This window comes from Microbacterium marinilacus, from assembly GCF_019753765.1.
Taxonomy (GTDB): Bacteria; Actinomycetota; Actinomycetes; order Actinomycetales; family Microbacteriaceae; genus Microbacterium; species Microbacterium marinilacus.
The window spans coordinates 440444-555786 of record NZ_JAIJZW010000001.1 but is presented as its reverse complement, the minus strand read 5'-3'; the positions used below and the strand labels follow the sequence as shown (position 1 = coordinate 555786).

General features: G+C 72.6%; 101 protein-coding genes and 1 tRNA gene (2 of these 102 running past the window's edge). 48 read left to right on the top strand and 54 right to left on the bottom strand.

Annotated features, from left to right (window positions below):
- From K5S26_RS02480 to mfd, 5 genes are all read right to left on the bottom strand, one after another.
- Positions 1-334, bottom strand: partial view of a nucleoside triphosphate pyrophosphohydrolase gene (locus tag K5S26_RS02480; protein WP_221855642.1) — the 5' portion only. Its footprint begins 326 nt before the window's first position; the window shows 334 of its 660 coding nt (coding positions 1-334); the start codon lies at positions 332-334; its stop codon lies off the left edge, out of view.
- A gap of 49 nt (positions 335-383) precedes the next feature.
- On the bottom strand, positions 384-1544 hold the full coding sequence (nhaA, locus tag K5S26_RS02475) for a Na+/H+ antiporter NhaA (protein WP_221855640.1): 1161 nt from the start codon (positions 1542-1544) through the stop codon (positions 384-386).
- A gap of 138 nt (positions 1545-1682) precedes the next feature.
- The gene (locus K5S26_RS02470; RefSeq protein WP_221855638.1) at positions 1683-7769 is read right to left on the bottom strand and encodes an Ig-like domain-containing protein; all 6087 of its coding nucleotides are present in this window, start codon (positions 7767-7769) and stop codon (positions 1683-1685) included.
- 144 nt (positions 7770-7913) lie between these two features.
- The gene (locus K5S26_RS02465; protein ID WP_221855637.1) at positions 7914-8225 is read right to left on the bottom strand and encodes a GNAT family N-acetyltransferase; all 312 of its coding nucleotides are present in this window, start codon (positions 8223-8225) and stop codon (positions 7914-7916) included.
- A gap of 51 nt (positions 8226-8276) precedes the next feature.
- Positions 8277-11927, bottom strand: coding sequence for a transcription-repair coupling factor (gene mfd / locus K5S26_RS02460; RefSeq protein WP_221855635.1), 3651 nt, complete (start codon positions 11925-11927; stop codon positions 8277-8279).
- 74 nt (positions 11928-12001) lie between these two features.
- Here mfd and K5S26_RS02455 point away from each other — a divergent pair, with 74 nt between their 5' ends.
- Positions 12002-12529, top strand: coding sequence for a hypothetical protein (locus tag K5S26_RS02455; RefSeq protein WP_221855633.1), 528 nt, complete (start codon positions 12002-12004; stop codon positions 12527-12529).
- Positions 12530-12563: 34 nt separating this feature from the next.
- On the opposite strand, the gene pth is transcribed toward K5S26_RS02455, so the two are convergent.
- Together pth and K5S26_RS02445 are read right to left on the bottom strand one after the other, a co-directional pair.
- Positions 12564-13148, bottom strand: a complete 585-nt coding sequence (gene pth / locus K5S26_RS02450) for an aminoacyl-tRNA hydrolase (protein WP_221855631.1) — start codon at positions 13146-13148, stop codon at positions 12564-12566.
- Between the two features lie 120 nt (positions 13149-13268).
- Positions 13269-13895: a 50S ribosomal protein L25/general stress protein Ctc gene (locus K5S26_RS02445; protein WP_221855629.1), complete on the bottom strand. Its 627-nt coding sequence runs from the start codon at positions 13893-13895 to the stop codon at positions 13269-13271.
- A 433-nt stretch (positions 13896-14328) separates the two neighbouring features.
- Between K5S26_RS02445 and gnd the strand changes: the two genes are divergently transcribed.
- The gene (gnd, locus tag K5S26_RS02440; protein ID WP_221855626.1) at positions 14329-15807 is read left to right on the top strand and encodes an NADP-dependent phosphogluconate dehydrogenase; all 1479 of its coding nucleotides are present in this window, start codon (positions 14329-14331) and stop codon (positions 15805-15807) included.
- A gap of 64 nt (positions 15808-15871) precedes the next feature.
- Here gnd and K5S26_RS02435 read toward each other — a convergent pair whose 3' ends face one another.
- Positions 15872-16591, bottom strand: coding sequence for an ABC transporter ATP-binding protein (locus K5S26_RS02435; RefSeq protein ID WP_221855625.1), 720 nt, complete (start codon positions 16589-16591; stop codon positions 15872-15874).
- A 118-nt stretch (positions 16592-16709) separates the two neighbouring features.
- Positions 16710-18197, bottom strand: a complete 1488-nt coding sequence (locus K5S26_RS02430) for an ABC transporter permease (protein WP_221855623.1) — start codon at positions 18195-18197, stop codon at positions 16710-16712.
- Between the two features lie 169 nt (positions 18198-18366).
- On the opposite strand from K5S26_RS02430, the gene K5S26_RS02425 reads away from it, so the two are divergent.
- Together K5S26_RS02425 and K5S26_RS02420 are read left to right on the top strand one after the other, a co-directional pair.
- A complete protein-coding gene (locus K5S26_RS02425) occupies positions 18367-19116 on the top strand; it encodes a response regulator transcription factor (protein ID WP_221855621.1) in 750 nt (249 codons plus the stop codon).
- Complete coding sequence (locus K5S26_RS02420) at positions 19113-20618, top strand: sensor histidine kinase (protein WP_308122722.1); 1506 nt, start codon at positions 19113-19115, stop codon at positions 20616-20618. The genes K5S26_RS02425 and K5S26_RS02420 overlap by 4 nt, the downstream gene beginning before the upstream one ends.
- Positions 20619-20628: 10 nt before the next feature.
- On the opposite strand, the gene K5S26_RS02415 is transcribed toward K5S26_RS02420, so the two are convergent.
- On the bottom strand, positions 20629-21660 hold the full coding sequence (locus tag K5S26_RS02415; protein ID WP_221855619.1) for a LacI family DNA-binding transcriptional regulator: 1032 nt from the start codon (positions 21658-21660) through the stop codon (positions 20629-20631).
- A 136-nt stretch (positions 21661-21796) separates the two neighbouring features.
- Here K5S26_RS02415 and K5S26_RS02410 point away from each other — a divergent pair, with 136 nt between their 5' ends.
- The 4 genes from K5S26_RS02410 to K5S26_RS02395 are packed head-to-tail and all read left to right on the top strand — an operon-like array spanning position 21797 to position 26931.
- Positions 21797-23407, top strand: coding sequence for an HAD-IA family hydrolase (locus K5S26_RS02410; protein ID WP_221855617.1), 1611 nt, complete (start codon positions 21797-21799; stop codon positions 23405-23407).
- A gap of 32 nt (positions 23408-23439) precedes the next feature.
- Positions 23440-24333: a DUF8171 family membrane protein gene (locus K5S26_RS02405; protein ID WP_221855615.1), complete on the top strand. Its 894-nt coding sequence runs from the start codon at positions 23440-23442 to the stop codon at positions 24331-24333.
- A 25-nt stretch (positions 24334-24358) separates the two neighbouring features.
- Entirely contained in the window at positions 24359-26101 is a 1743-nt protein-coding gene (locus K5S26_RS02400) for an ABC transporter ATP-binding protein (RefSeq protein WP_308122721.1), read from the top strand.
- On the top strand, positions 26098-26931 hold the full coding sequence (locus tag K5S26_RS02395) for an energy-coupling factor transporter transmembrane component T family protein (RefSeq protein WP_221855613.1): 834 nt from the start codon (positions 26098-26100) through the stop codon (positions 26929-26931). Before K5S26_RS02400 ends, K5S26_RS02395 begins: the two co-directional genes overlap by 4 nt.
- A gap of 3 nt (positions 26932-26934) precedes the next feature.
- Here the strand turns inward: K5S26_RS02395 and K5S26_RS02390 are convergent, their stop codons facing one another.
- From K5S26_RS02390 to K5S26_RS02375, 4 genes are all read right to left on the bottom strand, one after another.
- Positions 26935-27357 (bottom strand): SIP domain-containing protein, encoded by a 423-nt coding sequence (locus K5S26_RS02390; RefSeq protein WP_221855611.1) that lies wholly within the window; start codon positions 27355-27357, stop codon positions 26935-26937.
- 130 nt (positions 27358-27487) lie between these two features.
- Entirely contained in the window at positions 27488-28525 is a 1038-nt protein-coding gene (locus K5S26_RS02385; protein ID WP_221855610.1) for a ribose-phosphate diphosphokinase, read from the bottom strand.
- Positions 28497-29975 (bottom strand): bifunctional UDP-N-acetylglucosamine diphosphorylase/glucosamine-1-phosphate N-acetyltransferase GlmU, encoded by a 1479-nt coding sequence (gene glmU / locus K5S26_RS02380; protein WP_221855608.1) that lies wholly within the window; start codon positions 29973-29975, stop codon positions 28497-28499. Before glmU ends, K5S26_RS02385 begins: the two co-directional genes overlap by 29 nt.
- 1 nt (position 29976) lies before the next feature.
- Positions 29977-30048 (bottom strand) — tRNA-Gln (locus K5S26_RS02375).
- Between the two features lie 65 nt (positions 30049-30113).
- Between K5S26_RS02375 and K5S26_RS02370 the strand changes: the two genes are divergently transcribed.
- The 6 genes from K5S26_RS02370 to K5S26_RS02345 all read left to right on the top strand — a co-directional run bounded on the left by K5S26_RS02370 (position 30114) and on the right by K5S26_RS02345 (position 36127).
- Complete coding sequence (locus tag K5S26_RS02370) at positions 30114-30623, top strand: MarR family winged helix-turn-helix transcriptional regulator (RefSeq protein ID WP_221855606.1); 510 nt, start codon at positions 30114-30116, stop codon at positions 30621-30623.
- Between the two features lie 242 nt (positions 30624-30865).
- The gene (locus K5S26_RS02365; protein WP_221855604.1) at positions 30866-31615 is read left to right on the top strand and encodes a DUF5058 family protein; all 750 of its coding nucleotides are present in this window, start codon (positions 30866-30868) and stop codon (positions 31613-31615) included.
- A 19-nt stretch (positions 31616-31634) separates the two neighbouring features.
- Positions 31635-32360: a hypothetical protein gene (locus tag K5S26_RS02360; protein ID WP_221855602.1), complete on the top strand. Its 726-nt coding sequence runs from the start codon at positions 31635-31637 to the stop codon at positions 32358-32360.
- Between the two features lie 32 nt (positions 32361-32392).
- Positions 32393-33634 carry an amidohydrolase gene (locus K5S26_RS02355; protein ID WP_221856018.1) on the top strand — a complete coding sequence of 414 codons (1242 nt, stop codon included), beginning with the start codon at positions 32393-32395 and terminating at the stop codon, positions 33632-33634.
- Complete coding sequence (locus K5S26_RS02350) at positions 33631-35112, top strand: amidase (RefSeq protein WP_221855601.1); 1482 nt, start codon at positions 33631-33633, stop codon at positions 35110-35112. The genes K5S26_RS02355 and K5S26_RS02350 overlap by 4 nt, the downstream gene beginning before the upstream one ends.
- 34 nt (positions 35113-35146) lie before the next feature.
- Positions 35147-36127: an AsnC family transcriptional regulator gene (locus tag K5S26_RS02345; RefSeq protein ID WP_221855599.1), complete on the top strand. Its 981-nt coding sequence runs from the start codon at positions 35147-35149 to the stop codon at positions 36125-36127.
- Between the two features lie 33 nt (positions 36128-36160).
- On the opposite strand, the gene K5S26_RS02340 is transcribed toward K5S26_RS02345, so the two are convergent.
- Complete coding sequence (locus K5S26_RS02340; protein WP_221855597.1) at positions 36161-36724, bottom strand: TetR/AcrR family transcriptional regulator; 564 nt, start codon at positions 36722-36724, stop codon at positions 36161-36163.
- 61 nt (positions 36725-36785) lie between these two features.
- Here K5S26_RS02340 and K5S26_RS02335 point away from each other — a divergent pair, with 61 nt between their 5' ends.
- Positions 36786-37556, top strand: a complete 771-nt coding sequence (locus K5S26_RS02335; protein WP_221855595.1) for an SDR family NAD(P)-dependent oxidoreductase — start codon at positions 36786-36788, stop codon at positions 37554-37556.
- Positions 37557-37700: 144 nt separating this feature from the next.
- The gene (locus K5S26_RS18925; protein WP_281427089.1) at positions 37701-37835 is read left to right on the top strand and encodes a hypothetical protein; all 135 of its coding nucleotides are present in this window, start codon (positions 37701-37703) and stop codon (positions 37833-37835) included.
- 49 nt (positions 37836-37884) lie between these two features.
- Here the strand turns inward: K5S26_RS18925 and K5S26_RS02330 are convergent, their stop codons facing one another.
- Positions 37885-38433, bottom strand: a complete 549-nt coding sequence (locus K5S26_RS02330; RefSeq protein ID WP_221855593.1) for a TetR/AcrR family transcriptional regulator — start codon at positions 38431-38433, stop codon at positions 37885-37887.
- Positions 38434-38486: 53 nt separating this feature from the next.
- Here K5S26_RS02330 and K5S26_RS02325 point away from each other — a divergent pair, with 53 nt between their 5' ends.
- Complete coding sequence (locus K5S26_RS02325; protein ID WP_221855591.1) at positions 38487-39200, top strand: MBL fold metallo-hydrolase; 714 nt, start codon at positions 38487-38489, stop codon at positions 39198-39200.
- A 38-nt stretch (positions 39201-39238) separates the two neighbouring features.
- On the opposite strand, the gene K5S26_RS02320 is transcribed toward K5S26_RS02325, so the two are convergent.
- The 19 genes from K5S26_RS02320 to K5S26_RS02230 form a co-directional block, all read right to left on the bottom strand.
- Positions 39239-41044, bottom strand: coding sequence for an ABC-F family ATP-binding cassette domain-containing protein (locus K5S26_RS02320; RefSeq protein ID WP_221855589.1), 1806 nt, complete (start codon positions 41042-41044; stop codon positions 39239-39241).
- 192 nt (positions 41045-41236) lie between these two features.
- A complete protein-coding gene (locus K5S26_RS19105; protein ID WP_221855588.1) occupies positions 41237-43585 on the bottom strand; it encodes an AMP-binding protein in 2349 nt (782 codons plus the stop codon).
- Positions 43554-44693, bottom strand: coding sequence for an MSMEG_0565 family glycosyltransferase (locus K5S26_RS02310; protein ID WP_221855586.1), 1140 nt, complete (start codon positions 44691-44693; stop codon positions 43554-43556). The genes K5S26_RS19105 and K5S26_RS02310 overlap by 32 nt, the downstream gene beginning before the upstream one ends.
- A gap of 35 nt (positions 44694-44728) precedes the next feature.
- Positions 44729-45571: a carbon-nitrogen hydrolase family protein gene (locus tag K5S26_RS02305; protein WP_246603521.1), complete on the bottom strand. Its 843-nt coding sequence runs from the start codon at positions 45569-45571 to the stop codon at positions 44729-44731.
- A 19-nt stretch (positions 45572-45590) separates the two neighbouring features.
- On the bottom strand, positions 45591-46874 hold the full coding sequence (locus K5S26_RS02300; protein ID WP_221855584.1) for an MSMEG_0569 family flavin-dependent oxidoreductase: 1284 nt from the start codon (positions 46872-46874) through the stop codon (positions 45591-45593).
- Positions 46871-47164, bottom strand: coding sequence for an MSMEG_0570 family nitrogen starvation response protein (locus K5S26_RS02295; RefSeq protein ID WP_221855582.1), 294 nt, complete (start codon positions 47162-47164; stop codon positions 46871-46873). The genes K5S26_RS02300 and K5S26_RS02295 overlap by 4 nt, the downstream gene beginning before the upstream one ends.
- The gene (locus K5S26_RS02290; RefSeq protein ID WP_221855580.1) at positions 47157-48059 is read right to left on the bottom strand and encodes a carbon-nitrogen hydrolase family protein; all 903 of its coding nucleotides are present in this window, start codon (positions 48057-48059) and stop codon (positions 47157-47159) included. The genes K5S26_RS02295 and K5S26_RS02290 overlap by 8 nt, the downstream gene beginning before the upstream one ends.
- An 8-nt stretch (positions 48060-48067) precedes the next feature.
- The gene (locus K5S26_RS02285) at positions 48068-48595 is read right to left on the bottom strand and encodes an MSMEG_0572/Sll0783 family nitrogen starvation response protein (RefSeq protein ID WP_221855579.1); all 528 of its coding nucleotides are present in this window, start codon (positions 48593-48595) and stop codon (positions 48068-48070) included.
- Positions 48596-48725: 130 nt separating this feature from the next.
- Entirely contained in the window at positions 48726-50162 is a 1437-nt protein-coding gene (locus K5S26_RS02280) for an MSMEG_0567/sll0787 family protein (protein WP_221855577.1), read from the bottom strand.
- Entirely contained in the window at positions 50155-51249 is a 1095-nt protein-coding gene (locus tag K5S26_RS02275) for an MSMEG_0568 family radical SAM protein (protein WP_221855575.1), read from the bottom strand. Before K5S26_RS02275 ends, K5S26_RS02280 begins: the two co-directional genes overlap by 8 nt.
- A gap of 201 nt (positions 51250-51450) precedes the next feature.
- On the bottom strand, positions 51451-52569 hold the full coding sequence (locus K5S26_RS02270; protein WP_221855573.1) for a substrate-binding domain-containing protein: 1119 nt from the start codon (positions 52567-52569) through the stop codon (positions 51451-51453).
- A gap of 42 nt (positions 52570-52611) precedes the next feature.
- Positions 52612-53970 carry a multiple monosaccharide ABC transporter permease gene (gene mmsB / locus K5S26_RS02265; RefSeq protein WP_221855571.1) on the bottom strand — a complete coding sequence of 453 codons (1359 nt, stop codon included), beginning with the start codon at positions 53968-53970 and terminating at the stop codon, positions 52612-52614.
- Entirely contained in the window at positions 53967-55499 is a 1533-nt protein-coding gene (gene mmsA / locus K5S26_RS02260) for a multiple monosaccharide ABC transporter ATP-binding protein (RefSeq protein WP_246603518.1), read from the bottom strand. The genes mmsB and mmsA overlap by 4 nt, the downstream gene beginning before the upstream one ends.
- A 193-nt stretch (positions 55500-55692) precedes the next feature.
- Positions 55693-56787 carry a LacI family DNA-binding transcriptional regulator gene (locus K5S26_RS02255; protein WP_221855569.1) on the bottom strand — a complete coding sequence of 365 codons (1095 nt, stop codon included), beginning with the start codon at positions 56785-56787 and terminating at the stop codon, positions 55693-55695.
- A 66-nt stretch (positions 56788-56853) separates the two neighbouring features.
- On the bottom strand, positions 56854-57783 hold the full coding sequence (locus K5S26_RS02250; RefSeq protein ID WP_221855567.1) for an ABC transporter substrate-binding protein: 930 nt from the start codon (positions 57781-57783) through the stop codon (positions 56854-56856).
- A gap of 40 nt (positions 57784-57823) precedes the next feature.
- On the bottom strand, positions 57824-58540 hold the full coding sequence (locus tag K5S26_RS02245; RefSeq protein ID WP_221856012.1) for an ABC transporter permease: 717 nt from the start codon (positions 58538-58540) through the stop codon (positions 57824-57826).
- Positions 58537-59199, bottom strand: coding sequence for an ABC transporter permease (locus K5S26_RS02240; RefSeq protein ID WP_221855565.1), 663 nt, complete (start codon positions 59197-59199; stop codon positions 58537-58539). Before K5S26_RS02240 ends, K5S26_RS02245 begins: the two co-directional genes overlap by 4 nt.
- Complete coding sequence (locus tag K5S26_RS02235; protein ID WP_221855563.1) at positions 59196-60035, bottom strand: ATP-binding cassette domain-containing protein; 840 nt, start codon at positions 60033-60035, stop codon at positions 59196-59198. Before K5S26_RS02235 ends, K5S26_RS02240 begins: the two co-directional genes overlap by 4 nt.
- 87 nt (positions 60036-60122) lie before the next feature.
- Positions 60123-60437 (bottom strand): DUF427 domain-containing protein, encoded by a 315-nt coding sequence (locus K5S26_RS02230; RefSeq protein WP_221855561.1) that lies wholly within the window; start codon positions 60435-60437, stop codon positions 60123-60125.
- 91 nt (positions 60438-60528) lie between these two features.
- On the opposite strand from K5S26_RS02230, the gene K5S26_RS02225 reads away from it, so the two are divergent.
- The 6 genes from K5S26_RS02225 to K5S26_RS02200 all read left to right on the top strand — a co-directional run bounded on the left by K5S26_RS02225 (position 60529) and on the right by K5S26_RS02200 (position 66403).
- Positions 60529-61329, top strand: coding sequence for a helix-turn-helix transcriptional regulator (locus K5S26_RS02225; RefSeq protein ID WP_308122719.1), 801 nt, complete (start codon positions 60529-60531; stop codon positions 61327-61329).
- 185 nt (positions 61330-61514) lie between these two features.
- Positions 61515-62549 (top strand): iron-siderophore ABC transporter substrate-binding protein, encoded by a 1035-nt coding sequence (locus K5S26_RS02220; RefSeq protein ID WP_221855559.1) that lies wholly within the window; start codon positions 61515-61517, stop codon positions 62547-62549.
- Entirely contained in the window at positions 62546-63589 is a 1044-nt protein-coding gene (locus K5S26_RS02215; RefSeq protein ID WP_221855557.1) for a FecCD family ABC transporter permease, read from the top strand. Before K5S26_RS02220 ends, K5S26_RS02215 begins: the two co-directional genes overlap by 4 nt.
- Entirely contained in the window at positions 63586-64653 is a 1068-nt protein-coding gene (locus tag K5S26_RS02210; RefSeq protein ID WP_221855555.1) for a FecCD family ABC transporter permease, read from the top strand. The genes K5S26_RS02215 and K5S26_RS02210 overlap by 4 nt, the downstream gene beginning before the upstream one ends.
- Positions 64650-65510 carry an ABC transporter ATP-binding protein gene (locus K5S26_RS02205; protein ID WP_221855553.1) on the top strand — a complete coding sequence of 287 codons (861 nt, stop codon included), beginning with the start codon at positions 64650-64652 and terminating at the stop codon, positions 65508-65510. The genes K5S26_RS02210 and K5S26_RS02205 overlap by 4 nt, the downstream gene beginning before the upstream one ends.
- Positions 65507-66403, top strand: a complete 897-nt coding sequence (locus tag K5S26_RS02200) for a siderophore-interacting protein (RefSeq protein WP_221855551.1) — start codon at positions 65507-65509, stop codon at positions 66401-66403. The genes K5S26_RS02205 and K5S26_RS02200 overlap by 4 nt, the downstream gene beginning before the upstream one ends.
- Before the next feature lie 42 nt (positions 66404-66445).
- On the opposite strand, the gene K5S26_RS02195 is transcribed toward K5S26_RS02200, so the two are convergent.
- The 3 genes from K5S26_RS02195 to K5S26_RS02185 form a co-directional block, all read right to left on the bottom strand.
- Positions 66446-67378, bottom strand: a complete 933-nt coding sequence (locus tag K5S26_RS02195) for a 4-(cytidine 5'-diphospho)-2-C-methyl-D-erythritol kinase (RefSeq protein WP_221855549.1) — start codon at positions 67376-67378, stop codon at positions 66446-66448.
- Positions 67379-67471: 93 nt separating this feature from the next.
- Positions 67472-68314 carry a 16S rRNA (adenine(1518)-N(6)/adenine(1519)-N(6))-dimethyltransferase RsmA gene (rsmA, locus tag K5S26_RS02190; protein ID WP_221855547.1) on the bottom strand — a complete coding sequence of 281 codons (843 nt, stop codon included), beginning with the start codon at positions 68312-68314 and terminating at the stop codon, positions 67472-67474.
- A gap of 71 nt (positions 68315-68385) precedes the next feature.
- Positions 68386-69558 (bottom strand): citrate synthase, encoded by a 1173-nt coding sequence (locus K5S26_RS02185; protein WP_221855545.1) that lies wholly within the window; start codon positions 69556-69558, stop codon positions 68386-68388.
- A gap of 129 nt (positions 69559-69687) precedes the next feature.
- On the opposite strand from K5S26_RS02185, the gene K5S26_RS02180 reads away from it, so the two are divergent.
- Complete coding sequence (locus tag K5S26_RS02180; protein ID WP_221855543.1) at positions 69688-71433, top strand: L-aspartate oxidase; 1746 nt, start codon at positions 69688-69690, stop codon at positions 71431-71433.
- 45 nt (positions 71434-71478) lie between these two features.
- Here the strand turns inward: K5S26_RS02180 and K5S26_RS02175 are convergent, their stop codons facing one another.
- The 7 genes from K5S26_RS02175 to K5S26_RS02145 form a co-directional block, all read right to left on the bottom strand.
- A complete protein-coding gene (locus tag K5S26_RS02175) occupies positions 71479-71718 on the bottom strand; it encodes a hypothetical protein (protein ID WP_221855541.1) in 240 nt (79 codons plus the stop codon).
- A gap of 118 nt (positions 71719-71836) precedes the next feature.
- Positions 71837-72745 (bottom strand): TatD family hydrolase, encoded by a 909-nt coding sequence (locus K5S26_RS02170; RefSeq protein WP_372454379.1) that lies wholly within the window; start codon positions 72743-72745, stop codon positions 71837-71839.
- Positions 72742-74319 (bottom strand): methionine--tRNA ligase, encoded by a 1578-nt coding sequence (metG, locus tag K5S26_RS02165; RefSeq protein ID WP_221855538.1) that lies wholly within the window; start codon positions 74317-74319, stop codon positions 72742-72744. The genes K5S26_RS02170 and metG overlap by 4 nt, the downstream gene beginning before the upstream one ends.
- 56 nt (positions 74320-74375) lie before the next feature.
- Positions 74376-75917: a gluconokinase gene (locus tag K5S26_RS02160; protein ID WP_221855536.1), complete on the bottom strand. Its 1542-nt coding sequence runs from the start codon at positions 75915-75917 to the stop codon at positions 74376-74378.
- A 29-nt stretch (positions 75918-75946) separates the two neighbouring features.
- The gene (locus tag K5S26_RS02155) at positions 75947-76975 is read right to left on the bottom strand and encodes a zinc-binding dehydrogenase (protein WP_221856006.1); all 1029 of its coding nucleotides are present in this window, start codon (positions 76973-76975) and stop codon (positions 75947-75949) included.
- A gap of 29 nt (positions 76976-77004) precedes the next feature.
- A complete protein-coding gene (locus K5S26_RS02150) occupies positions 77005-77799 on the bottom strand; it encodes an SDR family oxidoreductase (RefSeq protein ID WP_221855534.1) in 795 nt (264 codons plus the stop codon).
- A gap of 2 nt (positions 77800-77801) precedes the next feature.
- Positions 77802-79184, bottom strand: a complete 1383-nt coding sequence (locus tag K5S26_RS02145) for a GntP family permease (protein WP_221855532.1) — start codon at positions 79182-79184, stop codon at positions 77802-77804.
- A gap of 129 nt (positions 79185-79313) precedes the next feature.
- On the opposite strand from K5S26_RS02145, the gene K5S26_RS02140 reads away from it, so the two are divergent.
- From K5S26_RS02140 to K5S26_RS02110, 7 genes are all read left to right on the top strand, one after another.
- Entirely contained in the window at positions 79314-80027 is a 714-nt protein-coding gene (locus K5S26_RS02140) for a FadR/GntR family transcriptional regulator (protein WP_221855531.1), read from the top strand.
- Between the two features lie 2 nt (positions 80028-80029).
- Positions 80030-80743, top strand: a complete 714-nt coding sequence (locus tag K5S26_RS02135; protein WP_221855529.1) for an HAD family hydrolase — start codon at positions 80030-80032, stop codon at positions 80741-80743.
- 102 nt (positions 80744-80845) lie between these two features.
- A complete protein-coding gene (phnD, locus tag K5S26_RS02130) occupies positions 80846-81835 on the top strand; it encodes a phosphate/phosphite/phosphonate ABC transporter substrate-binding protein (RefSeq protein ID WP_221855527.1) in 990 nt (329 codons plus the stop codon).
- A gap of 52 nt (positions 81836-81887) precedes the next feature.
- Positions 81888-82691 (top strand): phosphonate ABC transporter ATP-binding protein, encoded by an 804-nt coding sequence (gene phnC, locus K5S26_RS02125; RefSeq protein ID WP_221855525.1) that lies wholly within the window; start codon positions 81888-81890, stop codon positions 82689-82691.
- Positions 82688-83506: a phosphonate ABC transporter, permease protein PhnE gene (gene phnE, locus K5S26_RS02120; protein ID WP_221855523.1), complete on the top strand. Its 819-nt coding sequence runs from the start codon at positions 82688-82690 to the stop codon at positions 83504-83506. Before phnC ends, phnE (K5S26_RS02120) begins: the two co-directional genes overlap by 4 nt.
- Complete coding sequence (phnE, locus tag K5S26_RS02115; protein WP_221855522.1) at positions 83506-84354, top strand: phosphonate ABC transporter, permease protein PhnE; 849 nt, start codon at positions 83506-83508, stop codon at positions 84352-84354. The genes phnE (K5S26_RS02120) and phnE (K5S26_RS02115) overlap by 1 nt, the downstream gene beginning before the upstream one ends.
- A 99-nt stretch (positions 84355-84453) precedes the next feature.
- Positions 84454-84921 carry an acyl-CoA thioesterase gene (locus K5S26_RS02110; protein ID WP_221855520.1) on the top strand — a complete coding sequence of 156 codons (468 nt, stop codon included), beginning with the start codon at positions 84454-84456 and terminating at the stop codon, positions 84919-84921.
- Positions 84922-85001: 80 nt separating this feature from the next.
- On the opposite strand, the gene rsmI is transcribed toward K5S26_RS02110, so the two are convergent.
- Complete coding sequence (gene rsmI / locus K5S26_RS02105; RefSeq protein WP_221855518.1) at positions 85002-85820, bottom strand: 16S rRNA (cytidine(1402)-2'-O)-methyltransferase; 819 nt, start codon at positions 85818-85820, stop codon at positions 85002-85004.
- A 62-nt stretch (positions 85821-85882) separates the two neighbouring features.
- Between rsmI and K5S26_RS02100 the strand changes: the two genes are divergently transcribed.
- Entirely contained in the window at positions 85883-87391 is a 1509-nt protein-coding gene (locus K5S26_RS02100) for a dolichyl-phosphate-mannose--protein mannosyltransferase (RefSeq protein ID WP_221855516.1), read from the top strand.
- A gap of 196 nt (positions 87392-87587) precedes the next feature.
- Here K5S26_RS02100 and K5S26_RS02095 read toward each other — a convergent pair whose 3' ends face one another.
- The 3 genes from K5S26_RS02095 to K5S26_RS02085 are packed head-to-tail and all read right to left on the bottom strand — an operon-like array spanning position 87588 to position 89801.
- Positions 87588-88106 carry a hypothetical protein gene (locus K5S26_RS02095; protein WP_221855514.1) on the bottom strand — a complete coding sequence of 173 codons (519 nt, stop codon included), beginning with the start codon at positions 88104-88106 and terminating at the stop codon, positions 87588-87590.
- Positions 88103-88942: a hypothetical protein gene (locus K5S26_RS02090; RefSeq protein WP_221855512.1), complete on the bottom strand. Its 840-nt coding sequence runs from the start codon at positions 88940-88942 to the stop codon at positions 88103-88105. Before K5S26_RS02090 ends, K5S26_RS02095 begins: the two co-directional genes overlap by 4 nt.
- A gap of 22 nt (positions 88943-88964) precedes the next feature.
- On the bottom strand, positions 88965-89801 hold the full coding sequence (locus K5S26_RS02085; RefSeq protein ID WP_221855510.1) for an aldo/keto reductase: 837 nt from the start codon (positions 89799-89801) through the stop codon (positions 88965-88967).
- A gap of 140 nt (positions 89802-89941) precedes the next feature.
- Between K5S26_RS02085 and K5S26_RS02080 the strand changes: the two genes are divergently transcribed.
- The 5 genes from K5S26_RS02080 (at position 89942) to K5S26_RS02060 (ending at position 97832) form a co-directional block, all read left to right on the top strand.
- The gene (locus K5S26_RS02080; RefSeq protein WP_221855508.1) at positions 89942-91117 is read left to right on the top strand and encodes a glycosyltransferase; all 1176 of its coding nucleotides are present in this window, start codon (positions 89942-89944) and stop codon (positions 91115-91117) included.
- A 44-nt stretch (positions 91118-91161) separates the two neighbouring features.
- On the top strand, positions 91162-95100 hold the full coding sequence (gene hrpA, locus K5S26_RS02075) for an ATP-dependent RNA helicase HrpA (protein ID WP_221855506.1): 3939 nt from the start codon (positions 91162-91164) through the stop codon (positions 95098-95100).
- Between the two features lie 152 nt (positions 95101-95252).
- On the top strand, positions 95253-96149 hold the full coding sequence (locus K5S26_RS02070; RefSeq protein WP_221855504.1) for an ABC transporter substrate-binding protein: 897 nt from the start codon (positions 95253-95255) through the stop codon (positions 96147-96149).
- Positions 96150-96156: 7 nt separating this feature from the next.
- Positions 96157-97041, top strand: a complete 885-nt coding sequence (locus tag K5S26_RS02065) for an amino acid ABC transporter permease (protein ID WP_221855503.1) — start codon at positions 96157-96159, stop codon at positions 97039-97041.
- The gene (locus tag K5S26_RS02060; protein WP_221855501.1) at positions 97038-97832 is read left to right on the top strand and encodes an amino acid ABC transporter ATP-binding protein; all 795 of its coding nucleotides are present in this window, start codon (positions 97038-97040) and stop codon (positions 97830-97832) included. The genes K5S26_RS02065 and K5S26_RS02060 overlap by 4 nt, the downstream gene beginning before the upstream one ends.
- Positions 97833-97965: 133 nt before the next feature.
- Here the strand turns inward: K5S26_RS02060 and K5S26_RS02055 are convergent, their stop codons facing one another.
- Both K5S26_RS02055 and K5S26_RS02050 read right to left on the bottom strand, forming a co-directional pair.
- Positions 97966-99312 (bottom strand): acetyl-CoA C-acetyltransferase, encoded by a 1347-nt coding sequence (locus K5S26_RS02055; protein ID WP_372454376.1) that lies wholly within the window; start codon positions 99310-99312, stop codon positions 97966-97968.
- Positions 99313-99344: 32 nt separating this feature from the next.
- A complete protein-coding gene (locus K5S26_RS02050; RefSeq protein ID WP_308122717.1) occupies positions 99345-100547 on the bottom strand; it encodes an aminotransferase-like domain-containing protein in 1203 nt (400 codons plus the stop codon).
- 152 nt (positions 100548-100699) lie between these two features.
- Here K5S26_RS02050 and K5S26_RS02045 point away from each other — a divergent pair, with 152 nt between their 5' ends.
- The 11 genes from K5S26_RS02045 (at position 100700) to K5S26_RS01995 (ending at position 113512) form a co-directional block, all read left to right on the top strand.
- Complete coding sequence (locus K5S26_RS02045) at positions 100700-102910, top strand: NADP-dependent isocitrate dehydrogenase (protein WP_221855497.1); 2211 nt, start codon at positions 100700-100702, stop codon at positions 102908-102910.
- Between the two features lie 150 nt (positions 102911-103060).
- Positions 103061-104101 carry an iron-siderophore ABC transporter substrate-binding protein gene (locus K5S26_RS02040; RefSeq protein WP_246603414.1) on the top strand — a complete coding sequence of 347 codons (1041 nt, stop codon included), beginning with the start codon at positions 103061-103063 and terminating at the stop codon, positions 104099-104101.
- On the top strand, positions 104098-105153 hold the full coding sequence (locus K5S26_RS02035) for a FecCD family ABC transporter permease (protein WP_221855495.1): 1056 nt from the start codon (positions 104098-104100) through the stop codon (positions 105151-105153). Before K5S26_RS02040 ends, K5S26_RS02035 begins: the two co-directional genes overlap by 4 nt.
- A complete protein-coding gene (locus K5S26_RS02030; protein ID WP_221855493.1) occupies positions 105153-106208 on the top strand; it encodes a FecCD family ABC transporter permease in 1056 nt (351 codons plus the stop codon). The genes K5S26_RS02035 and K5S26_RS02030 overlap by 1 nt, the downstream gene beginning before the upstream one ends.
- A complete protein-coding gene (locus K5S26_RS02025) occupies positions 106205-107023 on the top strand; it encodes an ABC transporter ATP-binding protein (protein WP_221855491.1) in 819 nt (272 codons plus the stop codon). The genes K5S26_RS02030 and K5S26_RS02025 overlap by 4 nt, the downstream gene beginning before the upstream one ends.
- Before the next feature lie 33 nt (positions 107024-107056).
- A complete protein-coding gene (locus tag K5S26_RS02020) occupies positions 107057-107998 on the top strand; it encodes a quinone oxidoreductase family protein (protein WP_221855489.1) in 942 nt (313 codons plus the stop codon).
- 73 nt (positions 107999-108071) lie between these two features.
- Positions 108072-109073, top strand: a complete 1002-nt coding sequence (locus K5S26_RS02015) for a Gfo/Idh/MocA family protein (protein WP_221855487.1) — start codon at positions 108072-108074, stop codon at positions 109071-109073.
- Between the two features lie 47 nt (positions 109074-109120).
- Complete coding sequence (locus tag K5S26_RS02010; protein ID WP_221855486.1) at positions 109121-110140, top strand: NYN domain-containing protein; 1020 nt, start codon at positions 109121-109123, stop codon at positions 110138-110140.
- An 89-nt stretch (positions 110141-110229) separates the two neighbouring features.
- A complete protein-coding gene (locus tag K5S26_RS02005; protein ID WP_221855484.1) occupies positions 110230-111513 on the top strand; it encodes an MFS transporter in 1284 nt (427 codons plus the stop codon).
- Positions 111510-112577, top strand: coding sequence for a M24 family metallopeptidase (locus K5S26_RS02000; protein ID WP_221855482.1), 1068 nt, complete (start codon positions 111510-111512; stop codon positions 112575-112577). The genes K5S26_RS02005 and K5S26_RS02000 overlap by 4 nt, the downstream gene beginning before the upstream one ends.
- 26 nt (positions 112578-112603) lie before the next feature.
- A complete protein-coding gene (locus K5S26_RS01995; protein ID WP_221855480.1) occupies positions 112604-113512 on the top strand; it encodes a glycoside hydrolase family 43 protein in 909 nt (302 codons plus the stop codon).
- Here the strand turns inward: K5S26_RS01995 and K5S26_RS01990 are convergent.
- The 3 genes from K5S26_RS01990 to K5S26_RS01980 form a co-directional block, all read right to left on the bottom strand.
- Positions 113502-113918 carry a hypothetical protein gene (locus tag K5S26_RS01990; protein ID WP_221855479.1) on the bottom strand — a complete coding sequence of 139 codons (417 nt, stop codon included), beginning with the start codon at positions 113916-113918 and terminating at the stop codon, positions 113502-113504. The genes K5S26_RS01995 and K5S26_RS01990 overlap by 11 nt on opposite strands.
- A gap of 105 nt (positions 113919-114023) precedes the next feature.
- Complete coding sequence (locus K5S26_RS01985; protein WP_221855477.1) at positions 114024-114410, bottom strand: hypothetical protein; 387 nt, start codon at positions 114408-114410, stop codon at positions 114024-114026.
- Between the two features lie 53 nt (positions 114411-114463).
- On the bottom strand, positions 114464-115343 hold the 3' portion of the coding sequence (locus K5S26_RS01980) for a rhamnulokinase (protein ID WP_221855475.1). The gene runs 551 nt beyond the window's last position; only the last 880 of its 1431 coding nucleotides appear in the window; its start codon lies off the right edge, out of view; it ends in the stop codon at positions 114464-114466.

The following is a 115343-nucleotide window of genomic DNA, read 5'->3' as shown; positions in this document are numbered from 1 at the left end:
GTTCGGGAGTCTCGGCGACCTCGTCGCCGAAGACGTGCGGGTGGCGGCGGACCATCTTCTCCACCAGGGACGCGGCCACGTCGTCCACGTCGAACGCCTCGCCGTCGGCGCCCCGCGAGGCGATCTCCGCGTGGAACAGCACCTGCCACAGCAGGTCGCCCAGCTCCTCGCGCATCCCCGCGGCGTCGCCCGCCTCGATCGCGTCGATCAGCTCGTGGCTCTCCTCGAGCAGGTACGGCACCAGCGCCCGATGATCGATCTGCTGCGTCCATACGCAGCGGTCCCGCACCGCGCGCATCGTCTCGACCGCTTCCCTCAGCGCGTCCGTGGCCATGCCGACTCCCTCTCCGTCCGGGCGCCGCCTCGGCGCCCCTCGATGCGCCTCACGACGACGCCGCGACGACACGGTGATGACGCGCCCTCGCCGACACGATGACGCCTGAGAGCACCAGCGCGATCGTCGACCCGCCGAGCACGCCGAGGATCGCCTCGTCGCGCAGGGCGGCGTCGCCCGCGTACGCGAGGTTCGCGAGCAGCAGCGACACGGTGAAGCCGATCCCGCCCAGGGCCCCCGCGGCCAGCAGGTCGGGGAACGCGACGGCGGGCGCGGTGCCCCTCGGCCGGATCCGCATGGCGAGGGCGCCGAACAGCGTGATGCCGACGATCTTGCCGATCGGCAGCGCGACCAGGATGGCCCACAGCGCGGGCGAGAGATCGGCCGGCGCGACCTGCGGGATGACCACGAGGGCCGCAGCGAACGCGAACAGCGGCAGGATGCCCCCGTTGATCCACGGCTCGAGCGCGTGGCGCGCGCGCATGCCCGGCCCCTGCCGCGCCGCCAGCCCGAGCATCACGCCCGCGATGGTGGCGTGCACGCCGGACAGCAGCACGAAGGCCCACGCGGCGACCGCGACGACCACCATGAGCGCGACGACCACGATCCGTGTGCGACGCCCCTCAGGGTCGATCCGGCTCAGCACGGCGAACACGACCACGAGGCCCACGCCGATCGCCAGGAGCCCGAGGTCCATGTCGTGCGCGAACAGGACAGCGATGAAGACGATGCCGACGATGTCGTCGATGATCGCCAGCGCGAGCAGGAAGATCCTCACGGCGGACGGAAGGCCGCGCCCGAACACGGCCAGCACGCCGAGCGCGAAGGCGATGTCGGTCGCCGTCGGCACGGGCCACCCGCCGCGGGCCTCGGGATCGCCGCCCGCGATCGTCAGGAACACCAGGATCGGCACGAGCACTCCGCCGGCGGCCGCGATGGCGGGCTGCAGGGCCTTGCGCACGCTGCTGAGCTCGCCGCTCGTCAGCTCGTACTGCAGCTCGACCGCCACGCCGAAGAAGAACACCGCCAGGAGCCCGTCGGACACCCAGTGCGCCAGCGACAGGTCGATCGGCGTGCCGGGGATCGCGAGGTGCAGATGGCTGGCGTCGAGCACGGCGGGGCCGACGGGGAGGTTCGCCACCAGCAGGCCGAGGGCGGCCGAGGCCAGCAGCAGGATCGCCGGGAATCGCTCGGAGCGGAGGAGCCTCATGTGCGCCTTTCGTCGCCCTGCACGCCGGGCGGGGTCTCGGAAGAAGGGGACGGGTCACCGCCGCCGAACAGACTTCCCGGCACACCATTCCCGCGAGCGGGACCCCAGCCTATCGGAGCGCGACGGGCGCCCGGTCGGCTACTGCCAGACGATCGACTTGGTCAGGTAGCCGCTGATGTCCACGACGACCGTGCCGCCCGGCTTGTTGTACACGCACGGCAGATAGGCGATGAACGCGGCGCCGCCGGGCTCGACCGTGAACGAGCCGCTGCCCAGTCGCCGCCCGGCCGTCGACGTGCCCTCGTAGCACGTGGCGGAGTAGGTCCCCGGGTTCCATCCCTCGGAGCGGACGCCCATGTACTCGCACGGCGCCCGGCTGCAGGCCCGGTCGTCGTCCGCGCCGCCCGCCGGCCCCTGCACGGTCGTCGTCCCGGCGGTGTTGACCTCGACGTAGGGACCCCACGCGCCGGTGGAGTCCCGGACGCGCGCCTGGACGTTCCCGCCCGACGCGACGAACTCACCCGATGCCTTGGGAGCGCCGTTGTAGTGCACCGTCCGCCGGCCCGCGCCGACGTTGCTGACCTCGATCGCGTCGATCGTCCGGCCGTTGTACGCGGGGCCGATGTTGATCGTCCAGCGGTACAGCGAGTTGGTGCCCTGCGGCTCCCGGGTGGCCGTCAGCGCGGGGGTGAGCGGCTTGCCGAAGGGCGTGCCCTTCGCGTCGCTCGCGGGTCCCCCACCGCCGTACTGGCTCCCGTCGATGTAGACCACGGCCCGCACCTTGACGTTGTAGGTAGTGCCGTTGTCCAGGTTTCCGACGGTGACGCTCGTCGCCGTGCCGGTCGAGACCCAGTAGCCGTCGACCGAGTAGGCGTAGCGGATCTCGCTCTGCGCGGCGCCCCGCGGATCCGCCTGCGCCCACGAGAGCTTCAGCTGGGTGTCGCCCGGCTCCACCTTCACCGTCCCCACGCCGCCCGGCTGCTGCACGGCGCGGCGCGGCGCGGAGGCCGGGCCCCACTCACTCCATCCGGCCTTGTTCTTGGCGCGCACGCGGAACGTGTATCCCTCGGTCGACGCCGACAGCCCCGTGAAGGTCGCGGAGGTCCCCGTGCCCACCTGCTGCGTGCCGGTGCGCGGCCCGCTCATCTGCACCTCGTACGCCTGGACGGCGTCGCCGTTCTGCTGCTGCTGGCCGAGCGCCGACCAGGAGACGCGCATCTGGTCCTGGCGGCCCACGGGGTCGAGGTCTGCGACCGACGGGACGGCGGGGGCCTCGGGGCGACCGGCCGGCACCTCGGTCGGCGACCAGGCGCTCCAGCTCGACGGCTCGGGCGCGAGGTTGTGCGCACGCACGCGGAAGCGATACGCCGTGCCGTTGGCGAGCCCCTCCCAGACGCGCTCGGTGACGCCGCCGCCCTCGACCACGACCTGGGAGACGCCGTTCGGCGCCGCCGGGGATATCTCGACGGTGTAGGACGACACGGGAGATCCGGCGCTGTCGGGCTTCGTCCAGGCGACCCGCAGGCTGCCGTCGCCGAAGGCCGGCCGGCTCGGCGCCGCGGGGGTGTCCGGCCGGACGTCCGGCCGCGCGACCTCGCTCGGCAGCGAGGAGTCGGAGTCGCCGATCTCGTTGTGCGCGACCACCGTGAAGGTGTACTCGACGTTGTTGGTCAGCCCGTCCAGCGTGCAGGTCGTCGCCGGGCAGCTCTTCTCGTAGCCGCCGGCCTGGGACGTGACCGTGTACCCGGTGATACGCGAGCCGTTGTCGGCCGGCGGCGTCCACGACATCGTCACCTGGCGGTCCTGCACGCTCGCGACGACGGGCTTGCCCGGCGCGTCCGGGCGGCCGTGCACCGTGAGCAGCACGCGACCCTCGGCGCCGCGGGCGGCGTCTCCGGTCGCGTCGTGGATCCGGTACCGCACGACCATCCGCCCGTGGAAGTCGGCGTCCGGGGTCACCCGCAGGCTCTCGCCGGCCACCACCGCGGTGCCCTCGCCCGTCTCGACCTCGGTCGAGACGATCTCGAGCGGCTGATCGTCGAACGGGTTCTCGTCGTTCTCGAGCACGGGCACCTCCACCGCCTCGCCCGCGGCGGCCTCCGCGACCGTGTCGTCGGTGGCGACCGGGAGGGGCCGGTTGGACGACGTGATGCGCACGTCGACCCGCCCGGTCACCGGATCGGTCATGCCGTCCTCGACGCGCACCCCGACGCTCGTGGTCTGCCCCGTCTCCATGTCGGCGTCCGCGCTGAGCTCGAGCGTCGACCCCTCGATGCGCGCCTCGACCCCCGACGCCGGCTCGCCGTCCATCGAGAACTCGAGGGCGTCCCCGTCGATGTCGGAGGCCAGCGGCGCCAGCTCGAGCGTCACGGGGTCGTCCCCGGCGCCGACGTCGATCCGGGCGTCGACGAAGGAGGGCTGCGCGTTCTCCGGCGGCAGCACCGTGATCGGGATCGACAGGATCGCCGTGCGCCCGGCGGGGTCGTCGGGACCGGTGCCGTCGGTGACCTCGAAGGTGAGGGCGTCCGACCCGGAATAGCGGTCGGCCGACGTGTAGACGAGGGTCGAGTCGCCCTGCAGCAGCGCGGCGCCGTCGCTGTGCGCGGCCCGCACCGTCGCAGCCTCGGTGATCCGCAGAGGTTTGCCGGTGACGGTCTGGACGTGATCTGACAGCGGCAGCTCGACGGTCTCGCCGCTGTCGACCACCACCGGCTCCGCGCTGATGAGCGTGGGACGCAGGTCCTCCAGCCCCGGCACGTGCACGAACGCGCGGGCGGTGCCGCCGTCCTCGTCGGTCACGGTGTAGCCGATCAGCCGACGCCGCTCCTCGATCGTCACCTGCAGCAGCCCGTCGGACCCCGCCTGCTGCTCGCCCTCCACCTCGAGCTGAAGGCTCTGCACCGTGCCGTCGGGATCCTCGTCGTTCGCGAGAAGGTCGACGTCGGCGGTGAGCTCCGGCGTGATGGAGTCGAGGCGCACCCGGTCGTCGCGCGCGACCGGCGGCAGCAGCGGGACGTCCTCGTCGACCGTGACCTGGATGACGCCCTGCGCTGTCGCCCCTAGCTCGTCGGCGATCGTGTACTGCACCGACCCCTGCATCTCCTGCGCGGGCGCGGTGACGTCGACGCGGTTCGGGCCGGTGACCTCGGCCTCGAGCCCCTCGGGCGCGACGAGGTCGTCGACGAGCGCGATCGCGCCGCCCTCCGGGTCGCTGTCGTTGTCGAGCACGGGAACCGAGACGACGCGTCCCGGACGCATGAACACGTCGTCCCGCACCGCGAACGGCGCCTGGTTCGTCCCCGCCGGCGGCGCGATCCCGATGCGCAGCGTGGCCACGCCCTCGGCCCCGAGCGCGTCGCGCACGCGATAGGTGAGCTGATCGACCCCGACGGCGCCCTCGCTCGCGCGATAGACGAAGCGGTCGGCGCCGGTCTCCAGGATCTGACCCTTCGTCGGCGCGGAGTCGATGCCGACCAGCTCGACGGAGTCGCCGTCGGCGTCGATGCCGTCCAACGGCACGAGGATGGTGGCCGTCTCGCCCGAGACCAGTCGGGCCGTCAGGTCCTCCGGGCGCGGGGCCGCGTTCGCCTCGTCGTCGACGGGCAGCACCTGGATGGTGATGTAGCCGGCGTCGCGCTGGCCCGTGCTGTCGCGCACCTCGTAGGTGGCGTAGACGGTGCCCGGCTCGGTGCCCGCACGGAAGCGCACCGTGTCCTGCGCCACGAAGATGTCGCCGGCCTCGGGGTCCGGCTCGGACACCAGCTCGGGCACGACGTGCATCTCGTCGTCGTTCGGGTGCGAGTCGTTGTCGAGCACCGGGATCGTCACGACGTCGCCGACGCGCACCACGGCCTCGTCGTCGCTCGCGACGGGCGGGCGCAGCTTCGACGATGCGGGGACCGCGATCACCACGACCTCGCCCTGGGCCGTGCCCGACGCGTTCGCCACCGTGTACCGGATCGTCAGCCGGTCGGTGACGACCGCGCGGTCGGTGACCCGCAGCGTCTCGTGCGCGAGCACGGAGACCGACAGCCCGGCGGCGTCCTCCGCGTCGACGGACTGGACCACCAGCACGCCGCCGGCGGGGTCCATGTCGTTGGCGAGGACGTCGACGAGCACCTCGCCGCCGGCGGGGAGCATCGCGACGTCGCGCACCGCGACGGGCGGCAGATCGCTGGCCGCCGGCTCCAGCACGTCGACGCGCACGAGCCCCGGCACCGCCTTCGGCCCGTTGGAGACCAGGTACTGCACGTAGTAGGTGCCCACCGTCTCGCTGGCGAAGTCGAACGTGCGGTTGGCGAAGTCGGGTGCGATCCGGGCGCCTTCGACCTCGTCCACGCGCGTGAGCTTCAGCGGCTCGGCGCTCGCGCTGATGTCGTTGTCGAGCGGAGACACGGTGACCTGCTGGCCGGCGCGCGCCACGACGTGGTCGGCGGTGGTGACGGGGTCGGCGGTCCCGACCGGGCGGACGTCGAGCTTCAGCACCCCCGTCATGGCCGTCGCCCCGTCCGACACCTCGATCGGCACCTCGATCGGTCCCTGCTGGCCGGAGATGGCGCGGTAGGTGATCCGCCCGTCCGCCGTGAACTCGGCCTCGTCGCCCGGCAGGGGGTGCACGGCCTCGAGATAGATGCTGTCGCCGTCCGGGTCCCGCCAGTCGGGCAGCACGTTGTACGTGACGGTGCCGCCGGCCTCGACGGCGATGCTGAGCTCTCGATGCTGGGCGGGCCCCGCGTTCTGCGTATCGGGATGGACCGTCAGTCGCACCGTGGCCGCTCCGGAGCCGCCCCGCCCGTCGTTCGCCGTGTACTCGAAGGATCCGCTGCCGCTCGCCTCCGGCGGCACCACGACCTGCAGCGCGGTGCCGTTCTGGATGAGCTGCACCTCGCCCAGCGCGGAGGACGCGTCCGACACCTCCACCGTGAGCACGTCCCCGTCGGGGTCGCTGTCGTTGTCGAGCACCGGCAGGACGGTCGTCTGCCCGGCGCGCACGCCGAACGCGTCGTCCTCCGCGACGGGGTCGCGGTTCTCCGGCCCGCGGTCCGGCGGCAGCGGGTCCGGCACCTGCTCGGTCGTCAGGTCCTCGCTCGTGTCGCCGTCGCCCTCCGGCGGGGTGAGCTGGTCCCAGTTGTCGACCTTCTGCAGCGTGCTGGCCGCGAGCCACGCGGCACCGCTCAGGACGTCGTTGAGGATGATCGCGTCCCGGTTCACCCGGAAGCGCAGCTCGCCGGTGCCGTCGTAGCCTTCTATGCCGCTGGCGAGATCGTTCGCGGCGCCCTCGCAGTCGCGCAGCAGGTGCCCGGTGTCCATCCAGGCGGCGTAGGCGCAGCCGTCGAGCCACACCGGCTCCGCCGGCGTGGCCGCCGGCAGCTCGGTCGCCGTCAGCGTGGGCTCGCCGCCCTCCTCGAGGGGGACGGAGACGAGCGCGGTGCGCGTCGCCATCACCACCGCGCCGCCGTCCGCGGCGTCGGCGGCGAGCCGCGCCTCGCCCCCGCCGGCACCGTCGACCTCGACCGCGCGATCGGGCAGCAGCACCACGCCGGGCTCGCGGTCGAGCACGACGGGAGTGGCGCCGACCGCGGTGACGGCGACGCTCGGCTTCTCGGTGAGCCCCTCCAGGACGCGCTCCGACGGCTCTTCCGCCTCTCCCTCGCGGGTGGTCTCCACCGTCACGAGCGCGCGGCGCTCCGCTGAGACCGCGAACACGGTGCCGTCGCGCGCGACGGTCACGGCCGCGCCGCGCCCCAGCTCCGCGACGGGCTCGACCTCGGCCGGAGAGAACGCCCCGAGCCCCGGGAGCGGCACGACGTACAGGTCGCCCTCGCGCGGGTCGAGCACCGCGACGGTCTGCGCCGCCGCCTCGACGAGGGCGCCCTCCGGGAGGCCGGTGCTCTCGGCCAGCACCATGCCGGCCGGGTCCACTCGGCTCAGGCTGGCCTCGCCGCGGTCGTGGACGAGCACGCGATCGCCGTCCTGCAGCACGTCGTAGTCGGCGCTCGGCGCCACCAGGTAGCCGTCCAACCGCTGCGACTCGTTGTTGAAATGCCCCACGAACTGCTGGTCCGTCTTCGTGATCCACACCGAGCCGTCGTGCAGATCGAGCTCCGTCGTCGGATTGCCCTCGTAGGCGACCGCCATCGTCGTCACGCCCAGCGCGACCACCGAGACGACGGCTCCCGCGGCCAGCACCCGGCGGCGCTCTCGCAGCCACGACCCCGCGCTCATTCGGCTGGGCCTCCCCGGGGCGCACGTTCTCGGCGGCCCCGAGCCGGGGTCCTCCGAGAACAGCGTAACCGGCTGCCCGACGTGTCCGTCGGGCAGCGCTCCCCTTGCAGACGCCTCAGCCGGGGCCGCGGGATCACGAGCCGCTCAGGCGACGATGTCGGCGTGCTCCGGATGCCGCGCGAGCCAGCCCTGCACGAACGTGCACACCGGGACCACCCTCACTCCCCGCCGCCGCGCGTCCGCGACGGCGTGCGCCGCGAGGGCAGCCCCGACGCCGTGCCCGCCGTGCTCTTCGCCGACCACCGTGTGCAGCAGCACGCGTGCACCGTCCGGGGCGTCCTGGTACGCGAGCACGCCGACGAGCTCCGGGACGTGTCCCGGCCGCACGAGCCGCGCCTCGTAGCGGTCGCGTGCCGGGTCGTCGGTCACATCGGCGAGGACGTCGCTGTCTGCCATGCGCCCATCCCACACCGCGCCGGCCGGTCGTTCAAGCCTCCGTCCGGCCGTTCACGCCTCCGGCGCCGCGGGCGCGCTCTTCGGGGGCAGCGGCCACAGCGCGTCCAGCAGCTGAGACACCCAGGCGAGCAGCTCGACGTCGCCCAGGGGCTCGCCGCCCGCGGTCGGCAGCGGCACGACCATCGCCTCGCCGCCGGACAGCAGCTTCGCGCCGGGATACAGGCGCTGCAGCCGCACACGCATCGAGTCGGGCAGGGCGGCGGGGGCGACGCGCAGATTCCGGCCCATCGCGACGACGTCGGTGAGGCCCGCCTGTGCGGCGCGACGACGCAGGCGGGCGACGGCGATGAGCCCGTCGACCTCCGGGGGCGGCGTGCCGTAGCGGTCGGCGAGCTCGTCGACCACCAGGTCGATCGCGTCGTCCTTGGCCGTGGCCGCCGCAGCAGCGGACAGCTTCTGGTACGCCTCGAGCCGCAGCCGCTCCGCGTCCACGTACGACTCCGGCAGCCTCGCCTCCACGGGCAGCTCCAGGCGCAGCTCCACCGGGCCCTCGGTGTCCTCGCCGCGGAACGTCGCGACCGCCTCGCCGATCATCCTCAGGTAGAGGTCGAAGCCGACGCCGGCGATGTGGCCGGCCTGCTCGGCGCCGAGCAGGTTGCCGGCGCCGCGGATCTCGAGGTCCTTCATCGCGACCTGGATGCCCGAGCCGAGGTCGTTGTGCACGGCGATCGTCTGGAGGCGATCGGCGGCCGTCTCGGACAGGGGCTTCATCTCGTCGTAGACGAAGTACGCGTATGCGCGCTCGCGCCCGCGGCCTACCCGCCCGCGCAGCTGGTGCAGCTGCGCGAGCCCGTACTTGTCGGCACGGTCGATGACGATGGTGTTCGCGTTGGCGATGTCGATGCCGGTCTCGATGATCGTCGTGCAGACGAGCACGTCGAACTTGCGCTCCCAGAAGTCGTCGACGACCTGCTCCAGCTGGTGCTCGCCCATCTTCCCGTGTGCGACCGCGATGCGGGCGTCCGGCACCAGCTCGGCCAGGTGCGCGGCGACCGAGTTGATCGACGTCACGCGGTTGTGCACGTAGAAGACCTGTCCCTCGCGCAGCAGCTCGCGGCGGATGGCGGCGGCGATCTGCTTGTCGTTGCGGGGACCGACGTAGGACAGGATCGGGTGGCGGTCCTCCGGCGGCGTCGCGAGCGTCGACATCTCGCGGATGCCGGTCACCGCCATCTCCAGCGTGCGCGGGATCGGCGTCGCGCTCATCGCAAGGATGTCGACGTTGGTCTTCAGCTTCTTCAGCTGGTCCTTGTGCTCGACGCCGAAGCGCTGCTCCTCGTCGACGATCATCAGCCCCAGGTCCTTGAACACCACCTGGTCGGTGAGGATGCGGTGCGTGCCGATCACCATGTCGACGCTGCCGTCCAGCAGACCGTCGAGGGTGCGGCGCGCCTCGGTGGCGGTCTGGAACCGGGACAGCGGCTTGACGACGACGGGGAAGCCCGCGAAGCGCTCGTTGAAGGTCTCGAGGTGCTGCTTGACGAGCAGCGTCGTCGGGACGAGCATCGCGACCTGCTTGCCGTCCTGGATCGCCTTGAACGCCGCGCGCACGGCCACCTCGGTCTTGCCGAAGCCGACGTCGCCGGACAGCAGGCGGTCCATGGGCACGGGGCGCTCCATGTCGCGCTTGACCTCGTCGATGGTCTGCAGCTGGTCGGGGGTCTCCGCGAACGGGAAGGCCTCCTCGAGCTCGCGCTGCCACGGCGTGTCGGGGCCGAACGAGTGGCCCTTGGCGGCCATCCGCGCGGAGTAGAGCTTCACCAGCTCGACGGCGATGTCGCGCACCGCCTTGCGGGCCTTGCCCTTCGCCTGGGCCCAGTCGCTGCCGCCCATCTTCGACAGCGTCGGCGCCTCTCCGCCGACGTACTTCGACAGCAGGTCGAGCTGGTCGGTGGGCACGAAGAGCTTGTCGCCCGGGTAGCCGCGCTTGGAAGGGGCGTACTCGAGCACGAGATAGTCGCGCTCGCTCTTGGTGGCGTTCCGCCCTCCGCTCGACACCTGCCGCTTGGTCATCTCGACGAATCGGCCGATGCCGTGGGTGGCGTGCACGACGTGGTCGCCGGGCTTGAGCTGGAGGGGGTCGACGACGTTGCGACGACGCGACGCGAGCTTCTTGACGACGCGGGCGTCGCCGCCGATCGTCCGGCCGTAGAACTCGTTCTCGGTGAGCAGCGCGAGCCGCGCCTCCTCCGACTCGAAGCCGCGCTCGACGCCCGCCAGGACCAGGGTCGCCACGCCGGGCTCCGGCGCCTCGTCCAGCGTCTCCACCACACGGGCGGCCAGGCCCCGCTCGGACAGGACGTCGCGGGCGCGCTCCACCAGTCCCGCGCCGTTCGCGGCCACCACGACCCGCCAGCCGTCCCCCAGCCGCCGCGCGACGTGCTCGATCGCGCCGTCGACGCTGCCCTGGAAGGAGGGGACGGCGGCGCCGCGGATGCGGGTGGCCGTGCCGGTGTCCGGGGCGAGGCGCACGTCGTCGTCGGCGAGCGCGTCGAGCTCGGCTGCGGTCTCGGCCGCGCCGGAGTCGAAGGGGCTGAGCGTCCACCAGACGCTGCGCGCCTCGCGCACGTCCTCGTGCAGGCGCGCCAGCGTGAGGAAGTCACCGGCGTCGAGGTCGAGGGGCGCGCTCGCCCCGCTCGTCGCGGCGCTCCACGCGGCCTCGAGGAACTCCCGGTTCGTGTCGCCGAGCGTGAGGGCGCGGGAGACCGAACGCTCGGGATCGACGAGCGCCACGGCGGCTCCGCGCGGCAGGTACTCGACGATCGACGCGAGCGGGCCGGCGACGACCGGCGTGAGCGACTCCATGCCCTCCACGGGGATGCCTTGCGCCATCTTCTCGAGCATCTGGGCGATCCCGGGGAACTCGTGCTGCAGCTGGAGGGCGCGCGAGCGCACCTCGTCGGTCAGCAGCAGCTCGCGGCTCGGCACGAGCTCGACGCCGTGCACCTCGCCGGGCAGCGAGCGCTGATCGGCGACCGAGAACGCCCGGATCTGGTCGACCTCGTCGCCGAAGAACTCGATGCGGAAGGGATGCTCCGCCACGGGCGGGAAGACGTCGAGGATGCCGCCGCGCACCGCGAACTCGCCGCGCCGCGACACCATGTCGACGCGCGCGTAGGCAAGCTCGACCAGACGCCGCACCACGTCGTCGAGCCCGACGCCCTCGAATCCCGTGCCGGTGCCGCCGACCTCGAGACGGATCGGCGCCGCTTCGGCCAGTCCGCGCGCGAGCGGCTGGATCGCCGAGCGCACAGAGGCGGTGATGACCAGCGGCGGCGCCCCCTCGGACGCGTCGTGCTCCGCCAGCCGCCGCAGGGTGGCGAGGCGTCTTCCGACCGTCTCGGCGCTGGGGCTCAGGCGCTCGTGCGGCAACGTCTCCCACGAGGGGAAGTCGCGCACCTCCGCGCCCGGCAGGTAGGCGCCGAGCGCGGCGGCGAGGCTCTCGGCGCGGCGCCCTGTCGGGGCGATCGCCAGCAGGACGCCCGGATGCCCGGCCGCGATCCGGCGGCGCAGCAGCGCCGCCAGCGCGGGGGCGTCCAGCCCGTCGGCGAGCGAGAGGTCGGCGTCGACCGCCGAGGCCGCGAGGGCGTCGCTGAACGATTCCGAGGTCTCGAGGGCGCGCACGATCCCCTGAACAGTCACCAGGAGAGTCTACGTCGCCGGTCCGACACCGGCCCGCCGCGGCGGGTGCGCGGCAGACGTCATACGATGGCGGCGTGAGCGAACCGCAGCCTCCCAGCCAGACGCCTCCGGGCGCGCCCGTCTGGTCCGCGGGCCCCGCCGCCCCTCCCTACGGGGCGCCCCAGGCGCCGTACCTCGCCCCGCAGGATCCGCGCTTCGCACAGCTCGTCCAGCCGCCGGCTCCTCGCCGCTCGGCGATGCTCGGGCGGCTCGCCCTGGCGCTGGCGCTGCTGGCCACGGTGGGCGCGAGCACGGCTCTCGCCGTCGCGCTCGGCGCGATCGGCGCCGGCGTCGGACCGCAGCTGCAGAACGTCTCGCCGTCCTCGGGCCTCGAGGTGCTCACCCCGGTGCGCGGGTGGGTGCTCGTCGCCGAGGTCGCCGGCTGGACCGGCACCGTGCTCGGGATCTGGGCGCTCGTCCAGGGCATCGTCGCCGCAGCGCGCGACAGCGGGCGCGGCGCCGGCATCGCCGCGATCGTGATCGCCGCGCTCGGGCCGATCGTGGCAGCGGTCGCGTCCCTGATCGCCGTGACCGCCGGCATCGCGGGCTCCGGGGCCGTCTGACCCGCCCCCGGTCAGAGACCGCCCGGCGGGGCGCTTACGGCTTCGGGGCGTGGACGACCTGCTGGGCAGCCGTCAGGCCGTGCTCGACCACCCGCTCGACCGCGTCGGCCGCATCGGAGACGAGGATCGGCAGCGTCTGACGGTCGGACGCGCTGAACGGGTCCAGCACCCAGTCGGCGGGGTCCTGCCGTCCCGGCGGGCGGCCGATGCCGACGCGGACGCGCACGAAGTCCGGGGTGCCGAGCGCCTTCGCGACGTCGCGCACCCCGTTGTGCCCGCCGTGTCCGCCGCCCGACTTGAGCCGCAGCGCGTCGAACGGGATGTCCAGCTCGTCGTGCACGATGACGATCCGCTCCGGGCCGATGCCGTAGAAGCGCGCGAGGTTCGCGACCGGGCCGCCCGAGACGTTCATGAAGGAGTTCGGCTTCGCGATCACGAGCTTCGCCGCTCCCGGTCGCAGCCAGGTCTCCGCGACCCGGGCGCCCGCCTTGTGCTGCTTGAACGACGTGCCACGACGCCCGGCGAGCTCGTCCATCACCATCTGACCGACGTTGTGCCGGGTCGTCTCGTATCGGGGGCCGGGGTTGCCGAGCCCCACGATCAGCCAGGTGTCCGCCATGGGCTCCATCCTCTCCGCGCGGGGGCGCTCACACGTGCTCGCCGATGCGTCCCGTCGACAGTCGACATGCAGAGAGGGGACGCGATCGCTCGCGCCCCCTCTCTCGTCGGTTCGCCGGTGTTACTCGGCGGCCTCCTCCGACTCGGCCTCGTCCTCGGCGGGGGCCTCCTCGTCGGCGGCCTCCTCCTCGGCGTCGCTCGTGGTGTCCAGCTGCGGGACCGACACGGCGACGACCAGCGTCTCGGTGTCGCTCACGAGGACCGCGCCCTTGGGCAGCTCGACCTCGCCGGCGGTGATGTGCGTGCCGTCCTCGAGGCCCTCGACGTTCACGACGAGGTGCTCGGGGATGTGGGTCGCCTCGACCTCGACCGAGAGCGTGGTCGCGTCGAGCGTGGCGATCGTGCCGGAGAAGGGCTCGCCCTCGACGAGCACGGGGACGTCCACGACGACCTTCTCGCCCTTCTTCAGGACGACGAGGTCGACATGCTCGATGACCTGGCGCACCGGGTCGCGCTGCACGTCCTTGACGAGCGCGAGTTGCGTCTTGCCCTCGAACGACAGCTCGACGATCGGGTTGGCGTGACGCACGAGCAGCAGGGTCTCGTGACCGGGCAGCGCCAGGTGCACGGGCTCGGTGCCGTGGCCGTACAGGACGGCGGGGATCTGGTGGGCGGCGCGCAGGCGACGGGCGAAGCCCTTGCCGAACTGGGTGCGCACCTCGGCGCTGAGCGTGTTCTGCTCCGACATGTGTGTCTCCTCGTGGACGCGCGCCGGGGAGCCGATCACGCGATGGTCTGTGTCTTCTCTCGACTCAGGCGTCTGCCGTTGATCCGAGACGCGGGAGGAGAGCCACGAGGCCCGTCCGCGTCGATAACGGCTGCCGCACGCATGCGCGGCTCGCCCTCGCCGAGGTCGTTTTCCCATCCTACCCGACGAGCGGGTAGCGTTGTGACGCGCGGTCCGCGCGCGAAAACCACCCCGCACGGCCCCTCCGGGCGCCGTCCGCCTGCCCGGGAGAGCCCCTGTGATCGATCCGTCGCACATCGTCACCGGCGTCATCGCCGCCATGTCCATCGCCGCCACCATCCTGGTCGTCGGCGCCTTCTTCTCGCTCGGTCGCTCGGGCTACCGCAAGGACTAGCCTTTAGTCATACCTTTTCCCGCTGCAACAGGAGATCGCGTGTCCGACACCTCTGCCCCCTCCGACAACGGAGTCGCCGTCGCCAACATCGGGGTCGTGGGCCTCGCCGTGATGGGCTCGAACCTCGCCCGCAACCTCGCGAGCCGCGAGGGCAACACCGTGGCGATCTACAACCGCAGCCGCGAGAAGACCGACCAGCTGCTCGCCGACCACCCCGAGGCGCAGTTCGTGCCGGCCTACTCCTACGAGGAGTTCGCCGCGAGCCTGGCGAAGCCGCGCACCGCGATCATCATGGTCAAGGCCGGCGCCGGCACCGACGCGGTGATCCAGGCCCTCACGGAGGTCTTCGAGCCCGGCGACATCATCGTCGACGGCGGCAACGCGCTGTTCACCGACACCATCCGCCGCGAGAAGGCGGTGCGCGAGACCGGCATCAACTTCGTCGGCGCCGGCATCTCCGGCGGCGAGGAGGGCGCCCTCACCGGCCCGTCCATCATGCCGGGCGGCCCCGAGGAGTCCTGGGTCACGCTGGGCCCGATCCTGCGCTCGATCGCCGCGGTCGCCCCCGACGGCGAGCCCTGCGTCACGCACGTCGGCACCGACGGCGCGGGCCACTTCGTCAAGATGGTGCACAACGGCATCGAGTACGCCGACATGCAGCTCATCGCCGAGGCGTACGACCTGATCCGCCGCGGCACGGGCAAGACCCCGGCCGAGATCGCCGACATCTTCGCCGAGTGGAACACCGGCGAGCTCGAGTCGTACCTGATCGAGATCACCGCCGAGGTGCTGCGTCAGGTCGACGCCGCGACGGGCCGTCCGCTGGTGGACGTGATCCTCGACCAGGCGGGCGCGAAGGGCACCGGTGCCTGGACCGTGCAGACCGCGCTGTCGCTCGGCGTGCCCGTGTCCGGCATCGCGGAGGCGACGTTCGCGCGTTCGCTGTCGTCGCACCCGGAGCAGCGCGAGGCCGCCGCGTCGCTCCCCGGACCGGACGAGGACTTCCGCGTCGCGGACGCCGACGCGTTCATCGAGGACGTGCGCCAGGCGCTCTTCGCCTCGAAGATCGTGGCGTACTCGCAGGGGTTCGACGAGATCCGCGCGGGCGCTGCGGAGTACGGCTGGAACATCGACCTGGGCGCGATCTCGAAGATCTGGCGCGCGGGCTGCATCATCCGCGCGCAGTTCCTCAACCGGATCGCCGACGCGTACGCCGAGACCCCTGACCTGCCCGTGCTGATGACCGCGCCGTACTTCGCGGAGGCGCTCACCTCGGGCCAGGCGGCGTGGCGCCGCGTCGTGGTCGCGGCGACGCAGGCCGGCATCCCCTCGCCCGCGTTCTCGTCGTCGCTGGCGTACTACGACGGCATCCGCGCCGATCGCCTGCCGGCGGCGCTCGTGCAGGGACAGCGCGACTTCTTCGGCGCGCACACCTACAAGCGCATCGACAAGCCGGGCACGTTCCACACGCTGTGGTCGGGAGACCGCACCGAGATCGAGGCCGAGGACACGCACTGACGCCTCGCAGGTGATCGCAGAGAGGCCGCACCCCTTCGGGTGCGGCCTCTCTGCGTCGGCGGGGTCAGGCGAGCTCGCGGACCACGCCCTTGTCGAGACGCAGGCGGCGCTTCGCGCGGCGGGCGACGGCCGAGTCGTGCGTGACGACGATGAGGGTGAGCCCCTCGTCGTTGAGCGCCTGCAGCACCTGCAGGATCTCGTCGCGCATGCTCTCGTCGAGGTTGCCGGTCGGCTCGTCCGCCAGCAGCACCTTCGGCCGCTTCGCGATCGCGCGCGCGATCGCCACGCGCTGCTGCTGACCTCCCGACAGCTCGCTCGGCCGGTGGTCGCCGCGTTCGGCGAGGCCCACGTGGGCGAGCGCCTCCGAGACGCGACGCGACCGCTCGTCCGCGACGAGGCCGAGGGGCTCGAGCCCCATGTCGACGTTCTCGGCGGCCGTCAGCGTCGGGATCAGGTTGAAGCCCTGGAACACGAAGCCGATGTCGTGGGCGCGCAGCCGGCCCAGCTCGGCGTTGGACGCCCGGGCGATGTCGCTGCCGGCCAGCAGCACCGTCCCGTCGGTCGGCCGGTCGAGGGCACCGAGGATCTGCAGGAACGTCGACTTCCCGCCACCGGTCGGTCCCTGGATGGTGACGAAGTCGCCCTGGGCGATCTCGACGTCCACCCCCGCGAGCGCCTTCACCTCACGTCCCTTCTGCCGGTACGTCTTGGTGACGCCGGAGATCCGATACGCCGGCCCCGCGCCCTGCTCGGCGACGCCCTCGTGCGCTTCCACGATGCTCATTCCCGTTCTCCCTTGTGTTCGGCGCCCTGCCCTGATGCGCCATGTACTGATGTGACACGTGCTGATGTGACACGTGCTGATGTGCCGCTCCCCTGCCGGCGGAGCGCTCCCCCGCGGCTCACGCGACCGACCTCAGCGCCTCGGCGGGGCTCAGCCGGGCCGCGCGCCATCCGCCGAACGCGCCGGCCACCAGTCCGCCGGCGATCGCGAGCCCCACCGCGGCGAGGATCACGGTCACCGAGACGGGGGCCGTCAGGGTGATGTCGGTCGCCGCCTGGGCGACCTGGCCGAAGCCGCCGCCCGGCCCGCCGGCGCCGCCCGGCATGCCGCCCTGGGCGGAGTCGCCGCCGGACGTCGTCGAGATGGTCGGCTGGATGACGTTGATCGCGATCACGCCCGCGAGGCCGATGGCGAGGCCGATCACGCCGCCGATCACGCCCTGCACGACCGACTCGCCCGCCACCTGACCGATGACGCGCCCGTTCGACCAGCCGATGGCCTTCAGGGTGCCGAACTCACGTGTGCGCCGGGAGACGCCGGAGATGGTGAACAGCACCGCCAGGGCGACCGCGACGGCGAGGACGATGATCGACAGCCACGTGCCGAGGCTCGTGATGAGCGACGAGGCGCTCGACAGCGATCCCGACACGCTCGACGCCAGGTCGGACTGCGAGCTCACGGTGGTGTCGGGCAGCGCCTCCTCCAGCGCGCTCTGCACGCTCGAGATGGCGTCCGACGAGGACGCCTGCACGTAGACGGTCGAGACGACGTCGCCGGCGCCCGAGATGTCCTGCGCGACGTCGAGAGGGATGTAGACGTTCGCCGCCGTGTCGGCCTCGGAGGACGAGGAGGCGACGATGCCGACGACCTCGACCTCGGTGCCGCCGACGTCGATCGTGTCGCCCACGGCCAGGTCGGAGCTCGTGGCGTACGTCTCGTCGAGCACTGCGACGTCCGTGCCGGCGTCGCCCGCCTCGAGCAGGCGCCCGTCGACGAGCTCGACCGAGGAGAGCGGGCCGACGCCGGCCGTGGCGTCGGCGGGCTCGATGCCGAGCACCGTGAAGGAGTCCACGTCGAACTGGCCGCCGCCGAAGCCGCCGCCCTCGCCGCCCTCGCCACCAGCGCCGCCGGCGGGACCGCCCTCGGGCATCTGCCCCTCGGCGCCCTCGGTGCCTGACATCTGCGGCAGCTCACCGTCGAACGTGGTGTTGGTGAGGCTCAGCGCGCCGGACGCCTGCGCGACGCCGTCGATCGCGGTGACGGTGTCGAGTGTGGCGGCATCGAGGGTGCCCCGCATCATGTCGGTCGACAGGCGGGACTGGCTGAGCGACGTGGAGCCGTCGTCGTTCGTGGTGCCGCCGTCCTCTCCGAACTCGAACGACGGGCGCCCGCCGCCCTCGCCGGGCTCGGCCTGCGCGCCGGTGACGGTGAGGTCGGTGCCCACCCCGTAGACGGAGGCGAGCGCGGTGCTCTGCGCGTCGCGGACGCCCGCGGCGAGCGCGTTCACGATGATGACGAGCGCGATCGCTATCGCGAGTCCCGACGCGACGATGATCGTCTGCTTCTTGCGGCCGGCCAGTTCGCGCCGCAGATAGGTCCAGTACATGGGTCTCCTCTCGGCCGCGGATGCCGGCCGTCGGATCGACGCTAGGAACGGGTCTGAGGCGAATCGTCGGGAGGACGTATGAGATCGCTATGTCCGCCGGGCGGCATTCTCATCGCACACATAGGAGGCCCCATAGAAAGCTCATAGCTTTGAGCGCACAATGGATGCCATGACCGCCTCGCAGCCCACCCCCGCGCACCACGCCCCCGCCCTCGTCCATGCCGACGGGACTCCCGTCCGCGTCCTCGTCGTCGACGACGAGCAGATGCTCACGGACCTCCTGGCGATGGCGCTGAAGATGGAGGGCTGGCAGGTGCGCACCGCCGCCAGCGGCTTCGAGGCGCTGACCGCCGCCAAGGAGTTCCGCCCCGACGCGCTCGTGCTCGACATCATGATGCCCGACCTGGACGGCATGGCGGTCCTGCAGCGCCTGCGCCAGGCGGGCGACGACGTGCCGGTGCTCTTCCTCACCGCCAAGGACGCGGTCGGCGACCGGGTCGCGGGGCTCACGGCCGGCGGCGACGACTACGTCACGAAGCCGTTCAGCCTGGAGGAGGTGGTGGCGCGCCTCCGGGCCCTGATGCGCCGTTCGGGCACCGCTCACGCCGCCGAGGAGGAGCCCATCCTGCGGGTGGGCGATCTCAGCCTGAACGAGGACAGCCACGAGGTCGAGCGCGACGGCACCGACATCGAGCTCACGGCGACCGAGTTCGAGCTGCTCCGCTTCCTCATGCGCAACCAGCGCCGCGTGGTGTCGAAGGCGCAGATCCTCGACCGCGTCTGGAGCTACGACTTCGGCGGGCGCTCGAGCGTCGTCGAGCTCTACATCTCCTACCTGCGGAAGAAGATCGATGCCGGCCGCGAGCCCCTCATCCACACCGTGCGCGGCGTCGGCTACATGATCAAGGCGCCCCAGTGACGTCGCCCGACGCGACCGTCGACGAGGTGCCGCCCGAGGCGCCCGCCCGCCGCCGCATGCGGCCGCTGTCCTTCCAGGCGCGCCTGATGCTGACCGTCTTCGGGTTCGTGTCGCTCATCTTCGTGGTCGTCGCCGCCGTCACGAGCGTGGTGCTCAACAACGTGCTCGAGGAGCGGCTGTCGCAGCAGGTGCGCAGCTCGGTCACCGAGTCGCACCAGTTCCTGCAGGCCGTCGACGCGACCGCGGACGCCGCCGCCGTGCTGCGGCAGATCCCCGCATACCGCGGCACGATCCTGATCCTGGAGACCGAAGACGGCGCGCGCACCGGCGCCTACATCGACTCGCACTATGACGTGCGCCGGCTGACGGACGCGCAGCTGGAGGACCTGAACATCTCCCGCCACGGGCCCGACACGTTCACGCTCAGCCTGAGCGACCTCGGCGAGTACCGCGTCCAGATCGACAGCATCCGAGGCGGCTCCGCCGCGATGGGGCAGTCGACGGACGACGTGCGCTCGACGATCGGGCAGCTCCTCACCACGATCACGTTCACGACCGCCGCCGGGCTCTTCGTCCTCGGCGCCGCCATCACCATCGTGATCCGGCAGGGCCTCAAGCCGCTGCGCGCCGTCGCGGAGACCGCCCAGCGTGTCGCGCGTCAGCCCCTCGATCAGGGGTCCGTCTCGATCGACGAGCGCGTGCCCGCGGATCAGGCGGATCCCGACACCGAGATCGGCCAGGTGGGCGCCGCGCTCAACACCCTGCTCGACCATGTCGACGCGTCCCTGGACGCGCGCCAGCGCAACGAGGAGCGGATGAGACGCTTCGTGGCCGACGCGAGCCACGAGCTGCGCACTCCCCTGGCTTCCATCCGCGGGTACTCGGAGCTGTCGCTGCGCGACCCGTCCCTCAGCGACACGACGGGCCAGTCACTGGAGCGCATCCAGGCGCAGTCGATGCGGATGACCGGCCTGGTCGAGGACCTGCTGCTGCTCGCCCGCCTCGACGAGGGCCAGGAGCTCGTCTACGGCGCAGTCGACCTGACGCCGATCGTCGTCGAGTCGGTCGCCGATCAGCGCGTCGCCGGCACCGACCACGCCTGGCGGGTCGAGGTCGACGAGGAGCCGGTCGTCGTCGCGGGAGACGCCGCACGCCTGCACCAGGTCATCGTGAACCTGCTCGCGAACGCGCGCACGCACACGCCGGCCGGCACGACCGTGACCGCCTCCCTGACGCACGAGGGCACGGGCAGCGCGACGCGCGCGATCCTGCGCGTGCACGACGACGGACCGGGTGTGGACCCGAGCCTGCAGGGCGAGCTGTTCACGCGGTTCGCCCGAGGCGACCGCTCCCGCGCCCGCGCCACGGGCGGCACGGGTCTGGGCCTCGCGATCGTCAAGGCGATCGTCGACGCCCACCACGGCGAGATCCGCGTGAAGAGCACCCCCGGCGACACCACGTTCGAGGTCTCTCTGCCCGCGAAGCCGGTCGACCCGTCCTGACCACCTCCGATCAGTCGGGCCGGGCGCCGGGGCTGCTCCATCCCGGCGCCGGCGCGGTCGAGGCACGCACGACCAGCTCGGGCCGGACGACCTCCCTGCGCGGCGCCGCGCCCGCCGACAGCTCGGTCAGCAGCTCCATCGCGAGCTCGCCCATCGCGAGCCGCGGCTGATCGACGCTCGTCAGCGTCGGACGGACGATCCCGGCGACGTCCGTGTTGTCGTAGCCGATGAGGCTCAGGTCCTCGGGCACCCGCAGGCCCGCATCGATCGCCGCGCCCAGCAGCCGGACGGCCGTGCGATCGTTGCGGGCGAACACCGCAGTCGGGGCGTCCGGATCACGCGCGGCGACGGCGGCCGCCAGCCGGCCCGCGCCGTCCGCCGACACGACGCGTCCGCGCGTGCCCAGTCCGAACTCCTCCAGGGTGGCGAGGACGGCATCGCGCCGGTCTGATGCCGCCGGCCGCGTCGAGTCCGTCAGATGCGCGATCCGGCGATGGCCGAGCGCGACCAGATGCCGGATCGCCAGGCGCGCGCCCGCGCGATCGTCGTTCGACACCTGTGCGGCGGCGACCGGCACCTCCGGCGGACGACCCACGACGACGACCGGGCACAGCGCCGCCGCCTGGGCGAGCGTCTGCGGGTCGACACGGCCCGAGATCACCACGAGGCCGTCGACCCCGAGCTGCTGAAGGTGCGCGATCCGCGCCCCGGTGATCGCGGGATCCCGCCGTCCCTCGCCGAGCACCACGCGGAGGTCGGCACGCTGCGCCGCGTCCTCGATGCCCCTCACCACGTCGACGTAGTAGCCGCTGCGCAGGTCGTTGACCAGCACCCCGACGAGCTGGCTGCGGCCCCGGGCGAGCGAGCGGGCCCAGGAGTTCGAGCGGTAGCCGAGTCGCCGCGCCGCATCGAGGATCCGCTCGCGGCTGGCCTCGCCGACGCCCGCCTCGCCGCGGATGGCGAGCGACACGAGGGACTTCGAGACCCCGGCCTCCCGGGCGACGTCCACGATGGTCGGCGATCGGTCCCGGCGGCGTTCCACACGTCCGTTCTACCCGGCGCACGAACGTTCCAGCCCATTCCAGCTGGAGCGTTCCAGGTGCGTTCACCCCCGCGTGGGCGGCCGGACAGCCACGAGCCATAGCTTCGACGCGTCCCGCCCGTACGAGAGGCTCCCGTTGCTCCCCATCGCCCTGCGCACCGCGCCCCGCGCCCTCCTGCTCGACTTCGGAGGAGTGCTCTTCCAGACCGCCAAGCGGCCGGAGGGGCGCGACGAGCTCGCCGCGTCGCTCGCCGACCGGCTCGCGCGAGCGGGGTCCCCCGTCCCCGCCGCTGTCCTGCGCGGCTCCCTCGACGCGGGCCTGGCCGCGCTCAAGCACTGGAAGCACGCCTCGAGCCGACGCCTGGAGCCGCGCGAGATGGGGCACCGAGAGGTGGTCGGCGACTTCCTCGCCGCCGACCTGCCTCCCGCCGCACGGGCCGTGCTGGTCGCCGAGGCGCCCGAGGTCCTGGCGGAGCTCAACGTGACCCTGTCGGTCCACACCGTCCGCCCCGGGATCCGTGCGCTCCTCGCAGAGGCGCAGCGACGGGGCATCCCGCTCGGGATCGTGTCGAACGCCCACTCCGGGCGCAGTCACCGGCAGCTCCTCGAGGCGCACGGCCTCGCCGACGCCTTCGCGGCGCAGGTCTATTCGGACGAGGTCGGCATGCGCAAGCCCCACCCGGGGATGATCGACCTGGCCTGCGCGGCGCTCGGCGTCGCGCCCCAAGAGGCCTGGTATGTCGGCGACACGCAGGATCGTGACGTGGTCGCCGGGCGCCGTGCCGGCGTCGGGGCCGTCGTGCTCACGACGAGCCAGCACACCGACAGCCCGCCGTTCGCGGTCGTAGACGAGGCGGACGCCGTCTTCGCCACGCCCGCCGGTCTGCACGAGGCACTGGCAGCGTCGACGCCCGGCCCCCTCACCGAGCCGGCGCCGGCACCGGCGCCGCGCCGAGGCGCCCTGCTGATCGACCACGGCGGCGTGATCTCGACCTCGGAGCGCGACGAGGAGTCCCTCGCGGAGTTCGGCGCGCACCTGTCTCGGCTGCTCGACGGGGAGGACGCGGCGGTGACCCCCGCCGACGCGCTGGCGCTCGTCCACGCCGGTCGCGCACGCCACAAGGACCTCAAGCGACACGCGCGCTCGGAGCTCGACGCGGGCGGCGCCAACCGGGAGATCACCCCCGTCGAGCTGTGGCGCGACCTCGTCGGCGCCGGGCTGACCCCTCGCCAGCGCGCCGTCCTGGAGGCCGAGGCGCACGACCTCACCTACCGTCTCGGACGCGCCAAGAGCCGCCGCACGCTGCGTCCGGGCGTGCGGGAGCTGCTCGAGCACTGCCGCGACGCGGGCCTTCCCGTGGTCGTCGTGTCGAACACGATCAGCGGGCGCGCCGTCCGCGACGAGTGCGCCGAGCACGGCCTCGATCGCCTGATCGGCGCGTACGTCTGCTCGGACGAGAACGGGCACCGCAAGCCAGACCCCCGGATCGTCGCCGAGGCGCTGCGCATCGCCGACGCCGACCCGGCACGCGTCTGGTTCTACGGCGACAAGCCGGCGAACGACGCCGCCGCCGCCCGCGCCTTCGGCATCGCCCATCGCGTCATCGTGCGAGGCGGCAGCACGGACGACGCCTCCGTCGACGCCTCCGTCCAGGCCGGGCAGACGACGCACGCGGTCGACGGCGCCTCCGACCTCCTCCGGCTGATGCGCGCCGACTCCGGCGCGCGAGCGGCCGTCCCCGCCTGATCCCCCATCCCACGCACCACAAAGGAAACCGCATGACCACCACCCAGGCCGATGAGCGCCTCGGCGCCCTTCGCGGCACCGCCGGCCCCACCCTGTCGACGCCTCAGAACCTGATGATCTTCGTGCTCTCGATGGCCCTGTTCGGGCTGTCGAACATCGTCCTGGAGATCATCCCCGACGTGACCGTCGGACCGGTCGACCTCTCGGTGAGCTACTTCGTGTTCATCCCGATCACTCTCGCCGCACTGCTCAGCCCGTTCTGGGTCGCGCTCGGCGCGCCGCTCGGCGAGATCGTCTTCACCGACCTCCTGATGGGCGACTTCTCGGGTCTGTCCGAGGTCGAGGGCTTCATCCAGATGTTCCTCGCGATCTTCATCGCCGGCTCCGCCGTCCGCAATCCGCGCAGCAGAGCGCAGATCTTCGTCGGCGCCGTGCTGATCGTCGTGATCGACAAGTTCCTCTCCGCCACCGTCGACGTGGCGAAGGTGTGGGTCGGCGTCGAGGACGCCGAGTTCGTCGAGGGCCTGCCCCAGTCGATCCTTCTGCTGGAGGGCATCGGCTTCGGCATCGACGTGGTGATCTCCGGCATCCTCTTCGGCGCGATCCCCGCGATGTGGCTGGTCCCGGCGCTGCACGGACGGATCGAGCCGCTGCTCGGCATGCGGCCCCGGGAGGCGGGACAGCCCTTCGCCGGCGCGGCCCCGCGGGCGGCGTGGTTCGTCGTCGTCGCGGTGCTGGCGGGCGTCGTGTCGTTCGTTTTCTCGTTCTTGGAGGCATGGGACGTGTCGGTGGGAGCGTTCGAGCCGGACTTCCGCGACCGGTTCGGAGACACGTTCCTCTGGGTGGCGGTGGGGGCCCTCGTGATCGTGCTCACGATCGCGTCCGTCCTCTTCGCCGTCTGGCGGCGACGCCGCGCGAGCCGCTGACGTCCGCATCGACCCAGGAGACCCTGTGAACACCGCTGTGACCACCGATCCGAAGACCGCGCCCATGGTCGAGATCGAGCACCTGAGCTTCCGCTACCCAGGGGCGTCGAGCGACACGCTGCGCAACGTCGACCTGCGTATCGAGCACGGCGACTTCGTCGCGGTCGTCGGCGGCAACGGCTCGGGCAAGACCACCCTGTGCAAGACCTTCAACGGGCTCGTACCCCACTACTGGTCGGGCGAGTTCGCGGGCACGGTGCGCGTCGACGGCGTCGACACGTGGGAGTCGTCGGTCGCCGCGCTGTCGCACCGGGTCGGCTACGTGTACCAGGACTTCCAGAACCAGCTCGTCCGTCCGACGGTGCGCGACGAGGTCGCGTTCGGGCCGATCAACTTCGGACAGGAGGACCACCGTCTGCGCACGGCGGCAGCTCTGGACATGCTTGGCATCGAGCACCTCGCGGAGAGGTTCGTGTGGCAGCTCTCCGGCGGCCAGGCGCATCGGGCGGCGCTCGCCTCCGTCCTCGCGCTGCGTCCCGGCCTGCTGGTCGTCGACGAGCCTGTCGCCGAGCTCGACCCGGCATCGGCGCACGAGGTGTACGAGAGCCTCCGGCGACTGAACCGCGACCACGGCATCACCGTCGTCGTGATCGAGCACCACGCGGAGTTCATCGCGCAGTACGCGACGTCCGTCGTGCTGATGAGCACGGGCGCCCCGGTGTGGCACCTTCCGACGCACGAGGCGCTCGCGCGGGCCGGCGAGCTCGCCGAGCACGGCATACCCGCCCCGCAGATCGTCGAGGCGACCCGGCGGATCGGCGTGTCCGGCACACCCCGGTCGGTGGATGAGGCCGCCGCGCTGGTGTCCGCCGCCGCGACTCGACAGACCGTCGCGGCTCCTGCGGCTGCTCCGCTCACTGCCGCGACGACGGCCGCGAGCCGCGTGGTCGCCGAGGCCCGCGCGGTCAGCCACGGCTACCGCACCGTCGGCGGCGGGCTGCAGCCCGTCATCCGGCGGCTGGACCTTCGCCTGCACGAAGGCGAGCGCGTCGCGCTGATCGGCGGCAACGGCTCGGGCAAGACCACCCTCATGAAGCTGCTCGCCGGCATCCAGGTGCCGCGCGAGGGCGACGTCCTGCTCGACGGCGACAGCACGCGCTCCCACCGTGCCCACCGTCTCGCCGAGCGGGCCGCCTACCTCTATCAGCAGCCCGAGCGGATGTTCCTCAAGGCCTCCGTGCGGGAGGACGTCGAGCTCTTCCCGCGCGGCCGTGGCGTCGCCGACGTTGACGAGCTCGTCGATCGCATCCTCGCTCGGGTCAGGCTCTCCCCCTTCGCGGACCGCGACGGACGGACGCTGTCCGGCGGCCAGCAACGCCGCGCGACGCTCGCGATCGGCCTCGCGATGCGTCCCAGCCTGATCCTGCTCGACGAGCCCACCGCCAGTCTCGACGTCGCCAGCCGCGACGACGTCATCGCGATGCTCGCCGAGCTGTCCGAGTCGATCGCCTGCGCCGTCGTCGCGACGCACGACATGCACCTCGTGGCGGAGTGGGCGACGCGCGTCATCGCTCTCGAGGAGGGCGTCGTGGTGGCGGACACGACCCCGCGCACGCTCTTCGCCGACCGGAGCGTGCTGAGTCGGGCCCGGCTCGTCCCTCCTCAGGTCACCCAGCTCGGTGCGGCGCTCGGCATGGAGCCGCTGCCCCTCACGGTCGACGAGTTCGCCGCTCGCTTCGACGCGCCGGCCGCGGAGGCTGCGGCATGAGCCTGGTGCGCAAGCAGCACGACGTGCTGTCGGTCGAATGGATCAAGCTGGAGCTGATCCGCACCGCCTACGCGACCCGCGGCGGTCTCTTCGCGGCGATGGATCCGCGCGTGGTGATCGGCTGGTATGCGCTGATGGCGCTGTCGCCGTGGTTCACCCACAACCTCACGGTGGTCGGCGGCCTGTTCGTCGTCGCCAGCGCGGCGGTCGCGCTCGCGCGGGTCGGCCCGCTGGTGCTCGGGCTGTTCGTGATCGGCCTCGGGTTCGAGCTCGTCTACCTCGTGCTGGCGGCCACGCTGTTCGGGGGCGATCTCACGACATTCGTGGCGCTGACGGAGGTGACGCTGAAGCTCGGCGTGCTGTCGTTGGCGAGTCTCGCGGCGTTCGTGTCGCTGGATCCCGAGAAGCTGTCCGATGCCCTGCTCGCCATGCGCTTCCCGTCGGCCGTCGCGTTCGCGGTCAGCTACGGGTACCGGATGATGCCGATCCTGGTCGAGGAGTTCTCGACCGTGCTGGAGGGATACCGCCTGCGTCAGGCGCCGCCGGCCTCGGGAGGTCTCCTCGGCTGGCGCCACCTGGTGCACTGGGCGACCATCGCGGTGAAGGCGTTCTACCCGATCTTCCTCAACACGGCGAAGTCGGTGCGCACGACGGTCGAGGCGCTGGAGGCGCGCGGCTTCACGTTCGCGTCGATCGACAGGCGCGGGCGCGACATCCGCCTCGGCTCGCTCAGGATGGGGTGGATCGACCTGCTGGTCGTGCTCGCCACTCTCGCCCTCGTGGCGGCCTGCTACGCGGCCGGGGCCCAGTGGCCGCTGTTCCGGGGCTGAGCGTCAGCGCAGACCGGCGCCCGGGTGGTGCACGTGGATGTGGTCGACCCGTTCGGCCAGGTCGCGGTAGACCGTGTTCATCGCGGCGCTCGCTGCGCAGCCGATCCACAGCACGAGCGGCAGCTCGGTGCCGTCATGACGCTCGGGCAGCCATTCGGCCGCCCAGCCGGCGACCGCCCGCGCGATCAGCTCGCCCCGCGGGGCGACGGAGCGCGAGCCGCCGGCGGCGAGGTCGCGGCGCAGCCACGTGATCGTCATGAAGGGCGGCAGCTCCCATTTCTGGATCTGCATGTCGCACGCGACCTCGATGAAGATCTGACCGAACGCGTTGACGGGCAGACGGTCCACGATGCCCAGGATCGCCCCCAGGTCGGTGCTGTCGCCGACGAGCAGGAAGTGCGCGTCGGGGCTCAGGTCGTTCTCCATGGCAGCCTCCTTCGAGTCAGTTAGGTAAGCCTAACCTGACTTCGATGTGGCCGCACCCCCGAGTTCCGGTCGGAGAGACGACGACGCGCCGCCCCGGAGGGAGACGGCGCGTCGCGGACGGGAACCGGGGTCAGGCGGCCCCGTCGAACATGCTGGTGACGGATCCGTCATCGAAGACCTCGCGGATGGCGCGGCCGAGCAGCGGCGCCGACGACAGCACCGTCAGGGTCTCGAAGCGGCGCTCGGGTGCGAGCGGCACGGTGTCGGTGACGACGACCTCGTCGATCGCCTCGTCCTGAAGCCGCTCGACGGCGGGGTCGCTGAAGATCGCGTGCGTCGCCGCGACGATGACCTTGCGGGCCCCGTTCGCCTTCAGCGCCTGCGCCGCCTTCACGATCGTCCCGCCGGTGTCGATCATGTCGTCCACGAGCAGGCACGTGCGACCGGCGACCTCGCCGACGATGTCGTGGACGGTGACCTGGTTCGCGACCTTCGGGTCGCGGCGCTTGTGGATGATCGCCAGCGGGGCGCCGAACTCGTCGGCCCAGGTGTCGGCGACGCGCACGCGGCCCATGTCGGGCGAGACCACGGTGAGCGTCTCGCGGTCCTCGCCCTGCAGCGAGTCGGCGAAGTACCGCGCCAGGATCGGCTTGGCGAACAGGTGGTCGACGGGGCCGTCGAAGAAGCCCTGGATCTGCGCGGCGTGCAGGTCGACGCTCATGATGCGGTCGGCGCCGGCCGTCGCGATCAGATCGGTCACCAGGCGGGCGGAGATCGGCTCGCGCCCGCGGCCCTTCTTGTCCTGGCGGGAGTACGGGTAGTACGGCGCGACCACGGTGATGCGCTTCGCCGACGCGCGCTTGAGCGCGTCGAGCATGATCAGCATCTCCATCAGCCACTCGTTGACCGGGGATCCGAACGTCTGGATCAGGAAGACGTCCGCCCCGCGCATCGAGGTCTCGAAGCGGGTGTAGATCTCGCCGGATGCGAACGTGCGCCGCTCGGTGGGCGCGACCTCGATGCCGAGCTGCGCGGCGATCGCATGAGCGAGCTCGGGGTGCGAGCCGCCGGCGACCACGACGAGGCGCTTCTTGGTCTTCGCGACGATTCCCGGGGCGATGCCCCTCTGGCGCTCGTCGTCAGTGGTCGTCTTGCTCTTGCGCGCCATCGGCCGCCTTCTCTGCGCTGCGTGCGCCCGCTGCGGCCTCGGCCGCCGCGGTGCCCGCTCGGTTCTTCTCCACCCAGCCCTCGATGTTCCGCTGAGGGGCGACGCTCAGGGCCAGAGCGCCGGCAGGGACGTCCTTGCGGATGACGGCGCCGGCTCCGGTCTTCGCGCCGGCCTCAATCCTAACGGGAGCGACGAAGACGTTATGCGAGCCGGTGTGCACCTCGTCGCCGATCTCGGTGCGGTGCTTGGCGATGTCGTCGTAGTTCGCGGTGATCGCGCCGGCGCCCAGGTTCACGCCGCGCCCGATGGTCGTGTCGCCCACGTAGGACAGGTGCGGCACCTTGCTGCCCTCGCCGATCCGCGAGTTCTTCACCTCCACGTAGGTGCCGACCTTCGCGCCCGCCGCGAGCTCGGCGCCCGCCCGCAGATAGGCGTACGGGCCGACCGTCGCACCGGCGCCGATGACGGCGAGCGTCGCGTCGGCGCGACGGACGGTGGCGCCCTCCCCCACCTCGCAGTCGACGAGCGAGGTGTCGGGGCCGACGGTCGCGCCCTCGGCGACGGAGGTGGCGCCGAGGATGTGCGTGTTCGGCAGCAGCGTGACGTCCTGCGCCAGCGTCGCGGTGTCGTCGATCCACGTGGTCGCCGGGTCCTGGACCGTGACTCCCTCGCGCTGCCAGCGGCGCACGATCCGCGCGTTCAGGATCGCGGCGGCCTCGGACAGCTGCACGCGGTCGTTGATGCCGAGCGCGGATGCCGGGTCGTCGGCGATCCGCGCCGCGACCGTGCGCCCCTCCGCGCGCAGCACGTGCACGACGTCGGTGAGGTACATCTCGCCCTGCGCGTTGTCGGTGCCGACACCGCCGAGCGCGCCGCGCAGGGCGCCCGCCCGGAAGACGTACACCCCCGAGTTCACCTCTCGCACCGCGCGCTCGTCGTCGGACGCGTCCTTGTGCTCGACGATGCGTGCGACGAGGCCGTCCCCACCGCGGATCACGCGGCCGTACCCCGTGGGGTCGGCGAGGGTGACGCTCAGCAGGGTCGCGTCGGCGGCCGCGCGACGATGGTCGTCGAGCATCGCGCCGATCGTCTCCGCCTCGAGCAGCGGCACGTCGCCGCTGAGGATCAGAACGTCGCCGTCGAAGCCCGCCGGCAGGCTCTCGACGCCCGCCTGCGCCGCGCGCCCGGTGCCGGGCACCTCGTCCTGCTCGACGAACTCGACGCCGGGGGTGTCCGCGAACGCCTCGAGGATGCGCTCCTTGTCGTGACGCACCACCACGCGGATGCTGGTGGCGGGCAGCGTCTCGGCGATGTTCACCACGTGCCCGAGCAGGGACCGCCCCCCGATCGGGTGCAGCACCTTCGGCAGGGACGAGCGCATCCGGGTCCCCTGGCCCGCGGCCAGGATCACGATGGCCAGGTCGTTCGACGATCCCTCGTTGTGCGTCATGCTCCGCCACCAGGATTCGAACCTGGTCCTCACAGCTCCAAAGGCTGTCGTGCTGCCGTTACACCATGGCGGACCGCGACGGCCGGGCCCGGCGGTCGCGCTTCCAGTCTCTCACCCGCCCGTCCCTAGACTCGGACCATGGCATCCGAGACGGACGAGGTCGATCGCATCGTCGACGCGTGGGCGCGCCAGCGTCCCGACCTCGACTTCTCGCCCATGGAGGTGCTCTCGCGGGTCGACCGCCTGTCGCGCCATCTCGATCGCGCGCGACGCGACGCGTTCCGCCGCACCGACATCGAGCCGTGGGAGTGGGACGTGCTCTCGGCGCTGCGGCGCGCGGGCGAGCCGTTCCAGCTCAGCCCCAAGCAGCTGCTGCAGCAGACCCTGGTGTCGAGCGGCACCATGACGAACCGCATCGATCGACTCGTCGGGCGGCGTTTCGTGCGCCGGGAGGCCGACCCGGGCGACGGTCGCAGCGTGCTCGTGACCCTCACCGACGACGGCCAGGTGCGCGTGGATGCCGCGATCACCCGCCTGATGGACGCCGAGGCCGAGCTGCTGCGCCGTCTCACGGCGAGCGAGCGGGACCGCCTCGCGACCCTGCTGCGACGACTGAGCCTCGGCTTCGACGCCGCGCCCGGCGCCTGAGCCGGCGACACCCCATCACGCCGGCACCCGCCACACCGGCACCCCGCCACACCGCCGCCCCGCCGCACCGGCACCTCGCCGCCGCGCCCACAGGCCGGGCGGAAGCGCGAAACATCCGGGCGCTCGGAAATTAATGCACGCGTAACGCCGACAGGTGCACCATATGGACATAGGCAAGGCATCGGCGCAACTTCTGGTTGATTCGGTGCCGCCGCGTCCGATCCGTCCACCCGGGAGCCGCCATGATCCGTCCCCTCTTCGATCCAGGATCCACCGACATCGCCGCACTCGCCCAGTCCCCCGTGCTCTGGGCGTGCGCCGCAGGCGTCTTCGCGGTGATCGTCGTGCAGTCGGTCATCTACCTGCGGGCGATCCGTGCCGCCGCCTCGGCCGCCGACCTCACCCAGGCGGAGATCACGCGTTCGGTGCGCACGGGCGCCGTCGCCGCCATCGGCCCCTCGCTCGCCGTCGTGCTCGTGGCCGTCTCGCTGCTGCCGCTGTTCGGCACGCCCGCCGTCCTCACCCGCATCGGGCTCGTGGGCTCGGCGGCCTACGAGGTGGCCGCCGCCGGCATCGCCGCGGGCACCCAGGGGGCCGAGCTCGGCGGCCCCAGCTACACGCAGAAGGTCTTCGCGATCTGCTTCGCGGCCATGACCATCGGCGGTCTCGTGTGGATGATCACCACCCTCGTGCTGACGCCGGTGCTCGCGAGGGGCGACGTGTCGCTGCGCCGCGTGAACCCGGCGGTGATGACCATCGTCCCCGGCGCCGCGCTGCTCGGCGCATTCCTCACCCTCACCCTCCAGGAGACCCTCAAGTCGTCCGTGCACGTCGTCACCCTCGTCGTGTCGGCCGCCGTCATGGCGGTGTGCCTGTTCCTGGCCCGCCGGCTCGACACCCCCTGGCTGCGCGAGTGGGGGCTGGGGATCTCGGTCGTCGCCTCGCTCGCGGCCGCCTTCGCCCTCGCCGCCGGCACCGGCGCGCTGGCCTGATCCGGAAAGGACGACGACGATGACCGCTTCCTCCACCTCCGCCGCCGAAGGACTCCGCCGCTTCGATCGCACCACGTCGCTCTGGGGCCCGATCACGATGGGCGCCGGGCTGCTCGTGTCGCTGACCGCCGCCCTCTACGTCGTCTTCTGGTCCGGCCTCGGCATCACCGGCGGCGAGCTGTGGACCGCCGCCGGTGCGGTCCTGGCGACCTTCGCGATCATCGCGGTGATCGAGCCGATCTCGTACTTCCCGATCCTGGGCCGCTCGGCGATGTACCAGGCGTTCATGATCGGGAATATCAGCAACAAGCTGCTGCCGGCGGCCATCGTGGCCCAGGCGAACCTGGACGAGAAGCCCGGCTCCCGCCGGGCCGAGCTCATCGCCGGGTCGGCGATCATCGGGGCGGTGCTCGTGCACCTCGTCACGCTCGTGGTGCTGGTGGGAGCGCTCGGCACGTGGCTGGTGTCGGTGATGCCGGTCGAGCTGATCGCCGTGGCACGCACCTACATCCTGCCCGCCGTGTTCGGTGCCGTGCTGCTGCAGGTCATCGTCTCGATGAAGGCGCCGCGGACGACCGCGATCGCGCTCGGCGTCGGCGCCGCCGTGACCTTCGTCCTGGTGCCGCTCCTGCCGGGTCTGACCTACTTCGCCACCGCGATCGCCGTGGTGGCGACCATCGTGCTGGCCTGGCTGCTGCGCGACCGGAACGGCGCTGCGCCCACACCGACGGAGACGACCGAGTGAAGACGCCCGACCAGCAGAAGGAGGACGCGGCCATGACCCGCATCACCACGCTCGACGCAGCGGGCATCGGCCTGGACGAGACCGTGCTCGCCGACGCCGTCGCGCTGTACACGCACCTGCACGCACGCCCCGAGCTGTCGGGGCAGGAGCACGAGACGGCCGCGCTCATCGAGGAGCGGCTCGACGAGCTCGGCGTCGAACGCCTCCGATGCGGGGGCACCGGCGTCGTCGGAGTGCTGCGCAACGGCGACGGGCCTACGGTCGCCTTCCGCGCCGATACGGACGGGCTCCCCATCCTCGAGGACACGGGACTGCCGTACTCGAGCTCGGCGACCGGCACGCTTCCCGACGGCACGAACGCCCCGGTCATGCACGGATGCGGGCATGACACGCATGTCGCCGCGCTCCTCACCGCCGCACGGCTCCTCACCGCCCATCGATCGTCATGGGCGGGCACGGTCGTGCTCCTCTTCCAGCCGGGTGAGGAGACCGCCTGGGGCGCGCGGGCGATGGTGGACGACGGGCTGTGGGAGAAGGCGCCGCGGCCCGAGGTCGTGCTCGCGCAGCACGTCATGCCGCGCCCGGCGGGGACCGTCGCGCTGCGGTCCGGCCCCATGGCCACGCTGGCGGACTCCTGGCGCATCACCGTGCGGGGACGCCAGGCCCACGGCTCGCAGCCGGAGAACGCCATCGACCCCATCGTGCTGGCCTCGTGGATGGTCGTACGCCTGCAGACGATCGTGGCCAGGGAGCTCTCGCCGCGGACTCCCGCGGTCGTGACCGTCGGCACCTTCCACGCCGGCCTGAAGGAGAACATCATCCCCGACACGGCCGTGTTCAGCGTCAACGTGCGCACGCCCGACGAGCAGACGCGCGAGACCGTGCTGTCGGCGATCCGCCGCATCGTCTCGGCGGAGGCCGCCGCCTCCCGCGCGCCGGAGCCGACGATCGAGGAGATCAACTCCTTCCCCCGGCTGGTGAACGACGCCTCGCTCACCCCCCGCGTGACGGAAGCCTTCGTGCGGGCCTTCGGCCAGGACGCCGTCGAGCACGCCGAGCTCGGCATGGGCTCGGAGGACGCCGGCTGGCTGGGCGACGCAATCGGCGTGCCGACGGTCTTCTGGGGCTTCGGCGCCTTCGATCGCGACCTCTTCGCCGGCGAAGGGCAGCCGATGGGGAATCACTCGCCGCAGTTCGCCCCCGATGCGCGCCACGCCATGACCACCGGAATCTCCGCGGCGCTCGTGGCGATCCTCTCGTTCCTGGGCACATGACCCGCGCGGCAGTCGATGGGTCGGACGACATCTGTCGCGCACCGGCCCGCACGCAGCTCGCGCTGCTGGAGACCGGCGTCCTCAGCGCGGCCGAGCTGCTCGCCGAGCACCTGGCGCGCATCGACGCCGTGAACGGCCAGGTGAACGCCGTCGTCTCCATCGATCGCGAGCTCGCGGTCGAAGCCGCTCGCGCCTCCGACCGGCGGCGCGCCGACGGTTCCCCGCGGAAGGCTCTCGAGGGACTCCCCACCGCGTTCAAGGACCTGGAGGAGGCGGCGGGCCTGCGGACGACGTGGGGATCGCCGCGGTTCGCGCATCACGTCTCCGCACACGACAGCGATGTGGTGGCACGCATTCGCGCGGCCGGCGCGGTACCGATGGGCAAGACCAACACCCCGGAGTTCGGCACCGGCTCGCACACGCAGAACGACGTCTTCGGCGTGACCCGCAACCCGTACGACACCTCGCGCTCCGCCGGGGGCTCGTCGGGCGGGGCCGCTGCGGCGCTCGCGGCGGGCATGCTGCCGATCGCGGACGGGTCGGATCTCGGCGGCTCGCTGCGCAATCCCGCGTCCTTCTGCAACGTCGTGGGATTCCGCCCCACGCCCGGTCTCGTACCCAACTCGCCCGGGCGCGACCTCTGGAACTCGATGCCCGTCAAGGGCCCGATGGCGCGGACCGTGCGCGACGCGGCCCTGCTGCTGGCGGTGCTGGCGGGCCCATCGGCCACGAGCCCCCTCTCCTCCGCGGTCGACGGCTCCCGGTTCGCCGCGGTCGCAGAGACATCGCCCGATCAGGGGATGCTGCGTGGCCTCCGCGTGGCCTGGAGCCCGACCGTGGGCGGCCTCGACATCGACCCGCGCGTGCGCTCCGTGCTCGAGCAGCGCGCCGTCGCCGAGCTCCGGGCGGCCGGAGCGATCGTCGTGGAACGGGACCTCGTGGAGGAGCTCGAGGGCGTCGACGAGGCGTTCCGCATCCTCCGCGCACACGGCTATGCCGCGTCCTTCCGAGACGTGCTCGCCTCCTCGCGGGAGGTCCTCTCGCCCGAGCTGATCGCCAACACCGAGTGGGGGCTCGACCTCACCGCCGCGGACCTCGCCCGCGCGGAGGATCTGCGGATGAGAGCGTTTCAGCGGTTCGCCGCGCTCTTCGCCGAGATCGACGTGGTCGCCGCCCCGGCGGCCGCGGTGCCGCCGTTCCCGATCGAGGAGCGCTGGGTGCGCGAGATCGACGGCGTCGCCCAGTCCGACTACCTGCAGTGGATGCGAGCGGCGTGGCGGTTCACGCCGCTCGGCGGCGCCTCGATGAGCCTGCCGTGCGGATTCACAGACGACGGCCTGCCCGTCGGGCTGCAACTGGTGACGGCGCCCCGGAACGACGAGCTCCTGCTGCGCGTCGCGGCGGCGTTCGAGGAACGCGTGCCGGCCTGGCGCGAGCCTCCACGGGTTCTCCACGCCGCCGCGCAGGGCACCCGCTGAGCGTGGCCCGCGGCCGTCTGGGAGCATGGACGGCATGACCCCCCTCGGCCGGCTGGACCGGCTCATCGCTGCTGCGCTGCTGCGCGACGGACGGGCTTCGTGGCGCCGCATCGCCGCCGTGCTGGACGAGCCGGAGCGCCGGGTGGCGCGTCACGGCGCCCGGCTCCTCGAGACCGGCGCCGTCCGCGTGAAGGCGCAGGAGAACCCTCGCAACCGGGCCGGCGGCCAGTCGACGTTCCTGCGGGTGCGATGCGTTCCACGCGCCCTGCCGTCGATCGCCGCTCGGATGGCCGCGGACGACCGCACCCTGTGGGTCAGCGTGCTCGCCGGCCCGTCCGAGGCGGTCGGCGAGTACCTCCACGGGCACGGCGACCTGGCGGGCGTCGTCGCCGGGGTCGCGGAGATCGACGGGGTCGAGCAGGTCGACGCCCGTCCGGAGCTGCGGTTCCACCGCACGGTGTCGGGGTGGGCGCCGGGCATCCTCGACGATGCTCAGCTGGAGGCGCTGCGCCAGAGCGAGGACGTGTCCTTGGCGGCACAAGGCGACTACCGGCAGCCCGACGCGACCAACCGCGCGCTCATCTCCCTGCTGTCGGACAACGGCAGGGCCACGGTCGACGAGCTGGCGGGCGCGCTCGGCACGTCGAAGTCCACCGTGAGCCGCCGCCTGGACGCCGCCGTCTCGGGCGGGCAGGTCTTCATCCGCGCGATGGTCGATCCCGCGCTGCTCGGCTTCCCCGTCGAGACGGTGGTCTCCGCGAGCGCTCGCCCACGCGACCTGGACCACGTGGGCGCGGTGCTCGCGTCCCTTCCCGAGACCCGCTGGGCGGTCGACGACGGGTCGTGCATCACGGCGCAGCTCGCCCACCGCGACCGGGACCACCTGCGCACGGCGCTGAGCCGCGTCGGGCAGGACGCCGCACTCACCGGCCTCACGGTGTCACCGGTCATCGAGATCGCCAAGCGCAGCGGAGTCCGGTACATCGACGGCGAGCCGGAGCCTCTTCAGCCGTGATGGGTCCGGGCGGCGTCAGCCGTCCGGCGCGGGTCAGCGCACCGGCCACCACCGGGGCATCAGTGCCTGCACGAAGGCCGCGCGACCGGCCGCATCCTGATCGTCGCTCTCGGCCCATCGGACGAGGACGCCGACCAGCGCGCCGCTGACGAACGCGACGACGTCCTCGCGGTCGTCGGGCACGTCCGCGCCCAGCCGGCCGGCGAACACCTCGAGCGCAAGGCGTACCCGCGCGCGCATGGACTCGTCCAGCGCCACCCTCAGCGCGCCGTTCCACCGCGAGCCGAGCAGCGCCCGGTAGAGGCGACGCTCGCCGGCGATGTGCGCCAGCAGGTCGACCATCGCCTGCCGGTAGGCGCCCCGTGCGTCGGGCCCGCCTCCGTCCACGGTCGCGAGCGCGTCCACCTCGTCGGTGATCATGCCGACCGCGAACTCCTCGATGCTGCCGGCATGGCCGTAGAAGGTCGTGCGGTGCACCCCCGCCTCGCGGCAGAGCGACGCGACGCTGATATCGCTCAGCTCACCGCGGTCCAGCTGGCGCAGCAGCGCCTCGCTCAGGGCGGCGCGCGTTCGCTTCTGTCGCGGGTCTTCGCTCACGGTGGACCTTCCTCGGACTATTCGACAGGTGTAGATTAAAGCCAACGACAAGGAGGACGCCATGGTATTCCCGGTGTTGCAGGACAAGGTCACGATCGTCACGGGCGCCGCGATGGGGATGGGCGAGGCGACCGCCCGGCTGTTCGCGCAGGCCGGTGCGAAGGTGGTGCTCGCCGACTTCAACGAGGAGAAGGGCCGCGCCGTCACGGACGACATCGTCGCCGCGGGCGGCGACGCGTTCTTCGTGAAGGTCGACATCTCCCGCGGCGCCGAGGTCGAGCAGATGGTCGCGGCCACCGTCGAGCGCTACGGACGGCTGGACGGCGCGGTGAACAACGCCGCCCTGACCCCCGACGACAAGCCCGTGGCGGAGTTCGACGAGGAGTACTGGGACCGCCTCATGGCCGTCGACCTCAAGGGCACCGCGCTGTGCATGAAGTACGAGATCCGCCAGCTGCTCGCGCAGGGCGGCAACGGCTCGATCGTGAACATCTCGTCCGTCTCGGGCTTCCGTCCGCAGCCTCAGAACATCGCGTACGTCGCCGCCAAGCACGGCGTCGTCGGCATGACCAAGGTCGCGGCACTGGAGTACGGCCCGCAGAACATCCGCGTCAACGCCGTGGCGCCGGGGGCGATCGACACCCCGATGCTGCGCGGCGCGCTGGAGCAGTTCGGCTTCACGGCCGAGGAGTACGCGCCGCAGCTGAGCCTGCTGAACCGGTTCGGCCGCGCCGAGGAGATCGCCGAGGCCAGCCTGTGGCTCGTCTCGGACGCCTCGTCGTATCTGACGGGCACCACGCTGCACGCCGACGCCGGCTACACCAGCCGCTGACAGCCCCGGGCGGTGGCGGACGCAGGCCGTCCCCACCGCCCGCGCCACGATCCCTTTTCTTACCGCTCACCGGGGATTTGACTTCCCCTGGAACCCCGATATGGTCGGTCGGACACCCGCCAGCCAGAGAAGGGGAAGCGAGTCATGTCAGGAAAGTCGCCCAGCGCGCGGGACCAGAAGAAGACGCCGCAGAAGAGCCTCAAGGAGAAGCGCGCCGAGAAGCGCGCGAAGCTCGAGCCGGAGCAGCTCATCAAGCCGCGGAAGTCCGCGCGACCCTGATCCCGGGCCGCCGGTCCGCCACTTGCGTGGCCGGGTGGCGGACCGGCGCTCAGCCGGCGGGCGGCGCGGTGAGAGCGGCGACGAGACGGCCGACGCCGAACTCCCACGCGTCGTCGACGTCGCCGCCGAGGCGGAAGCTGCCGTTGATCTCCATGCTCACGAATCCGGTCGCCCAGGCCGTGAGCGTGCGGGCGGCCTCGAGCGCGTGGGCCTCACCCGCGAGCGCCGCGGACGCCGCCAGGATCACCTCGGCGCTCTCCGCGTTCGCCTCGTCGCTCACCGTCGGCACGCCGGGCCCCGGAGTCATGAGCAGCTGGAACGCCGCAGGCCGTCGCAGCCCGTAGGCGCGGAAGCGATCCAGCACCTCCTCGACGCCCGCAGCACCCTCGAGCTCGCGCGTGAGGTCGCCCAGCGTCGCCTCGGCGACGAGGCGGATCAGCTCGTCGCGATTCTGCACGCGCTTGTAGAGGGATGGGGCGCGGACGCCGACGCGGCCGGCCACGGCCTGCATCGTCACGCCGACGAGGCCGGATTCCTCGAGGAGCTCGCGCGCGGCGAGGACGATGGCGTCGAGCGACGTGCGGTCAGGGGTGGGCATGACCCCACCATAGCTATTGACGTGAGCCATGATGGCTACGTATCGTAGCCATCATGGAACTTGCACCAGGTCTGCACCGCATCGGCGACGACATCGTCGCCGCGTACCTCGTCGACACCGTCGACGGCATCACCGTGATCGACGCGGGCCTGCCCGGCCACTGGCGCGAGCTGGTCGCGGAGCTGGATGGCATGGGACGGTCCCTCCGCGACATGCGAGGAGTGATCCTCACCCACGGCGACTCGGACCACGTGGGCTTCGCCGAGCGCCTGCGCCGCGAGCACGACGTGCCCGTCTTCGTGCATCCGGCGGACGCCGATCGGGCGAAGGGCGGCGCCAAGCCGAAGAACGCCCGAGAGCCCATGCGGCTCGGCGCGGTGCTCCGGTTCGCTGCATCCGCCGTGCGCCGCGGCGGCCTGCGGACCACCTGGCTGACGGAGACCGTCGACATGCGCGACGGCGACGTGCTCGCGCTGCCCGGCGCACCGCAGGTGATCGGCATGCCCGGGCACTCGCCGGGAAGCGTCGCGGTGTGGGTGACGGCCGTCGACGCAGTGTTCGTCGGCGACGCCCTCACCACCCGCAACGTGCTGACCGGCGTCACGGGGCCCGCGCCCGCTCCCTTCACCGACGAGCCCGCGCGGGCGCTCGGCGCGCTGCGAGAGCTGCTGTCCACCGGCGCCACCTGGGTCCTTCCCGGGCACGGGGCGCCGTGGCGCGGGGGCGTCGCGGCGGCCGTCGAGGCGGTCGAGCGCGCCGCGCGCTGAACGGACCGGATCGCGGCGGGGCCGGCGGCGCCCAGAGGTCAGGCCAGCCGCTCCCCCAGCTCGAACCAGCGTTCCTCTGCCTCGGCGACCTCGGCCTGCAGCGCGCCGATCGCCTGCATCCTCTCACCCAGCCCGACGTAGTCCGCCTGGTCGTGATCGGCGAGTGCCGCGCGCGAGCCGTCGATCTGCGTGGTGAGCCTCTCGATCCGGCGCTCGAGGGCCGTCAGCTCCTTCTCCGCCGCGCGTCGCTCCGCGCCGGACAGCCCCGGGGCGGAGCTCGTCGCCGGCGCCGCAGCGGCCGCCGCCGGGCGCCCCTCGGCCGCGGCCTGCTCGTCCCGCCGGCGTCGCAGGTACTCGTCCACCCCGCCGGGCAGGTGCCGCAGGCGTCCGCCGAGGATCGCGTACTGCTGGTCCGTGACGCGCTCCAGGAAGTACCGGTCGTGGCTCACCACGATCAGGGTGCCCGGCCACGAGTCGAGCAGGTCCTCCATCGCGGCCAGCATGTCGGTGTCGAGGTCGTTCGTGGGCTCGTCCAGGATCAGCACGTTCGGCTGGTCCAGCAGGATCAGCAGCAGCTGCAGGCGTCGCTTCTGCCCGCCGGAGAGGTCCTTCACGGGCGTCGACAGCTGCGCGCTCGAGAACCCCATCCGCTCGAGCAGCTGTCCCGGCGTCAGCTCGGTCGCCTTCGACCCCGCGCCGAACGTGTAGGTCGTCCGCAGCCGCGAGATCACGACGCGCACCGGCTCGGAGAGGTGCTCCTCGAGCTCGTCGAGACGCTGCGTGAGCGTCGCCACCTTGACCGTCTTGCCGCGCTTGACCCGGCCCTCCGTCGGCTGGACCGCCCCTGAGACGAGGCCCAGCAGCGTCGACTTGCCGGCGCCGTTGACGCCCAGGATGCCCGTGCGCTCGCCCGGCGCGAGTCGCCACTCGACGCGCTGCAGCACCTGCTTGTCGCCGTACGCGACCGACACGTCGAGCAGGTCGACGACGTCCTTGCCCAGGCGCGAGACCGCCAGCGACGCGAGCTCGGTCTTGTCGCGGATCTCGGGCACGTCCTCGATCAGCTGGTTCGCCGCGTCGATGCGGAACTTCGGCTTCGAGGTGCGGGCGGGCGCGCCGCGGCGCAGCCAGGCCAGCTCCTTGCGGGCGAGGTTCTGACGGCGCTGCTCGATCGCGGCCGCCTGACGGTCTCGCTCCACGCGCTGCAGGATGTACGCCGCGTAACCGCCCTCGAAGGGCTCGACGATGCGGTCGTGCACCTCCCAGGTCGCGGTGCACACCTCGTCGAGGAACCACCGGTCGTGCGTCACGGTCAGCAGTCCGCCGGCGTTCGCCGCCCACCGCCGCTTCAGGTGCGCGGCGAGCCAGGCGATGGCCTCGACGTCGAGGTGGTTGGTCGGCTCGTCGAGGGCCAGCACGTCCCAGTCGCCCACCAGCAGCTGCGCGAGGGCGACGCGTCGGCGCTGCCCGCCCGACAGCGTCCCCAGCCGGGCGTCCCACGGCAGGTCGCCGAGCAGGCCCGCGATGACGTCGCGCACCCGCGCGTCGCCCGCCCACTCGTGCTCGGGCACGTCGCCGACCACGGCCGCGCCGACGGTGAGGTCGTCGTCGAGCGTGTCGCCCTGGTCGAGCACGCCGATGCGCACGCCGCCGCGCACCGTCACACGGCCCGCGTCGGGCTCCCGCCGGCCGGCGAGCATCGCCAGCAGGCTCGACTTCCCGTCGCCGTTGCGTCCGACGATGCCGATGCGGTCGCCCTCGTTCACGCCCAGCGAGACGGAGTCGAAGACGACCTTGGTCGGGTATTCGAGGTGCAGGGCCTCGGCCCCCAGGAGATGCGCCATATCCCCTCCAGCGTATGGGAGCGCGACTGGACCTCCGCCGGGCGCGGCTCGGACGTCCGCACGATCCGTCGTCGGACGGACGGCCCGGTCATCGGACGAAGGCGTCGCGCCGCCCGCGGGGACGCTGCGTGCGCATCACCCGCACCACCGATCCGACGACCGGACCCTCCGCCCGACCACCGGCACCGGTGCTCACAACCGGATGTCGCCCGCGTCCGAGAGCAAGCGCCACGGCTCGGCGCGCGCTGCCGGCGGCAGCACGTCGGCTACGGCGAGCTGGCCCAGGTCGAGACCGGTGAGCGCGGCGATGTCGGCGACGGGAACCTGGAACGTGCGGAAGGGACCGAGATCCGGCACCGACGCCGCCACCGCGCCCTGCTCGATCTCGTCCCGGTCGATCACCGGCGACTGGTCCAGCACGAAGCCCGTGGCCCGGAGACGACCGCTCCGCTGCCACGCGACGACCTTGAAGAAGCGCAGCGGGACGAGGATGCCGCGGTACGGCAGATCGTCGGGGCCGAGCACCGGCGCCGTGAAGACGGAGATGCGGGCGTCATGCGCCTCGGCGTACTCGAGCACGTGGTCCTCGAGCCCCACCCAGAGCTCGGCCGACTGGTTGAAGCCGGAGGCCTGCGGCGCGGCGTTGGGATAGCGGAAGGTGTCGCTGTTCGCGCGCTGCGCGTCCGGACCCCACACCGGATCGCGGCGGCGCACCAGGTGCCCGCGGTCGAGGTCGTTTCGCGCGTAGACCTCTGCGCCCGCCTGCCACTGCGCCGGGATGCGGTCGTCCAGACGCCAGTCGTCGTCGCGGGGGACGTCGGCCAGCGCGCCGCCGTCGACGTTCACGCCGGTCAGCCGGGCCAGGCGGCGCTCCCGGTCGAGCACGACCGTGAAGTGCACGTAGTCGAGCCGCTCGGCGGTCCGCGCGGCCTCGCCTCCCACCCCGGGCAGCGGGACGGCGATGGAGAGGAAGTCGGGGTCGTATCCGAGCGCCATGCCCGAGACCATAGGCGAGACGCCCGACGCGGCGACGACCGGGGAGTGAACAGCCGGAGCCGGCCTCGGAGCCGGACCCGCTCCATCGGACAGGACGGACGCCCACCTCCGCCGCGACGTCTTGCCGGCGTCGTCGCGCACCGGCCGGTCGACGATCCTCAGCACGGCCGGCGCTCGGGGCCCGAGTCGTTCGCGCGCCCACGCGGCCAGCTCCGCCGCCGCGACCGGCGCCCCGGGGACGTCCGCGACGGCGCCGATCCGCTGCCCCCACTCCGCGTCCGGCATCCCGAAGGCGACCGCGCTGCGGACGGCGGGATGCGTCTCGAGCACCCGCTCGATCTCCACCGGATGGATCTTCTCGCCGCCGCGGTTGATGACGTCGTCGGCGCGGTCGGCGAGATGCAGCCAGCCGTCGGCGTCCAGCCAGCCGAGGTCGCCGAGCGTGTCCCAGCCGTCGGAGGTCCGGCGCGACGGCGCCCCCAGATAGGCGTAGGACGGCTCCTGTCCACGCCGCAGCCAGATCTCGCCCGGCGTCCCCGGCGGGACGACGACGCCGTCGTCGTCCACGATCCTGATCTCCGTGCCGCCGATCGGACGCCCGACGCTGCCGGGATGCGCGAGCCACTCGTCGCCGCGGATCATCGTCAGCCCGTTCGACTCGCTGCCCGCGTACACCTCGACCACGCGCTCCGCTCCCGCCCAGTCGAGGAAGGCGCGCTTGAGGGAAGGCGCGCACGGGGCTCCCATGTGCAGCAGCGTCTCGACGCTCCGCAGACGATCGGGCAGCCGTTCCTCGGGCGGCAGCCGAAGGATCCTGTGCATCATCGTCGGCACGATCAGACCCCACGTGACCTCGTGCTCCTCCACCGCTGTCAGCCAGCTGCGCTCGTCGAACCGGGGCAGGATCACCAGGCGGTGCCCCGTGAACAGGCCACGGAACACATAGGTGAAGGTCGCCGAGTGCGTCATCGGCCCGGCGACGAGCTGCACGCCGCGCAACGGCAGGAAGGGCGCGACCGGCTGCGTCGGGTCCAGCAGGGCCGGGGCCGCGGCGCGCACGACCTTGGGGCGGCCGGTCGAGCCCGACGTCGAGGGCGCCTTCCACGAGGAGGCCGCCAGGTCGGGGAGCGCCCCGCGCGCCGTGCTCGCGGCGTCTCCCGGGTCGGCCAGGCTCGCCTCGACCGTGTCTGGAGAGATCCACGCGGTGCCGGGCTGGGCGGGTCGCACGCCGATCGCGGCGGCCGGCCGCGCAACCGCCTCCAGCGCGCCGCGCTCGTCGGCGGTCGACGCGAGACCGGCGGGCTGCGGGGTGGCACCGACACGCCACACGGCCGCGCACGCGACGACGAACCCGCGTCCGTTGGGCAGCGACACCGTCACCAGGTCGTCTTGCCCCACGCCGACCTCCCGCAGCGCCTGTGCGAGCGTCGTGGCGGCGGCGTCGAGCCGGGCGGCGCTCAGAGAGCCGCGCTCGTCGGCGGCGACGATCGCGTCCGGCTCCGCCTCGGCGCGGTCAGCGATGATCCGCGAGATCGATCGGCGCACCGCGATCCCCGCCTTCCTGCAGCACCGCCCGGTAGAACCGCTCGTGGCGCTCGGCCGCCGAGTCCCACGTGTGGGACTCGGCCAGCCTCCGCCCGGCCGAGGGGTCTCCGGCGCGTCCGTCCAGAGCCGACCGCAAGGCCTCCGCGATGCCGGCGACGTCGGCCGCGTACGCGACGGCCCGCCCGAACACCTCCCTCGTCACCGGCAGGTCGCGCGCGACGACGGGGACGCCGGCGGCGAGCGCCTCCATCGCCGCGAGCCCGAACCCCTCCTTCGTCGAGACGAACCCCAGCACCCGCGCCGCGGCCACCAGCGACGGCAGGTCCGCGTCGGCGATCGTGCCGAGCACCTCGGGCTCGATGCCGAGCTCGACTGCCCGCTGCTCGAAGCGCTCGCGATACGGGCGGTAGTCGAACAGCGTCTCGCCGCCTCCGAACACCAGCCGCGCCCCGGGTCGCGAGCGGCGGAGCACGGCGAACGCCTCGAGCAGGTCGATCGACCCCTTGCGCGGCTCGATCCCCCCGAGCGCGAGGACGTAGTCGCCCAGTCGCGCGCGCCACGCCTCGCGAGCGGCGGCGCCCTCCGGCCCCGCCGCGGCGGCGAACCGCTCGGCGGCGACGCCGTTCGGGATCACCGTGGGACGGACGCCGTACCCCTCCGCGACCTCGCCGGCGACGGCCCGCGACACGCAGATGCGCGCGACCGGTTCCACGACGGCCCGGTCGTGGCACTCGATCAACCGGGGAGTCGTGAACGCGTCGAGGTGATGGATCGTGCGCACATGGGGGCGTCCCGCAGCGCCCAACGCGTTCGCCGAGATGCAGTCCTGCGCGTGGAGGACGTCGGCGTCGGCGTCGAAGGCGGCGGACATGGTGGCGATGGACCTCTCGATCCTCTCCCCGACGTCCTCGCCGTCGACCGACGGGAACGGCACGACGCGCACCCGGACGCCCGGATCGACGTCCCGGAAGAACCCCGTGTCGTCCCCCCGACCGAGGGTCCACACGGACACCTCGTGCCCGCGCCGCGCCAGCGCCTCGGCCAGCGCGAGCGTGTGCGCGACGCCGCCGCGGGGCTTCGTCGAGTAGGTGAGCTGCGCGATGCGCATGCGCGTCCCTTCGTGCCCGGGCCGCGCGGAGGCGGTCAGGCGGATGCCGTGAGCCGGTAGGCGTGCTCGGCTCGCTGATGGATGTGGTCGAGGGAGCGCCGAGCGCGGGCGACCGACGCGGACACGTCCGCCTCCGCGACGGCGAGACCGCCCTTGGCCCAGGTCTTGGCGAGGATCTCGCCCGCGGGGTCCACGATCTTCGCCTGGCCGAGGAAGCGCAGGCCGCCGAGCACGCCCGTCTGGTTCGACGACACCAGGTAGACCTGGTTCTCGGCCGCCCTGGCGCAGTCGTACAGGTCGAAGAGGTGCGCCTGGCGATCGTTGCGGATGCGGTCCGAGCGGTCCGTCACGCTGGCGGGCCAGGCGCTCAGGCACGCGACGATCTCTGCCCCATCGAGTGCCAGCGACCGGGCCGCCTCCGGGAACGTCTTGTCGAAGTCGATGAGCATGCCCAGTCGTCCCACCGGGGTGTCGAAGGCGCGGAACTCGCCGCCAGGACGGTACGCCTCGGACTCGCCCAGCGGCAGGTGCACCTTCCGATGCGTGCCGAGCAGCCCGTCGCCGGTGACGCAGACGGCCGTGTTGTAGCGGACCTCGTCCTGCCCGTCCCACGCGCGCTCGGCGATGCCGAAGCAGATCGTCATGTCGCCGGCGAGCGCGATGATCGCCGCCACCTCCGGCCCGTCGAGATCGACGGCGTGCGGGACGCCGTCCTCCTCCGCCGCCGGATGATGCAGGTCCAGCAGATAGCCGCCGATCGTGGCGTCGGGCAGCACGAGCAGGTCGACGTCGCGTCCTCGCGCCTGCTCGACGATCCCGGGCAGCTTGGCGAGGGTGCGGTGCACGTCGCGACCGAAATGGGCTGCCACGGCGGCCATCGTCACGGAGACCATCTCCTCAGACTAGGACGTCGCCGGGCGGCCGCCCCGTGGCCGCCGCCGACCCGAGCCGCGCCACGACGGCCGCCGCGGCGTGCTCCGCATCCCGCGCGATCGCGTGGAACCGCCCGGATCCCCAGGTGTGCAGCCAGGGAAGGCCGAGGAACTGGAAGCCGGGAACGCGCGTGACGCCCCGGTCGTGGGCGGGGTGGCCGTCGGCATCGCGCACGTCGAGATCGCCGAGCCATGACCAGTCCGCGCGGAAGCCGACCGCCCACACGACGCTGCCCAGCTCGTCGAGAGGGATCTCGGACCCGCCGGGCTCCGGCCGCCATACCGCCTCGTATCGGGCCTCCGGCGGCGCCTCGATCCCCTCGCGCGCGATGTACGCGTCGATGTCGTTCTTGATGGACTCCGCCACCGAGTCGGCGTGGTCGAGGCTCGCGGCGAGGGAGTCGTCGAATCGCAGCCGCCCGCCGGCGACGCCGAGCGCGCGCCCGTGGAGGCGCATCCCCCGCAGTGCGAAGGCCCTCAGGTCGATGTCGCGGCCCCCGTCGCGGCCGGTGACGTAGTGGTTCGTCGACTCGCGCTTGGCGAGCCCGCGCGCCGCGACCGGCACGTCGTACAGGCCCATCTGCGCGAGCCACGTCATGCAGTCGCGGCCCCGGTAGAAGCGCGCGACGCGCGGAGCTCGCCCCAGCGCGAGGTGGACGGTGCGTCCTTCCAGCAGGAGGTCCTCGGCGATCTGCGTGCCGGACTGCCCCGACCCCACCACCAGGACGGGGCCGTCGGGCAGCCTCGCGGCGCTGCGGTACTCGTGCGAGTGCACCTGCGCGACGCTCTCGGGCAGAGCGTCCGCCCACCCCGGCACGACCGGCTCGTGATATCCGCCTGTCGCCGCCGTCACCGTGTCCGCGGTGATCGCGCCCGCCGACGTCGTCACGCGGAAGCCGCCGCCGGGCATCGCGGCGACCCCGGTGACCGCCACCCCTTCGGCGACCGGGGCGTCGAAAGACCCGGCGTAGCCGCGCACCCAGGCGTGCACCTCGTCGCGCGTCATGAAGCCGTCGGGCTCGGGCCCGTCGTAGGCGTAGCCCGGCAGCCGGCAGTGCCAGTTCGGGGTGACGAGCGTGAAGTTGTCCCAGCGGCCGTCGCGCCACTCGTGGGCGACCGTGTCCCTCTCGACGACGACGTGGCGCACGCCTGCCTCGACCAGGTGACGGCTGAGGGAGAGACCCGCCTGTCCCCCGCCGACGATCACCGCCGGGTAGTGGTCCCCGTCGCGGAGCCGGACCGGAATCACGAGCCGGCCTCGCGCCGGGCCATCCGCAGCACCGTCACGTCTCCGGTGGAGAAGCCGCCCGCCTCGGCGGCGATCCGCTGCTGAGAGTGCATCGCGGACGTGCAGGCGAACCCGAACCGGGCTCGCACCCGCTCGCTCGCCTGGTCGAGCGCCTCGTGCGTGCGGGCGACGAAGTCGGCGACCGGATACGCGCCGCCCTCCACCAGGAAGTCGTGCATGACGAGGCTCGGCGAGTAGTGCTCGGTGCGGTGCCCGTCGGGCCAGCGCACCTCGAACGTCATCTCAGGCATGCGCGGACTCCCGCCAGCCGTTGACGTCGGGCGCATCCGTCTCGGCGATGCCGCCGTACACGTCAGGACGGCGGTCGCGCAGGTGGAACATGCCGCCGCGCATGGCGCGGAAGGTCTCGTCCACGTCGATCTCGGCGACCGCCAGGCCCGCGCCGAGCAACGTCGTGGCGAGCACGTTCCCGCCCGGGTCGACGACCTTCGCGTTGCCGACGTAGCGCAACGACCCGAACGTGCCCGACTGGTTGGACGCCAGCCAGAACAGCTGGTTGTCGAGTGCGCGCGCGATGTCGAACTGGTTGAAGCGGTACGTCCATCGGTCGTCCTGCAGGTTCTCCGCGGTGGCCGTGCGCGCGGCAGGCCATGCGGACATGCTGACGACGATCTCCGCACCGTCGAGCGCGAGCAGTCGCGCGGCCTCGGGAAACGCCTTGTCGTAGCAGATCTGCATGCCGAGGCGTCCGACGGGGGCGTCGAAGGCCCGGTACCCCGCACCCGCCGAGTACGACATGTTCTCGCCCAGCGGCTGATGCACCTTCCGATAGGAGCCGTAGACGGTGCCGCCGTCGAGGCAGACAGCGGCGTTGTACCGGGTCTCGCCGTCGTCGTCGAGCTCGCAGAACCCGATCGTCACGACGGTGTCTCCTGCCAGCCGCTGCACTCGGGCGATCTCGGGACCGTCGAGCCGGATCGCCGGCGGCAGGGACCGCGTGGTCGTGCGCACGGTGTCGCCGTGGTTTCCGAGAGACGACAGATAGCCCCCGATCGCCGCCTCCGGGAAGGCGACGAGATCGGCGCCCTGCTCGCGTGCATCCTCGAGCAGCTGGGCGATCAGCGCGTAGTTCTGCTCGAGGTCTCGCGTGAAGTTCGCCGAGACGGATGCGACGGTGATCGACATCGGTGCCCCTAGAGGTTGTAGGTCGAGTTGATGATCGCGCCCTTGCGCGCGTAGTAGATGACCGCGTCCTGCACGTCGAGCGGGTGGGCGGGGATCACGCCCTCGATGAGGTCCTCCTCGCGCATGCCGTGCAGCGCCATCCCGAAGCGGCAGCAGTAGACCGTGCCGCCCTCCTTGATGAACGTCTCCAGCGACCCGTTCATGTTGAGCTCGCCGGGGAAGCCCGCGTCGCCCGTGGTGGGGAAGCCGCGGTTCGCGGTGCAGGCGAGGGTGCCGGGCCCGTAGAAGTAGATCGCCGACTCGAAGCCCTTCCGCAGTGCACGGGTGGCCTGCAGGATCGCGACGAAGCTGACCGACGACTCGTGCGGGATGCCGTGCACGAGGGTGAAGTAGGTCTCGCCGTCCTCGGCCTGGAAGTCGGGGAAGATCTTGGTCGATCCGTACAGGTTGCTGCCCTGGGGAAGCGAGGGGTGCGGGATCTCCCCGAGCGACTTCGCGATGTTCTCCGCGATCTGCGCGTCGATGTCTGCGGTCATTTCCGGTTGTCTCCTTGAGGTCGGTGGCGCTTCGTTGGAGTGGAGCAGGCGGTGAGACGGAGCGTGCGCCCCGGCGCGGGGCGGTCCGTCGAGTGTTCTCAGGCTGGCGGCTGGACGTTTCGGTTCGGTTTCATCCGGAATGCATCTGGATGACGTCTCCGGCCGCTCCGAGGCCCGTCGCAGCGTCGACGGCGTCCGTCTCGACGCCGTCCGGCCAGCGCAGGCGCACGCCGGGTCGCTCGTCGAGCGAACCGATCGACGCCGTGGGGGCGAGCGTCGTCCGCATGCGGCCGTGCCCGGCGCGGTCGGCGGTGAGCATCCCGAACCCGGGGAAGCAGGTGAGCCAGTCGCCGAACGACACCGTGGCGGGCGCCGGGACGCGTGCGACCTCGATGGTGGCGCCGGTGCCGGATGCCTCGGCCATCATCGCCGCCGTGCCCACGACGCCGGCCATGCTCACATCTTTGGCGGCGTCGGGCGCCGCGCGCCCGACGAGCGAGGCGAGCTCGCGCAGCTCCGCCCCGGAACGGGAGGACGTCGAGTCCCACTGCCGGCCCTCGAACCCGCGTCTCCATCGGCCGGAGACGTCGACCGTGAGGCTCAGGCCGTGGCCGGCGTGGCCTCCACCGCCGCGCACGGGCCGGTCGGTGCGACCGAGGGCCGTGACCGACAGCGACGGCGCGACGCCCAGCTGGGTGTGCCCGCCGAGCACCGGCACCGCCCACGCCTCGGAGGCGGCGCGGATGCCGCCCACGATGCGGTGGGCGAACGACGCCGTCGGCGCGCCGATCGCGTCCAGCAGGCCGGAGGGAGCAGCCCCCATCGCGGAGAGGTCGTTGACGTTGACCAGCACGGCGCACCATCCCGCCCACTCGGGGTCGCGCTCGACCATCGCCGGGAGGATCGCGTCGCACGCCGCGACGACGTCGGTGCCGGGGACCGGGGCGCCGTCGTCGCCGACGAAGCCCGGGCCGCCGAGCGACGCGGGCCCGTCGCCACGGATCCCGCCGACGACGTCGGCGAGGTCGGCCTTCGCGGCGTCGACGAGGCGCCGGATGCGGTCGATCGGCCAGCGCATGCGCACGTGAGGGACGGCGGCGACGTCGGTCCGGCCCCAGGCACGCCAGCCGAGGTGGCGGAAGAGCGGCTCGTTGGCCTCCTGCACGGTCGCCTCGAAGCGCAGGACCCCGCGCTCGAGCGCGACGGCGCAGGCCTCGCGGACCAGCGCCGATCCGATCCCGCCCGCGCGGCGGGCGTCCCGGCGGACCGCGAGTCGGCTGCCCGTCCACCACCCGATGTCCCGCCCGTCCATCGCGGGCGCCAGCCGAACCCCTCCGAGGACGAGCCCGGCGTCGTCGACCGCGACCAGGACGATCGTGCGCGGGTCGTCGTCGATCCGGTCGGCGTCGCGCTCGCTGAACATCGCCTGCTCTTCGACGAAGACGTCCCGCCGGATCGCGCGGTACGCCTCGACCTCGGCGCGGTCCGCCCGCACCACCCGCCAGCCCGACGCGATCCGCGCCCGCGGAGCTCCCGAGAGCAGCGGCACGTCGAACACGTCAGGCACCGGCCGTCTTCAGCACGCTGCACGCCCCGCACGCGGCGCATCCGGCCCGCTGATCCTCGCCGCGCATGCCGGCGGCCTGCAGCAGGGCCGCCACGCGGGCGGTGATGCGGTTGAGCACGGCCCGGTGAGGCGCCGGCACGTGGTCGACGTCGGTGGCGAGCGTGCCCTTCAGCGGCCGGAAGGGCACGACGAAGGGGTACACGCCCATGTCGATGAGCTCGGCGGCCGCGTCGACCAGCTCGGACTCGTCCTCCCCCATGCCGACGATCAGATACGTGGACACCTGATTCCACCCGAAGACGCGCACCGCCTCCCGCCAGGCCTCGCGGTACTCGTCGAGGCTCACCCGCGACTTGCCGGGCATCCAGCGCCGACGCACCTCGTCGTCCATCGACTCGACGTGGATGCCGATCGAGCGCGCTCCGGCGGCGTAGAGGTCAGTGATCGCCCGCAAGTCGGCGGGCGGCTCGCACTGCACCTGGATCTCGAGCGACGGCACGGCGGCCTTGACGGCGCGCACGCAACGTGCGAGGTGCTTGGCTCCTCGATCCCATCCGTTCGATGTGCCGGTCGTCATCACCATGTGGGTCACCCCGTCGAGACGCACGGCGGCCTCCGCCACCTCGGCCAGCATCGCCGGGGTCTTCACGGCGATGGTGGTGCCCGCGTCCAGCGACGACTGGATCGCGCAGAATCGGCAGCGCTCGCTCTCGTCGTATCGGACGCACGTCTGCACGACGGTCGTGGCGAGCACGTTGCGCCCGTGCAGCTTCGCGATCCTGTCGTAGGAGACGCCCTCCGCGGTGGCGAGGTCGTAGAAGCGAGGTCGCGCCACGGGCGAGACGTCGAAGCCGAGGTCCGCTCCCTCGAGCGTCAGCCGCCCCTGCGATGTGACGACGTACGGGCTCGCGGGGTTGAGCGGGATCGCCGCGCCGTCGCCGTCGACGACGAAGTGGCCGTCGTCGCTCGGTCCCGCACCGCCGGTGCGGCGAACCGGGGCATCGCTGCGGACGCCGAGCAGTGCGATGCTGACACGGGTGGAGACGCGGTCCGGCTGGTCTGCGGTGGCGGCGGATACGGTCGTCATGGATCAAGTAGACGGCCGGTGTGTTTCGCCTTGGCTACGGCCGGAATTCGGTGTCGTTTCCGCGTGAGAAGTTCTCGTTTCGAGCCCCGTCGGCGCGACTCACGGTCCCTGTCTCCCGCGAGCGCGCGCCGGACACGGCGAAGGGCCGCCCGGTCTGCACCGGACGGCCCTCGCGTGGCGGGGCGTCGCGCCCCGCCGGCGTCACTCGTACGACTCGACGATCTCGAGCAGGCTCGGGACGTTCGCGTACGCCTCCGCGGCGTTGTCCTTCGTGACGATCACCGGGTCGAGGAGGTACGACGGCACGACCTTCACGCCGTTGTCGTACTGCTCGGAGTCGTTGACGTCGACCTCCGTGCCTTCCTGCAGCTGACCGACCATCTTGATCGTCTGCTCGACGAGAAGCGCGGTGTCCTTGTTGATCGTGGAGTACTGACGGTCCTCCATGATCCACTTCACCGACTCGACCTCGGAGTCCTGGCCCGTGACGACCGGCTGCTTCTTGCCGGCCTGGTCGACCGAGGTGAGGATGGCGCGGGCGAGCGTGTCGTTCGGCGACAGCACGCCGTCGAGCTCCTCGCTGCCGTACGTGGAGGTCAGGATGCCGTCCATGCGCTCCTGGGCGTTCTCGGCGAGCCAGCCCTGCGTGGCCGTCTGGCCGATCTCGGTCTGGCCCGATCCGACCACCAGCGTGCCGTCGTCGATCGCCGGCTGCAGCACGTCCATCGCGCCGTTGAAGAACACCGACGAGTTGGCGTCGTCGGGCGAGCCGGAGAACAGCTCGACGTTGTAGGGCGCGTCGTGGCCGGCGTTCGCCTCGAGGCCGTCGAGCAGGGCCTGGCCCTGCAGCTGGCCGACCTTGAAGTTGTCGAACGCGACGTAGTAGTCGACGGCCTCCGTGTTCTCGATCAGGCGGTCGTACGCGATGACGTACGCGCCCGCGTCCTTCGCCGCCTCGACCTGCGTCGACAGCTGCTTGCCGTCCTTCGCGCCGATGACGATGACCTTCGCGCCCGCCGTCACCATGGCCTGGATCTGGTTCTGCTGCTCGGCGACCGTGTTGCTCGCGGGGGCGTACTGCACGTCGGCCTGGAAGCCCGCGGCCTCGAGCCCGTCGGTGAAGAGCTGACCGGCGAGCACCCAGTTCTCGCTGGTCTTGTCGGGCAGCGCGACGCCGATCGTCGCGCCGGCCTCGAAGCCCGCGGGAGCCTCGGACTCGCCGGGCTCGGCGGTGCCGCCGCCGCGCTCGGTGGAGCAGCCCGTCAGGCCGAGGGCCAGAGCCGCGACCGCCGCCGTGGCGGTGAGAGCGATCTTCTTCATGTGATGTGTGTCAACTTTCTGTTCGAGGGACGAGATCGCGGCTCAGCCTCGAGTCGCGTTCTCTTTCTTCCCGGCCGCGTCCGCCGCGGCGGGAGCTTGGATGTCGCCGCTGAAGTCGGCGACGGCCTTCCGGCGGTTCATCAGGAAGCCGATGACCGAGGGTCGGCCCTGCTGCTTGTTCCAGACGTCGATGCCGACGGCCACCAGCAGCACGAGGCCCTTGATCATCGACACCTGCGAGGCGTCGACGCCGAGCAGCGAGAGGCCGTTGTTGAGGAACGCCATGACGAGGCCACCGATGATCGAGCCGATCACCGTGCCGATGCCGCCCGAGACGGCGGCGCCGCCGATGAAGACCGAGGCGATCGCGTCGAGCTCCCAGCCGTTGCCGTCCTGCGGGCCCGACGCCGTGGCGCGGGCGACGTAGATCATGCCCGCGACCGACGCGAGGATCGACATGTTCATCATCACGAAGAAGTCGACCCGGCGGTCCTTCACGCCCGACAGGCGCGCGGCCTGGCGGTTGCCGCCCACCGCATAGATGTGCCGGCCGAAGACCGTGCTGTTCGTCACGAACGCGTAGATGATGACCAGCACGAGCAGGATGATGCCGGAGACCGGGAAGCTCGTCCCCGGCCGGCCGGTCGCGAACATCCAGCCGGCCCAGAGGATGACGCCGGACAGCACCACCATCTTCACGACGCTCACCCAGAGAGGCGCTCGGTCGGCGCCCATCTTCGCCTGCACGCGACGCAGCCGGAGCTCGTTGAACACGATCCACACGACGCCCGCGAGCGCCAGCAGCATCGTCAGGACGTTGAAGTTGAAGGGCCCGCCCAGCTCCGGGAGGTACCCGGCGCCGATGTAGACGAACTCCCTCGGCACCGGCACCGACTGCGAGTCGCCGATCCACTGGTTCGCACCGCGGAAGAAGAGCATGCCGGCGAGGGTCACGATGAACGCCGGCACGCCGACGAAGGCGACCCAGAACCCGTGCCACGCGCCCACCAGCGCCCCCACCACGAGGCCGAGCAGGATGGCCAGTGGCCAGGGCAGGTTCCAGTCGGCCATCGACTTCGCGACGATGATGCCCGTGAAGGCCGCGACAGATCCGACAGACAGGTCGATGTGGCCCATGATGATGACCATCACCATGCCGATCGCGAGGATCAGGATGTAGGAGTACTGGTTGACGACGTTGATCAGGTTGCCGCTCGACAGGGTGAGCCCCTGGCCGCGGAAGACCAGCGTCAGCACCTGGAACAGCACGATGATGACGATCAGCGCGCCGAGGATGCCGAACTGACGGCTCACGGACGTGCCGCCGCCGAACATGCTGCGGATGTCGCTGAAGCGGAAGCCGCGCTTCTCGGCCGAGGGGTTCGTGGTCGTGTCGCTCATGCGTGGGCCTTCTGGGCGTTCGTGGTCGGGATGGCGGTCATGCTGCGCATGAGTGCCTCGGGGGTCGCGTCGGCGGCGGGGAGGCAGTCGGTGACCCGACCCTCGAAGACGGTGTAGATGCGGTCGCTGATGCCGAGCAGCTCGGGGAGCTCGCTGGAGATGACGATCACGCCCTTCCCCGACGCGGCGAGCTCGTTGATGATCGTGTAGATCTCGTACTTGGCGCCCACGTCGATGCCGCGGGTGGGTTCGTCGAGGATCAGCAGGTCGGGGTCGGTGAACATCCACTTCGCCAGCACGACCTTCTGCTGGTTGCCGCCGGAGAGCGTCGAGACGCCCACCTCGACGCTGGGCGTCTTGATGCGCAGGGCGCGGCGGTAGTCCTCGGCGATCCGGTGCTCCAGGCGCTCGTCGACGACTCCGCGCGACGAGATCTTCGACAGCTTCGCCGACACCGTCGACCGCTTGATGGTGTCGAGCAGGTTGAGCCCCAGCACCTTCCGGTCCTCGCTGACGTAGGCGAGCCCCTCGCGGATGGCGGTGGAGACGTCGGGCAGCTCGATCTCCCGCCCGTCCTTCACGATCGTGCCGGAGACGTACTCGCCGTAGGAGCGTCCGAACACGCTCATCGCGAACTCGGTCCGGCCCGCGCCCATCAGCCCGGCGATGCCGACGACCTCGCCGCGGCGCACCTCGATGCTGGACCCCTTCACCACGAACCGCTCCTGCACGGTGGGGTGGCGGACGACCCAGTCGCGCACCTCGAAGAAGACCTCGCCGACCTGCGACTCGCGGTCGGGGTAGCGGCTCTCGAGCGACCGGCCGACCATGCCGCGGATGATGCGGTCCTCGTTGATCTCGCCGCGGGAGACCTCGAGCGTCTCGACGGTGCGGCCGTCGCGCAGGATCGTGATCTCGTCGGCGATCCGCTCGATCTCGTTGAGCTTGTGGCTGATGATGATCGACGCGATCCCGCGGCCCTTGAGGCCGAGGATCAGGTCGAGCAGGTGCTGCGAGTCGTCCTCGTTCAGGGCCGCGGTGGGCTCGTCGAGGATCAGCAGCTTGACGTCCTTGTTGAGCGCCTTGGCGATCTCGACGAGCTGCTGCTTGCCGACGCCCAGGTGCTTGATCTGGGTGTCCGGGTCCTCGCTCAGCCCGACGCGGGCCAGCAGCTCGACGGCGCGCGAGCGCGCCGTGCGCCAGTCGATGGAGAGGCCCGCCCGCACCTCGTTGCCGAGGAAGATGTTCTCGGTGATCGACAGCTCGGGGATGAGCGCGAGCTCCTGGTGGATGATGGCGATGCCGGCGGCCTCGCTCGCGCGGATGTCGCGGAAGCGCATCTCCTGCCCGCGCAGCAGGATGTCGCCCGAGTACGTGCCGTAGGGGTACACGCCCGAGAGCACCTTCATCAGCGTGGACTTGCCCGCGCCGTTCTCGCCGCAGATCGCGTGGATCTCGCCGGCCCTCACCGTCAGGTTCACGTGCGCCAGGGCCTTCACGCCCGGGAACTCCTTCGAGATGTCCCGCATCTCGAGGATGGGCGGAGACACCGCCGGCACGGCAGCCGTATTGCTCACATCGACCTCGCTGTCATGTCACCCGCACCTCGTCCATCGAGGTTTGTGACCGTTCACATCGCTGTACATCGTGCATCGCTCGGGCGTCGCTGTCAAGCGAGGGCGACCTGCGTCGCAGAAGGAGGACGCAGCGGGGCGACGCGCGTCAGGCGCGGTGCGGCGCGGCGCTCGAGACGCGCGTCAGCAGGCGTGGCTCGAGCGCGCCGAAGCGCGGCGCCTCCTCACCGCGGATCCCCGCCAGGAGGATCGCGACGGCGCGCCGCCCCAGCTCGGGGAAGTCCTGGTGCACCGTCGTCAGCGGCGGCCACACGTGCTGCGCGACGGGGACGTCGTCGAAGCCGACCACGCTCACCTGCCCCGGGACGTCGACGCCGGCGTCGCGGAAGCCGTGCATGAGCCCGATCGCCATCAGGTCGTTCGCGGCGAACACCGCGGTGAAGTCGCCGCGCCGGGCGAGCTCGAGCCCGGCGAAGTGGCCGAAGTCGGCCGTCCAGTCACCGCGGATGGGTGCGATCGTCGCCAGGTCGGCCTCGCGCAGAGCGTCGAGATAGCCGCGCATGCGCGACTCTGCCTCGATCCAGTCCTGCGGGCCGGCCAGGTGGACGATGTCGCGGTGTCCGAGCCCGATCAGGTGGGCCGTCGCCCGGCGCGCGCCCTCCACCTGATCGGCGGCGAGCGTCTCCCCCGTCGCCCCCGAGGCCGTCTGCAGGCTGACGAACGGCACGTCGATCGCCATCCCCCGCAGCACGTGGAAGACCCGCACCTGGGGCGCGAGCACCACGATCCCCGCGATCTGCTCGCGCACGAGCTGCCGCACGGCGGCGCCGATCGCCTCCGGGGTCGTGGCCGGCAGGTTCACCGTCGTGACCGCGTAGCCCGCGTCCCGCGCCGCCTCCTCGATCGCGGCGATCGAGGAGGCGGGGCCGAACTCGCCGATCGTCGCCGACATGACGCCGATGACGTTCGACCTGCTCGTGACCAGCGCTCGCGCCGCCAGGTTGGGGCGGTAGTCGAGCGCGGAGATCGCGTCGAGGACGCGCTGCTTGGTCTCAGGGCGGATGCTCGGATGGTCGTTGAGCACACGCGACACGGTCTGGTGCGAGACGCCGGCGAGCCGCGCGACGTCGCGGATGCTGGGCACCACGCGGCGACCGGACGTGCGCTCCGTCGCGTTCTCCAAGAATCCGCCCACCAGCTCCGTGCGAGTGCGAGCGTCGCGATCGTCTGCGCGACGCAGCATGTGTACGTTCACATGCAATCGCGACCATTATGCCGGACGGGTCTATGGGCGTCAGGCACGGCCCTCTCAGTTCAGGCCGTTGTCAGCGAGCCACTCCTCGGCGACCTCGGCGGCCGAGCGCTGCTCGTCCGTGTTCTGCACGTTCAGCGCCACCAGTCCCTCGGGCGTCAGCGCTTCGCTCACGGGGTCGATGACCGCCGCGAGCTCGTCGGCGACGTCGCTCGACGCGATGGGCACGACGTTCGAGGCGAGGAACAGCCCGTCGGGGTCCTCCAGCGGCACGAGGTCCTGCGTCTCGATGCGCGGGTCGGACGTGTAGACGTTCGCCACGTCGATCGTGCCGGCGAGCAGGTCCTCCACCGTGGTGTCGCCCGTGGCCGAGAAGTCGAGGTCGACGCCGTAGATCTCCTTGGCGCCCTGGGGGCCGTACGGCCGCTCCTCGAGCTCGGCCGGGCCGCCGAGCGTCAGGGTGCCGTCGACGCCGGCGAGGTCGGCGATCGTCACGAGCCCGTTCTCCTCGGCGAAGTCGGCGGTCACGGTGTACGAGTCCTGGTCGGTGGCGGTGGACTGCTCGAGCGCCACCAGCCCCTCGGGGAGCGCCTCGGTCAGCCCGGCGTACACGTCGTCGGGCGTGCGCGCCTCGGTGTCCTCGTCGTAGAACTGCAGCAGGTTGCCCGAGTACTCGGGGAACAGGTCGATCTCGCCGTTCTCGAGCGACGGCAGGTACGCGTCGCGCTGGCCGATGTTGAACTGGCGCTCGACCTCGAAGCCCGCGCCCTCGAGCGCCTGGGCGTAGATCTCGGCGATGACCTCGTTGGAGGGATAGGCCTGCGAGCCGACGACGACGGCGCCGCCCTCCGTCTCCGCCGAGGCGTCGTCGGTGGGCTCCGCGAGCGGGTCGCTCGAGGCGCATCCCGCCAGGGCGGCGACGAGGCCCACCCCGATCGCGCCGGCGAGCGCCGCCCTCTTCCTGCCGAGGTTGTGCGAGGTGATCATGTTGTCCGCCTTCCTGGATGGTTCGAAGCTGCGCACGACACTACGCCGCGGCAGGGACACTGTGAGGGCGCCGCTTGGGCGCGCGCTTGGCGGCACGCAGATGTGCGGGAACCGCCGCTCTCTGGAGCACGGCGAACACGCCGTCGAGCACGAGGGCGAGGATCGCCACGGCGATCGCGCCGCCGGCCAGCTGCTCGAAGCGCCGCAGCTGCAGCCCCTGGATGATGTCGTAGCCGAGGCCGCCGAGGTTCACGTAGGCGGCGAGCGTCACGGTCGCCACCACCTGCAGAACGGCCGAGCGCAGTCCCGCGACGAGCAGCGACAGACCGAGCGGCGCCTCGATGCGCCACAGGATCTGCCATTCGGTCATCCCCTGCGCGCGCCCGGCGTCGACGAGGCGGCGGTCGATCGCCTCCAGGCCGGCATACGCGCCGGCGAGGATCGGCGGGATCGCGAGCAGCACGAACGCGATGAGCGCGGCCTCGGCGCGGCGGGTCACGCCGAGCAGCAGCACCAGCAGCAGGATGAGGCCGAACGAGGGGATGGCGCGGGCGGCGCCGGAGATGCCGACGGCGATCTCCCGGCCGCGGCCGGTGTGCCCGATCACCCAGCCCGCCGGGATCGCGATGAGCGCCGCGATCGCGACGGCCGCGAAGGTGTAGCCCAGGTGGACCAGCATCGCGTGCGGAAGCGGGTTGGAGCCCTCGAGCCGATCGGGCGAGAACAGCCACGCCAACGCGTCCAGCAGCAGGTTCATGCGGTCCGTCCCTTCGCGGCCGATGCCTGCACGCGCGCCCACGGCAGCAGCATCCGGCCCGCCAGCACCAGCAGCAGGTCGACGACCAGGGCGACGAGCGCCACCGCCACGACGCCCGCGAGGATCTCGGCGACGATGCGGCGCTGGAACCCGTTGGTGAAGAGGTAGCCGAGGTTGGTCACGCCGATGAGGATGCCCACCGTCGCCAGGGCGATCGTGCTCACGGCGGCCACGCGCAGGCCGGACAGGATGACCGGCCCGGCCAGGGGCAGGTCGACGCCCCAGAAACGGCGCACCGGCCCGTAGCCCATCGCCACGGCGGCGCGTCGGACATCGTCGTCGACGGAGTCGAACCCGTCGGCGACGGACCGCACGAGGATCGCGATCGCGTAGATCGTCAACGCCAGCACGAGGTTCAGCTCGCTGAGCGCGCTGATGCCGAACACGACGGGAAGAAGGGGCAGCAGCGCGAGCGACGGCAGCGTGTACAGCAGCCCGGTCACCACGACCACCGGCCCGCGGATCACGCGCCACCTGTGCGCGATCCACCCCAGGGGCAGGGACAGCAGCAGGCCCCAGGCGATCGGCAGCAGGCTCTGCCTCAGGTGCTCCAGGGTGAGCGTCCCGATCAGAGCCAGGTTGTCGAGAACCCAGCTCATCCGCCGGCGCCTTCCGCCCGCAGCACTCCCTGCACGCGGCCGGCGGCGTCGACCACCACGGTGCCGCCGCTCGTCGTGCGCAGGGTCAGATCGCGTCGGCCGTCGGCGACCCCCACGAAGTCCGCGACGAAGTCGTCGGCCGGCGCGGAGAGGATCTGCTCCGGCGCCCCCTGCTGCACGATGCGGCCGCCGGCGGCGAGGATCACGACCTCGTCGCCGAGCAGGAAGGCCTCGTCGACGTCGTGGGTCACGAACAGGATCGTCTTTCCGAGCTCCTGCTGGAGGCGCAGCAGCTCCTGCTGCAGCTCGCGGCGCACGATCGGGTCGACCGCGCCGAACGGCTCGTCCATCAGCAGGATGTTCGGGTCGGCGGCGAGCGCGCGTGCGACGCCCACGCGCTGCTGCTGGCCGCCCGAGAGCTGCGACGGGTACCGGCCGGCCAGCCGCGGGTCGAGGCCGACGGTCTCCATCAGCTCACGCGCGCGCTCCCGGGCCTCTCCCCGGGGCGCGCCGCTCAGGACGGGGACCGTGGCGATGTTGTCGATCACGCGCACGTGCGGGAGAAGGCCCGCCTGCTGCATGACGTAGCCGATCCCCCGCCGGAGGGCGACGGGGTTCTTCTGACGCACGTCCTCGTCGTCGATCAGGACGACGCCGGAGGTGGGATCGACCATCCGGTTGACCATGCGCAGCAGCGTCGTCTTGCCCGATCCCGACGATCCGAGGAGGACGACCGTGCGGCGGGACGGCACGACGAGATCGACGTCGTCGACCGCGACGGTCTCGCCCGCGCCGTCGCGGTAGGTCTTGCGGACCGATCGGAACTCGATGCCCACCGGTGTCTCCTGTCGTCGCCGGATGCTCGCCCCGGACTCTACCGGGGGTCGCCGACGCCGAAGTCGGGGTTGCGCGAAGGCCGCCCGTCAGGGCAGGATCGTCACTCCTCCGCCGAATGCGACGTATCCGGAGAAGTCCGCGCCGACCCGTTCGATCGCCGTGTGGAACGGCGTGGGGTAGCTCCAGGCGGCGTCCACGGCCTCGCCGGCCGTCTCCCCCTGGCTCTCCCGGAGCGTCCAGTACTGGCACTCGCCCTTCCACGGGCAGGTGTAGGGCGTCGGGCTCGCGTGGAAGAACGACCGCTCGAGGGTGTCGGGCGGGAAGTATCGGTTGCCCTCGATCACGACGATCCGGTCGTCCGGGGATTCCGCGACCACGTGGTCGCGCCAGAGTGCGCGCATGCTGCGAGGGTAGCCCCGCTCCGGCGCCGGCGACAGCCCCGGCTCCGCACCGCGGGCGCCCGCCGGCGCGACCCGAGGCGACAATGGATCCGTGGCACGAGGACGGACGACGGGACGGGCGGAGACCGACCGGAGGGCGCTGCCGGTGTTCGCTGCGGGAGAGACGCCGGCGCCGTTCGTCATCACCGGGATGGACGAGCTCGTCGAGCGGGACACCACGTGGGAGCCGCACGCGCACGCGACCCACGAGCTGCTGTGGAATCCCCGGGGCGCCTCGAACGCCACCATCGGATCGCGCACCTGGACGATCACCCGGACGGTGGGCCTGTGGGTGCCGGCGGGGGTGCTGCACGGCGGACACATGCCCGCCGGCACGTGGTACCGCACGGCCCACTTCGATGTGCGCGCGACGTCTCCGCTGGCCGACGATCCCGTCGCGGTGGAGATGACGCCGCTGCTGACGCTGCTGCTGGAGCGCCTGGCCTCGCGAGACCTCGAGGCGCGCTCGCGGGAGCTCACCGAGCAGCTCGCGCTCGATCTGCTCGCGCCCTCCCCGCACACGCTCCTGGTGCAGCAGCCGTCGAGCGCGCTGCTGGCGCCGATCGCGGCGGCCCTGGAGACGGATCCCGGCGATCAGCGCACCCTGCGCGACTGGGGCGCGCAGCTCGCGGTGAGCGAGCGGACGATCACGCGCGCCTTCCGTGCGGAGACCGGGCTGAGCTTCGGGGCCTGGCAGGCGTCCTTCCGCGCGCAGCGTGCGGCGCTGCTGCTCGCCGGCGGCATGAGCGTCGAGGAGATCGCCGAACGCGTGGGGTACGGATCGGCGAGCGCGTTCGGCGCGGCGTTCCGCCGCACGACCGGGCTGACGCCGGGGCAGGTCCGCTCGCCCTGAGCGCGTCGCACGGCCTCGCCCGCGCGATGCCGTGCGGGACGTCCGGATCGCTACAGCACGGGTCCATTTCACTCGATTGCGCCACCGTCGCGGCGTCCATACGCTCTTAGGTAATCCTCACCTAAGCCACTGTCCCGGTCGGCGAGGGCTCCCGATCCCCCTGTGCATCAGAGAGTGAGTCACCCATGCGTTCCCGCCGACTTCTCGCGCTCGCGGTCGCCGCTTCGGCCGCCGTCGCGCTGTCAGCCTGCAGTTCCTCCCCCGCCGCGGAGGCGCCCGAGACCGACGCGCCCGCCGCGGGCACGGGCGAGTTCCCCGTCGTGATCGAGCACGCGCTCGGCACCACCACGATCGAGGAGGCGCCCGAGCGGGTCGCCACGGTCGCCTGGGCGAACCACGAGGTCCCGCTCGCGCTGGGCGTCGTCCCGGTCGGCATGGCCGCCGCCAACTTCGGCGACGACGACGGCAACGGCCTGCTGCCGTGGGTCGAGGAGAAGCTCGAGGAGCTCGACGCGGAGACGCCCGTGCTGTTCGACGAGACCGACGGCATCGACTTCGAGGCCGTGGCCGACACCGCTCCCGACGTGATCCTCGCCGCCTACTCGGGGCTCACGCAGGAGGACTACGACACGCTGACCGAGATCGCCCCGGTCGTCCCCTACCCCGAGGGGCCGTGGGCGACCTCGTGGCGCGACGTGATCCGCTACAACGCGCTCGGTCTCGGGCTCGAGGCCGAGGGCGACGCGCTCATCGAGGAGCTCGAGACGGAGATCGCCGACACCGTGGCGGAGTACCCGGGGCTCGCGGGCACCAGCACGATGTTCGTCACCCACGTCGACACCACCGACCTCAGCACCGTGAACTTCTACACCGCGAACGACACCCGCGCGGCGTTCTTCGAGGACCTCGGGCTGGAGACCCCCGCGGCCGTCGTCGAGGCGTCGGAGGCGGGCGAGTTCTCGGGCAGCATCAGCTCCGAGCAGGTCGACCAGTTCGACGACGTCGAGCTCATCGTCACCTACGGCAACCAGGAGCTCGTGGACACCCTGGAGGCCGACCCGCTGCTGTCGCAGATGCCCGCGATCGCGAACGACGCGGTCGTCTTCCTCGACGGCTCCGGCCCGCTCGGCACCGCCGCGAACCCCACCCCGCTGGCGATCTCGTGGGTGCTGGACGACTACGTCGCGCTGCTGGCAGAGGCCGCCGGCCTCGAGAAGTGACGATCGCAGGAACCCCCTCCGCGTCGGGCGTCGCCATCGTGCGGCGCCCGACGCGGGTGCGTCTGGCCTGGCTGCTCGCCCTGCTCGCGGTGCTGGCGCTGCTCGTCGCCGCGTCCATCGCGATCGGCTCGCGGGACGTGTCGTGGGACGAGATCGTCGCCGCGCTCGGCGGCTCGGTGGACGGCCTGGGCCCGGCCGCGGTCGCCAAGCGCATCTCCCGCACCGTCCTGGCGCTGCTCGTCGGCGTCGCTCTCGGGCTCGCGGGCGGCGTCATGCAGGGCGTGACCCGCAACCCGCTGGCGGACCCCGGGATCCTGGGCGTGAACATGGGGGCGTCCCTCGCGGTCGTGACCGGCATCGCCTGGTTCGGGCTGTGGACCTACACGGGCTTCATCTGGAGCGCGATCGCCGGCGCCGCCGTCACCGCGGTCTTCGTCTACGTGGTCGGCTCGCTCGGACGCGGCGGCGCGACCCCGCTGAAGCTCGCGCTCGCGGGGGCCGCCACCTCGGCGGCCGCCGCCTCCTTCATCAGCGCCGTCGTGCTGCCCCGCGGAGACATCGCCGGCGGGGTGCGCTCATGGCAGATCGGCGGCGTGGGCGGCGCCAGCTTCGACGCGATCGCGCAGGTCGCGCCGTTCCTCGTCGTGGGCACGGTCATCTGCCTGCTCGCCGCGCGCCCCCTCAACTCGCTGGCGCTGGGCGACGACCTCGCCGCCGGGCTCGGAGAACGGGTCCTCCTGACGCGGGCGTTCGCCTCGCTCGGCGCCGTGCTGCTGTGCGGCGCCGCGACCGCCGTCGCCGGGCCCATCGCCTTCGTCGGCCTCATCGTGCCGCATGCCTGCCGCCTCCTCGTCGGAGTCGACCACCGGTGGCTGCTGCCCTTCTCGGCCGTCGCCGGCGCCGTGCTCGTCACCGCGTCCGACGTCCTGGGCCGCGTCATCGCCCGACCGGACGAGATCGACGTCGGCATCATCACCGCGATCGTCGGCGCCCCGTTCCTCATCGCGATCGTGCGCCACCAGAAGGTGAGGGAGCTGTGACCGCCGCAGAGGCCGCCACGCTGCGCGCCCCGCTTCCCTCGAGCGTCGCGCTCGTGTCCGGCTCGCGCGCACGCCGCGGCCGTCGCCGGCGCGCGGTCATCGCCGCGCTGGCGCTGGTCGCCGCGGCCACGTTCGCCACCACGCTGATGGTCGGCCAGACCTTCTACTCCCCCGCCGAGGTGATGGGCGTGGTGCTGGGACAGGATGTGCCGGGCGCATCCTTCACCGTGGGGCGGCTCCGCCTGCCGCGCGCGGTGCTGGCCGTGCTGGCCGGCGTGTGCTTCGGCATCGGCGGCGTGACGTTCCAGACCATGCTGCGCAACCCGCTCGCCTCGCCCGACATCATCGGCATCAGCTCGGGCGCGAGCGCGGCGGCCGCCTTCGCGATCGTCGTGCTCGGCCTCGGCGGGGCGCAGGTGTCGGTGTTCGCGATCGTGGTGGGCCTCGCGGTGGCCGTCGTGATCTACCTGCTGTCGTTCCGTCGCGGCGTCGCGGGCACCCGCCTCGTGCTGATCGGCATCGGCATCGCCGCGATGCTCGACGCCGTGACGTCGTTCGTGCTCGAGAAGGCGCCGCAGTGGGAGCTGCAGGAGGCGATGCGGTGGATCACCGGCAGCATCAACGGGGCCTCGTGGAGCGACGTCGTCCCGGTGCTCGTCGCACTGGTCGTGCTCGGGCCGCTGCTGCTCTCGCAGACGCGCAGCCTGTCGATGCTGCGCCTCGGCGACGACGCGGCGTCCGCGCTCGGCGTCCGCACGGAGCTCACGCGGATCCTGCTGATCGTGGCCGCGGTGGGGCTCATCGCCTTCGCGACGTCGGCGGCCGGTCCGATCGCGTTCGTCGCGTTCCTGTCGGGCCCGATCGCCGCGCGCCTCGCGGGCCCCCACGGCTCGCCGCTGCTGCCGTCCGCCCTGGTGGGCGCGACGCTCGTGCTCGTCGCCGACCTCGTCGGTCAGTTCGCATTCGGCACGCGCTACCCCGTGGGCGTCATCACCGGGGCGCTCGGCGCGCCCTTCCTCGTCTTCCTCATCATCCGCACCAACCGCACCGGAGGCTCCCTGTGACCGCCGACCACACGCTCGAGGCGAGCGATCTCTCGCTCGGCTACCGCGATCGCGCGGTGATCGACTCGCTCGACCTCGCCGTCCCGCCCGGGCGGATCACGGCCATCGTCGGCGCGAACGCCTGCGGCAAGTCGACCCTGCTGCGGTCGATGTCGCGCCTGCTGTCCCCGCGCGCCGGGCAGGTGCTGCTGGACGGCCGACAGGTGCACCGGATGCCCGCCAAGGAGCTGGCCCGCACGCTCGGCCTGCTGCCGCAGTCGCCGATCGCGCCGGAGGGCATCACGGTGTCCGACCTGGTGGGCCGCGGTCGCAACCCGCACCAGGGCATGATGACGCGCTGGACGAGGCAGGACGACGAGGCGGTCGCGGCGGCCCTGGAGGTGACCGCCACGCTGGCCCTCGCCGACCGCGCCGTCGACGAGCTCTCGGGCGGCCAGCGCCAGCGGGTCTGGATCGCCATGGCGCTCGCCCAGCAGACCGATGTGCTGCTGCTCGACGAGCCGACCACCTTCCTCGACGTGGCGCACCAGATCGAGGTGCTCGACCTGCTGATCGAGCTCAACCGCGACCGGGGCACGACCATCGTCATGGTGCTGCACGATCTCAACCTGGCGGCCCGCTACGCGGACCACCTCGTGGCGATCGCGGGCGGGCGCGTGCACAGCGCGGGCGCCCCCGGCGACGTGCTCACCGCCGACACCGTGCGCGCGGTGTTCGGCCTCGACAGCCGCATCGTCGTCGACCCCACCTCCGGTCGTCCGCTCATGCTGCCGCTCGGGCGTCACCGCGTGCTGCCCGCCGACCCGTCCGGGTCCCCGACGAACGCCGCACCCGCAGAAGAGGAGCCGCTGTCATGACCGAGTATCCGCCGACCCGCGTCTACCGCACCCGCGCGAAAGACGTGCGCGTCCTGTCGCCGCACTTCACCCGGGTGACCCTGACCGACCCGTCGCTCGCCCATTTCGGGACGGGCGGGCTCGACCAGCGCATCAAGCTGCTGCTGCCGGCCGCAGACGGCACCCTGCCGGAGGACATCGGGCTGTTCGACCTGCCGGTCGCCGAGTGGTACCCCGCGTGGCGGGCCCTGCCCGGTGAGCGGCGCGGGGCGATGCGCACGTACACGGTGCGCGGCATCCGGCCCGAGGCGCACGAGATCGACGTCGACTTCGTCCTGCACGGCACGGACGGGCCGGCCTCCGCGTGGGCGTCTGCGGCACGTCCCGGAGACGAGCTGGTCGTCCTCGGGCCGGACGCCAGGTCTGCCCGCCAGGGAGGCGGCATCGAGTGGAAGCCGGGCGACGCCTCCGCGGTCCTGCTGGCGGGCGACGAGACGGCGGCGCCGGCGATCTGCTCCATCCTCGAGTCGCTCGAGGCGGATCGGACCGGACACGCGTTCATCGAGGTGCCGCACGAGGACGACCGCCTGCCGGTCGCCGCGCCGGCGGGCGTGCAGGTGACCTGGCTGCCGCGTGGTGACGCGCCCCACGGTGCGCCTCTCGAGACGGCCGTGCGCGCCTGGGGCGCGGATCACCGGGGCGGGGCGGGCGCGGACCTGCCCGATCCGGACGCCGACGCCCTCCTCTGGGAGGTGCCTGTCGCGGCGGCCGACGGCGGTCTCTACGCCTGGCTCGCGGGCGAGGCCGGCGTCATCACGGGCCTTCGTCGACACCTCGTGCGCGACCTCGGCTTCGACCGCCGCTCCGTCGCGTTCATGGGCTACTGGAGACGCGGACGCTCCGAGGCCAACTGAGCCTCCGCGCGCCCGGTGCGCCGCGGCGGGCGGTCGCCGCGCTCAGCCGACGACGCGCGCGCCCGGCACGGGGCCGTGCACGTGCAGCGCGTCGTGTCCCGCGGCGGCAAGGACGGTGCGCAGCTCGAGCGCGTGCTCGGGCGATCCGCAGAGGAACGCCAGGGTGGGTCCGGAGCCCGAGACGAGGCCGGCCAGGGCACCGGAGGCCTCGCCGTGCTCGAGCACGGCCGCGAGGTCGGGACGCAGGCGCAGGGTCGCCACCTGCAGGTCGTTGCGGAGCGCGGCCGCCAGCATCGCCGGGTCGCCCGCCCGGAGCGCGTGCAGCACCTCGGCGTCCACGGAGGGCCGCGTCGCGATCGGACCGATGTCGACCTTGTGGCGCTCTCGATGCGCGTCGAGCTCGCCGTACACCTTCGGCGTGGAGACGCCGTCGACGCTCGTCACCAGCACCCAGTCGAAGCGCCCTCGGGCCAGTGCGGGGTTCAGCACGTCGCCGCGCCCGGTGCCGATCGCCGTGCCGCCCCGCAGCGCGAACGGCACGTCGGCGCCCAGCCGCGCGGCGAGCCGGTGCAGCTCGGGGCCCGTGAGCCGGGTGTCCCAGAGGGCGTCGCACGCGACCAGCGCCGCCGCCGCGTCGGCGGATCCGCCACCCATGCCCCCGGCGACCGGAACCTGCTTGTGCACGTCGAGGTGCACGCCGGCCTCGTACCCCGTCTCGGCGGCCAGCAGACGGGCCGCCCGGAGCGCGAGGTTGCGGTCGTCGGTGGGGACGCCGTCGAGGTCGACCGCGCCGCCGACCGACATCGTGAACCCGTCGGCGTGGGTCGCGACGACGTCCTCGAAGAGCGAGACGGCCTGGAACGCCGTGGCCAGCTCGTGATACCCGTCGTGCTGCAACGCTCCGACCTCGAGGTAGACGTTGATCTTCCCCGGGGCACGGACGCGCACCGAGGGGACCTCCGCCGCAAAGCTCACGTCCCCAGGCTAGGGCACTCCACGCGACGGGGTGCCCTCCGCGCGGTCCGTGACGCGAGCAGGGGATCCGGGCCAGGACGCGGATCCCGGACGTCAGGCGAGGGCTCGGGCGATCCTCGCGAAGTCGTCGATCGAGAGCTCCTCGCCGCGGGCCGTCGGCGCCACTCCGGCTCGCTCGAGCACTTCCGACGCCTGGGCCGACGAGCCGCCCAGGACGCCCGCGAGGGCCTGACGCAGCATCTTGCGGCGCTGCTGGAACGCGGCGTCCACGATGCCGAAGGTCAGCGCTCGCTCGGCCTCCGTGCCGCGCGGCTCGGCGTCGCGCTCGAACGCCACGAGGACGCTGTCCACGTTCGGCACGGGCCAGAACACCTGCCGGGACACCGTCCCCGCGAGGCGCCACGCCCCGTACCACGCGGCCTTGGCGCTCGGCGCGCCGTAGACCTTGCTGCCCGGAGGGGCCGCGAGCCGCTCGCCCACCTCGGCCTGCACCATCACGACGCCGCGCGAGAGGCCGGGGAACGTCTCCATGAAGTGCAGCAGCACGGGCACCGACACGTTGTAGGGCAGGTTGGCGACCAGCACGTCCGGGTCTCCCGGCAGCTCGGTGACGCGCAGCGCGTCGGCGTCGATCACCGTCAGCGCGCCGTCGGGCACCCCGTGCGCGGCGGCGGTCTCGGGCAGCCGGGCCGCCAGACGATGGTCGATCTCGACCGCCGTCACGCTGGCTCCGGTCTCGAGGATCGCGAGGGTCAGCGAGCCGAGCCCCGGGCCGATCTCGACCACGCGGTCGTCGGGCACGACGCGGGCGGCCTGCACGATCTTGCGCACCGTGTTCGCGTCGACGACGAAGTTCTGCCCGAGCTTCTTGGTCGGCGTGACGTCGAGGGAGGCGGCGAGCGAGCGGATCTCGGAGGGCCCGAGCAGAGTGACCATTCCCCCATTCTCCCGGGTCCGGATGGAAACCCCGTCCGCAGCCCTCCGCGGCGGGGCGGACGGGCCGGACGTCAGTCGGCGCGGCTGCCGACGTAGCGGGCGGCGGGGCGCCAGCGCAGCGCGGGCGCGTCGTACTCCTCGAGCGCGTGCGCGATCCAGCCGGACGCGCGCGCGACCGCGAACACCGCCTCGCCGGCGTCGGCCCCCATGCCGTGGCCGGCCGTCATCGCGCCGAGCGCCAGGTCGACGTTCGGATACCGCCCCGTGCGCTCGGTCACGACGGCCTCCAGCTCGCGCACCGCGGCGGCCGCCGGGCGTGCCTGCGGGTCTTCGTCGAGCAGGGCGAGCAGCCGGGTCGCGCGCGGGTCCTCGCCGCGGAACGCCGCGTGTCCGAAGCCCGGGATCGCCGGCCCGGTGCGCAGCGTCTCGTCCACGATCAGCTCGACGGGGTCGCCCTGCAGGATGCGGCGCACCATGCGGTGGGTGCGCGTGCTGGCGGCGCCGTGCAGCGGCCCGTCGAGGGCGCCGAGGGCGGCCGACACCGCCGCGTACGGCGCCGCGCGCGCGGACGCCGCCACCCGCGCGGCCACCGTGGACACCGCGAGGTCGCTGTCGGCGAGCAGCACCAGCACGGCGTCGAGCAGCGCGGTCCGCGCCGGGGTCGCGGGCGCCGTGGTGAGGGCGGGCCACAGCCGCTCGGCGGTGCCGCCGTCCTGCGCCGCGCCCGGCAGCGCACCCACGAGCGCGGCGATCACGCGCTGGCCCGCGCGCGCCACGCCCTCGCGCGACAGGTCGCCGCGCATGGGGTCGGCCGCTCCGGCGAGCGCGAGCGCGACGCGCTGCCGGTCGATCAGGCGCGCGCCTCGCGGGAACTGCAGGGCGGGCTGACGCCATTCGGGTAGCGCGGGCGCCTCCCAGGCACCGGTCCAGAGCCACCACGCGACGGCGTCGAACGGCCGCTCCTGCGACAGCGCGACCACGTCCCGGCCGCGGTAGGTGATGGCGGCGTCGTCCACCAGCGTGATCTCGGTGTCGATCATCGGCAGCGGTCGCCCCTCCGGCGCCGCCCCCTGTCGCCGGGCGGAGCGCCGCGCGAGCGCCTCGACGTCCAGCGGATCGAATCGGCTGCGGCGCCGGTCGTCGCCCGTGCGCGGCAGCAGGCCGCGACTGACGTACGCGTAGAGCGTGTCGACCTTCACGCCCAGCCGCGCCGCGGCCTGTGCGGCGGTGAGCCCCTCGTCCATGGCGTCACTCTACTTGATCGGATCAATCTCATTGATCCGATCAAGATTGACGATCAATTCATACGGGCGCACGATGGCGTGGCGACGAACAGGTGCCGGCCCGCGGCGCTTTCGAGGAGGAGAGAACCCATGACCGTCAGCACTGCGGCGCCCGAACGGCGCCTGTCCACATCGATCCTCGTGATCGGCACCGGGGGATCCGGTCTGCGCGCCGCGATCGAGCTGGCCGAGGCCGGCGTCGACGTGCTCGTGGCGGGCAAGCGGCCGCGCAACGACGCGCACACGAGCCTCGCCGCCGGCGGCATCAACGCGGCCCTCGGCACGATGGATCCCGGCGACTCCTGGCAGCAGCACGCCGCCGACACGATCACCGAGAGCTATCTGCTCGCCGACCCGCGCACGGTGGAGACCGTCACCCGGAACGCCGCCCGCGGCATCGAGGACCTGGAGCGCTACGGCATGCCGTTCGCCCGCGAGGACGACGGCCGCATCTCGCAGCGCTTCTTCGGCGCGCACACGTTCCGCCGCACGGCGTTCAGCGGCGACTACACGGGTCTCGAGATCCAGCGCACGCTCGTCAACCGCGCGGCGCAGCTGCGCATCCCGATCGTCGACTCGCTCTACGTCACCCGGCTGCTCACCAACGAGGACGGCGCCGTCTTCGGCGCCTACGGCTTCGACATCGAGGACGGCACGCGCTACCTCATCCACGCCGACGCGGTCATCCTCGCGGCGGGCGGCCACAACCGCATCTGGCGCCGCACCTCCTCACGCCGGGACGAGAACACGGGCGACTCGTTCCGCCTGGCGGTGCTCGCCGGCGCGCGCCTGCGCGACGCGGAGCTCGTGCAGTTCCACCCCTCCGGCATCCTGGAGCCCGAGAACGCCGCCGGCACGCTGATCTCCGAGGCGGCGCGCGGCGAGGGCGGCATCCTCCGCAACGCGCTCGGCGAGCGCTTCATGGAGCGTTACGACCCCGAGCGGATGGAGCTGTCCACGCGCGATCGCGTGGCGCTGGCGGCCTTCACCGAGATCAAGGAGGGCCGCGGCACCGCGAACGGCGGCGTCTGGCTCGACGTCTCGCACCTGCCGCGCGAGACGATCATGCGCCGGCTGCCCCGCGTGTACCAGACGATGCTCGAGCTGCAGATGCTCGACATCACGACCGATCCGATCGAGATCGCTCCGACGGCGCACTACTCGATGGGCGGGGTCTGGGTGCGCCCGGAGGACCATTCGACCGACGTCCCCGGCCTCTACGCGATCGGCGAGGCCTCGAGCGGCCTGCACGGCGCGAACCGGCTCGGCGGCAACTCGCTCATCGAGCTGCTGGTCTACGGACGGATCACGGCGCACGCGGCGGCCGACTACGCGACCGGCCTCGCCGCCCACCGGCGCTCCGCCTCCGCCGTCGCCGAGGCGCGAGCGGAGATCGACGGGCTGCTCGCCTCCGACGGTCCCGAGAACGTGCGCGCCCTGCAGCGGGCCATCCGCAACACGATGACCGAGCACGCCGGGGTGGTGCGCGACGAGCAGGGGCTGCGCACCGGCCTCACCGAGCTCGACGCGATCGAGGCGCGGATCGCCTCGATCGGCGTGCATCCCGACATCGCCGGCTACCAGGACCTCGCTCACGCGTTCGACCTGCTGTCGTCGGCCCTCGCCGCGCGTGCCACGCTGCAGTCGGCGCTGGAGCGTCGTGAGACCCGTGGATGCCACAACCGCAGCGACTACCCGGAGACCGACCCGTCGCTGCAGGTGAACCTGGTGTGGTCGGCCGACGGCACGATCGAGCGCGAGCAGATCCCGCCTGTGCCGGAGGAGATCGCCGCGCTCATGCGCGAGGTCTCGAGCGCCGGCAAGCTCGTGGAGTGACGGCCGGTCCCGGCCCCGGCCCCGGCCCGAGGCGACTCCTCCGGGTCAGGGCCGGTCGGCTTCGCGCCTCATCAGGAACTGCACGTCTCGGTCGATGCCGTCGAGCTTGGCGCTCATCTCCGCACGTAGACCGCCGACCTCGGTGCGCAGCTCCGTACGCAGTCCGCCGATCTCGGCCTGGACCACACGGACGAACATGGTCGAGATGAGCGTAAGCAAGCCGAACAGGCCAGCGCTGAGCACGCCGATGATCGTCCAGATCTGAGCGCCGTCCACGGGGATCACCTCTTCATTCTCGCGACTGTCTGAGCGAAACGCTACCGCCGTGCTCCTTCACCGCCTCGCGCCTTCGCCCCTTCGTGGAGGAGCAGCGACGCGATCGACCCTGTGGACGAGACGAGGGTCAGAACGCGCCGTAGACGTCGAGCGTGTTCGCCGCCAGCCGGGCGCAGAGGTCGTCGACCTCGACGCCCAGCTCCGCGGCCATGAAGCGCACGGTCACCGGCACGAGGTACGGCGCGTTGGGGCGCCCGCGATGCGGAACGGGCGTCAGGAACGGGGCGTCGGTCTCGACGAGGATGCGCTCGCGCGGCGTCACCGCCAGAGCGTCGCGCAGGTTCTGGGCGTTCTTGAACGTGAGGTTGCCGGCGAACGACAGCCAGTAGCCCCCTTCCGCGGCCTCACGGGCCATCTCGGCGTCGCCCGAGAAGCAGTGGAAGACGGTGCGCTCGGGCGCCCCGACGCGGGCGAGGGCGTCGAGCACGTCCCGGTGCGCGTCGCGGTCGTGGATCTGGAGGGCGATGCCGTGCTTCTTCGCCAGGGCGATGTGCGCCTCGAACGACGCGTGCTGGGCCCGGCGCTCCGCCGTCCCCGTCTCGGCCGCCTCCGGCGTGCGGAAGTAGTCGAGTCCCGTCTCCCCGATCGCCCGCGCCCGCGGGTGCGCGGCGAGCTCGTCGATCGCGGCGAGGGCCTCGTCCAGCCGACCGGCCGCCGCATAGACGGGCGCGTCGTTCGGATGGATCGCGACCGCGGCGAGCACCCTCGGGTGCGCCTCGGCCGCGGCGACCGCCCAGCGCGACGACTCGATGTCGCCGGACGCCTGCACGACGCCGGCGATGCCGGCCGACACCGCGCGGTCGAGCTGCTCGTCGAGGCTCAGCCCGATCTCGCCGTCGGCGATCTCGAGATGGCAGTGGTTGTCGTACACGGGCACCGCGAGCGGCGCCGGCGCCTCCGGATAGCGCAGGTCGCGCCGGCCGTCCTTCGACCGCTCGCGGACGTAGGTGTCGGGCACCTCGCCCGTCACGGTCAGTCGGCCTGCTCGATGCGCGGGAACAGCGGCGACAGCGCGCTCGTCGCGGCGCCCGCGGGCAGCAGGCCCCACGCGCCCGCCTCGCGCAGCGGCTGCGCCTCGAGCGCGCCGAGCGCCGGCTCGGCGCCGAGCGCGTCCCAGAGCTTCGCGGTGGCCTGCGGCATCACGGGCGAGAGCAGCACGGCGAGCGCGCGCAGTCCCTCGTTGCAGGTGTAGAGCACGGTCGCGAGCCGTTCGCGCTGCGCGTCGTCCTTCGCGAGCGCCCACGGCTCGTTGTCGGTGATGTAGCCGTTCAGCTCGTCGACGATCGTCCAGACGGCTCGGATGGCCTCGTCGATCCGGAACCGGTCGATCGCGGCGTCCGCCGCCGCGGCGGCATCCGCCACCGTGCGCTGGATGGCGCGGTCGACGTCGGTGTACTCCCCCGGCGTCGGCACGGCCCCGTCGAAGTACCGGGCGGTCATCGCGACCGTCCGCGAGGCGAGGTTGCCGAAGCCGTTGGCGAGCTCGGCCTGATAGCGGGCCGACAGGTCCTCCCACGAGAAGGAGCCGTCCTGGCCGAACGCGATCGCGGACAGGAAGTAGAAGCGGAACGCGTCGCTGCCGAAGGTCTCGACGAGCGTCTCGGGCGCGATGCCGGTCGCCTTGGACTTCGACATCTTCTCGCCGCCCACGAGCAGCCAGCCGTGCGCGAACACGCCGCGCGGCACCTCGAGGCCGGCGGCCATCAGCATCGCGGGCCAGATCACCGCGTGGAACCGCAGGATGTCCTTGCCCACCACGTGGTGCGCGGGCCAGCGGCGCTCGAAGGTCTCTTCGTCCGAGCCGAAGCCGACGGCCGTGGCGTAGTTGAGCAGGGCGTCCACCCAGACGTAGATGACGTGCGACTCGTCCCACGGCACGGGGATGCCCCAGTCGAACGCCGAACGCGAGATCGACAGGTCCTTGAGACCCTGCTGCACGAACGCCGCGACCTCGTTGCGCGCCGACTCGGGCTGCACGAAGTCCGGGCGCTCGCGGTACAGCTCGAGCAGGCGGTCCTGGAACTCGCTGAGCTTGAAGAAGTAGTTCTTCTCCTGCAGCAGCTCGAGCGGCTTCGAATGGATCGCGCAGACCTTGAGGCCCTCGAACGGACCGGTGCCGTCCATGATGTCGGCCTCGGTCTTGAACTCCTCGCAGCCGACGCAGTAGAGCGCCTCGAACTCGCCGGCGTAGATGTAGCCGCGGTCGTAGATCGCCTGGACGAACTTCTTCACGCCGTCCTCATGGCGCTCCTGCGTGGTGCGGATGAAGTCGTCGTTCGCGACGTCGAGCGTGTTCAGCAGCGGGAACCACGCCTCGGTGACGAGCTTGTCGACCCACTCCTGCGGGGTGACGCCGTTCGCCGCGGCGGCGCGCATCATCTTCTGGCCGTGCTCGTCGGTGCCCGTGAGCATCCAGGTGTCGTCGCCCGCCTGCCGGTGCCAGCGCGCGAGCGCGTCGACCGCCACCGTCGTGTAGCCGTGCCCGATGTGGGGCACGTCGCTCGGGTAGTAGATCGGCGTGGTGATGTAGAACGAGCGGCCGGAAGTCACCCGATCATCCTAGTTTGGCCGGACCCCGCCCGTTGCGCGCCCGCGACCGGCCGAGCTCATCGGTCCAGCGGCAGCGACGGGGCGAGCTTCTGCAGGCGCGCGTTGGCGGGCAGCAGGGCGTCGTAGAGCTGATCGAACAGCGGCAGCAGGGTCGCGTACACCGCCGCCTCGGCCGGCTCGGGCCGCACGCGGGTGGACACGGGGATCATCTGGGCGGCCACGTCGATGGACTCGATCAGCCCGAGCGCCTGCATGCCGAGCAGGGCGGCCCCGAACCCGGAGCCCTCGTGCTCCTCGGGCAGCCCGATGGCGGTCCCGAGCGCGCCGGCGAGGGTCTGCTGCCACAGCGGGTGCTGCATGACTCCCCCGGTGGCGCGGATCTCTTCGATGTCGAGGCCCGCGGCGCGCATCGACTGCAGCACGAGCGACAGCTGCAGGGCCACGCCCTCCACCGCCGCGCGCACGAGGTGCTCGCGGCGGTGGGCGCGCGTGAGCCCCACGTAGGCTCCGCGAGCGACGCTCGACCAGTGCGGGGCCCGCTCGCTCAGCAGGTACGGCAGCATGAGCAGGCCGCCCGACCCGGCGGGCACCGTCGCCGCCTCGTCCAGCAGCTGGGCCGCCGACGGCGCGTCGTCCTCGGCGTCGACCGCGCCCCGAGCGATCTCCGAGCGCACCCAGTCGAGGGTGACGCCGCCGTTGTTGATCGCGCCGCCGATCACCCAGCGGTCCTCCGTCAGCGCGTAGCAGAACACGCCGCCGCGCGGATCGACCGCGGGACGCGACACGGCGACGCGCAGGGCGCCGCTCGTGCCGATCGAGCAGGCAGCGACCCCGGGGCGCACTGCGCCCACCCCGAGGTTCGCGAGCGGGCCGTCGCCGGCGCCCACGACCACCGGCGTCGCCATCGGCAGCCCGGTCGCCGCGGCGGCCTCCTCCGTCAGCCCGTCGAGCACGTCCGTCGTGGGCACCAGCTCGGGCAGCTGCTCCTGGCGGATGCCGGCCAGCCGCAGGGCCTCCTCGTCCCACTGCAGCCGGTGGATGTCCATCAGCCCCGAGGCCGACCCCAGCGAGTGGTCCGTCACGAGGGCGCCGCACATCCGCAGCAGCACCCAGTCCTTGATGCCGCCCCAGAAGGCCGCGCGCTGGCGGATCTGCGGCTCCTGCTCGCGGAACCAGATGAGCTTCAGCAGCGGCGACATCGGGTGGATCGGCGTGCCGGTGCGGCGGTGCAGGGCGAGGCCGCCCGACGAGGCGCGCACGCGCTCCGCCTGCGCCGCGGCACGCGTGTCCGCCCAGGTGATCACGGGCGTCAGCGGGTTCAGCTCGTCGTCGAGGGCGAGGAGGCTGTGCATCGCGGACGAGAACGACAGGCCGGCGATGCGGTCGACGCCGATCTCGGCGACCACCTCGCGGACGCCCTCGTAGACGGCGCCGAGGATCAGCTCGGGGTCCTGCACCGCGTGCCCCGGGTGCGGCTCCTCCAGCGGGTAGCCGTGCGACGCGGAGGCCACCTGCGCGCCGCTCACGTCGTAGGCCACGGCCTTGGTCGCCGTCGTGCCCATGTCGACGCCGATCACCACGTCGCGCCTCGTGCCCATGCCCGCTCCCCCGTTCCCGACCGCGCCCGTCACCGCTCCGCCGCGGCGTCGTCGCCGAGCTCTACGACGACCTTGCCACTGCGACGCGAGTCGCGTGCGAGCTCGAAGGCCTCCGTCGCGTCGTCGACGGACAGCACGTGCGTGACCACCTGCTCGATCTCGGGACGGCGCAGCAGCAGCGCCACGGCCTCGTCGATCTCGTCGTGGAAGCGGAACGTGCCGCGCAGGTCCACCTCCTTGGAGATGAACGGAGCCAGGTTCACCGGCCGCGGCTCGTCCGGCACCATGCCCACCTGGACGACCGTGCCGCGGCGGCGCACGGCCACTCCGGCGGACCCGATGGCGGCGGCGACGCCCGAGCACTCGAGCACGACGTCGAACCGCGACACGGGCTGCTCGTCGGCCCCCACGCGGATCACCTCGTCCGCCCCGAGCGCGCTCGCGCGCTCCAGCGGCTCGGCCAGCACGTCGGCGACCGTCACGTGCGCGGCGCCGCGGGCCTGCGCCGCGGCGAGCGCGAGCAGGCCGATGGGTCCCGCCCCGGAGACCAGCACGTTCGCGCCGGCCAGATCGCCGGCCCTCGTCGCGGCGTGCAGCGCCACGCCCAGCGGCTCCGCGAGCACCGCGCGGCGCACGGGCAGGCCGTCCGGCAGGACGCGCACCATGCCCGCGTCGACGACCAGCAGCTCGGACATGCCGCCCTGCGTGTGCGGCCACGTCGAGGCGCTGCCGAGGTACGAGCCACCGGGCCACAGGTGGGGATCGTCCTCGATGCCGCGCTCGGGCGTCCCGAAGCGCGCGGGGTGCACGGTCACGGGCGTCCCGGGCGCCAGGCGTCCGCTCGGGTCGAGGTCGACCCGTCCCGACAGCTCGTGGCCCGGCACGAGCGGCTCGCGCACGACGTACTCGCCGTTGGCTCCCTCGAAGTAGTAGTGCAGGTCAGACCCGCACACGCCCACGAAGTCGACGCGGAGCCGCACCTCGCCCTCTCCCGGCTCGGATGTCGTCGTCTCGCGGATCGCCATCCGCTCCCGGCCGTCGATGTACACGGCACGCATGCTGCTCACTCCCTCTCACTCCCTCTCGCTCACACGACGGCGGTCATGCCGCCGTCGACGAAGATGTTCTGTCCCGACACGAAGCTCGACGCGTCCGACGCGAGGTAGAGCAGCGTGCCCGACAGCTCGCGGAAGTCGCCCCAGCGGTGCGCCGGGGTGCGGTTCACGAGCCAGGCGTTGAACGCCTCGTCCTCGACCAGCGCGCGGTTCATCTCCGTCGCGAAGTAGCCGGGCGAGATCGCGTTGACCTGCACGTTGTGCCGCGCCAGGTCGGCGGCCATGCCCTGCGTGAGCAGGGCGACCCCGCCCTTGCTGGCGGAGTAGGGCGCGATCGTCTGGCGCGCCAGCTTCGACTGCACCGAGGCGATGTTGATCACCTTGCCGGAGCCCCGCTCGATCATGCCGGGCGTGACGAAGCGCGACACGTAGAACGCGCTCGACAGGTTGCTGGCGATGACCGCGTCCCAGTCGGCGGGGTCGAACTCCGCGATCGGCGCGCGGCGCTGGATGCCGGCGTTGTTGACCAGGACGTCGGGGACGCCGTGCGCGGCGATCACCGCGGCCACGCCGGCCTCGACCGCCGCGGAGTCGGTCACGTCGAACCGCACGGCGTCGGCGACCGACCCCGGCGCGGCGTCCTCGAGCCGGGCGCGTGCCGCGGCGAGCGCGGCCTCGTCGCGACCGTGCAGCACCACCCTCGCGCCCGCCTCCGCGAGCGCGAGGGCGAGGGCCAGGCCGAGGCCGCGGGACGAGCCCGTGACGAGCGCGAGGCGACCGTCGAGCCGGAACAGGGACGGGCCCGCGGGGGTGTCGTCTGCGGCCACGGTCAGAAGATCGCGTAGACGGCGAGCACCAGCACGAAGCCGACCACCGACTCGATCGCCTGCTGCACCGTCCAGGTCTTGAGGGTGGTCTTGACGTCCATGTCCATGAGGCGCCCGACGAGCCAGAAGCCGGAGTCGTTCACGTGGCTGGCGAACACCGATCCGGCGGCCGCGGCGAGGGTGATCGCGGCGGTGTCGACCACGCTGAAGCCGGCGGACGTCACGGCGGGAGCCAGCAGGCCCGCGGTCGTGACGAGCGCCACGGTCGCCGATCCCTGCGCGACGCGAAGCGCGACGGCGATGACGTAGGCGGCGAGGATCAGCGGCATGCCCCAGTCGGCGAGGGTCTCTGACAGCGCGTCGCCGATGCCCGAGGCACGCAGCACGCTGCCGAACATGCCGCCGGCACCGGTGATGAGGATGACGGACGAGACCGTGCCGAGGGTGCCCTCGACCAGCTTCTCGAGAGCCGAGCCGGTCTCCCCGCGGAACTTGCCGAGCACGAGCAGGGCGACGAGCGCCGTGATGAGCAGCGCGACGGGGGACGTGCCGATCAGCATCAGCGCCTGCACCCAGGTCTGGTCGCGGTCGACGGCGCCGACCGAGCCGAGCGCGTTGAGGCCGGTGTTGAGGAAGATGAGCACCAGCGGCAGCAGCAGGATCGCGATGACCGTGCCGAACTTCGGCGGGTTCTTCGGCTGGTCCTCGTCCGTCGCGCCGAACAGCGCCGGCACGATCATCGGGTACCGCGAGTTGACGAACTTGCCCCAGAGGTAGCCGGAGACGTACCAGGTCGGGAACGCGATGACGAGGCCGATCAGCATCACGATGCCGAGGTCGGCGCCGAAGAACTCGGTGGCCGAGACCGGACCGGGGTGCGGCGGCAGGAAGACGTGCATGACGGAGAACGCCGCGGCGCCGCTGAAGCCGTAGAGCAGCAGGTTCTTGCCGCCGATGCGGCGGGCGACCGCGAAGATGATCGGCAGCATCACCACGAGGCCCGCGTCGAAGAAGATCGGGAAGCCGAGGATCAGCGACGTGAGGCCGAGCGCGAAGGCCGCCCGCTTCTCGCCGAAGATCGACACCATCTTCTCGGCGACCACCTTGGCGCCGCCGCTCGACTCGATGAGCCGGCCGAGGATCGCGCCGAGGCCGATCAGCAGCGCGACCGAGCCGAGGGTCGAGCCGAAGCCGCTCACCAGCACGTCGTTGACGAGCACGCCCATCGGGAGCCCCGTCGCGATGGCGGTGAGCAGCGAGACGACGATGAGCACGAGGAACGCGTGCAGCCTGACCTTGATGACGAGGAACAGGATCAGGGCCACGGCGGCCGCGGCGATGCCGAGCAGCGGTGCGGCGCCCAGCGTCTGGGTCCAGTCTTCCATGGGTTTCTCCGTTGAAATCGATTGGGCACCGGCCCGCGCCGGCATCGGCGCGCGGCGGTCTGGTGAGGAAAAGGTACTACTTTTCCACCGGGTAAGGTATCACCATTCCGAGACGGCGAGGGAGGCGTGATGGCCATCGGCATGCATCGAGATGTTCTGGACGATCTCGGCGGCCGGATCGCGTCGGGCGAGCTCGCGCCCGGAACGGTGCTCACGCTCTCGCTGATCGAGAAGGACTCCGGCGCCTCCCGCACCGTGGTGCGCGAGGCGGTGCGCGTGCTCGAGAGCATCGGCCTCGTCGCCTCGCGCCGACGGGTCGGCATCACGGTGCAGCCCCGCGAGAGCTGGGACGCGTTCTCGCCGCAGCTGATCGCCTGGAACCTGCGGGGGCCGTTCCGCCAGCAGCAGCTCGAGGCGCTCGCCGAGCTGCGCGTCGCCGCCGAGCCCATGGCCGCCCGGTTGGCCGCCCGCCGGGCGACCGCCGCGCAGCGGGCGGAGCTGCGCCGGCTCGCCGACGTGCTGGTGGACCTCGGTAGCCGCGGACTCGGCGACTCGGACCCCTACCTCGCCGCCGACGTCGAGTTCCACGCCCTGCTGCTCGCCGCGTCGGGCAACCCGCAGCTGGCGGCGCTGGCCGACCCCGTACGGGCGGTGCTGGAGGGGCGCACGCGCCTCGGCCTGACGCCCTCCGTTCCCGCCGCCGGCACGCTCGAGAACCACATGCGCGTGGCCCTCGCGATCGTCGACGGCGAGGCGGAGACGGCCGAGCAGCACTCCCGCGCGCACATGCACACGGTCTGGGCCGAGCTCGCCGAGCCCGGCGTCTGGACGCGTACGGTCTGAGCATGACCCGGCAGCCGCGCACCGCCATCCTCGACTTCGACGGCACCGTGTGCATCGGCGACGGACCGGCGCTCGCCTACGCGCGCCGCGTCGCCGAAGCCCATCCGTCGCTCGCCGACCTGCCCGCCCGGATCGCCCGATGGAGCGCCGGCGAGGCGCTCGACGAGTTCGCCGACGCGGCCGACGGCTACATGGCGGTGCAGCAGGCGGCGCGCGCCGCCGGCATCGGCGCCGACGTGACGGACGCCGCCTTCCGCCACGCACGCGACGCCCTCGCCGGCGAGGGGCTCGGCGTCCGGACGCCCGAGGGGTTCGCGACGCTCGCGCGCGACCTGCGCGCGGCCGGGGTCGCCGTCGTGCTCGTGACGAACGCGCCCGCGTCGGGCCTCGACCGCATCCTCGCCCTCCTCGGCGTGGACGACTGCTTCGACGACGTGGTGGCCGACGCCGGCAAGCCCGCCGGTCTCGGCGCTCTGCTCGACGCGCTCCCCCATCCCGTGACGCACGACACCGTGCTGAGCGTCGGCGACATCTGGCGCAACGACCTCGCGGTCCCACAGCGGCGCGGCGCCGCCACCGCCCTGATCGACCCGCACGGCAGGGGCGGCGGCACCCCGGACGCGCGCGCCGCCACCTTCGAGGGGCTCGAGCCGTGGATCCGTTCCTGGGCCGGCATCGACGAGAGGCACGGACGCCGCCGCGTTACGAGTTCGTGAACGATCGGTGACCCGACGCTGTCGCGGGGATATGTTCGGACTGGCCGCGCGCGGTCAGCTCGTCCCCATCCGGCCCAGCCGGCGCATGCTCCAGGAGGAACCATGAAGCTCAGGACGCCCGCGGCCCTGCTCGCCGCCACCGCGACCGCCCTCGTGCTCGCCGGCTGCGGCGGCGGCCCCAGCACCGGGACGAGCACCGAGCCCGCTGACGGCGAGGATCCCACCGAGCTCGTGCTGGGCCTGGTGCCGTCGCAGGACGTCGACCAGCTCGTGCTCGACGCCGAGGAGCTCGGCACCCTGCTCGAGGAGGAGCTCGGCGTCCCCGTCGAGACCAGCGTCTCGAGCGACTACACGGCGCTCGTCACCGCGATGCAGGCCGGTCAGGCCGACATCGGCATGTTCGGCCCCATCGCCCTGGTGCAGGCCGCCGATCAGGCCGGCGCCGTGCCGGTCCTGCAGTCGGTGCGATACGGCTCGTCCACCTACGTCACCCAGTGGTACACGGCCGACACCGACCGCTTCTGCCTCGACGAGGTCGTCACCGACGAAGAGGGCTACACGTTCTGCAACGGCACCGACTCGGCCGAGAACGGCCCCGTGGGCGAGGACGCCCTCGCGTCCATCACCGCCGACGAGACCATCGCGTTCGTCGACGAGGGCAGCGCCTCCGGCTACTACTACCCGGCGACGCAGCTGCAGCAGGTGGCGGGCATCGACCCGCTCGACCTGACGAACGCGTTCTTCGCCGGCGGTCACCCGAACGCCGTGCTCGCGGTGGAGAGCGGCGACGCGACCGTCGGCGTCAGCTTCAACGACGCACGCACGGAGGTCGTGGAGGAGATCCCGACGATCGGCGAGGATCTGACGGTGTTCGCGTGGTCGACGGACATCCCGAACGACGGCGTCGCCGTATCGGGAGACCTCTCCGAGGAGTGGCAGCAGCGGATCGCCGACGCGTTCCTCGCCGTCGCCGACACGGACGACGGCGTCGCCGTGCTGCAGGCGGTCTACAACATCGACGGACTCGTGCCCGCCGATCTCGACGCGCTCGACGCGGCACGCCAGGTCGCGGCCAACTTCGGCGACGAGTGACCCTCCCCGGCCGCACACGCGGCCGGCCCTCCGATCCTGCGAGGCACCATCCGTGATCGAGTTCGACGACGTGACCGTCACCTACCCCACCGGCACCAAGGGGCTGGACGGCGTCACGCTGACGATCCCGCGGGGCCAGTTCGTCGTGGTCGTCGGCCTCTCCGGCGCCGGGAAGTCCACGCTCATCCGTGCCGTCAACGGCATCGTGCGCGTGAGCGGCGGGCATCTCACGGTGGACGGCGAGCGGGTCGACGGCGCGCGGGGCCGACGGCTGCGGCTGCTGCGCGCCCGCATCGGCATGATCTTCCAGTCCTTCAACCTGGTCGAGCGGTCGACCGTGCTCGCCAACGTCCTCACCGGTCGGCTGCACGCCACGCCCTGGTGGCGCGCGCTGCTCGGGGCCTGGCGGCCGGACGACGTCGAGCTGGCCTTCCGCGCGCTCGAGCGGGTCGGCATCGTCGACAAGGCCTACAACCGGGCCTCGGCCCTGTCGGGCGGGCAGCAGCAGCGGGTCGCCATCGCTCGCGCGCTCGCGCAGGAGCCCGCCGTGATCCTCGCCGACGAGCCGGTCGCGTCCCTCGACCCGCCCACGGCGAACATGGTCATGCGCGACCTGCAGCGCATCAACCGCGACCTCGGCATCACCACCGTCGTCAACCTGCACTTCCTCGACCTCGCGACGCGATACGCCGACCGGATCATCGGGATGCGGGCGGGCAGGGTCGTCTTCGACGGCACCGCGGCGGAGGCCGACGACGCCGTGTTCGCGCAGATCTACGGCCGCGCGCTCAACGCCGACGACGTGCTGCCGGGACCGGCGCGGACGGCGCCCGGCACCGACCCGGAGACGGCGTGACGGCGCCCGCCGCCGACGCACCCCGCGCGGCGGTGACCCGACCGCCCAGGCCGCGGCCCCGCCCCTTCTTCCTGATCGTCGGCGTCGCGGCCGTCGCGATGACGGTCTGGGCGGGCATCCGCATCCAGTTCACGCTGGAGCCCCTGTTCGTGGGCAACCCGCGCGCCTGGGGCATCGTGTCCCAGTACCTCACGCCGAACTGGGCGTTCCTCGCCCGGCCCGCGGTCGCGTCGGCCTGGATCGAGACGCTCGTGATGGCGGTGCTCGCGACGCTCGTCGGCGCCGTGGCGGGTCTCGTCTTCGCCCTGCTCGCCTCGCGCGCCACGAACCGTTCCAGCTGGCTCCTGCGGCTCGTGCGGTGGTTCCTCTCGGTGCTGCGCTCGCTGCCGGAGATCGGGTACGCGTACCTGATGGTCGCCATGGTCTCCACCGGGACGCTCGCCGGGCTGCTGGCCCTGGCCGTGTTCAACACCGGCATCATCGCCAAGCTCACGAGCGAGACCGTCGACGCCGTCGTCACCGGGCCCCTCGAGGCGGCCGACGCCGCGGGGGCGACGACCTTCCAGCGCTCGCTCACCGCCGTGCTGCCGCAGGTCTGGCCGGGGTTCCTGTCGTACGTGCTGTACGTGTTCGAGATGAACCTGCGCGCGTCGGCCATCATCGGCCTCGTGGGCGCTGGCGGCATCGGGTCGCTGATCAACGTGGAGCGCGCCCGGTTCCACTACGACAACGTGTCGGTGATGATCATCGGCCTCGTCGTGATCGTGATCCTGCTCGACCTCGTCTCGCGCGCCGCCCGGCGAAGGCTCATCTGATGTCCGCGCCCGCCGTCCGACCGCCGGCCCCGCCGAAGTGGCCCGTCACGCTGGCCTGGCTCGCCGGCGCCCTCGTCGTGGTCGGGTGCGTGTGGCTGCTGGGCGCCGACTGGGGGCGCCTGTTCGGGCTGCCCGAGGCCGTCGTGCGCTACGCCGGGCTGCTGTCGCAGGGGATCTTCCGCAACCCGTTCGCGGACCCGCAGTCGGAATGGTGGACCGTCGCGTTCCAGTTCATGCTCGACTCGATCTCGATCGCCTGGATCGGCACGCTGATCGGCGCGCTGCTGTCGCTGCCCCTCGGGTTCCTGGCGGCGCGGAACGTCGCACCCGCATGGGTGGTGGGCATCGCCCGCACCGTGCTGAACGTCGTGCGGGCGATCCCGGAGTTCATCCTCGCGATCGTGTTCCTGCTGCCGCTGTGGGGCTTCCACCCGGCGGCCGGCGCGATCGCGCTCGGCATCGGCTCGGTCGGCACGCTGGGAAAGCTCACCAGCGAGGCGATCGAGGGCCTCCGGCCGGGCCCGGTCGAGGCGCTCCGCGCGACAGGGGCGGGGCAGCTGGCGGTGCTGCGCTGGGGCATGCTGCCCCAGGTCCTGCCCGAGATCGTCGCGTTCTGGCTGTACCGGTTCGAGATCAACATCCGCGCCGGCGCCATCCTCGGCGCGCTCGGGCTCGGCGGCATCGGCTTCCTGCTCGAACAGCTCTTCAACGGCCGCGAGTGGGACAGGCTCGGCGTCGCGCTGCTCGTCACGATCGCCGTGACCATCGCCGTCGACCAGCTCTCGGCCGCCGTGCGGCACCGGATCATCGGCGGCGACGTGAGCGAGGGCCGCGCGACGGCGGTCTGACCCCCTCCCCGGCGTCGTGAGTGCCATGTGACACTCACGCGCGGGCGCCGAGTGCCATATGACACTCGGGGGACAGGGGCCGCGCAGTACGCTCGAAGGATGACGCCCCAGACGCTCCCGGACTGGCACTGGTCGGAGGACGGCGTGAACTTCCACACCCGCAAATGGGTGAAGCCGGAGGACCTCAACGCCAACGGCACGCTGTTCGGCGGCAGCCTGCTGCGCTGGATCGACGAGGAGGCCGCGATCTACGCGATCATCCAGCTCGGCAACTACCGCGTCGTCACCAAGCTCATCTCGGAGATCAACTTCGAGTCGTCCGCTCTCCAGGGCGACCTGATCGAGATGGGGCTCGGCGCCACCCGCTTCGGTCGCACGTCCCTCACCATGCGCGCCGTCGTGCGCAACATGATCACCCGCAAGCGCATCCTGACCATCGACCGTCTGGTGTTCGTCAGCGTGGACGAGCAGGGTCGCCCCACGCCGCACGGCTTCACCGACGTCACCTACGACCGCGACCGCATGCCGCGCGAGCACCCCGCGACCGGCACGGTCAGCCTGCCGTAGCGCGGATGCCGTCCACCCACGAGTGCCATGTGGCACTCGCCGACCACCCGCGAGTGCCATAGGGCACCCGCGGATCGGGGTCAGCGCCTCGCGGCGAGCGCGGCCTGGTACAGGTCGCGCGAGGAGTGGCCGGTGTGCGCCGCGACCTCGGCGGCCGCATCCTTCAGCCGGGTCCCTGCCGCGACGAGCTCCTGCACCTGCGCGAGGGCGTCGGGCAGCGGCACGTCGCCCGCGACAGCGCCGCCGACGACGATCACGACCTCGCCGCGCACGCCGTCCTCGGCCCAGGCGCGCAGCTCGGCCAGGCCGCCGCGCACGACCTCCTCGTGCAGCTTGGTGAGCTCGCGGCACACGGCGGCGCGCCGGTCGTCGCCGAAGGCGGTCGCCATGTCGGCGAGCGTCTGCGCGACGCGCGTGGGCGCCTCGAAGAACACCATCGTGCGGGGCTCGGACGCCAGCGCCGCGAGCGCACGGCGCCGCTCCCCGGGCTTGCGCGCGACGAAGCCCTCGAACGTGAAGCGGTCGGTCGGCAGCCCCGCCACCGCGAGCGCGGTGAGCACGGCGCTCGGCCCGGGGATCGCGGTCACCGTGACCCCGGCTTCCGCCGCCGCGGCGACGAGCCCGTAGCCCGGGTCGCTGACCGTCGGCATCCCCGCGTCCGTCAGCACCACGAGGTCCTGATCGCGCGCGAGCTCGACCAGCTCGGCGGCCTTCTGGCGCTCGTTGTGGTCGTGCATCGCGATCAGCCGCGGACGGTTGGCGATCCCGAGGGCCGCGAAGAGGCGCTGGGCGGTGCGGGTGTCCTCGGCGGCGACCACCGGCGCGTCCTCGAGCACCTCGACCAGCCGGCGCGACGCGTCGCCGAGGTTGCCGATGGGCGTCGCCGCGAGGATGATCACCGCCCCAGCGTAGCCGCGGGCGATGCCGGGGCCCGCGCCGCCCGCGCTCTAGGCTGGACGCCGTGACCCGCGCGCGCCTGGAGTGGCTGACCCCCCTGCTGCTCACGCTCGTCGCCGCCGCGCTGCGCTTCACCGGCCTGTGGCATCCCCAGGATCTCGTGTTCGACGAGACGTACTACGTCAAGGACGCCTGGACCCTGCTGCACCTCGGGTACGAGGCCACCTGGCCGGACGACGCGAACGAGCTGTTCACGTCCGGGGACACCGACGTGTACTCGACCGACCCCGCGTACGTGGTGCACCCCCCGCTCGGCAAGTGGCTGATCGCCCTCGGGATGCTGCTGTTCGGAGCCGACAGCGGGTGGGGGTGGCGCTTCTCCGCGGCGCTCGCCGGCACCCTGCTGGTGCCGCTCGTCTACGCGATCGCCCGCCGCCTCTCCGGATCCGTCGCGGTCGGCGCGATCGCCGGGGGGCTGCTCGCCGTGGACGGCCTCGCGATCGCGCTCAGCCGGGTGAGCCTGCTCGACGGCTTCCTGGCCTTCTTCGTCACGCTCGCGTTCTGGTTCGTGCTGCTCGACCGCGACCGCACCGAGGCGCGCATCCTGTCCTCCGAGAGCCGGCTCGGCCCGGTCATCTGGAACCGGCCGTGGATCCTCGCGGCGGGCGCGGCGCTGGGGGCCGCGACGGCGGTGAAGTGGTCGGGCCTGTACGTGCTCGCGGGCCTCGGCGTGTACCTGGTCGTCACGGACGCGCTGGTGCGCCGCCGGGCCGGGGTGAAGGAGTGGTACGCCTCGGCGGTCGTGCGGCAGGGCCCGGTGTCCTTCCTGCAGCTGGTGCCGGTCGCCGCGGTGGTCTACGTGCTCTCGTGGCTCGGATGGCTGGCGACGTCCGGGGGCTACGACCGCGGGTCGGATCCGAACCCCCTCGTCGCGCTGTGGAACTACCACTCGTCCATGTACGGGTTCCACGTGGGCCTCACGAGCGGCCACCCGTATGCGAGCCCGGCCTGGCAGTGGCCGCTGCTGCTGCGCCCGACGGCGATGTGGCTCGCGCGCCCCGAGACCGGCGAGGAGTGGTGCGGCTGGTCGGACGACTGCATCGGCGTGATCGGCAGCCATCCCAACCCGATCACCTGGTACGGCGCGTGGGCGGCCGTGCTGCTCGTGGTCGTGCTGCTGATCCGGCGCCGAGCGGGCAGGCTCGCCCCCGGGATCGCGCTCGCGCTGACCGGGCTGGCGGTCACGTACGTGCCCTGGCTGCTGTACCCGTCCCGGACGATCTTCCAGTTCTACACCGTGGCCATGCTGCCGTTCCTCGTGATCCTGCTGGCCCTCGCGATCGGCTGGCTCGCCCGCCCTCGCGATCCCGTCACGCTGGCGGATCCGAGCCCCGCCGAGCACGCCTACGCCGTGCGCCAGGCCCGCACCGAGACGCGCGCCTGGCGAACGGTGCTGGCGGTGTTCCTGGTGATCGCCCTGCTCGCGGCGGCGTTCTTCCTTCCCCTGTCCACCGGCTTCCTCGAGCCGTACGGGCTCTGGCGCCTGCACAACTGGCTGCCCGGCTGGGTCTGAGGCCGTCGCCGCTCGCTCACCATGGCGCGGTCGCCGGATCGACTGCCCGGTCGTCGGATCCGTGGGGCGAGCGGGACGCCCCGTTCATCCCGGCGTGCCCGCGTCCCGCCCGTCCGACGACCGAGTCGGTCCTCCTGCGACCGGGCACCGTGACGGACCCCGCGCCCCGCCCCGCGCGTCCTGGGACTCGAATGCCCTAGAAGGTGTCGGTGGCGCCGGTGTCGACGACGTACGTCTGCGGATGCGACTCGAGGTAGCGGACCGTGACGACGTCGGACATGAGCGACGCCCCCGTGTCCGGGTAGGACGCCGGGGTGAAGAAGTCGTACGGCACGGTGTACTCGACGCCGTCCGAGGCGGTGAACGTGATCCAGTCGCCGTCCCTCGTGCCCTCCGCCGTGGCGCCGTGCTGGTGGATGTACCAGCCGGTCGCGGAGACGCCCGTCAGCGAGAGGAGGCCGAGCACGCCGCCTCCGATCACGCCGACGGCGAGCACGCGGTACAGCCACGCCTGGACGACCGCGAGCGGCCGGGCACCGGGCGACGCGGCCGCCGCGGGCCCGGCGCCCGGGGCCGCCTTCCGTCGACGGGCCGAGAGCCCGGCCGCCATGGCGATGAGGCCCATCGACGAGAAGCCGGCGATGAAGACCATGGCGTAGCCGTGGGTCACGGGGAAGTTCGCGAGCCAGACGATGGCGTCGACCACGGGGTTCATCGTGCGGCCTCCTCGCGCAGCACCGTCATCGCGACGGTCTGCGGGTCGTGGGGCTGGTACATGGCGAAGACGGGCGAGCCCACCTGCACGCGTGACAGCGCCTCCGGGTGCACGAAGGCCTGCGTGTCGGCCTCCCAGGGCGCGCCTCCGTCCTCCGGGGTGACGAGCAGGCGCAGCTCGATCTCGACCTGCCCCTCCCGCCTTCGGCCGGTCGGACGCAGCGCGAGCACCGACGCCGGCGAGGTCACCCCGGACGTCCGCGCGGCGACGAGGTCCGCCGGGATCAGGCCTCGGTCGATCCGCCAGCGCAGCAGGCGCTCGCGCACGCGCTGCTCCGTCGGGTCGGCGACGGCGATCCTGCCGTGGTCGGCTGTCTCGTACTCGACCGGGAGCGGGCTCCCCGTCGTGAGGGCGGCGGCCTCCTCGACGGGGATCAGCTGCCGCAGCCGGGCGGGGAACGGCTCGCCCTCGGCCGGCGTCACGTCGAGATGGATGTCGTACTGCGGCACGTCGTTGACGGTCAGGCCGGTGCGGGACAGCGACGAGATCGTGGCGACGGCGATCGCGGTGTCGCGGCCGCGGCGCGGCCGCGCGCCCGCAGGCACGCCGCCGGCGGCCTCGGCCCCCGCCGGGACCAGCCGGCCGGCGCCGGTCAGCAGCAGCAGGCCCCAGGCGACGCCGACGAAGATGATCACGCCGCGCCCGGAGTCGTCGCGCAGGAACGGCAGGATCGACTCGCGTCCGTCCGTGCCCGTGAGCCCCTCGACGACCCAGATCAGCAGGATCGCCGACGCGGCGGCGAAGGCCAGCCGCACGAGCACGCGCATCGCGCTCACGGTGTCGAATCCCCGCACGGGCTCAGTTGACGTCGAGCGGGTGCGACCCGACCCGTCCGGAGCCGTCCAGCGGGTCGAGCGCGTCGATCGCGGCGACCTCGGCGTCCGTGAGCGCGAAGTCGAACACGTCGAAGTTCTCGGCGATGCGCGCGGCGCGCACCGACTTCGGGAACACGATGAACCCCTTCTCGAGGTGCCAGCGGATCACGACCTGCGCGGGGGTCTTGCCGTGGGCCGTCGCGGCGTCGGCGACGGCCTGCTCGCCGAACAGGTCGTACTTGCCCTGGCCCAGCGGGCCCCACGACTCGATGTGGACGCCGTGGTCGGCGGCCCACTCCGTGACCTCGCGCTGCTGGTAGGCGGGGTGCAGCTCGATCTGGTTCACCGCCGGCGTCACGCCGGTCTCCGCGACGATGCGCTCCAGGTGCTCCACCAGGTGGTTGGAGACGCCGATGCTGCGCGCGAGGCCCGCGTCGCGGATCTCGACGAGCCGCTGCCACGCGTTGACGTAGGTGCCCTTCTCGGGGGTCGGCCAGTGCGTCAGGTAGAGGTCGACGTAGTCGAGGCCGAGCTTGTCGAGGCTCTCGCCGACGGCGGCCCGGGGCTCGTCGCCCGCCTGGCGGTCGTTCCACAGCTTCGTGGTCACGAACAGCTCGTCCCGCGGGATGCCGCTCTTCGCGATCGCCGCGCCCACGCCCTCCTCGTTGCGGTAGATCGCCGCGGTGTCGATGTGGCGGTAGCCCGCCTCGAGAGCCTCGGTGACGGCCCTCTCGGCCTCGTCGGCGGGGACCAGGAAGACGCCGAAGCCGAGCTGCGGGATGTCGAAGCCGGAGTTGAGGGTGATGGTGGGAACGGTCATGGCTCCCAGCCTAGGAGGCCGACGGGGCGCCGCGCTCCCCCGCGTCGGAGACCGCCGTGGCGGGCGTGTCATCTGCGCGACTCACGCGTCGCGTATTGTGCACCGCCAGTCGACATCGTCACGTCATCGCAGGGAGCTCCATGTCCATTCGCGTTCTGAGCCTGTACGAGGGATTCTTCGCGGGCGGTGCGCGCATCCTGCACACGCACGTGATCCGCTCGCTGCACGCACTCGGACAGCGGCACTCCGTGCTCAGCATCGCCAGCACGGCCCGCCGCGAGGGCACCGTGCAGCGGATGGAGGCCGACGCCCGGTATCAGGCGCTCGCCGCCATCGGCGTGCCCGTGCACACCCTCGGGCGCGTCGCCGGAGCGCAGCCGCCGACGCCCGAGTCGTACAGCGACGACGAGCTCGAGATCGCCGCGCGCGCCGTGCAGGAGGCCGACGTGGTGCTCTCGCTCAAGGAGCAGCCGGTGGGCGTGCTGCGCGCGCTGCGGGACCGCGGCATGATGCCCGACGTGCCGGTGCTGGTGTGCCTTCACCGATCGGACCCCCGGCACTCGGGCGAGGCGCTGGAGGTGCTGGTCGACGCGACGCGCGACGGGCTGGTGACCGACGTGATCTCGTGCGCGGAGACCACCGAGCTCGCCTACCTCAAGGCCGGCGTCGAGCCGCGGCGGCGCGTCGTGATCCCCAACGGCATCGACCTCGCGCTCTTCCGGCCCGGCGACGCGGCGGAGCGCGCGGCGACCCGCGCGGCGCTCGGCGTTCCCGACGGCGACCGCGTCGTGATCTTCGCGGCACGGTTCGACCCGATGAAGGACCCGGGGCTGTTCCTGCGCGCGGTCGCGGCGCACCAGGAGCTCGACGACCGCACCCGGTACGTGATGTGCGGCGCGGGCATGACGCGCGACAACCCCGCCTTCGCGGAGCTGCTCGACGGCAGCGGCATCCGAGACCACGACCGGCTGCTCGCCCTCGGCATCCGCGACGACATGCCGGCGCTCTACCGCATCGCGGACGTCGTCTCGCTGACCAGCTCCTTCGGCGAGGCCTCGCCGCTGTGCCTGCTCGAGGGCATCGCGAGCGGCGCCGTCCCCGTCACGACTCCCGTCGGCGACGCGCCGCGCGAGGCCGCCGGGGTCGGATACGTCACGGCGCACGATCCCGCCGACATCGCCGCGCACTGGCAGCGGGCCCTCGACCGGGCGGCCGAGCCGCACCCGCTGCTGCCCGCCGAGCGCGAGCGCATCGGCTCGCGGCGGATGATCGAGGCCTACCGCGACGCGATCACCACGGCGTTCGCCGCGTCGTGACCGACGGGCGGAACGGGGCGGCGCGCCGCCTAGACTGAAGGGCTATGCCCGAACCGCGCATCTCCTACCCGCCCGAGCTGCCCGTCAGCGGCGCCCGGGAGGAGATCGCGCGCGCGATCGCTGGCCACCAGGTCGTGATCGTCGCGGGCGCGACCGGGTCGGGCAAGACGACCCAGCTGCCGAAGATCGCCCTGGAGCTCGGCCGCGAGCGGATCGCCCACACGCAGCCCCGCCGTCTCGCCGCCCGCACCATCGCGGAGCGGGTCGCCGAGGAGCTGCAGGTCGAGCTCGGCGACGTCGTCGGCTACAAGGTGCGCTTCACGGACAAGGTGTCGGACGCCACGCGCATCGCCCTCATGACCGACGGCATCCTGCTGAACGAGATCCACCGCGACCGCCTGCTGTCGCGGTACGACACGATCATCGTCGACGAGGCGCACGAGCGGTCGCTCAACGTCGACTTCCTGCTCGGCTACCTGCGCCGGCTCCTGCCCCAGCGCCCCGACCTGAAGGTGGTCATCACCTCCGCCACGATCGACCCCGAGTCGTTCGCCCGCCACTTCGCGGAGCCCGACGGCACTCCCGCGCCGATCATCGAGGTGTCGGGACGCACGTTCCCGGTCGAGGTGCGGTACCGGCCGCTGACGTCGGAGACGACCGACGCCGCGGGCGACGACGCCGAAGCCGAAGCCGCCGATCGCGGCTACGACGCGGAGGACGAGGTGTCCGGCATCGTCGCCGCGCTGCGCGAGCTGGACAGGGAGGCGCCGGGCGACGTGCTGGTGTTCCTGCCCGGCGAGGCCGAGATCCGCGACGCCGCCGACGCGGTGCGCGGCGCGTTCCGCGACCAGCGATCGCCGACGGAGGTCCTTCCGCTCTACGGCCGGCTGAGCGCGGCGGAGCAGCACCGCGTGTTCGAGCGGTCGACCGTCGCGGGGCTGCGGCGCCGGGTGATCCTCGCGACGAACGTCGCGGAGACGTCCCTGACGGTGCCGGGGATCAAGTACGTGATCGACACGGGCACCGCGCGCATCTCGCGCTACAGCAACCGTGCCAAGGTGCAGCGCCTGCCGATCGAGGCGATCTCGCAGGCCTCGGCGCAGCAGCGCTCCGGCCGCGCGGGCCGCACCAGCTCGGGCATCGCCATCCGCCTGTACGGCCAGGACGACTTCGACCGCCGACCCGAGTTCACCGAGCCGGAGATCCTGCGCACCTCGCTCGCGTCGGTGATCCTGCAGATGCTCGCGCTCGAGTTCGGCGACGTGTCGGAGTTCCCCTTCCTCACCCCTCCCGACTCCCGGGGCGTCAAGGCGGCGCTCGACCTGCTGGTCGAGCTGGGCGCCGTCGCGCTGATCCGCGACGGGTCGCCCCGTCTCACCCGGATCGGCCGCGACATCGCGCGACTGCCGATCGACCCGAGGTTCGCGCGCATGCTCGTCGAGGCGCACCGCAACGGCACGGTCACGGAGGTGCTCGCGATCGTCTCGGGGATGTCCATCCAGGACGTGCGGGAGAGGCCCGAGGACCGCCGGGAGCAGGCGGATCAGGCGCACGCGCGCTTCGCCGATCCGACCAGCGACTTCCTCACGCTGCTGAACCTGTGGAACCACCTGCAGGACAAGCAGGCGGAGCTCGGGTCGAGCGCCTTCCGGCGCCTGTGCCGCTCGGAGTTCCTCAACTACGTGCGGGTGCGGGAGTGGTTCGACGTGCACCGGCAGCTGCGCGGTCTCGCCGGGGGCCTCGGCGGTCGCGACGGCCGCCGGCGCAGCGCGTCGTCGGGCTCCGCCGCCGCCCGCTCCGGCGACGGCGGACAGGCGGCCGGGCAGGCGGGCGATGCGATCCACCAGGCGCTCCTCGCTGGTCTGCTGTCGCAGATCGGCGTGCTCGACGAGCGCGAGAAGGTCCGGGAGGGCCGAGGCGCGCAGTACCGGGGGGCGAGGGGCATCCGGTTCTCGGTGTTCCCCGGCTCGGTGCTGCGGCGGCGTCGCCCGAAGGCGGTCATGGCCGCCGAGCTGGTGGAGACGTCGCGGCTGTTCGCCCGCACGGCCGCGCAGATCGACCCGGCGTGGGCGGAGACTCTGGCGGGTGACCTCGCCAGACGCCAGGTCAGCGAGCCGCACTGGTCGAAGGACGCCGGCGCCGCCATGGCGTACGAGAAGGTCACCCTGTACGGGGTGGAGATCGTGCCGCGCCGGAGGATCCAGTTCGCACGCGTCGACCGCCCCGCCGCGCGCGAGCTGTTCGTCCGCCACGCGCTGGTGGAGGGCGAGTGGGACCCGTCGCGGCTGCCGCAGGCGCTCACGGCGTTTCTGCGGCAGAACCACGAGCTGCGCCGGCGTCTCGAGAAGCTCGAGGAGCGCGAGCGTCGCCGCGACATCCTCGCGGGCGACGAGGCGGTCTTCGCCTTCTACGACGCGCGGGTGCCCGTGGACGTGTTCGACGTGCGCTCGTTCGAGACGTGGTGGCGCGACGCCCTCGACCGCACGCCGAAGCTGCTCACGATGCGCGAGGCCGACCTCGTGGAGGGACAGGCGACGGCGGACGCCCGTGAGTTCCCGACGCGCTGGACGCAGGGCGACCAGACCCTGAACCTCGCCTACCGCTTCGAGCCGGGCGCCGCCGACGACGGCGTCACGGTCGTGGTGCCGCTCGCGCTGCTCGCCTCCATCGAGCCGGTCGGCTTCGACTGGCAGGTGCCCGGCATGCGCTCGGAGCTCGTGACGGCCCTGCTGCGCGCGCTGCCGAAGGCCGTTCGCCGGCATGTCGTGCCCGCCGCCGACTGGGCCGAGAAGCTCTCGGACGAGCTGAGCGGCACCGGACCCGAGGACCACGCCGGGCGCCCGCCGCAGACCCTCCGCGAGGCGCTCGCCCGGCGGATCCAGCGCGTCGCGAACCAGCCGGTGGACGCGAGCGCCTTCGAGATGGAGCGCGTGCCCGCCCACCTCGGCATGTCGTTCCGCGCCGTGGACGAGCGCGGGCGCGCGCTCGGATCCGACCGTGACCTCCGCGCCCTGCAGGACAGGCTCGCCGGCCGGGCCCGACAGAGCGTCGCGCGTTCGCTCGACCGGCAGGCTCGGCGCGACGGCCCCGCCGAGGTGGCGGGCGCGCCCGCGCCGTCGGCCCTCGAGCGCCGCGGGCTGACCGGCTGGGACCTGGACGTGCTCCCCGAGGTGGTCGACACCAGGGTCGCGGGCGGCGTGGTCCGCGGGTACCCCGCCCTCGTGGACGAGGGCACGTCGGTCGCGCTGCGCGTCGAGGCGACGCCCGAGCGCGCGGCGGACGAGACGCGCCGCGGCGTCCGCAGGCTCCTGCTGCTGACCGTGCCCTCCCCCGCGTCCTACGTGCAGGAGCACCTCACGGCGAACGAGAAGCTCGCGCTGGCGTCCTCGCCCTATCCGTCGGCGAAGGCGGTCATCGAAGACTGCCGCGCCGCCGTCGCCGACGCGGTCATCGAGCGCGCCGGCGCCCTTCCCCGCGACCGCGCCGCGTTCGACGCGCTGCGCGCGGAGGCCGTCCGGGGATCCGTCGACGACGTGTTCGCGTGCGTCTCCCTCGTGGCCCGCATCCTCGCCTCCGCGCGCGATGTCGAGCGCGCGCTGAAGAAGGCGAACTCGATGGCGCTCCTCGGGGCGCTCGGCGACGTCCGCGGGCAGCTGGCGGGCCTGATCCGTCCCGGGTTCGTCTCCGAGACGGGCCTCGCCCGGCTGCAGCACCTGCCGCGCTACCTCGAGGGGGCGCGTCTGCGGCTCGAGGCGCTGCCCGACAACCCCGGCCGCGACCGCGCCTGGATGACCGAGCTCGAGCGCGCGACGGCGGCGTATGCGGAGGCGGGAGGCGCCATCCCGCTGCCCCCCGACGCGCCCGCCCGGCTGCGGCAGGCGCGCTGGATGCTCGAGGAGCTGCGAGTGGGACTGTTCGCGCAGCGGCTCGGGACCGCGGAGACGGTGTCGGTGCAGCGTCTGCAGAAGGCCCTCCGGGGCTGACGCCCGGCACGCCGGTCGGCGCGTCCTCCTCCGGCGCTCGGCGTCCGCCGACATCCCGCGGGCGGCGAAACCTCGCCGACACACGAGGTTCTCTACAATCGACGTTGTCCCGCACCCGGCCGTCACGAGCAGCCGCCCCCGATAGGAGCACCATGTCCCTCCGCCGTCCCGCCCTCGGCCTCGCCGCCTTCGCCCTGTCGGGCCTGCTCCTCGCCGGATGCGCCGGCGGCTCCTCCGCTCCCGAGACCGAGGCCCCCGAGGGCGACGCGCCCGCGGTGACCGCCGACGAGGAGCTGCACGCCCTGCTGCCCGCCGACGCGCAGGAGGACGGCGTCGTCGTGGGCACCGAGGCGTTCTACCCGCCCTACGAGTACCTCGACGCGGACGGCTCCACCGTCATCGGCCTCGACATCGACCTGCTCGACGCGGTCACCGCCCGCCTGGGCATCTCCTACACGCTCGAGAACGTCGCGTTCGACACCCTGCTGCCCTCGCTCGACGGCGCCCGCTACGACATCGTCGTCGCCGGCATGACCGACACGGTCGAGCGCCAGGCGAACTACGACTTCGTCGACTACTTCAACGCCGACCAGGCGATCATCGTCGCGTCCGGCAACCCGGAGGGCATCTCGACGATCGCCGACCTGTGCGGCCAGACCGTCGCCGTGCTGGTCGACTCGACGCAGCAGGAGATCCTCAGCGAGGCCGACTGCGACGAGCCGATCGACATCCTGACGCAGCCGACGGACAACGACGCGCTGCTGCAGGTGCAGTCGGGCCGCGCGGTCGCCACGCTCACCCAGGAGGCGACCGGCCGCTACAACGCGTCGCAGATCGGCGGCGGCTCGGCCTTCGAGGTCGCCAACACCGAGTCGATCGACCCGCGCCCCCTCGGCTACGTGTTCCAGAAGGACAGCGAGCTGGTCGAGGCGTTCCAGGCCGCGCTGCAGTCGCTCGTCGACGACGGCACCTACGCCGAGATCCTCGCCGGGTACGAGCTCGACGCCGCCGCCCTCGAGACCATCACGGTCAACGGCGCGGAGCAGTGATCGCCCGATGACTTCTCCGGTCACGCCGGACCGGACGCGGCCGCCGGTCGTCCCGGTGCGGCACTACGGCCAGTGGATCACCGTCGCGATCGTCGTGGCGCTGCTGGCGAAGGTGATCTACGAGATCGCCGCCAACAGCGTGATCCGCTGGGAGGTCGTGGTCTCACGCTTCGGCGCGGAGGCCATCCTGCAGGGCCTCGGCGTGACCGTCGTGCTGACGATCGTCAGCATGGTGCTGGGAGTGGTGCTCGGCGTCGGCATCGCGGTGATGCGGATCTCGCGCAACCGCCTGCTGTCGGCGTTCGCCTTCGGCTTCGTGTGGCTGTTCCGCGGCACGCCGCTGCTGGTGCAGGTGCTGGTGTGGTTCAACCTGTCGCTGTTCCTGCCCACGATCGACCTCGGCTTCACCGTCTTCCAGACCAACACGATCCCGCCCTTCGCCGCCGCGATCCTCGCGCTCGCGCTGAACGAGGCCGCCTACATGGCGGAGATCGTCCGCGGCGGGATCCTGTCCGTGGACCGCGGCCAGGCCGAGGCCGCCGGCGCGCTCGGCATGACCCCCGGGCAGACGATGGCGCGGATCGTGCTGCCCCAGGCGATGCGCTCGATCCTGCCGCCCACCGGCAACGAGCTCGTGACGCTGCTGAAGGAGACCTCGCTCGTATCGGTGATCGGCGCGGGAGACATGCTCTACCGTGCGCAGCAGATCGGCGCGACGGACTTCACGCGCATGGAGATGCTGATCATCGCCGCCTGCTGGTACCTGGTGCTGACGACGGTCGCGAGCGTGCTGCAGCTGTGGATCGAGCGTCGCTTCGACAAGGACCGCGCCCCGTCCGCGTGGCTGGCGAGGATGCTGCCGCTGCGCGCCCGCAAGGAGGCCACCCGATGAGCACTCCCGTCGACACGACCGTGCCGCCCGCGCCGCTGGTCACGATCCAGGACGTCGAGAAGTCGTACGGCCACAACGAGGTGCTGAAGGGCGTGAGCCTCGAGGTGAACGCGGGCGAGGTCGTCGGCGTCCTCGGCCCGTCCGGCTCCGGGAAGTCGACGCTGCTGCGCTGCGTCAACCACCTGGAGGACGTGGACCGGGGCGAGATCCGCGTGGACGGCGTCCTGGTCGGCTATCGCGAGCACCGCGGCCGCCTCCACGAGCTGCGGCCGAAGGAGGTCGCGGCTCGGCGCCGTGACATCGGCATGGTGTTCCAGCGCTTCAACCTGTTCGGCCACCTGACGGCGCTCGAGAACGTGGTGGAGGCGCCGCTGCGCGTGCGTCGTCGTCCGCGCGCCGAGGCGCGTGCGGAGGCCATGGCGCTGCTCGACAGCGTCGGCCTGGCCCACCGCGCCGACGCCTACCCGTCGCAGCTGTCGGGCGGGCAGCAGCAGCGGGTGGCGATCGCCCGCGCGCTCGCCATGAAGCCGAAGGTGATGCTGTTCGACGAGCCCACCAGCGCGCTCGACCCCGAGCTCGTCGGCGAGGTGCTGGGCGTGATGCGCCGCCTGGCCGACGAGGGCATGACGATGATCGTGGTGACCCACGAGATCGGGTTCGCCCGCGAGGTCTGCGACCGCGTCGTGTTCATGGCCGACGGCGTCGTGGTCGAGCAGGGGCCGCCGTCCCAGGTGATCGATGCCCCGCAGCACGAGCGTACGCGCGCCTTCCTGGCCCGCATGTCCCGCTGACCGTCTCGCCGCTGCGGCCGTGGGCGCCCCGCAGGGCACGTGGATCAGGAGATCTGCGTCGTTCAGGAGGGACGCGGCCGGTGCCGGCCCATCCGCGCAGATCTCCTGATCCGCGCGAATGGGCCGGGCGCAGTCAGACCGACTCGATGAGCGCGGTGGCGCCGAGGCCGCCGGCGGCGCAGACCGAGAGGAGCGCGCGGACGGGTCCCCCGGTCTCGGCGGCCCGCTGCGCGACCAGCTTCGCGGCCGAGGCGAGGATGCGGCCTCCGGTGGCGGCGAAGGGATGACCGGCGGCGAGCGAGGAGCCGTTGACGTTGAGCCTCGCGCGGTCGACGGCGCCGAGCGCGCCGTCGAGGCCGAGCTCGGCGCGGCAGTAGGCGTCGTCCTCCCACGCGGCGAGCGTGGTGAGCACCGTCGCGGCGAACGCCTCGTGGATCTCGAGGAGGTCGATGTCGCCCAGCGTGAGGCCGTTGCGCGCGAGCAGGCGCGGCACGGCATGCACGGGCGCCATCAGCAGCCCCTCGCGGCCGCCGACGAAGTCGACCGCGGCCGTCTCGGCGTCGACGACCCGCGCCAACACCGGCAGGTCGCGCTCCTCGGCCCAGTCGCGCGACGCCAGCAGCACGGCCGAGGCGCCGTCCGTCAGCGGTGTCGAGTTGCCCGCGGTCATGGTCGGTGTCGACGGGAGACCCTTTCCGAACACGGGACTCAGGCTCGCGAGCTTCGCCAGGGAGGTGTCGGCGCGCAGGTTGTCATCGCGCGTGAGGCCGCGGAAGGGCGTGACCAGGTCGTCGAAGAAACCCGCCTCCCATGCTCTCGCCAGGTTCTGATGGCTGTGCAGCGCGATCTCGTCCTGTGCCTCGCGTGCGATGCCCCAGTGCGCCGTCGTGAGGGCCTGGTGCTCGCCCATGGACAGCCCCGTGCGCGGCTCGTCGGTCGAGGGGCTCAGCGGCTTGAGATCGGCCGGGCGCAGTCTCGCGAGCGCTTTCAGGCGCTGCGTCAGCGTCTTGGCGTGCGAGGCGTCCAGCAGCACCCGGCGCAGGCCCTCGCTCACGGCGATCGGGGCGTCGGAGATCGTGTCGGTGCCGCCGGCCACGCCCGACTCGATCTGACCGAGCCTGATCTTGTTCGACACCGCGATGGCGGCCTCGAGTCCCGTGGCGCAGGCCTGCTGCAGGTCGTATGCCGGCGTCTGCGGCGACAGCGACGAGCCGAGCACGCACTCACGGACGAGGTTGAAGTCGCGGGAGTGCTTCAGGACCGCGCCGGCGACGACCTCGCCGAGGCGCTCGCCCTGGAGGGCGAAGCGCTCGACGAGGCCCTCGAGCGCGGCGGTGAGCATCTCCTGGTTCGAGGCGTCGGCATACCTCCTGCCCGCCCGGGCGAAGGGGATGCGGTTGCCGCCGATCACGACGGCGTCGCGCAGCGCGGGCGCGCTCGGTGTGCTCGTGCTCGTGGTGGTGGTGGAGCGTGTGGCCACGTCGTCGTTCCTTCGCTCGGGGGTGGGTTCGATCATCCGCGCTGCGCAAGGGACCGGACGGCGTCGCCCAGACGACGGACCCCCTCGGCGAGCCGGTCCTCGGGCTCGAAGCTGTACGCGAGGCGCATCGTGTCGGCGCGGCTGCCGTCCGCCATGAACTCGCTGCCGGGGACGTAGACCACGCGGGCGGCGATCGCGGCGTCGAGCAGCGGGGCCGTCGGGGCGCCGGGCGGCAGCGTGACCACCGTGAAGAAGCCGCCCTCCGGCCGTGTCCAGGAGGTGCCATCGGGCATGTGCCGCTCGAGGGCCGCCATCAGGGCGTCGCGGCGCCCGCGGTAGACCTCGGTGCTGCGGCGCACGTGCTCGCGCCAGTCGGTCTCGACCACGAACCGCTCGGCGAGCAGCTGGCCGGGCACCGAGGCGTGGATGATCGCGGCCTCGATCACCAGCTGCGCCCGGGCCCGCAGCTCGGGCGGCGCGACCAGCCAGCCGACCCGCAGGCCGGGCGAGAAGATCTTCGAGAACGACCCCAGGTAGACGACGTTCTCCGGGTCGCGGGCGTACAGCGTGGTCCGCGGCACGTCGTCGAAGGCGAGCAGGCCGTACGGGTTGTCCTCGACGATCACGATGCCCTCGCGCCGGCAGATCTCCACGACGGCGTCGCGTCGCGGCTCGCTGAGGGTCGCGCCCGACGGGTTGCCGAACGTCGGCACCGTGTAGAGGAAGGGGATGCGGGAGCCCGACGCCCGCACGCGCGCGATCGTCTCCTCGAGAGCGGCCGGGACGATGCCGTCGTCGTCGATCGGCACCTGTGCGACCGCCGCCTCGAGCCCGCCGAAGACCGCCAGCGCGCCGACGTAGGTCGGCGCCTCCGCGAGCACGGTGTCGCCCGGGTCGATCAGCAGCGTCGCGATCGCCTGCAGCGCCAGCTGCGACCCGGCGGTGACCTGGATCCGCTCCGCGTCGGCCTCGACGCCCTCGGCGCGCATCACCTCCCGGATCGCCTCGATCGTGCCGTCGAGGCCCTGCGCAGGCTGGTACTGCAGCGCGTCGACGCCGCGGTCGCGGATCAGGCCCGCGGAGAGCTCGGCGACCCGGTCGCGCGGCAGCGCGGCGAGATCGGGGCTGCCGCCGGCGAGCGAGATCATGCCGGGACGCATCGCGATGTCGAACACCGATCGCACGCCGGACGGTCGGAAGCGCGCGGCACGGGATGCGTAGGTCACCGGGGTCACGATGCGATGCTCTCACGCCCGCGGCGAGCGCGCCCGCCGGCGCCGAACCGGAGCGACGCACGCCCTCAGGTATCTTGAGATCGAGAGAATCCGCGCCCTGCCGACCGGCAGTCGGGCGCCGATCCGGTACCGACCCCTGGAGCTTCTTCCGCATGTCGAAGATCATCTACACGCACACCGACGAGGCACCGCTGCTGGCGACGTACTCGTTCCTGCCGATCGTCGCGGGCTACGCGGCGAAGGCGGGCATCGAGATCGAGACCCGCGACATCTCGCTCGCCGGACGCATCCTCGCGCAGTTCCCGGAGCGCCTCACCGAGGAGCAGCGCGTGGGCGACGCGCTCGCCGAGCTCGGCGAGCTCGCGCACGACCCGTCGGCGAACATCATCAAGCTCCCGAACATCTCGGCGTCGGTGCCGCAGCTCGAGGCGGCCATCGCCGAGCTCCAGGCGCTCGGCTACGACATCCCCGCCTACTCCGCCAACCCGGAGACCGACGAGGAGCGCGACGCCGCGGCCCGCTACGACCGGGTCAAGGGCTCCGCCGTCAACCCGGTGCTGCGCCAGGGCAACTCCGACCGCCGCGCCCCCGCCTCCGTGAAGGCGTACGCCAAGGCGCACCCCCACTCGATGGGCACGTGGAGCGCCGACTCGAAGACCGACGTGGCGACGATGGGCCACGACGACTTCTTCGCGAACGAGAAGTCGTACGTGTCGCCGTCCGACGACACGCTGCGCATCGAGCACGTCGACGCGTCCGGCGCGATCACGGTGCTCAAGAGCGACCTGAAGGTGCTCGAGGGCGAGGTCGTGGACGCGACGTTCATGAGCGCGAAGGCGCTGGACGCGTTCCTCGAGGAGCAGGTCGCGCGCGCGAAGGCCGAGGGCGTGCTGTTCTCGGTGCACCTCAAGGCGACCATGATGAAGGTCAGCGACCCGATCCTGTTCGGCCACGTGGTCAAGGCCTTCTTCAAGCCCGTGTTCGAGAAGCACGGCGCCGACCTGGCCGCCGCCGAGCTGTCGCCCAACGACGGGCTGGGCGCGATCCTCGCGGGGCTGGACGCGCTGCCGAACGGCGCGGAGATCAAGGCCGCCTTCGACGCCGCCCTCGCGGAGGGCCCCGAGCTCGCGATGGTCAACTCGGACAAGGGCATCACCAACCTGCACGTGCCCAGCGACGTCATCGTCGACGCGTCGATGCCCGCCATGATCCGCATCGGCGGCCACATGTGGGGACCGGACGGCCAGGAGGCCGACACGCTCGCGGTGATCCCCGACTCGTCGTACGCCGGCATCTACCAGGCGACGATCGACGACTGCCGGGCCAACGGCGCGCTCGACCCGGCCACCATGGGCACGGTGCCGAACGTGGGCCTCATGGCCCAGGCGGCCGAGGAGTACGGCTCGCACGACAAGACGTTCGAGATCGCCGACGCCGGAACGGTGCGCGTCGTCAGCTCGTCCGGAGACGTGCTCCTGTCGCATGAGGTCGAGGCGGGCGACGTCTGGCGCGCGTGCCAGACGAAGGACGCGCCCATCCGCGACTGGGTGAAGCTCGCCGTGCAGCGCGCCCGCCTGTCGGACACGCCCGCCGTGTTCTGGCTCGACGTGAACCGCGCCCACGACGCCAACCTCATCGCGAAGATCGAGCAGTACCTGCCCGAGCACGACACCGAGGGGCTCGAGATCCACGTCATGGCGCCCGCGGAGGCCACCGCGTTCTCGCTGGCGCGCATCCGCCAGGGCCTCGACACCATCTCGGTGACCGGCAACGTCCTGCGCGACTACAACACCGACCTCTTCCCGATCCTCGAGGTCGGCACCTCGGCGAAGATGCTCTCCATCGTGCCGCTCATGGCCGGAGGCGGCCTGTTCGAGACGGGTGCGGGCGGCTCGGCCCCCAAGCACGTGCAGCAGCTCGTCGCGGAGGACTACCTGCGCTGGGACTCGCTGGGCGAGTTCTTCGCTCTGGCCGCCTCCTTCGAGCACCTCGCCCAGGCCACCGGCAACGACAAGGCACAGGTGCTGGCCGACACGCTCGACCGGGCGACGGGCACGTTCCTCGACGAGGACCGCTCGCCGGGCCGCCGGCTGGGCACGATCGACAACCGCGGATCGCACTTCTACCTCGCCCTGTACTGGGCGCAGGAGCTGGCGCGACAGACCGACGACGCCGAGCTCGCCGGGGCGTTCGCACCGCTCGCGGAGCGGCTCGCCGCCGACGAGAGGTCGATCGTCGAGGAGCTGCTCGCCGTACAGGGCGAGAGCGCCGACATCGGGGGCTACTACCGCCCGGACGCCGCGAAGGCGGGCGCCGTGATGCGCCCGTCCGCCACGTTCAACGACGCGATCGCCGCCCTCTAGCCGGCATCGCCGACGGCACGGCCCCGTCCCCTCGCCGAGGGGGCGGGGCCGTCCTCGTGCGTCCGGCTTTGAGACGAGCCGCGGGCGGTGTAACTTAGGTGAGCCTCACTTTGGTAGAGGCGCCCCGTCATCCTCCCGAAGGGATCTCCCTTGCGCATCGCACGCTATCTCGGCGCGGCCACGGCCGCCGTCGCCATGACCGTCTCCCTCGCCGCCTGCTCCACCTCGACCGCCCCCGCGGGCGAGTCGTCGGCGCCCGCAGCCGCCGACGACGCGGCGTTCCCCATCGAGATCGAGCACGCGCTCGGCACCACCACGATCGAGGCGCAGCCCGAGCGCGTCGTCTCGATCGGCTGGGCCAACCAGGACGTCGCCCTCGCGCTCGGCGTCGCGCCGGTCGGCGTCGACGACCAGACGTGGTCGATGGACGGCTCCGACGGCCTCGGCCTGTACGAGTGGACGACCGACGCGTACGAAGAGCTCGGCGCCGAGGAGCCCGACATCTTCGACACCACCGACGGCGTCGACTTCGAGGCCATCGCCGACGCCCAGCCGGACGTCATCCTCGGCGCCTACTCCGGTCTCACCGAGGACGACTACGCGACGCTCTCCGAGATCGCCCCGACCGTCGCGTTCCCGGAGCTCGCCTGGGGCACGCAGTGGCGCGACGCCATCACCCTGGACGCCACCGCGCTCGGTCTCGCCTCGGAGGGCGAGCAGCTGATCGCCGACCTCGACCAGCAGATCGCCGACGCCACGGCCGACTCCGACTTCTCCGGCAAGACCGCCGCGCTGTTCTCCTTCAGCGCCGCCGACCTGTCCTCGGGCTGGATCTACTCCGACATCGACCCGCGCACCGCCTTCCTCACGGACCTCGGCTTCACCGCCCCCGAGGCGTCGCTGGCCGCGGGCGCCGAGGGCGAGTTCGCGCTCGAGGTCTCGGCTGAGAACGCCGACCAGCTCGCCGACGTCGACGTGATCGTCAGCTACGGCGACGAGGACCTGCTCGCCGCGCTCCAGGCCGACCCGCTGTGGAACACGCTGCCGGCCGTGCAGAACGGCGCCGTCGTCACGCTGGGCGGCAACGGCGAGGGACTCGCGGCCGCCTCGTCGCCCACGGCCCTGTCGATCCCGTGGATGCTCGACGAGTACGTCGGCCTGCTGGACGACGCGGTCGCCAAGGCGGAGTGACCGTCCTCACCGACGAGACACGACGCGCAGCCGGCCCGCGGTCGGCTGCGCGTCGTCGTTCCGTCTTCCTCACCGGGATCCTGATCGCCATCGCCATCGCGGTGGCGCTGTCGCTCGCCCTGGGATCCCGCTCGGTCTCCATCGAGGAGGTCGCCGAGGGGCTCTCGGCATGGCTGCAGGGCCAGACCGCGCAGGACATCGGCGCGATCGCCGTGCAGCAGCGGATCCCGCGCACCGTCCTCGCGATCGTCGCGGGCGCGGCGCTCGGCCTCTCCGGCGCGCTCATGCAGGCGGTGACGCGCAATCCGATCGCGGACCCCGGCATCCTCGGCGTGAACACGGGCGCCGCGCTGTTCGTCGTCTGCGGCATCGCCTTCCTCGGCATCACCTCGACGATCGAGTACCTCGTGCTCGCCCTCGCCGGCGGCACGATCGTCGCAGTCTTCGTGTACGTCATCGGCTCCCTCGGGCCCGGAGGCTCGACGCCGATCAAGCTCGCCCTCGCCGGCGCGGCGACGACCGCGGCCCTGTCGTCCCTCGTGAGCGCCGTGCTGCTCCCCCGCATCGCCGCGATGGACGTGTTCCGCTTCTGGCAGGTGGGCGGCGTCGCCGGGGCCGACTGGTCGACGCTCGCGATCGTCGCGCCGCTGCTCGCCGTCGCCGCGCTCGTCTCGCTCCTGTGCGCACCGGTGCTGAACGCCCTCGCGCTGGGCGAGGAGGTGGCGGCCGGCCTCGGCGTCAACGTGAACGCCGCGCGCATCGTCGCGTCGGCCGCGGGCGTCGTCCTCTGCGCGGCGGTCACGGCCGTCGCCGGACCCATCGCGTTCGTCGGTCTCATGGTGCCGCACGTCATGCGCATGCTCTTCGGGCCGGACCAGCGCTGGCTGCTGCCGGCCTCCGCTCTCGGCGGAGCCGTGCTGCTCACCCTCTCCGACACCATCGGACGTCTGCTGGGCTATCCGGGCGAGGTGGAGGCCGGGATCGTCACGGCGTTCGTCGGCGCGCCGGTGCTCATCGTCATCGCCCGTCGCACGCGACTGAAGGCCCTCTGATGACGATCATGACCCCGTCCGCGCCCCCCGAGACGATCCAGGCGATCCAGCTGGGTCGCCGTCGCCGCACACGGCGCCGCCTCGTCGCCGTGGGCGTGCTCACCGCGCTCCTGCTGGCGCTCATGGCGGCCATGCTGATGCTCGGCAACACGATCTACCCCGTCGAGGACGTCGTCGGCGTCATGCTCGGCGAGACCGTGCCGGGCGCCTCGTTCACCGTCGGCACGCTGCGGATCCCGCGGATGATCACGGGCGTGCTCGCCGGGATCGCGTTCGGGGTCGCCGGCACCACGTTCCAGACCATGCTGCGCAACCCGCTGGCGAGCCCCGATGTGATCGGCATCACCTCGGGCGCGAGCGCCGCCGCGGTCCTGTGCCTGGTGGTGCTGCACTGGGGCGCCGGTGCGACCATGGCGGTCGCGCTCGTGGCGGGGATCGCCACGGCGATCGTCATCTCGTTCGCCGCGCGCGGGGGCGAGTCGACCGGGGGACGCCTCATCCTGATCGGCATCGGCGTCGGCGCGATGCTCGACGCCGTCGTGTCGTTCCTCATCCAGCGGGCGGCCGAGTGGGATCTCCCGGTGGCGATGCGCTGGCTCACGGGCAGCCTCAACGGCTCGGACTGGCAGGGCGTCGTGCCCCTCGCGATCGCCACGGCGCTGCTGCTGCCGCTCGTCCTCTTCCTCTCGCGCGACCTGCGGGCGCTCGAGCTCGGCGACGGGTCGGCGACGGCGCTCGGCGTGCGCGTCGACAGGGCGCGGCTGCTCCTCATCGTCTCGGCCGTCGCCCTCGCGTGCTTCGCGACTGCGACGACGGGACCGATCGCCTTCGTCGCCTTCCTCGCCGGCCCGATCGCCGCGCGCCTCGTCGGCCCCGGCACGAGCCTCACGATCCCCGCCGCCCTGACCGGCGCGGTGCTGGTGCTCGCCGCCGACCTCATCGGGCAGTTCGCATTCGACACGTCGTTCCCCGTCGGCGTCATCACCGGCGTGCTCGGCGCGCCCTACCTGCTCTACCTGCTCATCCGCACGAACCGCACCGGAGGCTCCTCGTGACCACCACCCCCACCCTCCAGGCCTCGCAGCTCGTCTCCGGCTACGGTGCCTCCCCCATCGTCAAGGGCGTCGACCTGACGGTGCCGAGCGGCAGGATCAGCGTCATCGTCGGCGCCAACGCGTGCGGCAAGTCGACGCTGCTGAAGACCCTCGCACGGCTGCTCTCGCCCCAGACCGGCGAGGTCGTGCTCGACGGGCAGAGCATCGCGTCGATCCCGACCAAGCAGCTCGCGCGATCGCTGGGCCTGCTGCCGCAGTCGCCGATCGCCCCCGAGGGCATCGCGGTCGCCGACCTCGTCGGGCGCGGCCGGCATCCCCATCAGAAGATGTTCCGCTCCTGGTCGCCGGCGGACGAGGCCGCCGTCGCGGAGGCACTCGCCGCCACGGGCGTCTCGGAGCTCGCCGACCGCGCGGTCGACGAGCTGTCCGGCGGGCAGCGGCAACGCGTCTGGATCGCCATGGCGCTCGCGCAGGAGACGGGCATCCTCCTGCTCGACGAGCCCACGACGTTCCTCGACGTCGCCCACCAGATCGAGGTGCTCGACCTGCTGACCGACCTGAACCGCTCGAAGGGCACCACGATCGTGATGGTGCTGCACGACATGAACATGGCCGCCCGATACGCGGACCACGTCTTCGCCATGCGGCAGGGCGAGCTCGTCGCGAGCGGCCCGCCGGCCGACGTGATGACGAGCGACCTCATCTCGCAGGTGTTCGAGCTCGACGCGGTCGTCATCCCCGACCCGGTGTCGGGCGCCCCCATGGTGCTGCCGCGCGGGCGGCACCATGTGCTGCCTCCCTCCGACATCGCCTGACGGGCGCCGTCGCGCGGCGCTACCCTGAGCGGTATGGCGAAGGCGATCCACTACACCGAGTTCGGCGGCCCCGAGGTCCTCACCCTCGACGACATCCCCGACCCCGTCCCGGCGGCGGGCCAGGTCGCGATCCGCGTCGAGGCCGCGGGCGTGAACCCGATCGACTGGAAGCTGCGCGAGGCCATCCGGCCGTCCGCGCCGATCACGAAGCCCCGTGGCACGGGCACGGACGGCGCGGGTCATGTCACCGCCGTCGGCGACGACGTCGACGGCGTCCGCGTCGGCGACCCGGTGGTCTTCGCGGGCAAGCTCGGCGCCTACGCCACGGACCTCGTCGTGCCGGCCGACAAGGTGTTCGCGCGGCCGGCGGGCGTCTCGGCGTCGGTCGGCGCCGCCCTCGGCACGCCCGTGGGCACCGCCTACCAGGCGCTGCGCTCCCTCGCCGTGCGCGGCGACGACACCCTGCTCGTGCACGGCGGCTCCGGCTCGGTGGGGCAGGCGGCGATCCAGCTGGCCGTGCTGGCGGGCGCCCGCGTGCTCGCGACCACCAGCGACGCGCGCGCCGATCGGGTGGCCGACCTGGGCGCCGAGCCCGTCGCGTACGGCGACGGGCTCGTCGAGAGGGTGCGCGACACGGCTCCGGACGGCGTGACCGTCGTGCTCGACTGCGCAGGAACCGACGAGGCGCTCGAGGCGTCCGTCGAGCTGCTCGAGGACCGCTCCCGCATCGCGACGATCGTGCGCGGCGCGGACGCCGCGGGTCTCGGCATCCGCGCGTTCTCGGGCGGCGCGCCGGATCCCCTCACCGAGCAGCAGCTGACCTGGCGGTCGGAGGCCATCCCGGTCGTGCTCGCACTGCTGGCCGCCGGCCGCTTCTCGGTCGAGCTGGGCGAGCGCTTCCCCCTCGATCGGGCGGCGGACGCGCAGCGGGCGAGCCGCGACGGCGCGCCCGGCAAGCTGTTGATCGTGCCCTGACCTCGCGCGGACGACGAGCGACGACCGCGGACCCCCGGGACACACGTCCCATGACCCCACGTAGGCTCGAGGCATGACCGGACACGCGACTGACTCACGGCTCCGCTGGGGCATCCTCGCCACGGGCGGCATCGCACACGCCTTCGCCTCCGACCTGCGGACGGCCGGCCTCGACCTCGCAGCGGTGGGATCGCGCTCCCAGGCATCGGCCGACGCGTTCGCGGCCGAGTTCGGCATCGCCCGTGCGCACGGCTCGTACGAGGAGCTGGCAGCCGACCCCGACATCGACATCGTCTACGTGTCGACGCCGCACCCGATGCACGCAGCGAACGCCCGGCTGGTGCTCGAGGCGGGCAAGCACGCGCTGGTCGAGAAGCCGTTCACGCTGAACCGAGGCGAGGCGCAGGAGCTCGCCGACCTGGCGCGGGAGATGGGCCTGCTCGTCATGGAGGCGATGTGGACGCGCTACCTGCCGCACATGGTGCGCGTGCGGGAGATCATCGAGTCCGGGACGCTCGGAGAGGTGCGTGCGCTGTTCGCCGACCACACGCAGCGCCTGCCGCAGGACCCAGGGCACCGCATCAACGCGATGAGCCTCGGCGGCGGGGCACTGCTCGACCTCGGCATCTACCCGGTGTCGTTCGCCTGGGACATCCTGGGCGAGCCGGTCACGGTCCAGGCCGCGGCCCGGTTCGGCGAGACGGGGGCCGACGCCGAGGTCGCCACCGTCATGGCCCACGCGTCGGGCGCCCTGTCGACGACGATCTCGTCCTCGCGCGCCGCGGGCGCGAACACCGCCCACATCGTGGGCGCCGAGGCCCGCATCGACATCGACCGCGTCTGGTACACGCCCACGTCGTTCACCGTCACGGCGCCGGACGGCACGGTCCTCGAGCGCTACGAGTCCCACGTCGAGGGACGCGGCATGCAGTACCAGGCGATCGCCGCCGAGGGCTTCGTGGCCGAGGGCCTGCTCGAGGGCCGGGAGCTGCCGCTCGACGAGTCCCTGGCGATCATGGGCACGCTCGACGAGATCCGCGCCCAGATCGGCCTCACCTATCCCGGGGAGAGCTGATCCCCCGGACGTCCCTCCCCTCAGCGCCCCCTTCAGAGACTGGAACCATGGCAGACTCCCCCGACGCCCGCGTGGCCGTATACCTCGACTTCGACAACATCGTGATGAGCTGGTACGACCGCGTGCACGGCCGCAACTCGTACAGCAGGGACCGGCAGCGGATCGCCGAGGACCCCACCGACCCGGAGATCGCCGCGAAGCTCTCGCTGGCGACGATCGACGTCGGCGCGATCATCGACTACGCGGCGTCCTTCGGCACGTTGGTGCTGACGCGCGCATATGCCGACTGGTCGTCCCCGGTCAACGCGATCTACCGGTCGCAGCTCGTCGGCCGGGCCGTCGACCTGGTGCAGCTGTTCCCGGCGGCCGCGTACGCCAAGAACGGCGCCGACATCCGGCTGGCCGTCGACACCGTCGAGGACATGTTCCGCCTGCCCGATCTGACGCACGTGGTCATCGTGGCGGGCGACTCGGACTACGTGCCGCTCGCCCAGCGCTGCAAGCGCCTCGGCCGTTACGTGATCGGCCTCGGCGTCGCGGGCTCCACCGCCAAGTCGCTCGCGGCCGCGTGCGACGAGTTCGAGGCGTACGACACGCTCCCCGGCGTGACGCTGCCGGCGAAGCCGAAGCAGAACGCCGCGAAGTCCGAGCCGGCGCCCGCGGACGACGCCCCCGCCGGCGAGACCTCGAGTGCGGAGGCGACGGCCGGGGACGCACCGTCGAAGCAGCGCAGCCGGCGCGCGTCGCGGGCGAAGCAGGCGCCGCCCGCCGAGCCGCCGGCCGAGCCGCTTTTCTCCGGGGTGCCGTTCGACGAGATCCCCCCGGAGGACCTGCACGCGGCCGCCTCGCGGCTGCTCGAGCGGGCGCTGCGGCTGGGTCGGGACAAGGGCGACGACGCCGAGTGGCTGCACACGTCGGCGGTCAAGCAGCACATGCGCCGGATGGACCCCTCCTTCAGCGAGAAGACGCTCGGCTTCCGCTCGTTCACCGATTTCGTGAAGTCGCGCGAGACGCTGGCCGAGGTGCAGGAGAGCGGCCACGAGCGGCTCGTCCGGCTCAAGGACTGAGGCGTCCGGACGCTCCCACCGCCGTCCGGGCGCTCTCGCCAGGTGGGCGCACCCCTGCGTGAAAGCGGTTTCTCCGCTAGCCTGAGGGCGTGCGCCGGTACCTCCTGGATCTGACCCCGCTGCGCACCTCCCCCGCCTACCTGCGGTTCTGGACGAGCGGCGTCTTCGGCGGCATCGGCGTGCAGCTCACCGCCGTCGCGATCGGCATCCAGGTGTACGAGATCAGCGGCTCCACCGCCGCCGTCGCGCTCGTGGGCGGGCTGGCGCTCGCGCCGATGATCGTGATGGGCGTGCTCGGCGGAGCGATCGTCGACGCGTTCGACCGCCGACGCGTGCTGATCGTCGCCTCCACGATCTCGTTCGTCGCGCCGGTCGGGATCGCCGCCCTCGCCTGGGCCGACGTGCGCACGCTCTGGCCCTACTACGCCTTCACGACGCTCTCGTCCACCGTCGGCGCGCTCGTCGGGGCCGCGCGGTTCGCGATCCATCCTCGGCTCGTGCCCCGCGAGCAGCTGCCGGCCGTGGCCGCTCTCAGCGGGCTCAGCGCCGGCCTGCAGAGCGCGCTCGGCCCCGCCCTCGCCGGCGTGCTGGTCGCGACCGTCGGCTTCGCGTGGACCTATTCGATCGACGTCGCCCTGTTCCTCGTGGGCTTCTGGGGCATCGTCTCGCTGCCCGCGATCCTGCCCGAGGGACGCACGGAGTCCGGCTGGCCTGCCGTCGTCTCGGGCTTCCGGTTCCTGCGCGGCGCGGCGAACCTGCGCACCGCCATCTGGCTGCAGCTGGCATCGTTCGCGTTCGGCCGCAGCTACGCGATCCTGCCCGCCGTCGGCGCCGTCCTCGTCGGCGGCGACGCGACCGTCGTCGGCCTCCTGACCGCGTCGGGTGCCGTGGGGGTGATCCTGTCCGGCCTGTTCTCCGGACGCCTCGTCGGCGTGCGCCGCCACGGCCGCGCGGTCGCGATCGGCACCGTCGCCTTCGGCGCTGCGGTGTCGCTGTTCGGCCTGCTGCTGCTCGGCTTCGAGCTCGCCGGCCGCCCCGTCTCCGGCTCCCGCCCGGACCTGCTGGCTCTGGTCGCCCTGTGCGCCGCGCTCGTGCTCGTCGGCGCGAGCGACAACGTCGCGGGCATCTTCCGCACCACCATGATGCAGTCGGCCACCCCGGACACGCTGCGCGGTCGCCTGCAGGGAATCAACACCCTCGTCCTGACCGCGGGCCCGCGCGCCGGCGACGTGTACGCCGGGATGCTCGCCGCCGGGGGCCTGCTGTTCCTCCCTCCCCTTCTCGGCGGGGCGCTCATCGTCGCGATCGCGCTGCTGCTGCTGCGGCTGCGCCCCGGATTCCGCACCTACGACGCATTGGAGCCCGTGCCATGACCCTGCTGTCCGCCCAGCCCGCGAGCGCCGACCGGCCGCTCAAGCACGCCCGCCTCGTCGACATCCTCGACGAACGGGGAGCCGACCGCATCCTGCTCACCTCGCCCGAGGCTCTCGCCTGGTACTTCGACGGGCCCCGCACCGGCGTGCCCCTCGGCGGCCCGCCGGTGTTCGCGGCGACGGTCCACCGCGACGGGTCGGCGGTGGTGACGGCGCCGGCGAACGAGGCCGACCGCCTCGCCGCCGAGGAGGTGCCCGGCGCCGAGTTCCGCGTCGTTGACTGGTACGACGACCTGTCGACGACGGAGCCGGGTGTGCTGCGCGACGCCGACGTCGCCGACGAGCTCCGCGCCGCACGCGCCGTGCTGCTGCCCCTCGAGCTCGGGCGCTACCGCGCGCTCGGGCGCGACATGGCTCGCGTCATGACCGAGGTGCTGGCGCGGGTCACGCCGCAGACGACCGAGCGAGAGCTCGCCGGGCTCCTCGTCCGCGGCGCGTTCGCCGCCGGCGCCGAGCCGTCGGTCGCGCTCGTCGCCGGGGCCTCACGCGGGCACGTCCCGCATCCGCTGCCGACGGACGCGCCCCTCGGAGCCCGCGCCATGGCGGTGCTCACGGGCCGACGCCACGGCCTGCACGTGAGCCTCACCCGGTGGGTGCTGCTCGCCGGCGCCGACGGCGGGGCGTGGACGGACGCCGAGCAGCGGCTGCAGGAGGTGGAGGCGGACGCCTGGGCCGCCACCCGCCCCGGACGCCCGATGGGCGACGTGCTGGGCGACATCGCCGCCGCCTACGAAGCCCACGGGTTCGGCGCCGACGCCTGGCTCGCCCACCATCAGGGAGGCCCGACCGGATACGCCGGCCGCGACCCGAAGGCCGGGCCCGCCACGTCGGCACTCGTGCACGCGGGACAGGCGTTCGCCTGGAACCCGTGGGCCCCCGGCGTCAAGGCTGAGGACACCGTCGTGATCGCCCCGGACGGCGTGGAGGTGCTGTCGCTCGACCCCGCGTGGCCGACCGTCGACGTGCGCGGCGTCGCCCGCCCCCTCCCCCTGGACCTCTCCTGACCGCTCCCGCAGAATCGACACCAGCCATGCGCCTCGAAGACATCCAGATCCGCGATCCGTTCGTCCTGCACGTCCCCGCGGACGCGGACGGGCCCGCGCCCCGGACCAGCACCGGCCGCTACCACCTGTTCGGCAGCACCGACGTCGACATCTGGTCAGGCCCCGCGACGGGGTTCGACACCTACTGGAGCGACGACCTGGAGCACTGGCACGGGCCCGCACCGGCGTTCCGTCCGTCGCCCGACTTCTGGTCGCACACCCAGTACTGGGCGCCCGAGGTGCACCGCTACCGCGATGCGTTCTACATGTTCGCCACCTTCACCGCCGAGGGCGAGCGGCGCGGCACGCAGGTGCTGCGCGCGGAGCGTCCGGAGGGCCCGTACGAGCCCTGGTCGGACGGGCCTCTCACCCCGCGCGCCTGGGAGTGCCTCGACGGCACCCTCCATCTCGAGGGCGACGGCACGCCCTACCTCGTCTTCTGCCACGAGTGGAAGGACGTCGGCGACGGCGAGGTGCAGGCGGTCCGGCTCTCCGACGATCTGCGCGCAACGGTCGGCGAGCCGTTCCTGCTGTTCCGAGCGTCCGAGGCGCCGTGGGCACGGTCTATCCCTCGCCCGGAGTTCCCCGAGGTGTACGTCACCGACGGGCCGTCGATGCACCGCACCCGCGACGGGCGGCTGACGATGCTGTGGTCGAGCTTCGGCGACTCCGGGTACGCGATGGGCGTCGCGACCTCCGCCTCCGGCGACATCGCGGGGCCGTGGACGCAGGCGGACGAGCCGATCTGGCCGGCCGACGGCGGACACGGGATGATCTTCGCCGACGCCTCCGGCAAGCTGTTCCTGACGCTGCACACGCCGAACCGCACGCCGGACGAGCGCGCCCGCCTGTTCCCCCTCGAGGAGACGCCCGACGGGCTGCGCCTCAGGCGCTGACGGGGCGGAGGCCGCCCGGCGTCTCGACGAGGAGCTCGAGGTCGGCCGGCACCGGCCAGCCCGGCAGCTCGTGCACGCCGCGCCCGGCCTCCATCCACTCGACCTGCTCGTCCTCGGTCCAGTCGCGCCCCTCGCTGATCGAGAGCGTGGACAGCCGTCCGCCGAGGACCGTCAGGTACACCTCGAAGACCCGCCCGTCGAGCGGACGGTACAGCCCCACGACCGGGAAGTTCGCATCGCCCGGGACGGCGAGGGGCAGGTCGCCCGGCACCTCGAGACCGATGCCGGGCCAGAAGCCGTCGGGGTCCGGACCCTCGTACCGCACCGCCCTGGCCGATGCGAGCTGCGCGCGCAGCTCGGCCGAGCCGTATCCCTCGTCGGCGGCGAGCAGCGCCTCGACCAGCACGCGCACCTCGTCGGGCAGCTCGATCGTCTCCTCGACAGCCTCCTCGACGGGCTCGGCGAACGCGTCGTCGTCCGCGGGCGCGACGGGGCCGCGCCGGCCCGTCCATCACGCCACCGCGGCGAGCGCGGCGCCGCCGGCCGCCATCAGCACGCGCGGGCGCCGCACCCCGCGGCGGGCGAGGCCGTCATGGAGCCGGGCGTCCACGCTCTCGGTCATCTCGGCGGCGGCCATCAGCACCCCGGCCGCCCCGGCGGCGTAGCCCGCCGATGCGACGGCGGGCACCTCCGCACGCAGGTCGGTGCGCATCGCCGCCCACGCCGTCCACGCGGCGAGCACGCCGTTCGCCAGGCGGTACAGCAGGCGCCCGCGCCCGCCGAGCCGCCGCGGATCGATGAGCAGGATCGCGGCGTTCACCGCGGTCCAGGCGACGCCGTGCGCGACGCTGCGGGTGTCGTTCAGACGCGCCACCGCGTCGCGTGCCGAGAGAGCCATCCCTCCACGCTATCCGCGGCCCGCGGCGATCCCGACCACCGCCACCGCCGGGCTCACCGGCGCGGAACGTGTCGACGCGGCTCGAACGCCGCCGCGACGGCCGCGCGCAGCGCGTCGAGGTCGCCGGTGACGAGGCCCGCCGCGCGCGCCTGCACGAGGAGGTTGCCGATCGCCGTCGCCTCGACGGGGCCGGCCAGCACCTCGAGCCCGGAACGATCGGCCAGCCGCTGGCAGAGCAGCTCGTTGAGCGCTCCGCCGCCCACGACGTGGATCGTCTCGACCGGCACGCCGGACAGCTCCGACGCCGTCGCCACCGCGCGGGCGAACGCCTCCGCGAGGCTCTCGACGATCGATCGGGCGAACTCCGCCCGCGACGCCGGGACCGGCTGGCCCCGCTCGCGCAGCCATGCGGCGATCCGTTCGGGCATGCCGCCGGGCGGCATGAACACCGGGTCGTTGGCGTCGAAGACGCCGACCGGCCCTTCGACCGCCGCCGCCTGCGCGAGCAGGTCCGGCAGGTCGATGCTGTCGCCCGACTCGCTCTCCCAGGCGCGCACCGACTCGCTCAGCAGCCACAGCCCCATGACGTTGTGCAGGAACCGCACCCGGCCGTCGACGCCGCCCTCGTTCGTGAAGTTCGCCTCCCGCGCGGCGTCGGTGAGCACCGGCCTCTCGGTCTCGACGCCGACGAGGCCCCACGTGCCGCAGGAGATGTAGGCGGCGCGGTCGGCGCGCATGGGCACGGCGACCACCGCGGACGCGGTGTCGTGCGAGCCCACCGCCACCACGGGCGTTCGGCCGCCGGTGTCCTGCGCACCGAGCTCCTGCAGAACGTGCGGCAGCAGCTCGCCGACCTCCGCGCCCGGGTCAACCAGCGGAGGCAGGATCGACGCGCTCACGCCGATCCGCCCGGCGAGGTCCACGTCCCACTCT

Coding starts and splice junctions, on each gene's coding strand:
- nhaA (WP_221855640.1), bottom strand. CDS start 1,544: ATGAGGCTCCTCCGCTCCGAGCGATTCCCGGCGATCCTGCTGCTGGCC.
- K5S26_RS02470 (WP_221855638.1), bottom strand. CDS start 7,769: ATGAGCGCGGGGTCGTGGCTGCGAGAGCGCCGCCGGGTGCTGGCCGCG.
- K5S26_RS02465 (WP_221855637.1), bottom strand. CDS start 8,225: ATGGCAGACAGCGACGTCCTCGCCGATGTGACCGACGACCCGGCACGC.
- pth (WP_221855631.1), bottom strand. CDS start 13,148: ATGGCGGACACCTGGCTGATCGTGGGGCTCGGCAACCCCGGCCCCCGA.
- K5S26_RS02445 (WP_221855629.1), bottom strand. CDS start 13,895: ATGTCGGAGCAGAACACGCTCAGCGCCGAGGTGCGCACCCAGTTCGGC.
- K5S26_RS02435 (WP_221855625.1), bottom strand. CDS start 16,591: ATGAGCATCGTGGAAGCGCACGAGGGCGTCGCCGAGCAGGGCGCGGGG.
- K5S26_RS02430 (WP_221855623.1), bottom strand. CDS start 18,197: ATGTACTGGACCTATCTGCGGCGCGAACTGGCCGGCCGCAAGAAGCAG.
- K5S26_RS02425 (WP_221855621.1), top strand. CDS start 18,367: ATGACCGCCTCGCAGCCCACCCCCGCGCACCACGCCCCCGCCCTCGTC.
- K5S26_RS02405 (WP_221855615.1), top strand. CDS start 23,440: ATGACCACCACCCAGGCCGATGAGCGCCTCGGCGCCCTTCGCGGCACC.
- K5S26_RS02395 (WP_221855613.1), top strand. CDS start 26,098: ATGAGCCTGGTGCGCAAGCAGCACGACGTGCTGTCGGTCGAATGGATC.
- K5S26_RS02390 (WP_221855611.1), bottom strand. CDS start 27,357: ATGGAGAACGACCTGAGCCCCGACGCGCACTTCCTGCTCGTCGGCGAC.
- K5S26_RS02385 (WP_221855610.1), bottom strand. CDS start 28,525: ATGGCGCGCAAGAGCAAGACGACCACTGACGACGAGCGCCAGAGGGGC.
- glmU (WP_221855608.1), bottom strand. CDS start 29,975: ATGACGCACAACGAGGGATCGTCGAACGACCTGGCCATCGTGATCCTG.
- K5S26_RS02370 (WP_221855606.1), top strand. CDS start 30,114: ATGGCATCCGAGACGGACGAGGTCGATCGCATCGTCGACGCGTGGGCG.
- K5S26_RS02365 (WP_221855604.1), top strand. CDS start 30,866: ATGATCCGTCCCCTCTTCGATCCAGGATCCACCGACATCGCCGCACTC.
- K5S26_RS02360 (WP_221855602.1), top strand. CDS start 31,635: ATGACCGCTTCCTCCACCTCCGCCGCCGAAGGACTCCGCCGCTTCGAT.
- K5S26_RS02355 (WP_221856018.1), top strand. CDS start 32,393: ATGACCCGCATCACCACGCTCGACGCAGCGGGCATCGGCCTGGACGAG.
- K5S26_RS02350 (WP_221855601.1), top strand. CDS start 33,631: ATGACCCGCGCGGCAGTCGATGGGTCGGACGACATCTGTCGCGCACCG.
- K5S26_RS02345 (WP_221855599.1), top strand. CDS start 35,147: ATGACCCCCCTCGGCCGGCTGGACCGGCTCATCGCTGCTGCGCTGCTG.
- K5S26_RS02335 (WP_221855595.1), top strand. CDS start 36,786: ATGGTATTCCCGGTGTTGCAGGACAAGGTCACGATCGTCACGGGCGCC.
- K5S26_RS18925 (WP_281427089.1), top strand. CDS start 37,701: ATGTCAGGAAAGTCGCCCAGCGCGCGGGACCAGAAGAAGACGCCGCAG.
- K5S26_RS02330 (WP_221855593.1), bottom strand. CDS start 38,433: ATGCCCACCCCTGACCGCACGTCGCTCGACGCCATCGTCCTCGCCGCG.
- K5S26_RS02325 (WP_221855591.1), top strand. CDS start 38,487: ATGGAACTTGCACCAGGTCTGCACCGCATCGGCGACGACATCGTCGCC.
- K5S26_RS02320 (WP_221855589.1), bottom strand. CDS start 41,044: ATGGCGCATCTCCTGGGGGCCGAGGCCCTGCACCTCGAATACCCGACC.
- K5S26_RS02310 (WP_221855586.1), bottom strand. CDS start 44,693: ATGCGCATCGCGCAGCTCACCTACTCGACGAAGCCCCGCGGCGGCGTC.
- K5S26_RS02305 (WP_246603521.1), bottom strand. CDS start 45,571: ATGGCCGCCGTGGCAGCCCATTTCGGTCGCGACGTGCACCGCACCCTC.
- K5S26_RS02295 (WP_221855582.1), bottom strand. CDS start 47,164: ATGCCTGAGATGACGTTCGAGGTGCGCTGGCCCGACGGGCACCGCACC.
- K5S26_RS02290 (WP_221855580.1), bottom strand. CDS start 48,059: ATGTCGATCACCGTCGCATCCGTCTCGGCGAACTTCACGCGAGACCTC.
- K5S26_RS02285 (WP_221855579.1), bottom strand. CDS start 48,595: ATGACCGCAGACATCGACGCGCAGATCGCGGAGAACATCGCGAAGTCG.
- K5S26_RS02275 (WP_221855575.1), bottom strand. CDS start 51,249: ATGACGACCGTATCCGCCGCCACCGCAGACCAGCCGGACCGCGTCTCC.
- K5S26_RS02270 (WP_221855573.1), bottom strand. CDS start 52,569: ATGAAGAAGATCGCTCTCACCGCCACGGCGGCGGTCGCGGCTCTGGCC.
- mmsB (WP_221855571.1), bottom strand. CDS start 53,970: ATGAGCGACACGACCACGAACCCCTCGGCCGAGAAGCGCGGCTTCCGC.
- mmsA (WP_246603518.1), bottom strand. CDS start 55,499: ATGCGGGACATCTCGAAGGAGTTCCCGGGCGTGAAGGCCCTGGCGCAC.
- K5S26_RS02255 (WP_221855569.1), bottom strand. CDS start 56,787: ATGCTGCGTCGCGCAGACGATCGCGACGCTCGCACTCGCACGGAGCTG.
- K5S26_RS02250 (WP_221855567.1), bottom strand. CDS start 57,783: ATGATCACCTCGCACAACCTCGGCAGGAAGAGGGCGGCGCTCGCCGGC.
- K5S26_RS02245 (WP_221856012.1), bottom strand. CDS start 58,540: ATGAACCTGCTGCTGGACGCGTTGGCGTGGCTGTTCTCGCCCGATCGG.
- K5S26_RS02240 (WP_221855565.1), bottom strand. CDS start 59,199: ATGAGCTGGGTTCTCGACAACCTGGCTCTGATCGGGACGCTCACCCTG.
- K5S26_RS02230 (WP_221855561.1), bottom strand. CDS start 60,437: ATGCGCGCACTCTGGCGCGACCACGTGGTCGCGGAATCCCCGGACGAC.
- K5S26_RS02220 (WP_221855559.1), top strand. CDS start 61,515: ATGCGTTCCCGCCGACTTCTCGCGCTCGCGGTCGCCGCTTCGGCCGCC.
- K5S26_RS02200 (WP_221855551.1), top strand. CDS start 65,507: ATGACCGAGTATCCGCCGACCCGCGTCTACCGCACCCGCGCGAAAGAC.
- rsmA (WP_221855547.1), bottom strand. CDS start 68,314: ATGGTCACTCTGCTCGGGCCCTCCGAGATCCGCTCGCTCGCCGCCTCC.
- K5S26_RS02185 (WP_221855545.1), bottom strand. CDS start 69,558: ATGGACGAGGGGCTCACCGCCGCACAGGCCGCGGCGCGGCTGGGCGTG.
- K5S26_RS02180 (WP_221855543.1), top strand. CDS start 69,688: ATGACCGTCAGCACTGCGGCGCCCGAACGGCGCCTGTCCACATCGATC.
- K5S26_RS02160 (WP_221855536.1), bottom strand. CDS start 75,917: ATGGGCACGAGGCGCGACGTGGTGATCGGCGTCGACATGGGCACGACG.
- K5S26_RS02155 (WP_221856006.1), bottom strand. CDS start 76,975: ATGCGTGCCGTGTACATCGACGGCCGGGAGCGGATGGCGATCCGCGAG.
- K5S26_RS02145 (WP_221855532.1), bottom strand. CDS start 79,184: ATGGAAGACTGGACCCAGACGCTGGGCGCCGCACCGCTGCTCGGCATC.
- K5S26_RS02140 (WP_221855531.1), top strand. CDS start 79,314: ATGGCCATCGGCATGCATCGAGATGTTCTGGACGATCTCGGCGGCCGG.
- K5S26_RS02135 (WP_221855529.1), top strand. CDS start 80,030: ATGACCCGGCAGCCGCGCACCGCCATCCTCGACTTCGACGGCACCGTG.
- phnD (WP_221855527.1), top strand. CDS start 80,846: ATGAAGCTCAGGACGCCCGCGGCCCTGCTCGCCGCCACCGCGACCGCC.
- phnE (WP_221855522.1), top strand. CDS start 83,506: ATGTCCGCGCCCGCCGTCCGACCGCCGGCCCCGCCGAAGTGGCCCGTC.
- K5S26_RS02110 (WP_221855520.1), top strand. CDS start 84,454: ATGACGCCCCAGACGCTCCCGGACTGGCACTGGTCGGAGGACGGCGTG.
- K5S26_RS02095 (WP_221855514.1), bottom strand. CDS start 88,106: ATGAACCCCGTGGTCGACGCCATCGTCTGGCTCGCGAACTTCCCCGTG.
- K5S26_RS02085 (WP_221855510.1), bottom strand. CDS start 89,801: ATGACCGTTCCCACCATCACCCTCAACTCCGGCTTCGACATCCCGCAG.
- K5S26_RS02080 (WP_221855508.1), top strand. CDS start 89,942: ATGTCCATTCGCGTTCTGAGCCTGTACGAGGGATTCTTCGCGGGCGGT.
- hrpA (WP_221855506.1), top strand. CDS start 91,162: ATGCCCGAACCGCGCATCTCCTACCCGCCCGAGCTGCCCGTCAGCGGC.
- K5S26_RS02070 (WP_221855504.1), top strand. CDS start 95,253: ATGTCCCTCCGCCGTCCCGCCCTCGGCCTCGCCGCCTTCGCCCTGTCG.
- K5S26_RS02065 (WP_221855503.1), top strand. CDS start 96,157: ATGACTTCTCCGGTCACGCCGGACCGGACGCGGCCGCCGGTCGTCCCG.
- K5S26_RS02060 (WP_221855501.1), top strand. CDS start 97,038: ATGAGCACTCCCGTCGACACGACCGTGCCGCCCGCGCCGCTGGTCACG.
- K5S26_RS02045 (WP_221855497.1), top strand. CDS start 100,700: ATGTCGAAGATCATCTACACGCACACCGACGAGGCACCGCTGCTGGCG.
- K5S26_RS02030 (WP_221855493.1), top strand. CDS start 105,153: ATGACGATCATGACCCCGTCCGCGCCCCCCGAGACGATCCAGGCGATC.
- K5S26_RS02020 (WP_221855489.1), top strand. CDS start 107,057: ATGGCGAAGGCGATCCACTACACCGAGTTCGGCGGCCCCGAGGTCCTC.
- K5S26_RS02015 (WP_221855487.1), top strand. CDS start 108,072: ATGACCGGACACGCGACTGACTCACGGCTCCGCTGGGGCATCCTCGCC.
- K5S26_RS02010 (WP_221855486.1), top strand. CDS start 109,121: ATGGCAGACTCCCCCGACGCCCGCGTGGCCGTATACCTCGACTTCGAC.
- K5S26_RS02000 (WP_221855482.1), top strand. CDS start 111,510: ATGACCCTGCTGTCCGCCCAGCCCGCGAGCGCCGACCGGCCGCTCAAG.
- K5S26_RS01995 (WP_221855480.1), top strand. CDS start 112,604: ATGCGCCTCGAAGACATCCAGATCCGCGATCCGTTCGTCCTGCACGTC.
- K5S26_RS01985 (WP_221855477.1), bottom strand. CDS start 114,410: ATGGCTCTCTCGGCACGCGACGCGGTGGCGCGTCTGAACGACACCCGC.